Origin of the sequence: Qipengyuania benthica, from assembly GCF_030717865.1 — a bacterium.
GTDB lineage: Bacteria > Pseudomonadota > Alphaproteobacteria > Sphingomonadales > Sphingomonadaceae > Qipengyuania > Qipengyuania benthica.
The window spans coordinates 54,137-169,479 of the sequence record NZ_JAVAIL010000004.1 but is presented as its reverse complement, the minus strand read 5'-3'; the positions used below and the strand labels follow the sequence as shown (position 1 = coordinate 169,479).

General features: G+C 60.7%; 100 protein-coding genes and 6 pseudogenes (2 of these 106 running past the window's edge). 58 read left to right on the top strand and 48 right to left on the bottom strand.

Going from position 1 to position 115,343, the window contains the following annotated elements; translation table 11 throughout:
• Positions 1-1,585, bottom strand: partial view of an NAD-dependent epimerase/dehydratase family protein gene (locus Q9K01_RS12810; RefSeq protein WP_050600431.1) — the 5' portion only. Its footprint begins 956 nt before the window's first position; the window shows 1,585 of its 2,541 coding nt (coding positions 1-1,585); it begins with the start codon at positions 1,583-1,585; its stop codon lies beyond the left edge, outside the window.
• Between the two features lie 346 nt (positions 1,586-1,931).
• On the opposite strand from Q9K01_RS12810, the gene Q9K01_RS12805 reads away from it, so the two are divergent.
• From Q9K01_RS12805 to Q9K01_RS12760, 10 genes and pseudogenes are all read left to right on the top strand, one after another.
• The gene (locus Q9K01_RS12805) at positions 1,932-2,375 is read left to right on the top strand and encodes a CBS domain-containing protein (RefSeq protein ID WP_050600430.1); all 444 of its coding nucleotides are present in this window, start codon (positions 1,932-1,934) and stop codon (positions 2,373-2,375) included.
• Positions 2,376-2,488: 113 nt separating this feature from the next.
• Complete coding sequence (locus Q9K01_RS12800) at positions 2,489-2,839, top strand: hypothetical protein (protein ID WP_133494780.1); 351 nt, start codon at positions 2,489-2,491, stop codon at positions 2,837-2,839.
• Between the two features lie 117 nt (positions 2,840-2,956).
• Complete coding sequence (locus Q9K01_RS12795) at positions 2,957-4,192, top strand: TolC family protein (RefSeq protein ID WP_228167083.1); 1,236 nt, start codon at positions 2,957-2,959, stop codon at positions 4,190-4,192.
• A complete protein-coding gene (locus Q9K01_RS12790) occupies positions 4,189-5,700 on the top strand; it encodes an efflux RND transporter periplasmic adaptor subunit (RefSeq protein ID WP_228167084.1) in 1,512 nt (503 codons plus the stop codon). The genes Q9K01_RS12795 and Q9K01_RS12790 overlap by 4 nt, the downstream gene beginning before the upstream one ends.
• A complete protein-coding gene (locus Q9K01_RS12785; protein WP_305930565.1) occupies positions 5,697-8,864 on the top strand; it encodes an efflux RND transporter permease subunit in 3,168 nt (1,055 codons plus the stop codon). Before Q9K01_RS12790 ends, Q9K01_RS12785 begins: the two co-directional genes overlap by 4 nt.
• Positions 8,843-9,241, top strand: a complete 399-nt coding sequence (locus tag Q9K01_RS12780) for a copper-binding protein (RefSeq protein ID WP_305930564.1) — start codon at positions 8,843-8,845, stop codon at positions 9,239-9,241. The genes Q9K01_RS12785 and Q9K01_RS12780 overlap by 22 nt, the downstream gene beginning before the upstream one ends.
• A 173-nt stretch (positions 9,242-9,414) precedes the next feature.
• Positions 9,415-10,956 carry a multicopper oxidase family protein gene (locus Q9K01_RS12775; protein WP_305930563.1) on the top strand — a complete coding sequence of 514 codons (1,542 nt, stop codon included), beginning with the start codon at positions 9,415-9,417 and terminating at the stop codon, positions 10,954-10,956.
• A 12-nt stretch (positions 10,957-10,968) separates the two neighbouring features.
• A pseudogene (locus Q9K01_RS12770) lies at positions 10,969-11,248 on the top strand (YHS domain-containing protein); the annotation flags it as partial.
• Positions 11,249-11,524: 276 nt separating this feature from the next.
• On the top strand, positions 11,525-11,782 hold the full coding sequence (locus tag Q9K01_RS12765; protein ID WP_340324274.1) for a methyltransferase domain-containing protein: 258 nt from the start codon (positions 11,525-11,527) through the stop codon (positions 11,780-11,782).
• A 696-nt stretch (positions 11,783-12,478) separates the two neighbouring features.
• A complete protein-coding gene (locus Q9K01_RS12760; protein WP_066850923.1) occupies positions 12,479-12,805 on the top strand; it encodes a hypothetical protein in 327 nt (108 codons plus the stop codon).
• Positions 12,806-13,542: 737 nt separating this feature from the next.
• Here Q9K01_RS12760 and Q9K01_RS12755 read toward each other — a convergent pair.
• Both Q9K01_RS12755 and Q9K01_RS12750 read right to left on the bottom strand, forming a co-directional pair.
• Positions 13,543-13,674: pseudogene (locus tag Q9K01_RS12755) on the bottom strand (YnfA family protein); the annotation flags it as partial.
• A gap of 188 nt (positions 13,675-13,862) precedes the next feature.
• Positions 13,863-14,081 carry a MerR family DNA-binding protein gene (locus tag Q9K01_RS12750; RefSeq protein WP_066850924.1) on the bottom strand — a complete coding sequence of 73 codons (219 nt, stop codon included), beginning with the start codon at positions 14,079-14,081 and terminating at the stop codon, positions 13,863-13,865.
• Between the two features lie 181 nt (positions 14,082-14,262).
• Here Q9K01_RS12750 and Q9K01_RS12745 point away from each other — a divergent pair, with 181 nt between their 5' ends.
• From Q9K01_RS12745 to Q9K01_RS12730, 4 genes are all read left to right on the top strand, one after another.
• Positions 14,263-15,336, top strand: a complete 1,074-nt coding sequence (locus Q9K01_RS12745; RefSeq protein WP_185885788.1) for a zinc-binding dehydrogenase — start codon at positions 14,263-14,265, stop codon at positions 15,334-15,336.
• 165 nt (positions 15,337-15,501) lie between these two features.
• Positions 15,502-17,253, top strand: coding sequence for a copper resistance system multicopper oxidase (locus Q9K01_RS12740; RefSeq protein ID WP_185885789.1), 1,752 nt, complete (start codon positions 15,502-15,504; stop codon positions 17,251-17,253).
• Positions 17,250-18,320 (top strand): copper resistance protein B, encoded by a 1,071-nt coding sequence (locus tag Q9K01_RS12735; RefSeq protein ID WP_185885790.1) that lies wholly within the window; start codon positions 17,250-17,252, stop codon positions 18,318-18,320. The genes Q9K01_RS12740 and Q9K01_RS12735 overlap by 4 nt, the downstream gene beginning before the upstream one ends.
• Positions 18,321-18,495: 175 nt before the next feature.
• Positions 18,496-19,710 carry a phosphoglycerate kinase gene (locus tag Q9K01_RS12730; RefSeq protein WP_185885791.1) on the top strand — a complete coding sequence of 405 codons (1,215 nt, stop codon included), beginning with the start codon at positions 18,496-18,498 and terminating at the stop codon, positions 19,708-19,710.
• Between the two features lie 51 nt (positions 19,711-19,761).
• Here Q9K01_RS12730 and Q9K01_RS12725 read toward each other — a convergent pair whose 3' ends face one another.
• The gene (locus Q9K01_RS12725) at positions 19,762-20,385 is read right to left on the bottom strand and encodes a DUF305 domain-containing protein (protein ID WP_244982763.1); all 624 of its coding nucleotides are present in this window, start codon (positions 20,383-20,385) and stop codon (positions 19,762-19,764) included.
• Positions 20,386-20,759: 374 nt separating this feature from the next.
• Between Q9K01_RS12725 and Q9K01_RS12720 the strand changes: the two genes are divergently transcribed.
• The gene (locus tag Q9K01_RS12720) at positions 20,760-22,232 is read left to right on the top strand and encodes a PAS domain S-box protein (protein WP_185885792.1); all 1,473 of its coding nucleotides are present in this window, start codon (positions 20,760-20,762) and stop codon (positions 22,230-22,232) included.
• 168 nt (positions 22,233-22,400) lie between these two features.
• On the opposite strand, the gene Q9K01_RS12715 is transcribed toward Q9K01_RS12720, so the two are convergent.
• From Q9K01_RS12715 to otsB, 4 genes are all read right to left on the bottom strand, one after another.
• Positions 22,401-22,799, bottom strand: a complete 399-nt coding sequence (locus Q9K01_RS12715) for a hypothetical protein (RefSeq protein ID WP_305930562.1) — start codon at positions 22,797-22,799, stop codon at positions 22,401-22,403.
• Between the two features lie 100 nt (positions 22,800-22,899).
• Positions 22,900-23,448: a DUF302 domain-containing protein gene (locus tag Q9K01_RS12710; RefSeq protein ID WP_305930561.1), complete on the bottom strand. Its 549-nt coding sequence runs from the start codon at positions 23,446-23,448 to the stop codon at positions 22,900-22,902.
• Between the two features lie 139 nt (positions 23,449-23,587).
• Positions 23,588-26,014, bottom strand: coding sequence for a glycoside hydrolase family 65 protein (locus tag Q9K01_RS12705; RefSeq protein ID WP_305930560.1), 2,427 nt, complete (start codon positions 26,012-26,014; stop codon positions 23,588-23,590).
• Positions 26,007-27,581: a trehalose-phosphatase gene (otsB, locus tag Q9K01_RS12700; RefSeq protein ID WP_305930559.1), complete on the bottom strand. Its 1,575-nt coding sequence runs from the start codon at positions 27,579-27,581 to the stop codon at positions 26,007-26,009. Before otsB ends, Q9K01_RS12705 begins: the two co-directional genes overlap by 8 nt.
• 446 nt (positions 27,582-28,027) lie before the next feature.
• On the opposite strand from otsB, the gene Q9K01_RS12695 reads away from it, so the two are divergent.
• The 3 genes from Q9K01_RS12695 (at position 28,028) to Q9K01_RS12685 (ending at position 31,535) form a co-directional block, all read left to right on the top strand.
• Complete coding sequence (locus tag Q9K01_RS12695) at positions 28,028-28,969, top strand: 1-phosphofructokinase family hexose kinase (protein WP_185885796.1); 942 nt, start codon at positions 28,028-28,030, stop codon at positions 28,967-28,969.
• A 637-nt stretch (positions 28,970-29,606) separates the two neighbouring features.
• The gene (locus tag Q9K01_RS15480; protein ID WP_157668321.1) at positions 29,607-30,266 is read left to right on the top strand and encodes an RNA polymerase sigma factor; all 660 of its coding nucleotides are present in this window, start codon (positions 29,607-29,609) and stop codon (positions 30,264-30,266) included.
• Positions 30,267-30,887: 621 nt separating this feature from the next.
• Positions 30,888-31,535: an RNA polymerase sigma factor gene (locus Q9K01_RS12685; RefSeq protein WP_305930557.1), complete on the top strand. Its 648-nt coding sequence runs from the start codon at positions 30,888-30,890 to the stop codon at positions 31,533-31,535.
• 68 nt (positions 31,536-31,603) lie between these two features.
• On the opposite strand, the gene Q9K01_RS12680 is transcribed toward Q9K01_RS12685, so the two are convergent.
• Positions 31,604-32,197: a cyclic nucleotide-binding domain-containing protein gene (locus Q9K01_RS12680; RefSeq protein WP_305930556.1), complete on the bottom strand. Its 594-nt coding sequence runs from the start codon at positions 32,195-32,197 to the stop codon at positions 31,604-31,606.
• A gap of 249 nt (positions 32,198-32,446) precedes the next feature.
• On the opposite strand from Q9K01_RS12680, the gene Q9K01_RS12675 reads away from it, so the two are divergent.
• The 4 genes from Q9K01_RS12675 (at position 32,447) to Q9K01_RS12660 (ending at position 36,917) form a co-directional block, all read left to right on the top strand.
• Positions 32,447-33,007, top strand: a complete 561-nt coding sequence (locus tag Q9K01_RS12675; RefSeq protein ID WP_215227863.1) for a hypothetical protein — start codon at positions 32,447-32,449, stop codon at positions 33,005-33,007.
• A 495-nt stretch (positions 33,008-33,502) separates the two neighbouring features.
• Positions 33,503-35,098, top strand: coding sequence for an ABC1 kinase family protein (locus Q9K01_RS12670; protein ID WP_305930555.1), 1,596 nt, complete (start codon positions 33,503-33,505; stop codon positions 35,096-35,098).
• A gap of 5 nt (positions 35,099-35,103) precedes the next feature.
• On the top strand, positions 35,104-36,207 hold the full coding sequence (locus Q9K01_RS12665) for a type II glyceraldehyde-3-phosphate dehydrogenase (protein WP_305930554.1): 1,104 nt from the start codon (positions 35,104-35,106) through the stop codon (positions 36,205-36,207).
• On the top strand, positions 36,204-36,917 hold the full coding sequence (locus Q9K01_RS12660; protein WP_305930553.1) for a CBS domain-containing protein: 714 nt from the start codon (positions 36,204-36,206) through the stop codon (positions 36,915-36,917). The genes Q9K01_RS12665 and Q9K01_RS12660 overlap by 4 nt, the downstream gene beginning before the upstream one ends.
• Before the next feature lie 307 nt (positions 36,918-37,224).
• On the opposite strand, the gene Q9K01_RS12655 is transcribed toward Q9K01_RS12660, so the two are convergent.
• Together Q9K01_RS12655 and ppsA are read right to left on the bottom strand one after the other, a co-directional pair.
• A complete protein-coding gene (locus Q9K01_RS12655) occupies positions 37,225-38,232 on the bottom strand; it encodes a hydroxyacid dehydrogenase (protein WP_185885801.1) in 1,008 nt (335 codons plus the stop codon).
• On the bottom strand, positions 38,229-40,655 hold the full coding sequence (gene ppsA / locus Q9K01_RS12650; protein ID WP_185885802.1) for a phosphoenolpyruvate synthase: 2,427 nt from the start codon (positions 40,653-40,655) through the stop codon (positions 38,229-38,231). Before ppsA ends, Q9K01_RS12655 begins: the two co-directional genes overlap by 4 nt.
• A gap of 528 nt (positions 40,656-41,183) precedes the next feature.
• Between ppsA and eno the strand changes: the two genes are divergently transcribed.
• Positions 41,184-42,461 carry a phosphopyruvate hydratase gene (gene eno / locus Q9K01_RS12645; protein ID WP_066850941.1) on the top strand — a complete coding sequence of 426 codons (1,278 nt, stop codon included), beginning with the start codon at positions 41,184-41,186 and terminating at the stop codon, positions 42,459-42,461.
• A gap of 70 nt (positions 42,462-42,531) precedes the next feature.
• Here the strand turns inward: eno and Q9K01_RS12640 are convergent, their stop codons facing one another.
• The 4 genes and pseudogenes from Q9K01_RS12640 to Q9K01_RS12625 form a co-directional block, all read right to left on the bottom strand.
• On the bottom strand, positions 42,532-42,966 hold the full coding sequence (locus tag Q9K01_RS12640; protein WP_305930552.1) for a lycopene cyclase domain-containing protein: 435 nt from the start codon (positions 42,964-42,966) through the stop codon (positions 42,532-42,534).
• The gene (locus tag Q9K01_RS12635) at positions 42,966-43,238 is read right to left on the bottom strand and encodes a hypothetical protein (RefSeq protein ID WP_305930551.1); all 273 of its coding nucleotides are present in this window, start codon (positions 43,236-43,238) and stop codon (positions 42,966-42,968) included. The genes Q9K01_RS12640 and Q9K01_RS12635 overlap by 1 nt, the downstream gene beginning before the upstream one ends.
• Positions 43,239-43,549: 311 nt before the next feature.
• Positions 43,550-44,325: pseudogene (gene ppk2, locus Q9K01_RS12630) on the bottom strand (polyphosphate kinase 2).
• Positions 44,326-44,367: 42 nt separating this feature from the next.
• Positions 44,368-45,057 carry a methyltransferase family protein gene (locus tag Q9K01_RS12625; RefSeq protein WP_305930550.1) on the bottom strand — a complete coding sequence of 230 codons (690 nt, stop codon included), beginning with the start codon at positions 45,055-45,057 and terminating at the stop codon, positions 44,368-44,370.
• Between Q9K01_RS12625 and Q9K01_RS15515 the strand changes: the two genes are divergently transcribed.
• The 6 genes from Q9K01_RS15515 to Q9K01_RS12595 all read left to right on the top strand — a co-directional run bounded on the left by Q9K01_RS15515 (position 45,042) and on the right by Q9K01_RS12595 (position 50,627).
• Positions 45,042-45,416: a hypothetical protein gene (locus Q9K01_RS15515; protein ID WP_425322405.1), complete on the top strand. Its 375-nt coding sequence runs from the start codon at positions 45,042-45,044 to the stop codon at positions 45,414-45,416. The genes Q9K01_RS12625 and Q9K01_RS15515 overlap by 16 nt on opposite strands.
• Positions 45,417-45,699: 283 nt before the next feature.
• The gene (locus tag Q9K01_RS12615; RefSeq protein ID WP_244982766.1) at positions 45,700-46,119 is read left to right on the top strand and encodes a DUF2147 domain-containing protein; all 420 of its coding nucleotides are present in this window, start codon (positions 45,700-45,702) and stop codon (positions 46,117-46,119) included.
• A gap of 1,091 nt (positions 46,120-47,210) precedes the next feature.
• A complete protein-coding gene (locus Q9K01_RS12610; RefSeq protein ID WP_185885807.1) occupies positions 47,211-48,014 on the top strand; it encodes a slipin family protein in 804 nt (267 codons plus the stop codon).
• Between the two features lie 112 nt (positions 48,015-48,126).
• Positions 48,127-48,594, top strand: coding sequence for a hypothetical protein (locus tag Q9K01_RS12605; RefSeq protein WP_305930549.1), 468 nt, complete (start codon positions 48,127-48,129; stop codon positions 48,592-48,594).
• Between the two features lie 202 nt (positions 48,595-48,796).
• Positions 48,797-49,540: a Bax inhibitor-1/YccA family protein gene (locus Q9K01_RS12600; protein ID WP_185885809.1), complete on the top strand. Its 744-nt coding sequence runs from the start codon at positions 48,797-48,799 to the stop codon at positions 49,538-49,540.
• A 178-nt stretch (positions 49,541-49,718) separates the two neighbouring features.
• Positions 49,719-50,627, top strand: coding sequence for a fructose bisphosphate aldolase (locus Q9K01_RS12595; protein ID WP_305930548.1), 909 nt, complete (start codon positions 49,719-49,721; stop codon positions 50,625-50,627).
• 45 nt (positions 50,628-50,672) lie between these two features.
• Here Q9K01_RS12595 and Q9K01_RS12590 read toward each other — a convergent pair whose 3' ends face one another.
• From Q9K01_RS12590 to Q9K01_RS12580, 3 genes are all read right to left on the bottom strand, one after another.
• Complete coding sequence (locus Q9K01_RS12590; protein ID WP_305930547.1) at positions 50,673-51,311, bottom strand: hypothetical protein; 639 nt, start codon at positions 51,309-51,311, stop codon at positions 50,673-50,675.
• 97 nt (positions 51,312-51,408) lie between these two features.
• Positions 51,409-53,772, bottom strand: coding sequence for a heavy metal translocating P-type ATPase (locus Q9K01_RS12585; protein ID WP_179408467.1), 2,364 nt, complete (start codon positions 53,770-53,772; stop codon positions 51,409-51,411).
• Entirely contained in the window at positions 53,765-54,049 is a 285-nt protein-coding gene (locus Q9K01_RS12580; RefSeq protein WP_185885812.1) for a hypothetical protein, read from the bottom strand. The genes Q9K01_RS12585 and Q9K01_RS12580 overlap by 8 nt, the downstream gene beginning before the upstream one ends.
• Before the next feature lie 191 nt (positions 54,050-54,240).
• Here Q9K01_RS12580 and Q9K01_RS12575 point away from each other — a divergent pair, with 191 nt between their 5' ends.
• Entirely contained in the window at positions 54,241-54,507 is a 267-nt protein-coding gene (locus Q9K01_RS12575) for a metal-sensitive transcriptional regulator (protein WP_179408465.1), read from the top strand.
• A gap of 98 nt (positions 54,508-54,605) precedes the next feature.
• Here Q9K01_RS12575 and Q9K01_RS12570 read toward each other — a convergent pair whose 3' ends face one another.
• Positions 54,606-55,649, bottom strand: a complete 1,044-nt coding sequence (locus tag Q9K01_RS12570; protein WP_179408464.1) for a hypothetical protein — start codon at positions 55,647-55,649, stop codon at positions 54,606-54,608.
• Positions 55,650-55,888: 239 nt separating this feature from the next.
• Here Q9K01_RS12570 and Q9K01_RS12565 point away from each other — a divergent pair, with 239 nt between their 5' ends.
• Positions 55,889-56,539, top strand: coding sequence for an RNA polymerase sigma factor (locus tag Q9K01_RS12565; protein WP_179408528.1), 651 nt, complete (start codon positions 55,889-55,891; stop codon positions 56,537-56,539).
• 265 nt (positions 56,540-56,804) lie between these two features.
• On the opposite strand, the gene Q9K01_RS12560 is transcribed toward Q9K01_RS12565, so the two are convergent.
• The 4 genes from Q9K01_RS12560 to Q9K01_RS12545 form a co-directional block, all read right to left on the bottom strand.
• Positions 56,805-57,752, bottom strand: a complete 948-nt coding sequence (locus Q9K01_RS12560; protein ID WP_185885813.1) for a ribose-phosphate pyrophosphokinase — start codon at positions 57,750-57,752, stop codon at positions 56,805-56,807.
• Complete coding sequence (locus tag Q9K01_RS12555) at positions 57,749-59,266, bottom strand: thymidine phosphorylase family protein (protein ID WP_179408462.1); 1,518 nt, start codon at positions 59,264-59,266, stop codon at positions 57,749-57,751. The genes Q9K01_RS12560 and Q9K01_RS12555 overlap by 4 nt, the downstream gene beginning before the upstream one ends.
• 17 nt (positions 59,267-59,283) lie before the next feature.
• Positions 59,284-60,648: an MBL fold metallo-hydrolase RNA specificity domain-containing protein gene (locus tag Q9K01_RS12550; protein WP_185885814.1), complete on the bottom strand. Its 1,365-nt coding sequence runs from the start codon at positions 60,646-60,648 to the stop codon at positions 59,284-59,286.
• Positions 60,649-60,862: 214 nt separating this feature from the next.
• A complete protein-coding gene (locus Q9K01_RS12545) occupies positions 60,863-62,878 on the bottom strand; it encodes a copper-translocating P-type ATPase (protein WP_305930546.1) in 2,016 nt (671 codons plus the stop codon).
• Between Q9K01_RS12545 and Q9K01_RS12540 the strand changes: the two genes are divergently transcribed.
• Entirely contained in the window at positions 62,873-63,310 is a 438-nt protein-coding gene (locus Q9K01_RS12540; protein ID WP_305930545.1) for a hypothetical protein, read from the top strand. The genes Q9K01_RS12545 and Q9K01_RS12540 overlap by 6 nt on opposite strands.
• A gap of 90 nt (positions 63,311-63,400) precedes the next feature.
• Here the strand turns inward: Q9K01_RS12540 and Q9K01_RS12535 are convergent, their stop codons facing one another.
• From Q9K01_RS12535 to Q9K01_RS12525, 3 genes are all read right to left on the bottom strand, one after another.
• Entirely contained in the window at positions 63,401-63,871 is a 471-nt protein-coding gene (locus Q9K01_RS12535) for an NAD-binding protein (RefSeq protein ID WP_185885816.1), read from the bottom strand.
• Entirely contained in the window at positions 63,828-65,126 is a 1,299-nt protein-coding gene (locus tag Q9K01_RS12530; RefSeq protein WP_305930544.1) for a cation:proton antiporter domain-containing protein, read from the bottom strand. Before Q9K01_RS12530 ends, Q9K01_RS12535 begins: the two co-directional genes overlap by 44 nt.
• Positions 65,127-65,353: 227 nt before the next feature.
• Entirely contained in the window at positions 65,354-66,040 is a 687-nt protein-coding gene (locus tag Q9K01_RS12525; RefSeq protein WP_244982769.1) for a DUF6629 family protein, read from the bottom strand.
• 307 nt (positions 66,041-66,347) lie between these two features.
• Here Q9K01_RS12525 and Q9K01_RS12520 point away from each other — a divergent pair, with 307 nt between their 5' ends.
• Positions 66,348-67,964: an L-lactate permease gene (locus tag Q9K01_RS12520; protein ID WP_305930543.1), complete on the top strand. Its 1,617-nt coding sequence runs from the start codon at positions 66,348-66,350 to the stop codon at positions 67,962-67,964.
• A gap of 151 nt (positions 67,965-68,115) precedes the next feature.
• On the opposite strand, the gene Q9K01_RS12515 is transcribed toward Q9K01_RS12520, so the two are convergent.
• From Q9K01_RS12515 to Q9K01_RS12505, 3 genes are all read right to left on the bottom strand, one after another.
• Positions 68,116-68,715: a lysophospholipid acyltransferase family protein gene (locus Q9K01_RS12515; RefSeq protein ID WP_305930542.1), complete on the bottom strand. Its 600-nt coding sequence runs from the start codon at positions 68,713-68,715 to the stop codon at positions 68,116-68,118.
• A 421-nt stretch (positions 68,716-69,136) separates the two neighbouring features.
• Positions 69,137-69,898 (bottom strand): HAD-IIB family hydrolase, encoded by a 762-nt coding sequence (locus Q9K01_RS12510; protein ID WP_305930541.1) that lies wholly within the window; start codon positions 69,896-69,898, stop codon positions 69,137-69,139.
• A 106-nt stretch (positions 69,899-70,004) separates the two neighbouring features.
• The gene (locus Q9K01_RS12505; RefSeq protein ID WP_305930540.1) at positions 70,005-71,354 is read right to left on the bottom strand and encodes a glycosyltransferase family 4 protein; all 1,350 of its coding nucleotides are present in this window, start codon (positions 71,352-71,354) and stop codon (positions 70,005-70,007) included.
• A gap of 413 nt (positions 71,355-71,767) precedes the next feature.
• Between Q9K01_RS12505 and cls the strand changes: the two genes are divergently transcribed.
• The 4 genes from cls to Q9K01_RS12485 all read left to right on the top strand — a co-directional run bounded on the left by cls (position 71,768) and on the right by Q9K01_RS12485 (position 77,421).
• Entirely contained in the window at positions 71,768-73,198 is a 1,431-nt protein-coding gene (gene cls, locus Q9K01_RS12500) for a cardiolipin synthase (protein ID WP_305930539.1), read from the top strand.
• A gap of 449 nt (positions 73,199-73,647) precedes the next feature.
• Positions 73,648-74,976 (top strand): SAM-dependent methyltransferase, encoded by a 1,329-nt coding sequence (locus Q9K01_RS12495; protein ID WP_305930538.1) that lies wholly within the window; start codon positions 73,648-73,650, stop codon positions 74,974-74,976.
• A complete protein-coding gene (locus tag Q9K01_RS12490) occupies positions 74,973-76,310 on the top strand; it encodes a glycoside hydrolase family 130 protein (RefSeq protein WP_305930537.1) in 1,338 nt (445 codons plus the stop codon). Before Q9K01_RS12495 ends, Q9K01_RS12490 begins: the two co-directional genes overlap by 4 nt.
• Positions 76,311-76,470: 160 nt before the next feature.
• Positions 76,471-77,421 (top strand): DMT family transporter, encoded by a 951-nt coding sequence (locus tag Q9K01_RS12485; protein ID WP_172593101.1) that lies wholly within the window; start codon positions 76,471-76,473, stop codon positions 77,419-77,421.
• Between the two features lie 51 nt (positions 77,422-77,472).
• Here Q9K01_RS12485 and Q9K01_RS12480 read toward each other — a convergent pair whose 3' ends face one another.
• From Q9K01_RS12480 to Q9K01_RS12470, 3 genes are all read right to left on the bottom strand, one after another.
• Positions 77,473-78,312 (bottom strand): class I mannose-6-phosphate isomerase, encoded by an 840-nt coding sequence (locus tag Q9K01_RS12480; protein ID WP_179408456.1) that lies wholly within the window; start codon positions 78,310-78,312, stop codon positions 77,473-77,475.
• A gap of 87 nt (positions 78,313-78,399) precedes the next feature.
• Positions 78,400-79,215 carry a universal stress protein gene (locus tag Q9K01_RS12475; protein WP_305930536.1) on the bottom strand — a complete coding sequence of 272 codons (816 nt, stop codon included), beginning with the start codon at positions 79,213-79,215 and terminating at the stop codon, positions 78,400-78,402.
• A 322-nt stretch (positions 79,216-79,537) separates the two neighbouring features.
• Positions 79,538-80,806 carry a hypothetical protein gene (locus Q9K01_RS12470; RefSeq protein WP_305930535.1) on the bottom strand — a complete coding sequence of 423 codons (1,269 nt, stop codon included), beginning with the start codon at positions 80,804-80,806 and terminating at the stop codon, positions 79,538-79,540.
• A gap of 142 nt (positions 80,807-80,948) precedes the next feature.
• Here Q9K01_RS12470 and Q9K01_RS12465 point away from each other — a divergent pair.
• Positions 80,949-81,706 (top strand): annotated as a pseudogene (locus Q9K01_RS12465) (IS5 family transposase).
• Between the two features lie 16 nt (positions 81,707-81,722).
• On the opposite strand, the gene Q9K01_RS12460 reads toward Q9K01_RS12465, so the two are convergent.
• The gene (locus tag Q9K01_RS12460; RefSeq protein WP_305930534.1) at positions 81,723-82,820 is read right to left on the bottom strand and encodes an IS630 family transposase; all 1,098 of its coding nucleotides are present in this window, start codon (positions 82,818-82,820) and stop codon (positions 81,723-81,725) included.
• 65 nt (positions 82,821-82,885) lie between these two features.
• On the opposite strand from Q9K01_RS12460, the gene Q9K01_RS12455 reads away from it, so the two are divergent.
• The 3 genes and pseudogenes from Q9K01_RS12455 to Q9K01_RS15475 all read left to right on the top strand — a co-directional run bounded on the left by Q9K01_RS12455 (position 82,886) and on the right by Q9K01_RS15475 (position 83,908).
• Complete coding sequence (locus Q9K01_RS12455) at positions 82,886-83,164, top strand: hypothetical protein (protein ID WP_305930533.1); 279 nt, start codon at positions 82,886-82,888, stop codon at positions 83,162-83,164.
• A gap of 37 nt (positions 83,165-83,201) precedes the next feature.
• Positions 83,202-83,495: pseudogene (locus Q9K01_RS12450) on the top strand (DNA alkylation response protein); the annotation flags it as partial.
• Positions 83,408-83,908, top strand: coding sequence for an acyl-CoA dehydrogenase family protein (locus Q9K01_RS15475; RefSeq protein WP_422785319.1), 501 nt, complete (start codon positions 83,408-83,410; stop codon positions 83,906-83,908). The pseudogene Q9K01_RS12450 and the gene Q9K01_RS15475, both read left to right, overlap by 88 nt.
• 26 nt (positions 83,909-83,934) lie before the next feature.
• On the opposite strand, the gene Q9K01_RS12445 is transcribed toward Q9K01_RS15475, so the two are convergent.
• The 7 genes and pseudogenes from Q9K01_RS12445 to Q9K01_RS12415 form a co-directional block, all read right to left on the bottom strand.
• Entirely contained in the window at positions 83,935-84,273 is a 339-nt protein-coding gene (locus Q9K01_RS12445; protein WP_179408452.1) for a hypothetical protein, read from the bottom strand.
• 275 nt (positions 84,274-84,548) lie between these two features.
• A complete protein-coding gene (locus Q9K01_RS12440; RefSeq protein ID WP_422785321.1) occupies positions 84,549-85,820 on the bottom strand; it encodes an APC family permease in 1,272 nt (423 codons plus the stop codon).
• A gap of 399 nt (positions 85,821-86,219) precedes the next feature.
• The gene (locus tag Q9K01_RS12435; protein WP_305930532.1) at positions 86,220-86,687 is read right to left on the bottom strand and encodes a DUF411 domain-containing protein; all 468 of its coding nucleotides are present in this window, start codon (positions 86,685-86,687) and stop codon (positions 86,220-86,222) included.
• Complete coding sequence (locus tag Q9K01_RS12430) at positions 86,684-87,370, bottom strand: class I SAM-dependent methyltransferase (protein WP_305930531.1); 687 nt, start codon at positions 87,368-87,370, stop codon at positions 86,684-86,686. Before Q9K01_RS12430 ends, Q9K01_RS12435 begins: the two co-directional genes overlap by 4 nt.
• A 271-nt stretch (positions 87,371-87,641) precedes the next feature.
• Positions 87,642-87,817 (bottom strand): annotated as a pseudogene (locus tag Q9K01_RS12425) (transposase); the annotation flags it as partial.
• Positions 87,818-87,976: 159 nt separating this feature from the next.
• Complete coding sequence (locus Q9K01_RS12420; protein ID WP_305930530.1) at positions 87,977-88,738, bottom strand: MBL fold metallo-hydrolase; 762 nt, start codon at positions 88,736-88,738, stop codon at positions 87,977-87,979.
• 133 nt (positions 88,739-88,871) lie between these two features.
• Entirely contained in the window at positions 88,872-89,186 is a 315-nt protein-coding gene (locus Q9K01_RS12415) for a beta-lactamase hydrolase domain-containing protein (protein ID WP_305930529.1), read from the bottom strand.
• A gap of 528 nt (positions 89,187-89,714) precedes the next feature.
• Between Q9K01_RS12415 and Q9K01_RS12410 the strand changes: the two genes are divergently transcribed.
• The 8 genes from Q9K01_RS12410 (at position 89,715) to Q9K01_RS12375 (ending at position 101,489) form a co-directional block, all read left to right on the top strand.
• The gene (locus Q9K01_RS12410) at positions 89,715-90,158 is read left to right on the top strand and encodes a CBS domain-containing protein (RefSeq protein ID WP_215227872.1); all 444 of its coding nucleotides are present in this window, start codon (positions 89,715-89,717) and stop codon (positions 90,156-90,158) included.
• A 113-nt stretch (positions 90,159-90,271) separates the two neighbouring features.
• Entirely contained in the window at positions 90,272-90,442 is a 171-nt protein-coding gene (locus tag Q9K01_RS12405; RefSeq protein WP_305930528.1) for a hypothetical protein, read from the top strand.
• Positions 90,443-91,220: 778 nt separating this feature from the next.
• Positions 91,221-92,456, top strand: coding sequence for a TolC family protein (locus tag Q9K01_RS12400; protein ID WP_305930527.1), 1,236 nt, complete (start codon positions 91,221-91,223; stop codon positions 92,454-92,456).
• Complete coding sequence (locus tag Q9K01_RS12395) at positions 92,453-93,973, top strand: efflux RND transporter periplasmic adaptor subunit (RefSeq protein WP_305930526.1); 1,521 nt, start codon at positions 92,453-92,455, stop codon at positions 93,971-93,973. The genes Q9K01_RS12400 and Q9K01_RS12395 overlap by 4 nt, the downstream gene beginning before the upstream one ends.
• Positions 93,970-97,137 (top strand): efflux RND transporter permease subunit, encoded by a 3,168-nt coding sequence (locus Q9K01_RS12390; protein WP_305930525.1) that lies wholly within the window; start codon positions 93,970-93,972, stop codon positions 97,135-97,137. Before Q9K01_RS12395 ends, Q9K01_RS12390 begins: the two co-directional genes overlap by 4 nt.
• Complete coding sequence (locus Q9K01_RS12385) at positions 97,116-97,514, top strand: copper-binding protein (protein ID WP_305930524.1); 399 nt, start codon at positions 97,116-97,118, stop codon at positions 97,512-97,514. The genes Q9K01_RS12390 and Q9K01_RS12385 overlap by 22 nt, the downstream gene beginning before the upstream one ends.
• Positions 97,515-97,517: 3 nt before the next feature.
• Positions 97,518-99,113 (top strand): multicopper oxidase family protein, encoded by a 1,596-nt coding sequence (locus tag Q9K01_RS12380; protein WP_305930523.1) that lies wholly within the window; start codon positions 97,518-97,520, stop codon positions 99,111-99,113.
• A gap of 12 nt (positions 99,114-99,125) precedes the next feature.
• Complete coding sequence (locus Q9K01_RS12375; RefSeq protein WP_305930522.1) at positions 99,126-101,489, top strand: heavy metal translocating P-type ATPase; 2,364 nt, start codon at positions 99,126-99,128, stop codon at positions 101,487-101,489.
• Positions 101,490-101,618: 129 nt separating this feature from the next.
• Here Q9K01_RS12375 and Q9K01_RS12370 read toward each other — a convergent pair whose 3' ends face one another.
• The 8 genes from Q9K01_RS12370 to Q9K01_RS12335 form a co-directional block, all read right to left on the bottom strand.
• Positions 101,619-104,084 carry a membrane-bound PQQ-dependent dehydrogenase, glucose/quinate/shikimate family gene (locus Q9K01_RS12370; RefSeq protein WP_305930521.1) on the bottom strand — a complete coding sequence of 822 codons (2,466 nt, stop codon included), beginning with the start codon at positions 104,082-104,084 and terminating at the stop codon, positions 101,619-101,621.
• A gap of 106 nt (positions 104,085-104,190) precedes the next feature.
• Complete coding sequence (locus tag Q9K01_RS12365; protein ID WP_305930520.1) at positions 104,191-104,928, bottom strand: PepSY domain-containing protein; 738 nt, start codon at positions 104,926-104,928, stop codon at positions 104,191-104,193.
• 6 nt (positions 104,929-104,934) lie between these two features.
• Complete coding sequence (locus Q9K01_RS12360; RefSeq protein ID WP_305930519.1) at positions 104,935-105,495, bottom strand: YybH family protein; 561 nt, start codon at positions 105,493-105,495, stop codon at positions 104,935-104,937.
• A gap of 17 nt (positions 105,496-105,512) precedes the next feature.
• Complete coding sequence (locus tag Q9K01_RS12355) at positions 105,513-106,676, bottom strand: copper resistance protein B (protein ID WP_305930518.1); 1,164 nt, start codon at positions 106,674-106,676, stop codon at positions 105,513-105,515.
• Positions 106,673-108,535 carry a copper resistance system multicopper oxidase gene (locus tag Q9K01_RS12350; RefSeq protein ID WP_305930517.1) on the bottom strand — a complete coding sequence of 621 codons (1,863 nt, stop codon included), beginning with the start codon at positions 108,533-108,535 and terminating at the stop codon, positions 106,673-106,675. Before Q9K01_RS12350 ends, Q9K01_RS12355 begins: the two co-directional genes overlap by 4 nt.
• Positions 108,536-108,593: 58 nt before the next feature.
• The gene (locus Q9K01_RS12345) at positions 108,594-109,154 is read right to left on the bottom strand and encodes an RNA polymerase sigma factor (RefSeq protein ID WP_063612661.1); all 561 of its coding nucleotides are present in this window, start codon (positions 109,152-109,154) and stop codon (positions 108,594-108,596) included.
• 7 nt (positions 109,155-109,161) lie between these two features.
• Positions 109,162-109,602, bottom strand: coding sequence for a periplasmic heavy metal sensor (locus Q9K01_RS12340; protein ID WP_063612660.1), 441 nt, complete (start codon positions 109,600-109,602; stop codon positions 109,162-109,164).
• Positions 109,602-109,877: a hypothetical protein gene (locus Q9K01_RS12335; protein ID WP_063612659.1), complete on the bottom strand. Its 276-nt coding sequence runs from the start codon at positions 109,875-109,877 to the stop codon at positions 109,602-109,604. The genes Q9K01_RS12340 and Q9K01_RS12335 overlap by 1 nt, the downstream gene beginning before the upstream one ends.
• Before the next feature lie 188 nt (positions 109,878-110,065).
• Between Q9K01_RS12335 and Q9K01_RS12330 the strand changes: the two genes are divergently transcribed.
• The 9 genes from Q9K01_RS12330 to Q9K01_RS12290 form a co-directional block, all read left to right on the top strand.
• Entirely contained in the window at positions 110,066-110,689 is a 624-nt protein-coding gene (locus Q9K01_RS12330; RefSeq protein WP_422785317.1) for a DUF2231 domain-containing protein, read from the top strand.
• A gap of 9 nt (positions 110,690-110,698) precedes the next feature.
• Positions 110,699-111,091 carry a RodZ family helix-turn-helix domain-containing protein gene (locus tag Q9K01_RS12325; protein WP_063612657.1) on the top strand — a complete coding sequence of 131 codons (393 nt, stop codon included), beginning with the start codon at positions 110,699-110,701 and terminating at the stop codon, positions 111,089-111,091.
• Between the two features lie 11 nt (positions 111,092-111,102).
• Positions 111,103-111,579 (top strand): DUF411 domain-containing protein, encoded by a 477-nt coding sequence (locus Q9K01_RS12320; protein ID WP_063612656.1) that lies wholly within the window; start codon positions 111,103-111,105, stop codon positions 111,577-111,579.
• A 51-nt stretch (positions 111,580-111,630) separates the two neighbouring features.
• The gene (locus Q9K01_RS12315) at positions 111,631-111,906 is read left to right on the top strand and encodes a DUF5676 family membrane protein (protein WP_063612655.1); all 276 of its coding nucleotides are present in this window, start codon (positions 111,631-111,633) and stop codon (positions 111,904-111,906) included.
• A gap of 169 nt (positions 111,907-112,075) precedes the next feature.
• Entirely contained in the window at positions 112,076-113,392 is a 1,317-nt protein-coding gene (locus tag Q9K01_RS12310) for an APC family permease (protein WP_233997512.1), read from the top strand.
• A complete protein-coding gene (locus tag Q9K01_RS12305; RefSeq protein ID WP_305930515.1) occupies positions 113,389-114,144 on the top strand; it encodes a glutaredoxin family protein in 756 nt (251 codons plus the stop codon). Before Q9K01_RS12310 ends, Q9K01_RS12305 begins: the two co-directional genes overlap by 4 nt.
• Positions 114,129-114,557, top strand: a complete 429-nt coding sequence (locus Q9K01_RS12300) for a potassium channel family protein (protein ID WP_305930514.1) — start codon at positions 114,129-114,131, stop codon at positions 114,555-114,557. Before Q9K01_RS12305 ends, Q9K01_RS12300 begins: the two co-directional genes overlap by 16 nt.
• A 67-nt stretch (positions 114,558-114,624) precedes the next feature.
• Entirely contained in the window at positions 114,625-115,155 is a 531-nt protein-coding gene (locus Q9K01_RS12295; RefSeq protein WP_305930573.1) for a DUF305 domain-containing protein, read from the top strand.
• A protein-coding gene (locus Q9K01_RS12290; protein ID WP_066850778.1) for a DUF6692 family protein crosses the window boundary here: on the top strand, positions 115,152-115,343 show its beginning. 294 nt of this gene lie beyond the right edge of the window; only the first 192 of its 486 coding nucleotides appear in the window; the start codon lies at positions 115,152-115,154; the stop codon falls past the right edge of the window. Before Q9K01_RS12295 ends, Q9K01_RS12290 begins: the two co-directional genes overlap by 4 nt.

The following is a 115,343-nucleotide window of genomic DNA, read 5'->3' as shown; positions in this document are numbered from 1 at the left end:
CCGGCGGCACGTCGCTGTCGTCCATCATGCCTTCCGGAGCCATGCCCGGCATCATGGGCACCAGGATGGTGAAAGCGATCACCAGTGCGCCGATGAAAGTGTCGTTGGCATAGACGGCAGCATCGGGCGTCCAGAACAGCAACGGGGCGCCGAGCAGCCAGATGCCGATACAGGTGTTCGCCCATTGCGCCCAGCCTCCGCGCGGCGAAAGGGAAATGGCCGCGAAGATCATGATCAGCACGCCGCTCACCAAATCGTTCCAGGCTGTCAGCCAGCTTCGTAGCGCGGGATCCCAGAGATCGCGATCCTCGGTTATGCGCGTGACTGCAGCGGTAAATTCGCTCTGGTCGAAGGTCCCGAAGACAAACGGTGTGGTCGCGAGCCATAGGCCGAGCAACATCGTAAACCAATGAACCCAGAGCATGTTGAAATGCATCTTGCGCATGTGACCGGCGTGGTCCGCCAGAGCATCTTCGCTTAGCGGGGCAGGCTCTGCCTCATCGGCTTCATCGAAATTGCTGCCGGCCACCCGCGCGGCATTGAGCTTGTTCTCAGCGTACCAGGCCGAAGGATCGGCTTTCAGACCTTCGACGATCCGCGGGAGGGCGGTCCTCAGCCTGTGCTGCGGCGTCCAGTCCAGCCTTTCCCGCGCATTGCTGAGATCGAGTTCGTAGTGGTCGTCCGAAATGTCCACCATCCACGGCCGGATGAAAGTCTCTTCGCCAAGCACTTCGTTTTCGACCCAGGCGCCGGTCTTGGCGAGGCCCTTCGGCACCGTGCGCGTCGTCCAGTCCTCATCGTGGATCAGGCGTCCAAGCGACTTTTGCAGTTCGCCATAGGACATCACGTCATCTTCGCCGAGAAGAACCGGCCATTCACTGGGAAGCTCGCTCCGCCGGTCGACGATTCGCTCGATCCCGTCGAGCAAATCCTCAAGGTGCAAATATGGCTGTCCGGTGTCGAGGTCACCGGGATAGACGCGGGCGCTCGGCCGCTTCTCGTAAATTCGCGCGACCTGCTGTGCCAGAAACGCCGAATGGCCTTCATCGTCGTATACGCCCGCAGGCCGCACGAAGACCGCATCGATGTCGCCGCGCTTCTCGCGGATCAACTGCTCGGTGCGGACCTTCGATTCGCGGTAGGGCAGATCCGTGTCCAGCGGCGAGGTCTCGTCGATCAGCCCGCCGCCCTTGATGGGGGCATGGGCCAGCATCGTGCTCACGAACACGAACTGGTCGATTTCGAAATCCTGAAGTGCGTCGAGCAATCGACCGGTTCCCTTGACCGTCACCGCGTCATATTTGGGGTTCGGTTCACCGGTAAGATCGAAATAGGCAGCAAGGTGGACGAAGGAGGCGATCCTTTTGCCATAGGCGGTTCGAACGCGTTCGAAGGCGGCATCGATGCTCGCCTGGTCGGTGACATCGACACAGACGCATTCGGCCTCTGCCGGGGGATGGGGAGCGGCGTCGCGGTCGAATCCGATCACGCGGTATCTCGCTGCAAGCTTCTTTACGATGGCTGAGCCGATATAGCCGCTCGAGCCAGTAACGATCACGACAGGTTTATCGGAGTTGTCAGTCAAGATATGATCCTTGCTTCGACTTTGAACGACCTCACGACCCTTGAGCGGTGCCTAAAAACCTCAATCTAACAGAGTTTCCAACCCGAAAGCGTGCGGGAAAACGCAGTCCTTCTCCCTGTTACGAAATAACGATCGATTTCCCTCACATCGAGAGCAATTTCCGCAGCGAGCGGGCATTGGATTTAACTAACGGCACCCTTCCTGCCGAGCCTCGGGTTTCCTCGGCAGCCGATAATACGGACCAGCGCGAAAGACCAACGAGTCGGCTTTGAAATAGGAACACATGGTAAGGGGAGACCGTAGTTCTGTCATATCAAACTACAATTTTCGAAGAGTAGGAGGCGACATGAAGGCCCAAGACGTAATGACATCGAACCCCGCATGCTGCAATCCATCGAGCACCGTGCAAGAGGCAGCTTTACTGATGGTCGATAATGATTGCGGCCAAATCCCCGTTGTCGATGATTCCGGTGCGTTGGTGGGCGTGGTGACCGACAGGGACATCGCCTGCCGCTGTGTTGCCAAAGGCAATTCCTCCGACCAACGCGTTGAGGAGGTGATGACATCATCACCTGTTACTGTCACCGCCGATGCAAGCGTCGACGAATGCTGCACCAAGATGGAAGACAATCAGGTTCGGCGGCTTCCGGTGGTCGATGACGAAGGCAAATGCTGCGGCATCGTTGCGCAGGCCGATATCGCCAGAAGCGCAGCTGAGAAGGAAACGGGTGACCTCGTGCGCGAGGTATCCGAAGCTAGTTCGGAGCCAGCTTCGGCGGGATGCTGCTAGTCGCAAAAGACTATTTATTTTACGCGCTTAAAGCGGACGGGGCGATCTGATCGGTCCCCGTCCGCAATCGCTCGTTACTTGCCAATCGCCTCGCCCCCGACTATCTCGGGCCGGTGAAGTTCATTCGTACCTTGACCTTGATCCTTTTTGGCTTCGGACTCTTTGTCCAGGTTGGAGCGAATGCGGCAGCCCTTCCTCAGATCGAGGCGGCGGAGATGAGCGATTGTGCCGAGATGGCCGATAGCGATACATCCACCGATCCGGCAGGACCATGTTCCAGCATGACGCTCGATTGCGTGATTGCCATGAATTGCCTGCCGCCTCTGGCTCTGTCGAATGCGACTGAAATGGAGGGTGCGCCCCTTCGTTTGGTACCGAGCTACCTTGTTTCTGCGGCCCCGTGGTTTGAAACAGATTCACCGCGACCGGAATCGCCTCCTCCAAAACCAATCCTCACCGTCTAGTTTTTCCTGGAGGCGCGCTGCGCCTTTTGCGAGACTGACGAACGATGCAGCCGCACGAACCGGTCTTCGCCGGTGCGGCATGCTATGTCGTCAGCTCGCTCTGCACGAGTGAGATTTATGAACTGGCGAATTGGTTGGGTGCCGTTATCGGCCCTGCTGGTCGCGCAGGCTGCCCAAGCGCAGTCGGTCGGCTATGAAGAAACCCTTGCGGCGGCGCGGGCGGAACAGCCCATGCTTGAAGCGGGCGCTTTGCGCATTCAGGCGAGGCGCGATGCCGCGGACGCAGCGGACGAATTGCCCGATCCTCGCGTTCGTGCAGGCGTGATGAACTTGCCGGTCACCGGACCTGCGGCATTTGATCCGTATGCGCAATTACCGACGCAGCTCGCGGTGGGCATCGAGCAGGAAATTCCCAATCTTGCCAGGCGGCGAGCACGATACGGCCTTGCCGGATCCGAAATCGGTATTGCCGAAGCCCGTCTTGGCTTGTCCGAACGTTCCATCCTCGCCGAGGCGGGGACGGCTTGGATTGGCCTGTATTATGCCCAGCAGCGCCTCGCTCTTGCGCGCGACTCTCTGGACGGCTTGAGGGACTTCGTTCCGGTCGCCGTCAGTGCCGTCGCTTCGGGATCGGCTCGACCTGCCGAAAGTCTCGCGATCCGGCGCGAGCTTCTCGAAATCGAGGATGCCATTACCCGGATCGAGGCCGCGCGCGCAGCCGCGCGTGCCCGGCTGCAGCGCTATATCGCCGGAAGCGAGCCCGTCGCTGCGGGGGGCGCTCCCCTAGTTACCGTGGACCCGGAAGGGCTTCGGTTCGCGTTGGAGGCCAATCCGGAATTGCGTCTGGCGGATGCCGAGCAGCGACGAGCCGAGGCTGCAGCCGATTTGGCACGCGCTGAAAAGCGGCCTGATTTCGGTGTTAGTGTGACTTATGGCCACCGTAATCCCGATTTTGGCAGTGTCGTATCGGTCATGGGATCGGTCACTCTGCCAATCTTTACCGACAGGCGGCAGAATCCGCGCATCGCGGCGGCCGAAGCAGACGCTGCTGCCGCCTCGGCCGTGCGCGCCGACCGCCTGAGGGCGATCACGGCCCGGTTCGAAGCCGATCTGGCTGCGTGGCGCAGTGCACTGCAGCAATGGGAACGTGCGCGTGACCAGCTTCTCCCGCTCGCGCGGGATCGTGCGCAGCTCGAAACCGCCAGCTTCGCTGCTGGGCGCGCCGACCTCGTCGATGTGATCGCAGCCAAATCTGCGCTGGCGTTGCTCGAGCTCGAGATCCTCGAACGCGAACAGATTGCTGTCGAAGCCGCTGCAATTCTACGTCTTACTTATGGGGAGGACAGGCCATGAAAGCCGTGTTCGAACGTCTTTCGCCGCGCCAGCGTTCTTATGCAGCGGCGGCGGGTATTGCCCTGATCAGCCTGGGGGCTGGCTACGGTCTGTCGATGCTCGGCGGCGGCAGCGATGACGGTGACGCCGCTGCCGATGCCGGCTGCGAAGAAGTGCTCTACTGGTACGATCCGATGGTGCCGGATCAGCGCTTCGACGAGCCGGGCAAGTCGCCGTTCATGGACATGCAGCTGGTTCCCAAATGCGCTGGTGGCGAGGCGCAGGCTGGCGAAGGGGTCAGCATCGATTCCGCAATGGTCCAGAACTTCGGGATCCGCACTGCCGAGGCCGAATACGGCGTGCTGGAACCGGAAACGACGGTGACCGGCACGCTTGCCTATAATGGCAGCGAGGTGGCGATCGTCCAGCCACGCGCGGGCGGCTATGTTCAGCGAACATACGGCCACGCCCCGCAGGATCTGATCGCAAGAGGCGCGCCGGTCGTCGATTTGCTGGTGCCTGAATGGGGCGGCGCCCAACAGGAATTTCTTGCCGTGGCGGCCACCGGCGACGCGGCGCTTACCAGTGCTGCCCGCCAGCGCCTGCGACTGCTCGGGATGCCGGAAGGCGTGATCTCCTCGGTTGCTCGAAGCGGCAGACCGCAATCGACGATCACCGTCACCGCGCCGCAATCGGGCGCCATTACCTCGCTCGGTGTAAGGCCGGGCATGACCGTCATGGCGGGGCAAAGCCTAGCCGAAATCAGCGGCTACAGTCCGATCTGGCTCGAGGCGGCTGTGCCGGAGGCGCTGGCGGGGAGTGCCCGCGTTGGACAGCCGGTAAGCGCAACGCTCACCGCTTTTCCTGGCGAGCGATTTGCAGGGCGTATCATTGCCATCCTGCCGAGTGCACAGGACGCAAGCCGGACGATTACCGTGCGCGCGGCGATGCCCAACCCCGGCCTTCGCCTCAAACCGGGCATGTTTGCGCAGGTCACGATCGCTCCTGAACGGCGTGAAGCATTGCTCATCCCGTCGGAGGCCGTGATCCGCACCGGCGAACGCACGCTGGTGATGATCACTCAGGAAAGCGGAGGATACCGACCTGTCGAAGTCCGGATCGGGCGAGAAGCAGGCGGCCGCACCGAAGTTCTCGCGGGACTCGCGGCAGGCGAGGAGGTGGTTACCTCCGGCCAGTTCCTGCTCGATTCCGAGGCCAGCCTTGCCGGTATCGATGTGCGTCCCACCGAGGATGCGCCAACGACTGCCGGGGAAAACGAAGCGCAGGCGAATGCGGACGAGCCGCGCACCTATCGAGCCACCGGCACGATCGAACGTATCACTGCTGGCAGCATCACCTTGCGGCACGGGCCGGTTAAAGCTCTGGAATGGCCAGCAATGACGATGGGTTTTGCCACTGAAGGTCCGGCCCAGGTTCGCGGTTTCCAACGCGGCGACCGGGTGACCTTTACCTTCGTTCAGGCAAGCACCGGGCCACGCATCGTCTCGATCCGGAAGACCGGCCAATGATCGCGCGGATCATTGACAGTTCGATCGCCAACCGCCTGTTCGTGGTTCTGGCGGCGATCGGCCTGGCGCTCGCCGGCTTCTGGGCAGTGCGGACCACCCCTGTCGATGCGCTTCCCGATTTGTCCGACGTGCAGGTGGTTATCCGCTCCAACTATGCCGGGCAGGCCCCGCGTATCGTGGAGGACCAGGTTACCTATCCACTGGCGACGACCATGCTCTCGGTGCCGGGAGCAAAGACCGTGCGCGGTTATTCGTTTTTCGGCGATAGCTATGTCTACGTAATTTTTGAGGACGGGACCGATCTCTACTGGGCGCGCTCGCGCGTGCTCGAATATCTCAACCAGGTCCAGAACCGCTTGCCTGACGGCGTCGAGAGTACGCTTGGTCCCGACGCAACCGGTGTGGGATGGATTTACGAGTATGCCCTGGTTGACCGCAACGGGGGTCACGACCTTGCAGGGCTGCGAAGCCTGCAGGACTGGTTCCTGCGTTACGAGCTGAAGACCATTCCGGGCATCGCCGAGGTCGCCAGCGTGGGGGGCATGGTCAAGCAGTATCAGATCGTCCTCGATCCTTACCGCATGGCCTCGCTCGGCGTGACTCACGCCGAAGTGGTCAAGGCGGTCCAGGCCGGCAATCAGGAGGCGGGCGGATCCATCGTCGAGATGGGCGAAGCGGAATTTATGGTGCGTTCGTCAGGCTATCTAGGCAGCCTCGATGATTTCCGCGCGATCCCTCTGCGCGCCGAAGCGGGGGGTGTCCCGGTGACGCTTGGCGATGTGGCCAATCTACAGATCGGCCCCGAACTGCGCCGCGGTATCGCTGAACTGAATGGCCAGGGCGAAGTCGCGGGCGGCATCGTTATTCTGCGGCAAGGGGCCGACGCGCGCGGTGCGATCGAGGCGGTGGAGGCGAAGCTGGAACAGTTGAAGGCGAGCCTGCCCGACGGGGTCGAGATCGTCACCACCTATGACCGTTCGCAACTGATCGACGCGTCGGTCGATAACCTTACCACCAAACTGATCGAGGAATTCATCGTCGTCGCGCTCGTGTGCCTGTTGTTCCTGTGGCACGCCCGCTCTGCGCTGGTCGCCGTGGTCACCTTGCCGCTGGGCGTTCTGGCAGCCTTTCTCGTGATGCGCTTCCAGGGCGTGAACGCCAACATCATGTCGCTCGGGGGCATTGCCATCGCGATCGGCGCGATGGTCGATGCGGCGGTGGTGATGATCGAGAACGCGCACAAACACATCGAGCGCTGGACCGAGGACAATCCCGATACGGTCATGTCGGCTAACGAGCGCTGGCGGATCGTCGCGGACGCATCGAAGGAGGTCGGCCCGGCGCTGTTTTTCAGTCTGCTGATCATTACCCTGTCCTTCCTGCCTGTCTTCACCTTGCAGGCGCAGGAGGGGCGGCTCTTCGCTCCGCTGGCCTTTACCAAGACATATGCGATGGCGGCGGCGGCGATCCTGTCGGTCACGCTGGTTCCAGTGCTGATGGGATGGCTGATCCGGGGCAAGATCCCGCGGGAAGACAGCAATCCGATCAACAAGGCGCTGACCCGTGCCTATCAGCCGGGGCTCGACTCGGTAATGCGGCGTCCGAAAGCGACGCTGGTCATTGCCGGACTGCTCTTCGCGACGACGTTGGTGCCCTTCACGCGGCTGGGCGGCGAATTCCTGCCTCCGCTCGATGAGGGCGATCTGCTCTACATGCCGAGCGCGCTTCCCGGGCTTTCGCCGGGTGAGGCATCGGCACTGCTTCAGCGGACCGACCGCCTGATCAAGACCGTTCCCGAAGTCGACACCGTTTTCGGCAAGGCCGGCCGCGCTGACACCGCCACCGATCCCGCGCCGCTGACGATGTTTGAGACGACGATCAGCTTCAAGCCGCGCGAGGAATGGCGCGAGGGGATGACGCCCGACAAGCTGGTCGAGGAACTCGACCGGGTGGTCCGGGTCCCGGGCCTCGCCAATGTCTGGGTGCCCCCGATCCGCAACCGCATCGACATGCTCGCGACAGGCATCAAAAGCCCGATCGGGGTCAAGGTCTCAGGCGAGGATCTGGGCGAGATCGAACGCGTGGCGCTTCAGGTCGAACAGATTGCCAAACAGGTACCAGGTGTCAGTTCGGCGCTCGCTGAAAGACTTTCGGGCGGGCGCTATGTCGATGTTGATATCAATCGTCTGGAAGCGGCCCGTTACGGGCTCAACATTGCCGATGTGCAGCAGATCGTGTCGGGCGCGATCGGCGGAGCGAATGTCGCGCGCACGGTGGAGGGGCTAGCCCGCTATCCGGTCAATGTCCGCTATCCGCGCGAGATTCGCGACAGCGTCGATGAGCTGCGCCACCTTCCGGTTCTGACCCCTGCGGGACAGCAAATCACGCTTGGCACAGTGGCGGATGTCCGCGTGACCAGCGGTCCGCCCATGCTCAAGAGCGAGCAGGGCAGGCCGACCAGCTATGTCTATGTCGATGTGCGCGGGCGCGACCTTACCTCGGTGGTGAGCGAGTTGCAGGAAGCGATCGGGGCGGAGGTCGATCTGCCAGCAGGCGTCAGCCTTTCCTATGCCGGGCAGTTTGAATATCTGACCCGCGCCTACGAGCGGTTGCAGATCGTCGTGCCGGCAACACTCGCGATCATCTTCCTGCTGCTCTATCTGATCTTCCGCCGCTTCGACGAGGCGCTGCTGATCATGGGCACGCTACCCTTCGCGCTGACCGGCGGCTTCTGGCTGCTCTATTTGATGGGATACAACCAGTCCGTCGCAACCGCCGTCGGGTTCATTGCGCTGGCAGGGGTCTCGGCGGAATTCGGCGTGGTCATGCTGATCTACCTGAAGGCCGCGCTGGAGCGGCGAGAGGGCGATCTCGATGCCGAGGAGGTATCGGCAGCCATCCGCGAAGGCGCGCTGCTCCGCGTCCGGCCCAAGGCGATGACCGTCGCCGTGATCCTCGCCGGTCTGTTCCCGATCCTGATCGGCACCGGTGCCGGATCCGAGGTGATGAGCCGTATCGCGGCCCCGATGATCGGCGGGATGATCACCGCCCCGCTGCTTTCAATGTTCGTACTTCCCGCCGCCTATCTGATGATGCGGCGCCCCCGGACCATTCGGTCCAAATCCCCCGAAGGAGAAGAAGAATGCGTATCACAACCCTCATGACTCTGTTGGCAGCGCCTCTGGCGCTCGCCGCCTGTGGTTCCGGCGACGATACCGAAATGATGGACGACACGGCCATGGCTGAAGGCCAGATGGCAGACGGTCAGATGCCGATGGACGGTGGCGATATGTCCATGATGGGATCGGACAGCGCGATGCAGACCGCCAGCGCCGAAGGGACCGTCACCGCCATCGACGCCGATGCGGGAATGATCACTGTCGATCACGGCGCTGTCTCCGCAATCGAATGGCCCGCCATGACGATGGGGTTCGAAGCCGACGAACAGCTGCGTCAGGACGTGGCGGTTGGCGACATGATCTCGTTCGACTTCACAACCGGCGAAGGCGGCAACACGATCACTTCGATCACCAAGAAGTAATTGTGAACCGGCCCCGGATCATTTTCGGGGTCGGCACAATAGGAGAAGTACGATGATGAACGGTGACATGCCAGCGGCCATGATGGGGATCATGGGCCTGTTCTGCTTATTGCTGACCATCCTCATGGTGTTGGGCATCGCTGCACTGATCAAATATCTCCGGGGCAGGTAAGATGGACCAGTGGGCGAAGGCATCGGGTCTCAATCGACGCGCATTACTGCGACGGGCCGGCGCAGCGGCGACCGGCCTTGTGGCTCTTCCCTTGTCTGCTTGCGAAGCACGAAATTCGCTGTTTAGCGCCGATGGAGCCGGCGCGAATCCGCTCGCCATTCCGAAGCTCGATCAGGGAATTGTCGAACAAGGCGAGCGGGTCTTTCGACTGTCAATATCCGCTGGGCAGAAGGAATTCGCTCCCGGAGTCGCTTCGCCTACGATCGGAGTGAACGCGCCTTATCTCGGTCCGACATTGGAGATGCGCCGCGGCGAGCGCGTCCGGCTGCATGTCGACAACGGTCTGGACGAGGGAGCCACCGTCCACTGGCACGGGTTCGAACTTCCCGCCGCCGCCGACGGCGGGCCGCACCAGCTTATCCGCCCGGGCAGCCGCTGGAGCCCGTCTTTCGAAGTTCGCCAGCGTGCCTCTCTCTATTGGTATCATTCGCATCTGCATCGCGGCACGGGACCGCAGGTCTATGCTGGTCTTGCCGCACCGATCTATGTCCGTGATGACGAAGAAGAGGCGCTGGATCTGCCGAGCGAATATGGCGTCGATGACATTCCGCTTATTGTTCAGGACCGCTTGCTCGATAGTTCCGGCAGGATCCACTATCCGCAGAACATGCACGCGCAAATGATGGGCGTGCGCGGGGATCGTATCTACGTCAATGGAACGCAAAACGCGGTGTTTGACGCCCGGACCGGCCTGTTACGCTTGCGGATCCTCAATGGATCGAACGCACGCTTCTACGAATTCTCGCTTGCCGAGGGGCGGGCCATGCAGCTGATCGCGAGCGATGGCGGGTTGCTTGATCGCCCGCACACGGTCCGCTCGCTCAAGCTTGCACCGGGCGAACGCGCACAGGTGATTGTCGATCTTTCCGAGGGGGGTCCCCTATCCCTTGTCGCCACCAGCCCGGACAGTGCGATGGGAATGATGGGCGGACAGGGTCGCGGCACGGTGGGCGGCGGCATGATGAACCGTCGCCGCGAAGATGGTGAGACAGGCGAGGTGTTTCGTATTCTCGATATCAGGCTCAGCAGAGCCTTGCGCGCGACGCGCCTGCCGCTGCGTCTTGTTTCGTTGAATGCGCCCGATCCCTCGCTGGCGATGCGAACAAGGCGGCTCGTCCTCGACATGGGGATGATGGGCCGAGGCATGACGATCAACGGGGCGGCGATGGATATGGATATCGTCAATGAGCGCGTGCCGGTCGGGCAATGGGAAATCTGGGAAATCGCCAATGCCTCGATGATGGCGCATCCGTTTCATATCCACAATGCGCAGTTCCGCGTGATCGACCGGGATGGACGCGCGCCGCCGCCGCTGGAAACGGGGTTCAAGGATACGGTTATCGTCAATCCGCGCGAGCAGGTGCGCGTGCTGCTGCGCTTCGAGGAATATACCGACCCGGATCTGCCTTACATGTATCACTGCCATATCCTCGAGCATGAGGATGCCGGCATGATGGGGCAGTTCCTCGTGGTGAACAGCTAGGAAGGAATGGGCATGAGCCAGGATGAGAGCGTAATCGAAGGCACCGCAATCGATCCGGTTTGCGGAATGAGCGTTGCGATCGACGGCGCCGAACACGTCGCGAGACACGAAGGCGCCGAGCATTATTTCTGTTCTTCGCGCTGTCACGACAAGTTTCTCGGCGATCCCGATCTCTATCTGTCGGGTGCGCATCTCGGAGGATGTCCCTGACGGGACGATCTACACTTGCCCCATGCACCCGGAGATCCGTCAGCCCGGGCCCGGATCGTGTCCGATCTGTGGGATGGCAGTCACTTCGAAATCGGGGCCCCTGGCTCTTCATCGTCTCGGTCCAGCTCTTCGCACGCCGTATCGCAAGGCCATGAAATCGCAACCGATAATTACGAATCAGACTCTTTGAAGGACCGTTTCCGCAAGAATAGTTCAACCGGCCCCAAGCTGGTCATTGGTCTCGCAAGTGGTGCTGGACAAGGTGCGATCGCAGTAGGCCAACCATCGGCAGCAAACTCGCACTCAGTAGGGGGCAGCAAGGCTGTCTGCGAAATGAAAAGGTATCGGATGTTGAACGATTGCCCTGAGCCCGGCGAAGATTCGGCACATGCTCGATGCCAAGCAGCTGCACCCCGGCGATCTTGTGGTCGACCTATGCTGCGGCTCAGGACAGAATTTCGCCGATCTGCAGCGGCGCGTTGGCCCTTACGGTCGTATCATCGGAGTGGATATTTCCGCAGGCATGCTTGACGTCGCAAGCGTCCTTGTCGCGCGCAAGGGATGGGAAAATTTTCGATCTCGTTCAAGCCAACATTTCCGACGACAATTTGCCTGACAACACGTCAGCTGCCCCGTCCACATTGGCATCGATATCATTCAGGACGTCGAAGTAGCTGTTGCGCACTTGGCCGCAACAATGCCAGACGGTTCGCGTTTGGGGATTCTCGGATGCAAGGAGTCAGGGTCTTGGCCGACTGGCTCCTTCGGCTCGGTATATTTCCCAGTCGATCGATGGATATCCACCGCGAACAGCTCTCGATCCGACCGGATCTCGCTGCCGAGCGATTGCGTCAACCGGTCGCGCGCACTTCCTTCCGGTTTGGTATATTCTACTGGTCTGTCGCGGTTAAGAAATAACTCCCAGTAGATAAACACCCCAAGAGAGCACTACTGAGTTGCTTAGCTTCACCCAGTCTCTTTTGAGATCGAGGCCAACGTAGTGCCGCAGCCGTCCGTTGGACAATGCTGAGAATTGCGGAGCCTCCAACAAAACTAGGCTTCGTGGACAAAGGATATCCAGAGTTTGACTGAGGCGAGCGCGACGAAGCCGAGGTAGGACTCTCTGGTCTTGTCGTAGCGGTTGTTTCGCGGCCACGTTAAAACGTCGTGCAGACGAGAGAGGGCGTTTGTTATGGTAATCGGGACACGAGTTTCTGAGCGGCTTCTGTACCTAACGCCGCCCGATGAACAATAGGTTTCTTCTCGAACTTGGGCTAGCTCGCGGTAAGCGCAGTATAATTGGGAGACCCACATGGCGGTAGAAGAATCCGATGGACACGTCGAGAAATCGGTAACGCGTGACGACGGCAGCTGGCAAATCCCAGAGCCGGGTCACTCTGAACTCGTGCAGATGCGAATTCGCCTCATCACCCTTGAAAACATCGTTCTCGGGCTGCTCTCTGATGCGACCGAAAAGCAGGTCGACCAGATAAGGCGGCGCGCCGATATGATAGAGCCACGCGCTGATGCCACAAGGCATCCGCTCACCGAATTGGCAGCAGACGACATGCGGAAATTTCTTGATCGATCTCAAAGGATCCTGAAAGTAAGCCGTTCCAGCGACGCGATCATAGAATAACTATCGACCAAGTGAGTGAAGTTGCTGGTTTTGCCGGATCCGCTTTTTACGACCGTCGCGAATAAAGGCTGAAGCGTGAATCGAACTTTTTGGCTGATATTTTTGTGGGATCCTGGTCGCCTTCGTCTGAGAGATTTTCCAAATGCCTTTCTTCGACGGTGCAAACCTCACCCCATATGAGCGAACAGTACGCTGCGGCCTCGCCAGTCTCGGCGATGGCCGAATCCTGTTGACGGTTAATGAATTGGCCGTCCTCAAAGGCGGTGGCAACTGGCTTTGGTAACCTTCCAAGTCCCCGATCGCAATCTACCTTGTCTTTGGTCTCGAGGTTGCGGCCGTGGTGGTATTGATTGCCACCTCGCTGCCGCGCGAGAGCATGTCAAGTTGGCGCTATAGCGACTTGATGCCGGTCGAGCCTGCAACGGGCCTGGCTCTGGTGCTCATCAATATGTGGATTATCGTACCTGACTTTCCTTGGCTTTCGTGAGGTTTGTGCGGCCTAAACCTGAATGATTAACCTCGGCGCTTACTGTTTCGTTCAAAATTCCCCCCGCCGCCTTATCCTAGGCATGCGATTGGCGAGCAGGATAAATTCGGAAAGGGCAAACTATGTGCCGCCGAGCGCGAAAAGCAGGAGCCACCAACTGTTGATGTGGTGGCTCTGCGTCCAATCCATGATGTGGAGTCTCCAGATGATAACTCCGCCAGCTAGCCAATTGCGGTGAGGGCGAGGCCGATCAGACGTCGTGCGGCGCAAACAGAATAGCTGCGGCACTGGCGGGACAAATCGCCGTTTCCAGCAGGTCCCAGCGGTCCGTCGGAGTTTCTTCGACCATCCAGAGCCAGCGACGTGAGGCAGCGATATAGACGCCGCGATAAGCCGCAAACGCCCGACCTGCGGCGTCGGCGTCAGTCCGCGCAAAAAATGTGCGAAGAGGGCGAACGACAGGATGCCGGGTTCAGCCACAAGCGCTGAGCGATCCATACTCATCCACGCCAGAAAGCAAGACACCCCGCGATTTCGGCGAGCGCGGCTAGGGATAGATCCAGACGGCGCTCACTGGATCGCGTCTTTTGCGAGCGTCTCGATAACCCGGCAGTCGCTGACGGTGCCCTGGTCGCAGGTCGCAAGCATTCGGTCGAGTTCCCCGTGGAGCGCAAGGAGATCGATCTTCCGTTCGACTTCGGCGAGATCAGTGCGCGCAAGCGCACCGACGGCCGCGCAGGATCGTGACTTGTCGTCGGCCAGGTCGAGCAGTTCGCGAAACCGGAGCATAGGACACCAACCGCTATGACAGCTCCGAAAGTTGTAATATCACGTCTCGATAAGCGTCTATATCCTTGTGCACGGAAAATGCCTGTCAGCAACAACTTGCTGATCAGTACTCGTCGCGCAGCCTTGGGATGTCTCTTTGTGCAATCAAAAGAGATGCGTGTTTACAAAGACAGGGATGATCATGGCGAAGATGAAGGCAGCGGTGTTCGTGGAGCCGGGGCGGATTGTGCTCGATGAGAAGCCGATTCCGGAAGTCGGGGCACTCGATGCGCTTGTGCGGATCACCACTACCACCATCTGCGGCACCGACGTGCACATTCTGAAAGGCGAATATCCGGTTGCCCCCGGCCTTACCGTTGGACACGAGCCGGTCGGGATTATCGAAAAGCTGGGCTCGGCCGTCACCGGGTACCACGAGGGTCAGCGGGTGATCGCAGGCGCGATCTCACCCAGTGGCCACAGCAACGCCTGTCTTGCCGGCTTTCATTCGCAAGACGGACCGGACGCTCGCCATGGCTGGAAATCGATCGGCGGATGGAAGCTCGGTAACACGATCGACGGCTGCCAGGCGGAGTATGTGCTGGTTCCGGACGCCATGGCTAACCTCGCCCCTGTCCCCGGCGGTCTGACGGACGAGCAGGTGTTGATGTGCCCGGATATCATGTCGACGGGCTTTGGAGGGGCAGAGCGAGGCGGCGTCCGGATCGGCGATACCGTCGCGGTATTCGCGCAGGGGCCTATTGGCCTTTGCGCTGCGGCCGGCGCGAAGCTTGCCGGGGCAACCCTCGTCATTGGGGTCGATCGTTTGCCCGCACGTCTCCAGACCGCGAAAGCGCTGGGTATTGATGCCGTGGTGGACGCCGGCACCGTCGATACTGTGGACGAGATACTGCGCCTGACCGACGGGCGGGGGGTGGACGTCGCGATCGAGGCGCTTGGAAGCCAGGCAACATTCGAGGCATGCCTGAGGGTGCTGCGCCCAGGTGGAACGCTTTCGAGTCTTGGCGTCTATTCCGCGGATATAAATGTCCCGCTGGATGCGTTTGCTGCCGGGCTTGGCGATCTCAGCATCGTAACGACGCTGTGTCCGGGCGGAAAGGAACGCATGCGCCGCCTCATCAACGTCCTGGCGGCGGGGAGGGTAGACCTCCGGCCCATGGTTACCCATCGCTACAAGCTCGACGACATCGAAGCAGCCTATGAACTCTTCGCCCACCAGCGTGACGGCGTACTCAAGGTGGCCATCACACCTTAAAAAGCCTCCCTCTCTCGAAGGGTCCCAGGCCTTGGGGTTTGGCCAAGAGAAAGCCGATACAATAATGGATATTTTGATCTGGATCATGGGCGAGGGCAATCAAAAAGGTCTTTGCCAAACCCAGGCTTCAGAACCGCACGACCGAACCACCAGCAGAGATAATAGATGACATCAATTGATCGACGAAAGTTTTTGGCCGCAGGCAGCGTCTCGCTCGGTGCCCTGGGTATCGCGGCTGCCATGCCAGCTTGGGCGCGCGGAGCGATGGGGGGAACTCTTGCGCGTCGCGGTAGCGATGTCCTGTCGGGAGAACATCTAAGCCTGACAGTGGCCGACGCCGTTTTCGAGACGGGGGCTCGTCGTGGTCCCGCCGTCACCGTCAATGGGACGATCCCGGGACCGTTGTTACGGCTGAGAGAGGGACAGAACCTTGTCGTCGATTTGCTCAACAACAGCTCGGAAGATACCTCGGTCCATTGGCATGGCATGTTGGTTCCATTCCTTATGGACGGTGTTCCGGGCGTATCGATGGCTGGCCTCAAGCCGGGCGAACGATTCCGCTACGACTTCCCGATCCGGCAGGCGGGGACCTACTGGTGGCACGCGCACACGTTGCAGGAGCCAATGGGACATTACGGCCCCATCATCATCGATCCGTCCGAGCCGGAGCCTTTCCCCTATGATCGCGACTATGTCCTCATGCTCTCGGACTGGTCACCGATGAACCCGCACACGATCATGAAAAAGCTCAAGGTGGCCGACGCCTATTTCAACTACAACAAAACCACTGCGACCGACGATTATCCGCTGAGCGGTGCGGCGCGCAGGATGTGGGCGCGCATGCGGATGATGCCGACCGACATCTCTGATGTGACCGGGTCGACCTACAGCTTTCTCGTCAACGGATATGGTCCCGACGACGGGCTGGAATTTTCCTATCGTCCGGGTGAACGAATCCGCCTCAGAATCATCAACGGCGCCGCGATGACATATTTCAATGTGCGGATTCCCGGACTGCCGATGACAGTTGTCGCCGCAGACGGGCAGAATGTCCGCCCCTTCGAGGTTGACGAGTTCCAGATTGGCAACGCGGAAACGTACGATGTCATCATCGAGCCGAGAGATGGCGATGCTTTTGCTTTTATCGCCGAAGCGATGGATCGCACCGGGATGGGGCTGGCCATGTTCGCGGCCCGACCGGGCGCGCGCGCTTCCGTCCCTGACCTGCGCGCGCCGCCGCTGCTGACAATGGCCGATATGGGCATGAGCGGCATGGAACCTGGCTCGATGGACCATGAAGGCGTGGGAGACGCGCAGTCTGCGCCAATGGGTGCGATGGCGATGGACGGAACGAGCATGCGCGACACATCGAAGTTGCCACCGGACGTAAAGGTCGGTCCGGGGCTCGACATGGTGGCAATGAATCCGGTCGACCGCATGGGCTATCCCGGTACCGGGCTCGATGAGGTCTCCCACCGCGTGCTGACGTACAAGGACCTGGTGGCGGCCAAACCGAACAGGGATCAGCGCCGGCCCTCGCGCTCGGTCGAGATTCATCTGACCGGTAACATGGAGCGCTACATGTGGTCGTTTGACGGAAAGAAGTTTTCTGCCGTCACCGATGACCCCATTCGCTTCGCGTTCAACGAACGCGTCCGTGTGCGTCTGGTGAACGATACGATGATGGCGCATCCCATTCATCTGCACGGCCACTTCTTCGAACTGGTGAATGGCCACGACGGTTTTCAGCCCCTCAAGCATACGCTTACGGTCCAGCCAGGAAGCAGTGCAACTTTTGATCTGACTGCCGATGAGCCTGGCGACTGGGCATTCCATTGCCACCTGATCTACCACATGCACAACGGCATGTTTCAGGTCGTCACCGTCCGCCCCCTGAACGGGGAGGTTGGGCAATGAGGACTGGAGCGTTCATTCTTCTGCTGGCTTCGGCTGCTCCTGCATACGCACAAGACCATGCGGCGCACCAACCCCACGAAGTGCAAGCAGCTGCACCAGATAAGGCGCCGCCGCAGTCGGCGCATCCCGAGCAGGAAAGCGAAATCCAGGCAGCCACAGCGCTGCCGCCGATGGATCACGGGTCGATGGATCATCAGCAGCCAGGCGAGCCGGGAGGAATGGATTCCGGCGCCGTTGGCCACGATCCTGCGGGAGCCATGGAGATGGACGACGGCGCCATAGATCACTCGGCTCATGGCGCGATGGATAAAGTTGCGGTAATCCCGGAAGCTCCGCCGCCGCCGGAGGCATATTCTGGCCCTGCCTATGCGGCCGATGCCTTCGTCGGTCCCCGAATCATGGCAGCTTCGCGCGCAGCAGTGGCACGCGTGGTCAGCGGCCTGCCCGTCTTCTGGTTCATGGCTGACCGGGCGGAATATCGCGTGCGCCAGGGCAAAGATGGATATTTGTGGGATGTTCAAGGCTATTACGGCGGCGATATCGACAAGTTCTGGTTCAAGAGCGAAGGTGAGGGCGTTTTCAGCGAGAATCCGGAATCAGCTGAAGTGCAGGCGCTCTGGAGCCACGCAATTGGCCCCTGGTGGGATATGCAAGCCGGTATCCGGCAAGATCTGGCCGGTCCCGACCGGACGCATGCAGTCGTTGGCGTCCAGGGGCTTGCCCCCTACCTTTTCGAAGTCGATGCGGCCGCCTTCGTTTCCAACAAGGGTGATGTCACCGCGCGGATCGAGGGCGAACTTGACCAGCGTATCACCCAGCGGCTGATCCTGCAGCCGCGCGCGGAGATAGGCCTTTCGGCACAGGACATTCCAGAGCTCGGGATAGGCGCCGGCGTCGACCGGATCGAGGCCGGCTTGCGCTTGCGATACGAGTTCGTGCGCGAATTTGCACCCTATGTCGGGATCGATCAGGAGTGGCGGCTTGGCCAAAGCGCCGATTATGCCAGGGCTGCCGGAGAGGATCCGAGCGTGACCAGTTTCGTCGTTGGCGTGCGTCTATGGTTCTGACACGCAAGCCTCAGCTGGGAAACGAATATTGTCGAGTATGAGCCGGATCGTCAATTGCAGTGGCGGCCGCGGCCAGTCCTTCGGCCGAGCACAGCTTATTAGGCGATCGGAAGAAATTTTGTACTGAGCGTGGAGAGTATCCACCCGTTCGCAAACAGAATGAAAGGCGCAGATTATGGTCGGGCCCTCCTCTGCCTCATCCTTGCGAACTCTCGATGATATCTCCTTTGGCGGCAAGACCGCGATCGTCAGGGTCGACCTCAATGTGCCCGTCGAAGACGGGGTCGTGGCCGACGCCACCCGGATCGAGCGCATTATCCCTACGCTTCGCGAACTGATCGCGAAGGACGCGAAAGTTGTCCTCCTTTCTCACCTGGGTCGTCCGAAGGGAAAGGTGGTTGCCGATATGAGTCTCGAGCCCGTCGCGGGCGCGCTGGAGAAAGCGATGGGCAGGCCGGTTCGTTTCGTCGCGACGAACTGGCGCGATGGCCATGCGAGAGAGGCCGTCAAAGCCGCGGCGCCGGGCGATCTACTGCTCATGGAAAACACGCGGTTCCATCCGGGTGAGGAGACCAACGATCCAGAGCTGGTCGCGCAGTTCGCAAACCTGGGCGACATATACGTAAACGACGCATTTTCCTCAGCGCATCGTGCTCATGCATCGACGGAGGGCATCGCGCACGTGCTGCCGGCGGTGGCAGGGCGCGCTCTGCAGGCTGAGATCGAGTCGCTGAGCCTGGCTCTCGAAAACCCGGATCGCCCGGTGTTCGCGCTTGTCGGCGGAGCCAAGGTTTCCACCAAGCTCGATCTCCTCGTCAATTTGGTCGCCAAGATGCAGGCCATCGGCATTGGGGGTACGATGGCCAACACGTTTCTGGCTGCCCAGGACCGGCCAATAGGCAGATCGATGGCCGAACGCGAAATGCTGGACAATGCCCGTGAGGTTATCCACCGTGCTAACGAGGCCGGTTGCACGATTTTCCTGCCGATCGACGTGGTCGTAGCCACCGAGTTTAGCGCCGGCGCCGTCTCGCGTACGGTTTCGGTTGAGCGGGTCGGCGCAGACGAAATGATCCTCGATGTCGGTCCCGCGACAGTAGCGCTTCTTGAGAAGGCGCTGAAGCACATGCGGACCGTCGTCTGGAATGGTCCGGTTGGAGCGTTCGAGGTTCCGCCTTTCGACCAGGGAACGGTAGCCCTTGCCGGGGCGATCGCCGATTTGGCAGATGCTGGGCGCCTCCGAGCAGTCGCGGGCGGGGGTGACACGGCCGCAGCGCTCAACCACGCGGGCGTTGCCGACCGGTTCAGTTACGTGTCGAGCGCAGGCGGGGCGTTCCTCGAATGGCTAGAGGGCAAGGCGCTGCCCGGCGTCGTGGCGCTCCGAAGATGAAGGTGAAATCATATGCGCACAGAACCATGTATGACCTCTTTCCTCGCACCTCTAGGCTTCTAGCGCCTCGCGCGCACGCTTGAGCACCTTCATCTCCTTAACCTGCTCGTTCCTGAGCTTTCGGACCGCGTTGGCAGTGTCTGTAGGAACGCCGGGTCGCTTCAGCAGGACATTAGACATTTCTATCGCGCCGCGATGATGTTCGATCATCTTCCTCAACCAGACCCTGGACAAACCGGGACCGAAAACGCCTGTGGTTGCATCGTGCATTTTCTGTATCGGCCGCAGATAGACCAGCGCGCTCTCGAGATCTGTGGGGCCGTCGCGTAGCAGCTTCTCGAGCTCTCGGACCGCGCGTTCCTGCGCTCGCACCGTGTGCATTGCCAGAGTCCGGATTTGAGGAGATGGATTTTCCTGAAGAAGCATCCGCGACAGTGCCGCTCCGCCCTCGTGGTGCGCAATCATCATTCTTACCCAATTGCCGCCCGAGCTCGTTCCGATGGCGGCTCTCATGCTGTCGTACATGGCGGTTTCGGCCCGGAAGAATGGCCCAAGATCATGTGAAATGGCCTCGGAGGGATCGCCGCCGTTCTGGGCCCCCGTGCGGTCACAAGCCGATATTATCATCAAGAAGCAAGTTGCCGTGATCTGCCGTGCGTCCAGTCGTTTCTTCATATCCGCCGATCTGAGGATTGCACTGGCATATATTCTTATCACCCCGAATGTTGGTTCGTCACACGTCTGCGTACCTCCAATGAGCTGGCACTATCAGCATCTTGGATAGTGAGTGTCTTGGGCTGACGGGCGGAAAGGTCGCTCCAGGTTCATCGGAGGTTTCGTGTCGATGGAGGAAATCGCCTCCTGCCATCCCTGCCAAAAGTCGAATGACACCTTCACGATTTCTGGACCTGGGACGGGAGATTGCGAGCAACAGGACGCTTCTGAAGCCTTGTCCGGACAGGCGGCTGCGGAGCAACCATGCCGATGATGAGCTTTTCCGTCGGCTTGAACCTTTTCAGTGCGATGGTCGGATAGTCCTTGGATTTGCCGTGGGACAGGGACAAGGTACACCGGACTTTAATGTAGATCGCTACATCGGGAGGGAATTCATGGTCGGCGGAAGCCATCCTGCATCAGCAGCTTCAGGATCGGATATTCTTGCGCTGATTGGCGATGGTGTCGTCAGCACAGACGGAAGCGGACGCATCCTGCTTTTCAACCGTGCAGCTGAAGAGATTTTCGGCTACGAGGCTGACGAGATACTTGGCGAAACGGTCGAGATCCTTCTTCCTCGTCGCTTTCGTGCGAGACATGTCAGCGACGTGAAGGCGTTCGAGGCGGATTCGGAGGCGACCCGCCGCATCATGGGGCATCGCAGGGAAGTGCTCGGGCAACGCAAGAATGGCGAAGAATTCCCCGTCGAAGCCACGCTATCCCGGCATGTGCTCAGTGGGAACACCACCCTCACGGTCGTGATCCGAGACGTCTCGGAGCGCAGGCATCTTGAGCAGCAACTCGAAACGCGTAACCGCGAGCTTGCAGCGAACGAAAGCCGCCTGCGCCTGGCGCTTGAGGGCGGGCGCATGGGTACGTGGGAGTGGGACCTCCAGAACAATGAACTCGTGGGCGACGACGCCTTGCGGCACCTATGGGGGTTGAGCGAACAGGAACGGCTCAATGTCGATGATGCTTTTGCGAGGGTTCACCCGGAGGATCTACCCGGGCTGCGCCGGGTGCTCGATAACGCCATTGCCAGGACCGAAGAGTTTGCAGGTGAATTCCGGACTCGCGATCGGGAGGGATCATCCCGCTGGGTAGCCGCGCGGGGCACGGTCTTGCGCGGAGGGGCAGGAGAAGCCAAGACCCTTGTTGGCGTCTCCTTCGATGTGAGCGAGCGGCGTGAGCTTGACGAACAGCGACGCCTGCTCGCCGCCGAGCTGAATCACCGCATGAAGAACATGATGGCGTTGGTTCAATCCGTCGTGAGTCTTTCCTCCCGTGGCAGCCAATCCGTGGACGCTTACAAGCAGGCGCTGCAGGGGAGACTTGGCGCGGTCGCCAAGAGCCTGCACCTGACGCAAGGCGGCGAGAGCGGCACCACTCTGCTTGATCAGCTCCTTCGCGAGTTGGAGCCTTTCCGGAACGCGCACGGCACCAACATCGTGCTCGCAGGCCCAACTGTCCCACTTGATGCGAAGACAGGTCTTTCAGTCGGGTTGGTTCTCCACGAATTGGCTACCAATGCTGCGAAATACGGGGCCCTGAGCCTGGCGACAGGGACCGTCTCGGTAGAATGGGCCCTTGAGGACAGTGATCGAGGCTGTTGGCTGACGCTGGAATGGAGAGAGAGCGGCGGACCGCCCGTATCTCCGCCAACGCACCGCGGTTTTGGCAGTACCCTGATCGAGACAACGCTTACGCGATCTTTGCGCGGGAAAGTTGAAATAGACTATCTTCGCCAAGGATTGCTCTGCCGTATGGCCTTGCCGCTCGAGAACAAGGAGGAGCGGCCGAGCCTCTGATTTGGCCATTTCCAAAATATCTGATCAGCGGCAAACTTATTAGCAGGAAGGAACGCTGCCTCCCGAGCAATCGGTTGGTGCCTTTCGCGCCGCGTTTCCGCGACTCGTCGGTTGAAGCCCGATGAGCCGCCGTGTCGTTTTACCGGCGCGGCGGCTCTGATCGGTTTGTTAATGATGCGTCATTTCGCCCTGCTGAGCCGCCATCTGCTCCATCATGTCATGCATCATCGCCATGCGTTCCTGACAAGTGCGCATCATGGCGGCATGATCGCCTTTCATCATGCTTGCCATGTGTTCCTGCATTTTCTGCTGGTGCTCGGCCATCAGCCGCTGGCGCTCGGCCGGGTCGGTGGCATTGCGCGCCTTTTGCATCAGCGCGCGCATTTCCTCCATCTTCTGATGGTGCTCTTGCATCGCTTGAGACCCCATCATCATGCCGGCCTTGTGGTCCGGTTCACCAGCCTGAGCGGTTGTAGCGCCGTGCTGATGTTCAGCCTGCTGTGCAATGGCGGGCGACGAAGCAAGCGCGGCGGCAAGTGCGGTTGTAGAAAGTGTCCGTTTCATCATTATTTCCTCTTCGTTCCAGGGGGTCGATCGTGAATCTTCTTTACATAGGCATTCTCCTTGGAACATTTCTCAGGGGGTAAACAGGCCTATCGAGCCATTGTCAGAGCGCCGCTATCACCGCTTTCAATTTATCCCTCACATCCGTAGCGACCTCTGCTAGCGCCTCGTTTTCGACCCCTTGCATCGAGGCGACCGGATCGACCGCAGCGACTTCGAACACTTCGGCAGCAACCTGCTGGATAATGACGTTGCAGGGCAGCATGGTTCCGATCTTGTCCTCGGCCTGCAATGCCTTGTGCGCCAGGCTTGGATTGCATGCGCCCAGAATACGGTAAGGCCGGAAGTCCGCGCCGATCTTTTCCTTTAGAGTTGCCTGCAGGTTGATCTCAGTGAGAATGCCGAACCCATGTTCTTGCAGCGCGGCCTTCACGCGCTCGTGCGCGGCTTCGATGTCTCCTGCTTCGATGGTCTTGGCAAAATAATAGCTCACGTTCGTTTCTCCTGTGTTGTTGCGGGCCGACCTAGGTGCCGAATAGTGCCGGATCATGCCGATGGAGGTGGTCATGCACGTGCGGCGCACAGAGCGATGCGTCACCCGGTCCGACGTCGCGGCGCCGGCAACAGGCGACGGTTCGGCCAGGTCGGCCAATCGGGGCGGCAAGGTTCGGGCAAGAGGGCAACTTGCTGAGAGGTTTGCCGGAGCAACCGCAAACTGCTACGAGCCCCGCACCAGGCTGGCTCGGTGCGCCCAGTTCGAAATCGCAGGTCATTCCGGTTGATCATCACGCTTAGCCGCCTTCAGCCCGATCATCACCACGCTGTGGGTAATGGCAAGCGACCTGACGGACTTCGCCCGCGCCCAGAGGGTAGCTTTTGCCGCCAATCACAAGCCGGCTCGGTCCATCCCAGCTCTCGGATGCAGACACGGTGATGCGGCCGCCTTTGATCTCGACATCGAGCCATTGACCGCGGTGGCGAATGCGAAAGCTCAGACCTTGCAGCTCGTGCGGAAGGCAAGGGTCGAGCCGCAGCGTGTCATCGCGAATTTCCAGTCCGGTCTGCCCGCGCTGGATTAGATCAACCGTGCCGGCCATGGCACCAAGATGAATGCCCTCTGGGGTCGTACCTCCCTGAACATCGGCAATGTCACTCTCCAGCGCGTCTTTCAGCTGCATCCAGGATTCCGCTCGGTCCGATCGAGCCAGAACCCAGGAATGCACAATCCCGCTCAGCGTCGAGCCGTTGGAGGTTCGTCGCAGATAATAATCGACAGTTCGCGGGATCAGCTCTTTCTCAAAGCTATAGCCAAGATGGCTAAACAGATGTCCCAGTTCGTCGGACGAAAAGAGATAAAACAGCATCAGCACGTCGGCCTGCTTCGATGCCTTGTAGCGATTGACGGTGTCTCCCTCGGCCTCAAGGATGCGATCGAGCCGGCGAATGTCTCCGTACCTCTCTCGGTAAGCCTCCCACTCGAACTCCAGCAGCCTTTCATAACCTTCGAACTGGCTGATCACTCCTTCGTGGAACGGTACCATCAGCTTGCGGCCGATCTCATCCCAGGCGGCGAGGTCATCCGCGCTGAGGCCGAGTGATTCGTCGAGTTCGGTTCGCCGTTCAGCATCGAGGTGATTGCGGGCCTCTAATGCGCGACCGAGGACCCACGCTGCCATGACATTGGTGTAGGCGTTGTTGTCGAGCCCGGGTGTATCCGACCACGGATAGCGGTCGTGGAATTCGTCCGGGCCCATTACGCTGCGGATTTCGTATCGGCCGCGAATTGGGTTGAAGACTGCAATGCTCGCCCAGAATCGAGCGATCTCGAATAGCATTTCCGCGCCGTAAAACGACAGGAACTCGTTATCTCCCGTCGCCTGGTAATAACGCCAGACATTGTACGCGATGGCGGCATTGACGTGATGTTGCAGGTGCGAGTTGTCGGGCAGCCAGCGGCCGGATTTGGGGTTGAGATGGAGCGTCTGCGTCTCCTCCCGCCCGTCGCTGCCGCTCTGCCACGGGTACATAGCGCCCCGGTATCCGCTCTCGCTCGCCAGCCATCGTGCCATAGGTAGCCTGCGGTGACGGTAGCACAGCAGCGCACGCGTGATCTCGGGGATGCGCAGGTTGAAGAACGGGAAAATGAAGAGCTCGTCCCAGAATATATGACCGCGATATGCCTCGCCATGAAGCCCGCGCGCGGGCACACCGGCGTCGAGATCGACGCTGTGCGGTGAAACGGTCTGCAACAAATGGAAGATGTGCAGCCGCAGGATCATCTGCGTGCGCTGTGCTCCCTCCATAACGATGTCGCAGCGGCGCCACAGATGCGACCAGGCGCGGGTGTGATCCTCGAGCAGCGCCGCAAAGCGGCCCGACTTGCGCAGCGTGTTCCGTGCCGCCTGCTCGGGACTCGAAATAGCCCGGTCACGCGAGGTGTGTAGCGCGACGATCTTTTCAATCGTGACGGGGCTTCCTTCCGCCACCTCGAACGAGAGCGCGTGAGCGGCATAACCGTGATCCTGCCGGAACTGGCGCTCGCTCTTTATTCTTTCGTTGTTGCTGTAAGCGTGAGTTTGGGCCGCCTCGGCGATCCGGATACGCGACTGGCTGGTCTCAGCGACGAGAAGAAGACCATCCTCACCGAATTCCTCGGCGATCAATGGGATGAGGTGCTTGCCATCGAGCTGGCGGTAGCGCGTAACGCCGCTGTTGGTCACTCGTCCGTCGAGGGCGGACAGCACTTCGATGCCCCCCGACCAGTTGTCTGGTGCAAGCGTCCATTCTATCGCGGCAAGGTGGGGCGAACCCATGTGGACGAGACGGCGGGCGGTGAGACGCGTTTCCCTCCCTTCGCGGTCGCGCACGCGCATTGTGCGCCGGAGCACGCCTTGCTTGAGGTCCAGCTCCTGGCGGTAGGAGAGGACCCGGGTGCTGGGCAGATTGAGCCACTCGCCGCCCTCCGGCCGGAAGGTGAGCGGGAGCCAGTTCGGCAGGTTGACGAGATCCTCATTTTCGACCGGCCGCCCGGCAATGTCCGTCACCAGACGATTGTATCCGCCCGCCAGGTACATGCCGGGATAGTGGGTTTCGTCTGCATCGCTCTCTTCCGCGGCGCCGCGGGTCGCGAAATAGCCGTTGCCGAGCGCGCACAGAGCCTCGCGCAACGCTTCCTGATCCGGGTCGAAGCCGTCATAGGCAAGGGTCCAGCTAGCCACGACGCGCCAGCTTTCGAGAGAGGGAGCCCAGAAACTGCTCGACCGCCTGGGTGTCCGACAATTTATACTGCGCTAAGGTGTGGCGGGCAGCGTTCGTCACCAGGATGCCGATCCCCCGACCTGACAGTGCGGCAAACGCGTCTTCGTCCGTATCGTCATCGCCGATATAGAGCGGCACGACGTCTTCTGCTTCGAGATCAAGCGCGGACAGTAGCCAGAGAACGGCCTTCCCCTTGTCCCAGTCCATATCCGGACGCAGCTCGAAAACCTTCTTGCCGGTCGTCTGCCTCAGGCCATGGCGTTCAGCCGCCGTCTCCGCGGCGCGTTTGATTCGCGTGATTTGCCTTCGCGCCACCAGACGGTAGTGGACAGCGATGGCGAACTTCTTGCGTTCGAGCAGAACGCCTTCGATGTCGCCAATCTCGGCCTGGAGCAGTGCTTCGGCACGGTCCAGCGCCGAAAGAAAGGTGGAAGCGCCTTCATGCTCCTCATGCAAGCCATCGGGACCTGCGATGTCGAAGCCATGACTTCCAGCATAGACGAGACCGTCAAGGCCGACCAGACGAGCCACGACCGCGCGGTCACGCCCGCTGACGATGGCGACATGACAGTGCGAGGCAAGATCCGCGAGGATCCCCCGCATTTCGGCGGACAGGACGGCAAGTTCTGGCCGGGCGACGATCGGCGTCAGCGTCCCATCGTAGTCGAGAAAAACGGCCGGACGCTTCTTGGAAAATAGTGCGCATATGCCGGCCGTACAGGAGAGGGCGTCGGGCAGCAGATCGGCGGTCTGATGGCTCTGGATCGGAGAAATCGGGCGAAGCTCCAGTTCGGCAAGATCCTCAACCACGATATCGGCACCATTTGCTTTCATGGCAGCCGCAACGCCGGTCCGGTCGATACCGATCACGAGTCCGAAGCCGCCCGCCCTGCCGGCCGCTACACCGGCAATGGCATCTTCTATGACAGCCGAGTGCTGCGGGGGCGTTTCCAGGCGCCGCGCTGCTTCGAGAAAGGTATCTGGCCGCGGCTTTCCTGCCAGCGAAAGCCGTTCGGCTTCCAGGCCGTCGATCCGCACATCGAAAATCCCTTTCAGACCGGCTGCATCGAGGACAGCCGATGCGTTCTTGCTTGAGGAGACGAGAGCGGTTTTCACGCCTTGACGGCGAAGCTCTCGGATGAAGGCAACGCTGGTTTCGAAGACTTCTACGCCGCTGTCTGCGAGCTGCTCCTGGAAGAAACGATTCTTGCGGTTGCCGAGACCACAGATCGTCTCCCGATCAGGCGGATCGGCAGGATCGCCATAGGGCAGGCTGATCTTGCGGGATTGGAGGAAGCTGCGCACTCCCTCGTATCGGGGCATGCCATCGATGAAGCGTCGGTAGTCTTCTTCTTCGAACGCGCGATATGGCTTGCCGCGCCGGTTTGTACGCTGGGCAAGGTATACGTCGAACAATTGCTTCCATGCGGCCGCATGCAGCTGCGCCGTATTGGTGACCACGCCGTCAAGGTCAAAGATGAAGGCCGCGTAGCCCTCTTCATGCGGTTCGGCCGGACCAGGGCTCATCGCTTTGCTGTGTCTCCGTTCTGCGGCGGTCCACCGATGACCGGCATCAGCGCTCTGCCCTACTTCGAGTGATGAAGCTTCTTTTCTCCCTGCGGGCGCACAAGAGAGGCTCCCAAGAAGAAGGACTACCATTAGACGAACGCGCTGCTGGCGCATTACACCGGTGCGCGCGCCGCTCGCTCATGCGGTGGTCCTCCGGACGGGCAAGTTTGCGGCATGGGCCGGGGAGACGACCGACGTATCGGCGCGGCTTTTCACCTGTCGGCGGTTCTCGAAAGGACCATGGGAGCGGCCCGCGCGTAACAAATCGGCATAAGCAACGTCTGTCGCACGATGTCCGGCTCGAGATCACAGAATACTTGCTACGCTGCCCTTGGCGGGCGGGGCTGCCCGGTTGCTGTCCCTCGGCCGGCACCGTGTCCAGGAAAGCCGGGAGGAACTGGCGAATGAAGACGATTGTCACATTGACTCTGAACCCGTCGATCGACGGCTCCGCCGAGGCGGACATCGTGCGACCGGTTCACAAGATTCGAACGTCCGATGAACGCTATGATCCTGGTGGGGGCGGGATCAATGTGGCTCGGGTCATCAGGGAGCTGGGTGGCCCTGTACTTGCGATGTATCTGGCCGGCGGCGCGACCGGCGGTGTGCTCGACGACCTTCTCGATACCGCATTGATCGCACACCGTCGTGTACCGATCGCGGACCATACCCGCATCAGTCACGCAGTCTTTGAACGTTCGAGCGGCGAGGAGTATCGCTTCGTGCCCGCGGGTCCGCTCGTGATGGAGTGGGAATGGCGCGCAATCCTGGAGGCCCTCGAAGATATCGATTGCGAGTACCTCGTCGCCAGCGGCAGCTTGCCGCGTGCTGTTCCCGACGATTTCTATGAGACCGTAGCGGCCCTGGCGCACCGCAGGGGAATTCGACTGGTTCTCGATACGTCGGGAAGCGCGCTTCGTGCCGGGCTTGTTCGCGGCGTCCACCTGGTGAAGCCCAGCCTTGGCGAACTTGAGGCGCTGGCCGGACGCAGGCTCGCCGACGGCGCGGCACAAGAGGCGGCGGCCAGAGAGCTCATTGATGCTGGTTCGGCAGAGATGGTGGCGCTGACGCTTGGGCGCGACGGTGCGTTGCTCGTGACCGCTCAAGCCGCGATACGCCAGCCGGCGCTCGATGTGGTCGCAAAGAGCGCGGTCGGCGCTGGCGACAGCTTCGTCGCGGCGATGACACTCGCTTTGGCGCAGGGCCGTGATGAGCAAGATGCTTTCGCCTACGGCATGGCGGCAGGCGCTGCCGCCGTGTTGTCGCCTGGCACTGGCCTGTGTCGCCGCGAAGATGTCGAGCGGCTATATGGTGAACTGACCAGGCAAATCGCGCCTCGGCCGTGAGCGCACCGGAAAATCGAACAACGGGAACGGACAAACCAATCATTGCCGCTCGTTTGAGCGAACCCTGATGGGTGCCCGGTCGCCTTAGATGCGCGGCGTTGACATAGCTCAATGCCGGCCGAGGCATTCGCGTGTCAGGTGCCCCAGATGGCGACCGGGCCATCGGATATGTCGGTGCCGCTTCAGTGAGAAAAGCTTCTGCAAGAAACCCCAATCGTGCTGCAAGCTTGCGCCGCTTGGTTCTCTGCCTGTTGCTGGCGCTCGGCCTGAACTTTCTTCATCTCGATGCGGCCGTGTTCGCGGCTCCGGTCGCGACATCCACGTCGCAAGTAGCCGAACTGGAAGAGCATTGCACGACCGGCGCACTTCACAAACAGTCCCCTGCAACCGCTGACCATTGCCGCTCGTCGATCTGCTGCGCGGTTCTGCCCGGTAGCAACTTGTCTCGTCGCGCCGCACCGACAGCCGGAGCATGGTCGATTGGGCCAGCGGACACTTTTGATCCTGCACTCCTCGAAAGAGAAATCCCACCGCCCCGACTGGCCGCGTAAATCCGGCTTTTCGCGGTGGGTATGCGCGGGTCCTTTGCGATCCGACCCCCCCCCCTTTTTGGTTTCCTCGGCATGGAGGCATTACTATGCCAACCTTAACACATAACGGGTCATCCCGACCCTCGTCTGCACGCGGCGAGGACGCCGTCATCCAACGACTGACCGAATGCCGCGCCGAATTCATGCGGTACTTCCAACGGCGACTGAGCCGTTCCGAGGAAGCGGAGGATGCGTTTCAGGATTTCTGCGTCAAAGTCCTTCGGGCCGCCTGGGAACCGCAGGACAACGGGAAGGTGGACGCCTGGCTCCGACGCGTCCTGCGCAATTCGCTTATTGACCATTATCGGCGGCGCGCGGCGCGGCAGCGGGGCAGGGATGCCTATGAAGCCGAGCCCCGGGAAATGGCGGATACTCCCGAAACGGACTATGATGAAAATCCATGCACTTGCGTTCAGGACGCCTTGCCGGCGCTTCGCTCGGATTACGCCGAAATCATCCGGCGCGTCGATCTCGAAGAAGAACCGCGAGAAACTATTGCGGCTGATCTCGGGCTCACGCCCAACAATATCGGAGTACGCCTGCACAGGGCGCGTCGGGCGATGAAGGATCAGATCGAAAAGCGCTGTTCCACCTGCCATTTCAGGAGCTCTGGCGACTGCGATTGCAGTCCCGTAACGCACGAGGCGCAGCGGAACAGCGAACACGATGGTCTGAAAGGAGCTGCCATCGCGGCATCCTTCTTCTGAATTGCGCGCCACCTGTTGTTCATTGTGCGAGACAGGAGAGGATTGGCGGCATGGCACGCCCTGGCTGGGCCAGGAAGGAGTGGAGTGATCTTTTGAATATCAAACGCCCACGCATCGTCAGAAGAGCAGTCAATCACATTGGGATTCTAGCCAAGATCACTTCGCCCAATGGATCAGACTGCTCCTCTGGCAAGCGCCGGTTCTCCTGATGGAGGGGTGATCCCGGCAAGACGCGGTATCAGTGCGGGCGAAGGCGTTTTGGCAATGTCGAGGGCATTCCGGTCGTGCGGCTTGGATCGCGCGCCTGCTGTTCCTTGTGCACCGAAAGCGAGAATGCACTGCTTCTGCCACCAGCGAGCCCGAGGACGGTCCGATCGGTTGCGCCATGGCGCTGGGGCGAGACTTCGCAGCACCGATCGAATTTGCAGGTCCGCGGCTCAAGGGCCGCAGGGATGCGGCAGGTATATTCGTCGAAGCGCAGGTCCCTCAAAGGTCAGACAACGCAAGTTTTCGCTTTCGCTAAGGCGCACTTGCATCAAGCGAGGTCTGAAAAGCCTTTGTAGGCAGGCTTGGCTGTAACAACCGCTAAGCCACTGCGTCGATAATGGCTGGAGACCCACATTGACCCATGACGACCCATTGCCGGATGATGATCCCGACACCGCCGCCCGGGCAGCGGATGCTGCAGTTCGCCGCGCGCTCGTCGAAGGGCACCGGCAGATTCTAGGTTTTCTTCGCCGGCGACTGGGCAGCGGGGAGGAGGCCGAGGAGGTCCTGCAGATGTTCATGCTGCGCGCTGTCGAGCGGTCTGCTGACCTGCGCGATGTGCGCAGCGTTCGTGGCTGGCTCAGCCGTATTCTCGCCACGACAATCGTTGATCACCAGCGTCGAGCCGGCAAACGGCGTAAACGGGAGGAAATCGTGGATCCCGTCGATCTCGAGCAACTGTCGATCGAACCGGATGACGAGCTCGAAGAGGCGATCTGCAATTGTCTTTACAAGCTCTTGCCGACTCTCAAGCCGGAATATGCCGAGGTGATCTGGCGCATAGACTTGCTAGAAGAACCACGGGACCGGGTGGCGGCGAGCCTTGGTGTCAGTTTGAACAATATCACCGTCAGGCTGCATCGCGGTCGTCAGGCGCTCAAGAAGCGGCTGGAAGAAATGTGCATGACCTGTCCGGTTCATGGTTTCCTCGACTGTCGATGTGACGAGGCAGAGCGATGGCGCCGCCGCCGCGAGCAACTGGGCGGGCGCGCCGAGATATAGTGGCCGCACCGTCAAATCGACCTGGTCGGAGTTCGGGTGCCTTTCCGCTGACCTGACGGCCCGGCAGTTTAGAAGCCTTCGTTGAGGTCCTCAAGCGCAGGCAGGTTGGAGAGATGGACGACGCCAGCTTCGCGAAGCTCTATGAACCCGTCCTTTTTCAGTTGGGTGAAGGTACGGCTTACGGTTTCTACCGTGAGACCGAGATAGTCGGCGATATCGGTGCGGGTCATGGGCAGTATGACAGGATCAGCCGTTCCTCCGGACCGCGCGGCGCGGCGGGATAGCATGAGGAGGAATGTGGAGACCCGTTCGCGCGCGGTCTTGCGGCCGAGCAGCACCATATGGTCCTGTGCGGCCGCAAGTTCGTTGGATGCTATCCCGAGAAGCCGCCGCTCGATGCCCGGAAAGTCCGTCAGCATGGCAGCGAACTGCTTGCGGGGGAATCGGCAACATCGCACCCGCGTGACTGCCTCTGCACTGCAGCCGTATCTTTCCAGGAAAGAGAGCCCGAGGAAGTCACCGGCAAACAGAAAACCGGTAATCTGTTGCCGGCCATCGGGTAACAGCTTGTAGACTTTTACCGTACCGTCGGTGACATTGAAAAGGTGGTCTGCCGGGTCGCCTTCGGTCACGAAAATCTGATGCCGAGCAATGTCCTGCACGCTGGTAATCGCGGCAAGTCGGTCAAGATCGCAATCGTCGATCGCATCGCATACACTGAGGACGCGCGCGGCACATGCAGCGCAGGGTTCCGGCAAGAGCTCCTTTCCGGACGAGAGTGACTGTACTTGCTGTGCGCATGCGCTCTTCATGGACTTCCTTCGTCCACCAATTTGTAGCTTAACAATTGAGACACATCAAGGAACTCCGCGATCCCCGCATTATCAACTGCTGCGGTGATGGAGTTGTGAATGACGCACGAGATGAATTTCGGGAATCCGATCAGCGTCGCCCCGCTCCGGAGCACGCAAATCGGCCAGGCGTTTCCTCTTGTCCGAGAAGTCGCACCCATTTTGATGTTCGAGCAATGGATCCGGATTGCCAGTCCCCTGACATTGGAAGATAAATTCGACAGACGCGGAATTCTCGCAGCGACAGTCGCTTCTGGCCACCTTTATGGGCTGTGCCTGTACCGAGTCGAACCACTTAAGAGTCCCAAGCCCCTTGTAGCACATTATCTCGCCACGTTCGGCATCGGTCAGCAGGCGCCGGTCGCCCGGTCTCTGGTCGCTGCCATTGACAGCCTCGCGTTCCGACTTGGCTGCGAGATCATACAGACCAGCGTTGCCTCATCACAGCGGAGCGTTCGCGCCTGTCTCGAGGCGGCCGGTCATCGTATCCGTCAGGTGGAATTTTCCAAGTATATTGGAGACGCGGAGGATAACCAAATGCCGGCACGATACACCGATCTATCATGGCTCGAACAGTGGCACCGGGGCGACGATATTTCCTCCGCGGCAAAGCGAGGATAAGCGCGGTCCTCACTCGCCGCTCCTGACCTTTCGCTAAGGCGCCTCTGTAACAATGCCGGTGCTCGCGCGTCTCTCTCGAGGTCAGCCCGCCGGTTTTGATGGCGACCCGGCCAGGCGGTTTTTCCAGAGAGGAGGTTGGCATGAGGATGGAATGGCTGCGGCGCGTTGCACGCATGCATGCGATAGCTCTCGGTGGACGCGCGCGGCAAGGGGACGCGCGGCGTTTCCCTGCCGTACGAGTTCTTACAGCCCGGAAAGCGCGACTCGGCAATTGCGACCAGAGGCAATCCATTCTTGGTCCGCGCTCATCGCCCCGCGACTGCGACATCAGGCCTCGCATTGATCCTGTCGGAGGCACCGGATACCAGGGTCGACTCTACGAGACTGCCGCCGCCGGCAACCGTCCGTCCGCGCGATTTCCCAGGGGCCAGTGGCCGGCGCGCGGGCACTTCTCGAAAGCCGCGCTATGAGCGCGAGAGTCCGATTGCGGGCATCATGATCGGTCGGCTTCTCCACATTGGCGCACGGGCTATAGGTCTGCTCGGCCTCGCTGCGTATGAGCGATTGCGCCGCACACCGCCCGATCGCTCTTGCTTACCACGCCGCGCCCGCATTTCGCTTGAACGGCTCGGTCCGACATTCGTCGAGCTCGGGCAGACATTGAGCTTGCGCCGGGATTTGTTGTCCGAGCGGTGGCTCGATGAACTGGGGCGGCTGCAGGATAATGTCGAGCCTTTTCCAGGTGCTGAGGCGCAACAGGCGGTCGAGGAAGCCTTTGGCCAGTCGACCGAGCAACTCTTTGCGACTTTCGAGACCAAACCTTTGGCGGCCGCGTCCATTGCGCAGGTCCACCGCGCCCGTCTGCACAACGGGCGCGCGGTCATCGTCAAGATTCGCCGGCCCGCAATCCGCGCCCGCATCGACCGCGACATGCGTGCGCTGGTCGCTACCACCCGGTTACTCATAATCATTGCCCCCCGACTTGAACGCCTTCAACCGCTGCGTCTCGTCGACGAAATATGGGCTAATCTGCGCAAGGAAACCGATTTCCGGCAAGAGGCACGCAACATCCGCCGTTTCAACGAAGCCTTTCGCGACTGGCCGTCGCTCTTTATCCCCAATGTAATTGACGACCTTCAAACCGAGACCGTTCTGGTCCAGGAAATGAGCGGTGGGACGGGGATTGCCGACCCTTCGGTTGATGGCCCTCGCCTGGCGGAAGTACTTGTCGACGCCTATCTTAACCAGTTCTTCGTCATCGGGCTCTTCCACGGCGATCCACACCCCGGCAATTTATTCGTCACGCCTGATGGAAGACTGTGCTTCCACGACTTTGGTCTGACAGGATATCTCGATAACCGTACACGCCGCGCGCTCGCGTTTTTCCTTCAGGCCTTCGTAAGTGGCGACCCGCTGTGGATGCTGGATTCAGCGATCGACCTGGGGCTGCTCCATCAGGTCGATGACCGATCCGCGTTTATCAGGGGCATCGACGAAATACTCGCCGACTATGCGTCACTGCCATTGAAAGACTGGTCGCTTGCCGAGGCGGTCCTGCGGGTTGCGCATCTGGGTCCTGACGACAAGGTTATGTTGCCGCAAAACCTCGTGGTTCTGATGCGGACCCTATTCCTCATCGAGAGCGCTCTGCGTACGCTCGATCCGGACCTCAAAATCCTCGATACGCTGCTGGCGCGCGGTCGCGACGTGATGAAACGCCTCCTGAGTGATGAGACGGGCAATGGTGGCCGCGCTCGTTTGAAGGCAGAAGCCGCGCTGGCAGCCCATGACTTGCCCGGCGTGCTCGCGGCCTTTCTCCGGCGCCTGCAGAGCGATGGCTTCCACCCCGCCATAATTGTCCGGCACGAGGGACTGGAAACCATCGAAGCTCACCTCGACAGGACCGGCAACCGGCTCGCCTTGGCGCTCGTGACCCTGGGCCTCTACATCGCGGCGTCCCTTTTGATGCTGCACAGCGCCGGGCCACGGGTGCTGGGCAACGTCCCGCTGCTCGCGCTCCTCGGCTATTTATTGGCGTTGGGGTTATCATTCCGACTGGTCGGGGCGGTCGGGCGGTCAGGCCGGCTATAGAAGGATTGACCGATGGACAGCCAGCGAGAATCAATCAACCTGAGGAGAATGACGTGAATGGAAATCGAAAGATCCGCGTAGCCGTCAACGGTTATGGTGTCATCGGCAAACGGGTGGCCGACGCGGTTGCCCGGCAGGACGATATGGAACTCGCAGGGGTTTCCGACATCAACGCCGACTGGCGCTCACGCATGGTGACGCAAAAGGGCTATCGGCTATTTGGTGCGGCGAAAGAACAGGCCGACCTCATGCGTGAAGCCGGACTCGATGTGAGCGGAACGCTTGAGGATCTGCTCGCAGCAGCCGACCTGGTCGTCGATTGCACGCCGAAGCACGTAGCGGCCAAGAATGTCGAAATCTACCGGCAGGTGGGTATCAAATTCATCGTTCAGGGCGGCGAGAAGCATACGGTCACCGGGCATTCGTTCGTGGCCGAGTCGAGTTACGTGGGCGCGCTCGATCGGGAGAGCACCCGCGTTGTTTCCTGCAACACGACCTCGATTGTCCGGACGTTGAGCGCGCTGAAAAATGCCGGCCTGCTCCGCCGGGCCCGGGGTACGTTGCTGCGCCGCGCCACCGACCCGTGGGAGAGTCATCTCGGCGGAATCATGAATACGCTGGTTCCCGAACCCGAAATTCCTAGCCATCAGGGGCCTGATGCCAAGAGCGTCGATTCCGAGCTCGATGTCGTCACGATGGCGGTAAAGGTGCCCCAAACCCTGGCGCACCTGCACTACTGGGCGGTGCAACTGACCCGCCCGGCGGAAAAGGAAGAGGTACTCGAGGCTTTTCGTTCGTCAAGCCGCATCGCGCTCATCCGCATGGCAGATGGACTGACGGCCATCAACACCGTGAAGGAGCTGATGGCGGATCTCGGCCGGCCCCATGACAACCTCTACGAAGTAGCCCTGTGGTCGGACATGCTGAAGGTGGAAGGGGATGAACTCTTCTACGGCTACATGGTCGATAACCAGGCGATCGTCATTCCTGAAACGATCGACGCAATAAGGGCTCTGGTCGGGCAAATTCGTGATCCGAATGAGTCCATAGCCAGGACCAATACCGCGCTTGGTATCGGGACCATCGCTAAAGCTCTGGGAGATCAATGATGAAGATGAAACACATTATGACACCCTCGGTCATTTCGGTTACGCCTGAGACACCGATCCCGGAGGTTGCCCGGCTCCTTCTTGAGCGGCATATCAGTGCCGTGCCGGTGATCGATACGAACGGCGAGCTCAGGGGCATTGTTAGCGAAGGGGACCTACTGCGCAGGACCGAGGACGGTAGCCATCCGCACGGTTCCTGGTGGTTGAGACATTTCTCCAAAAGGGGGGCAAGCGCGGCGGATTATGTGAAGGCACGCGGGCGTTTCGCCGCAGACGTGATGACGCCCGGAGTAGTTACCGTCACGGAGGATTCCCTGAGCAGCGAAGTGGCACACCTGCTGGAAACCCAGAGGATCAAGCGTGTTCCGGTCATGCGCGAGGACAAAGTAGTCGGCATTGTCAGTCGCGCCGATCTTATACGCGGTCTGGCCGCGGGCAAAGACATGGCGTCTCCCTCCGTGTCAGTCGCAGACGAGACAATCCGCGAACAGCTTCTCAAGGAACTCGAGCAAGCGGACTGGGCCCCGTCCTACGGTATCAGCGTGATTGTCGCAGACGGGACCGTGCGTATCTGGGGCCTTGTGGATTCGCAGGATCAAGTGGACGCGCTCCGGGTCGCAGCCGAGAATGTCCCGGGCGTAAAGGGTCTGGAACTGAACGTCGAATCAATGCCTCCCTATGCCTGGGGGGCTTATGGCTGGGTCGCCTGAAGCCTCTGCCTGAACACTACGCGGGCAAGGGCAAAAATGGTGGATCGCTCCATTGGGGCAGCGGTTCATGCCGGATGCCCTTAACGCGCACCATCGCAGGGGGTTGATCAGGGATATCTGAGCCCGGTGCCGACACTAGCGTTATGCCGTGATGCTAGGTCCCGGAGCATGACCGAAGCGAGCAAAAGTTTGATGTTCCGACGGCGGTGTTCGCCGGCCCGAATCCATCCGGGCGCCGATCAGGGGCGCGGTAAGGGCCCGTAGCGGACTTGGCTGCTGGCTCTGTGCACTGGAGAAGGTCTGAACTTTACCGTTCCCCAACCAGATTACGCGGCTCGCCGCGCCCGAACGCCTCGATATTCTCCACGGTGGTTTCGATGATCCGCCGAACGGCGCTTTGCGTATTATAGGCATTATGGGGCGTCACAATCACGTTCGGGAACCGCAGCAAGACGTGATTGGCGACGAGCGCCTTGAGGTCGTAGCCATCGCTCGACGCTCCCCGAAAAATCTGCGCCTCCTCGCGCACGAGAGGCTCCTGTGGCAATACGTCAAGTCCCGCCGCCCGAACCTTGCCGTCCGCCAGAGCTCGTACCAGCGCAGGCACATCGACAACGTTGCCCCGCGCAGTGTTGATCAGGAGTGCGCCGGGCTTCATCAGGTCGAATTCACGGTCGGAAATTAGACTCGCGGTTCCCGGCGTTGCCGGTACGTGGAGCGTGATTACATCCGCATCTGCGAGAACTTCATCTAAATCGGCATAGCGAAACCCGAATTGTGTTGCCGCGTCTTCATCCGGATAGAGATCGTAGGCCACAACATCCATGCCGAATCCGCCAGCGATCTCGATCGCGCGGCGGCCTATTCGTCCGGTTCCGATGACGCCGAGCGTCTTGCCGCGCAGTTCGAAACCGCGCAGCCCGGCTTGCGAGAAGTCACCGCGGCGTGTGCGCTCCACCGCCTCGACCAGATTGCGGGCGACGGCCAGGAGCAGGGCGAAGGCATGCTCCGCCACGGTCGAATCGCCATAATCGGGTACGTTCGCCACCGCGACGCCGTGCGCCTTGCACCAGTCCAAATCGACATGATCGTATCCGGTAGACCGGGTTGCGATCAGCTTTAGACGCGGGAACTGAACCAGCACGTCGGCACCGAGCTGCGAGTTCACGAAGGTGCTTACAATTTCTGCGGAAGCGTAGGGCGCGGCCGTTTGTGGGTCGAGGCGCTCGCGGGTGCATTCGATCTCATGCTCGGGTTCAAGCCTCAGACAGGCCTGGTGTTCCCACTCTTCCGTCTCGAACACGACGACCTTCATCGAGAAGTGTCCGGCTCGGAGGTTGTTCGCGCCGGCGCGGCCTTCAGACTCTGCTCGACTTGGGCAACGTTGCGAAGCGTAGAGACGAAGCTGTCCGGGTTGAGCGAGATCGAATTGATGCCTTCTTCAACCAGAAACGCGGCGTATTCGGGATAGTTGCTGGGGGCCTGGCCGCAGATCCCGATCTTGATGCCGGCGGCGTGCGCCTGGACGATCGCTGCGCGAATCGCACGCTTTACCGCTTCATTGCGCTCATCGAACAGGGGGGCGAGATCGCCCGAATCCCGATCGACCCCGAGCACGAGCTGCGTGAGGTCGTTGGAACCAATCGAAAAGCCGTCGAAGCGCTGCGCGAACTCTTCGGCAAGGAAGACGTTGGCGGGAATCTCGCACATCATGTAGACCTCGAGGCCGTCCCGGCCGCGCTCGAGTCCGTTCTCTTTCATCACGGCAAGCACGCGATCAGCCTCCTCGAGCGTGCGGCAGAATGGCACCATGACGATCACGTTCTCCAGACCGATCCTTTCGCGCACCGTCTTCAGCGCACGGCATTCCAGTGCAAAACCCTCGCGATAGCGCGCGTCGTAGTAGCGCGAAGCACCGCGCCATCCGAGCATCGGATTCTCCTCTTCCGGTTCGAAAACGCTGCCGCCGAGGAGGTGGGCATATTCATTGGATTTGAAGTCGCTCAAGCGAACGATCACGGGGTGCGGGTGGTAGGGCGCTGCGAGCTTGGCAATTCCCAGCGCGAGCGTCTCGACGAAGAAGTCCACTGGGTCATCGTAGCCGCGCGTGCGCTGGCGGATCTCTCGCCGCGCCGCTGGATCGGCCACGCGGTCGGGATGGATCAGCGCCATCGGATGGATCTTGATCAGATTGTTGATGATGAACTCCATCCGCGCAAGGCCAACTCCTCGCGCAGGCAGGCGCCACCAGCGGAAGGCGGCGGCAGGGCTGGCGATGTTCACCATCATCGCGATTCGGGTTTCGGGCAGGTCGGAAACATCCACCTGCGATGACTCGAATTCCAGGGTGCCTTCGTATACAACGCCCCGATCACCTTCAGCGCAGGAAAGGGTGATTTCCTGCCCGTCAAGCAGCAGTTCGGTGCCGTGGCCCGTGCCGACGATGGCGGGCACTCCCAGTTCGCGGCTGACGATGGCGGCGTGGCTGGTCGTGCCGCCATGATCGGTGATGATTCCGGCGGCCTTCTTCATGATCGGGACCCAGTCGGGGTCCGTCATGCCGGTCACGAGGATGGCTCCGTCGCGGAAGGTGTCGATGTCGGCGGCGCTGCGAATGGCACATACTTGACCCGAGGCAATCGCTTCGCCGATCGCCGAGCCGGTGATGATCGGCTTTCCCTTCGTCTTCAGGCGGTAGCTCTTGATTTGGCCGGTTTGCCGGGACGACTGCACCGTCTCGGGCCGCGCCTGGACCATGTAGAGTTCGCCGGTCTCTCCGTCCTTGGCCCATTCCATGTCCATCGGCCGGCCGTAGTGGTCCTCGATCGTTGCGGCCCAGCGGCCGAGCTCCAGAATTTCCGCTTCGCTGAGAACGAAGGCCTGGCGCTCCTTCTGGGTGGTTGCAACTGTCGTGGTGCGCTCGCTCCCGCCGGTCGCGTAGATCATCTTGGTCTCTTTGGCGCCGAGCGTCTTCTCGATGATCGGGGTGTAGCGCCGGTCGTCGAGTAAGGGCTTGAAGACGAGATATTTGTCGGGATCGACCGCGCCCTGCACGACGGTTTCGCCGAGACCCCATGCGGCGCTGATCACGGCGACGCCGGGAAATCCGGTTTCCGTATCGATCGAAAACATGACTCCCGAACCTGCCAGGTCGGAGCGTACCATCCGCTGGACGCCGATCGACAGCGCGACTTCCAGATGATCGAACCCCTGGGTTTCGCGGTAGCTGATCGCCCGGTCGGTAAACAGCGAGGCGTAGCACCGCCGGCAGGCGTCGAGCAGCGTGCGCTCACCGCGCACATTGAGAAAGGTTTCCTGCTGACCGGCAAAGCTCGCCTGGGGCAAGTCTTCGGCAGTCGCGCTGGAGCGCACAGCAACACTGATCTCATCCTGGCCGCTGCGGCGGGAAAGCTCGCGATAGGCGTCCCGGATTTCCGTGGCGATCGCCTCCGGGAATTCTCCGTCGAGAAACAGTCGGCGGATCGTTTCGCCTGTTTCATGCAACGAGGCGTTTTCACTCTTCAATGCCGCAATGCTGGCGCGTAGCTCCGGCTCGATTTCGTTGGCAGCCACATATTCGCGAAAGGCCGCGGCGGTCGTCGCGAAGCCGCCCGGCACACGCACGCCCTTCTCCTTGAGTGTGCGTACCATCTCACCAAGCGAGGCGTTCTTGCCGCCGACGATGGGAACGTCGCCCACGTTCAGGGACTCAAACCAGGCTATGCGTTTTTCCGTCATCGCTGCGCTCCTTGTGCACTCACGGCTGATATAAATCCTATTGCCGACTACCTGCCGCGAAGCGATTTCCGACAGCGAACCAGGGACCGCTCTTGCTGCCGCGCCGGCCAAGGACAGACTATCAGTATGTCCCGGAAGGGACGCAGGGCAGCACCCGATCTTACAGTACCGCGTGGTGCGGGTCCCCCGGGAAACCGGCAAGCGGATTTCCATGTTGCTGCCAGACTCGTCATTTCAGACGCGGAGATCGGCGAGCTTGCACGCGATTGGAGAGGGCGTTCTGGTAAGGATCGGCCCGCTGCGACGTCTCTTTGATGACGCGCCAATGCGCGTGCCTGCTGCAGATACGAGCAGTGACGAAAGACGTGACGAAGACGGTGTCGCAATTCGGACGCGGGTCGATCGGCGGACGACTTTCGGAATGTGCTGGGGCCGTGCCGCTGCCGTCGGTTGAAACATCGCAGGACAAAGCGTGAGTTGGCCGAGGCCGCGGTCATTGAATTTGTTTGCTGGAATAGGAAACTTCGAATGAAGCGAACCATTGCTGCTCTGTCGGCGCACGAGATTCTTGACTCGCGCGGTTGGCCCACGGTCAAGGTGACAGTCCGTCTGGAGGGCGGTATCACCGCAAGCGCGTCGGTGCCCTCGGGAGCATCGACTGGCCAGTTCGAGGCCCACGAACTTCGCGACGGCGATGCGGCGCGGTATGCCGGTCGCGGGGTCCTGAAGGCGGTCGCAAATGTTGAACGCGAAATCGCGGGCGCCCTCATCGGTCTGGATGTTGTCCTGCAGCCGGAAATTGATCGGTTGATGTGTGAACTCGACGGAACCGAGAACAAGGCGCGGCTCGGCGCAAACGCCGTTCTCGGTGTTTCGCTGGTGGTCGCTCGGGCCGCTGCTCAGGCGATGGAATTACCGCTCTACCAGTATCTCGGGGGTTCCACCGCCCGGCGTCTCCCGGTCCCCATGATGAACATTATCAATGGCGGCAAGCATGCCGCCAATGGGCTCCAGATGCAGGAGTTCATGATCGTACCGCATGGTGCCCCGACATACGGCGAAGCGCTGCGCTATGGTTCGGAAACCTATCATGTCCTGAGGGGGCTTCTGGAAGAGAAAGGCCTGGGTGCGGGGGTCGGTGATGAAGGCGGGTTCGCGCCCCATCTGAAAGACGAGCGTCAAGCGCTCGAGCTGATCGTCCGCGCAATTGAGGTGGCAGGCTATGAACCAGGCCGTCAAATTGCCATCGCGCTGGATCCCGCAGCGACCTCCTTCGTCAAGGACGGCGGTTATGTCCTGCCCGGGCTCGGCGGAGCGCATATGACCAGTGACGAACTTCTGGCTGTCTACACTGACTGGATTGCCGCATTTCCGATCGTGTCGATCGAGGATGGTTTCGGCGAACAGGACTGGCCCGCCTTTGTAAAGCAGACCCTGGCGATGGGAGACCGCATCCAGATCGTCGGCGATGACCTGTATGTTACCAATTCGCGTTTCATCCAGCGGGGCATTGATGACAAAGCCACGAACGCTGCTTTGATCAAGCCCAACCAGATCGGCACGGTTACCGAAACGGTGGCGGCGATCGAACTGTGTCGGCGAGCTGGACTGCGCTACAAATTCTCCCATCGATCCGGCGAGACAGAAGACGACTTTATCGCAGATTTTGCCGTCGCGATGACCGGTGGTCAGTTCAAGGGCGGAGCGCCGTGTCGAGGTGAACGTCTCGCCAAGTACAATCGCTTGCTGGAAATCGAGCACCAACTCGGCGGCGAAGCCATTTTCTCATCGCCATTTGTCGCATGAGAGCCGCCAGGCGTCTGGATTGCCATTACTGCGCCCTGATGATGGCCGCGAAGCTCGATCGCGCTGGGGCTCAGACACCATCCCGTTTAGGCAGCGGCGAGGACTTCGACCACGTCAGATGCTCGTAGACGTTTGCCCAATAAAGGCCAAATGCGCCGCCAAATAGCAACTCTTTAACTGGTATGCCGGCAGGCAGTATCCCTGACAAAGCGGGCAGATTCCAGACCTGTTCGATATAGGTAGGCGTCGTGATCCGAAGACCGACGATAAAGATTGCGTAGAACACAAGAAAGAGAATGCCGCCGATAAACGTCTTGGCGAGGAGATCCGGGCGGCACCAAACGGCGGCCCCAGTACCGGCCGCCATTGCAATGACCGCAGGATAGATTGGATTCCACCCAAGAGCCATGAGCGGAAAGAAAAATAGCACCGGCGTGGCCAGTGCAAGGCGGTGCAGACGGTGCCGGTGATGGGACTCGACGGGCATCGTCTCGTGCCGGCTCATCAGATTGTAGAGCACAACGCCAATGCCGCCGATGCTGAAAGAGAAAATGATACTCTCGAGGTCAAAACCGGTTTTTGGGCGAGATCGAATAGGCTGGGCGGATGCCAATATTCAGGGACGAATAGCGGCTCGGTCAAGCCGAGTGGCGCCGTGCCAAGTGCGGCCCGCACCATTACCTTCCGGTGCACGGGGAACGCAAGGTAGATCAGGGCAAAGGCCAAGAGGAATGCCAGCGACCACATCAACCAGACGAAATCATTGGACAGGTTCATCCTCGTTCCCTGACATTCTCGGGCACGCAGGCAAATCCTTGTCGCTCAGAGGCGGTGATGCGGTCATGCGTTAGCGGTATCGCGTTCGGGCGATGTGCGCTGTGAACCGCAGCACCGTCAATCGGCCTTCGCAACACAGCCTTTCGCAGACGACAAGACCGAGTCTCGGATCGGACAAAAATGTTCGCCGATGATCTCGGAGACTTGCGCACACCGGTGCCGGAGTTGCCCATGCCAATGACACGGTGTTTTTGCGTAATGTGCCTTCAAGATTTTAGTTTCCGTGGTCCACGGGACTGACTTGCGGCGGTTTACGGCGCGATAAGACCCTGTTCGAGCGCAGCGCTGTCGTAGAGGAATACGGTGTTGGGATCCGGCAAGCCGAAATCGGTGTGCGGCGCTTCCCCGAATCGGCTCAACAGATCGCTGATGAGCGAAAGCCGGGTGTGGTGTTTGTCGTCGGCCCGCACCACCGTCCATGGTGCGGCAACGCTGTGTGTACGGGCAAGCATTTCGTTGCGAGCCGCGCTGTAGGCATCCCAGCGTTTAATTGCTTGGTCATCCACTGGACTGAGTTTCCACTGCTTCAGCGGATCTTTCCGGCGAGCAACCAGACGCCTTTTTGTTCCACCTTCGAAATATCGAGATAATATTTGACTAACGTGACGCCGCAATGCGCGAGAAGCTGCTCAAACAGCGGCACGGCCGCCATGAATTCCTCACATTCCGCGTCCGTGCTATAGTTCATCACCTTCTCGACGCCTGCGCGATTGTACCAGCTACGATTGAACACAACCATCTCGCCCTCAGCCGGAAGATGGTTTGCCCAGCGCTGGAAATACCAGGACCGGCGATCATGGTCCGATGGTGCACCAAGGGCCACCACGCGGGTGTCTCGAGGACTCAGATGCTTGACAATGCGCTTGATCGTGCCGTCCTTGCCGGCGGCATCGCGCCCTTCCAGAATGATCAGCAGCTTGCGGCCATCGGCGATCACCTGGCGTTGCAACGCGCTGAGCGCGATCTGAAGCGCATGGAGTTTCTCGGCGTAGCCGGGCGCAGATCTTTCCTGCTTGTTCTTGCTCATATCGATCTGACAATCTCTACTAGGGCTTCGTCCTGGGCCGTTTTAGAATGGGCGGCGCGGTCGCCTTTTGGGCAGATTTGGATCACCAGACCGCGAGCGCGACAACCTGGGAATAAAACCCGGGACGCGTGCCATGTAGGCGCGATAGTCCTGGCCGAAAGCGGCGAGCGCCTCGCGCTCTTCGCTCCGGGCGAGCCGCACATACATGACAACCAGGACCGGGAACATCGCCAGCGTCAGGACAGTCGGCCATTGGAACAGGAAGCCGAGCATGACGAGGATGAAGCCGTCATATTGCGGATGCCGGACGTAGGAATAGAGACCTTCAGTGGCGAGCTTCTCTTGCTTCTGGGCCCGGTAAAGCCGTGCCCAACCGCTCGATATCATCCAGAAGCCACCGCCGATCAGGATGAAGCTCAGGATATGGAAGGGCCCGAAATGAGGGTTGGCTTGCCATCCGAACAACTCCTCGAGCAGATGGCCGGCGTCATGCGAGAACCAGTCCACTTGCGGATAGTTGCTCTGGAGCCAGCCCGAGAGGAGGTAGATGGTCAGCGGAAAGCCGTACATTTCTGCAAAAAGTGCGACGAGAAAAGCACTGAAAGCGCTGAATGATCGCCAATCGCGCTTGGTTTGCGGTTTGAAGAAGCTGAACGCGAAGAAAATGAAGATCGCGGAGTTGAGGATCACCAGACCCCAAAGCCCATAGGCGGCGGATGCGTCGCTATGCATGGCAGGTTTCTGCGGAGTTATCGGCGACGGGCGCTGGAATCAGCGACCTTGTGTCCGCTGTGGCGATCGCGGAGCGGACTCGCGCCGTTGTTGCTGGCGCGCTGATCATCATCACCGCCTTGGCCGCCATGACCTCCGTGTCCACCGTGTCCACCATGCATAAACATGTGGAGCAGCGGGCAGGCCAGCAAAAGCAGAGCCCAGGGAAGAATGCCAAGCGCGTGAACCCTATGCTCGGCAAGCAGGAAATACCCCGCAATCGCTGCGAAACCGAGGAAGACGATCGGCATCCGCCATCCCCGTCTGTCGGACGCGTGCTTGTGACCTTGCCTCATATCTTGCTCCCACCTTCAGCCTAAGGACGGTCGCCACCAATGAAAGGAGGCCACCTCAGCATCATGGACGCGCGGCGGCTCTCCAGATTACAGTCGCTCGGCAGAATAGCACTTGACCCTTTTATCGAGTACCGAGCTGGGGGAAGGCGCTAAAAGTTCCAACGAACACGCTCCATTTTTGCTCGAGAAGCAGCGCGTCAGGACGAGATGAAGGTTTTCGCTAACGTGAGAGTATGTGAGCCGGCAGATGACGTTCGTTCATCGGACCTGTATGCTCGGTTCTATTTTGGCGTAAGAAAGAGAAGCTATGATTCGTTTGGTCATCATGGGCGCGGCCCTCATCTTTGCATCGAATGCGGCGCATGCTCGGCAAACCGGAACGCCGAATGAGGCTATCATGGGTGTTTGGGCAAACCCGTCCGGAAGTGTTCGTGTCCGGATCGAGGAGTGCGGCACGAAGCTTTGCGGCGTCGTTGTTTATGCGAACGAGAAAGCGAAGGCCGACGCAGCGAAGGCCGGAACCGACGTGCTCATAGGCATCAATCTCTTCCGCGAGTTCGATCGGTCCGGCCGGAACGAATGGCGCGGAAAAGTTCTGGTTCCCGATCTCGACAGAACGGTCGGCGGGGAGTTGAAACCGATCAGTGCCGACACCCTCCAGGTTCATGGATGTATGTTCGGGCATGTGGGGTGCAAGAACCAGAAATGGACGCGGGTTTCAAACTGATGTGTGCTGCCGGGAGCGTTGCAACCGCAGAAAGCACGTTGAACACGATCGTCCCTTTGACCTCTGCCGTTTGCATTCCGGAGCAGGAAAGTGAAGAGGCAAGCTGGCTCCCTGCATCACGACAAAGGGATCGTCGCCGCCTTCTCTCCGTGCATTGTGATTGGTCACCGATGGGTACGCCATATGACTCCTACATGGCTGATCTGTCGGTCACTTATTGACTTTAGCGGGCAAATTGATCTTTAAAGCGAACATCCACGACACTGCCGCGAACCGAGACGACCACGTTCGCCAATCGCCATGCAGTGCTCATGGCGTCGTGCCAGATGTACTTGCCAGCTGACCCTGGCGTCCGGACGGCCGACAACTCTGCAAGGTTCGAGGGGCGGAAAATGGGCAGGGGGAGGGCTCCGCCCCTCGAACGGCGCCTGCGCGCTGCTGTTTGTTGCCATTATCGCGCGCAGGAACGATCGAAATCAAGGATGCGCGCAGCAACAGCGAGGGGCATCTCCCGACGGCTTGGTTTTGGTTGGCGCTTCTCGCGGCACCTTGCCTTGCTCTCGACCGGATCGTGGCTTGTCGCGGCAGCAATCCGATTTGTGGGAATGGCTTTCGGCGTGTCCCGAGCTGGACTGCATGTGAGAATCTCCGTCTGCAAAGTCGTTTTGGTCAACTGCAGCGCGCTTGGGGCTGCTGCTGTGGCTATCCTTGTTTGCTTTTAACGTTCTTCAATCTGCGATTCTTACACTTGGGATCTGATTTCTTGGCCTGCATCGCCTCAAGGGACCTGCAATGGCCGGATCGAGCATATCGGTCCTTTTCCGGCCTTCCGGTGCTGAGCCCGAACGCCTGACATGCATCATTGCTTGGTCCGATCATGTCATGGCGGGCAGCTGCGCACGGGGCCCGGGAGATCACCGACATTCTCCCCATACGCCGACTTGCCCTGGACGGAGGCGATTGATGGTCTGGGAACCTTCCTTCATTCCATGGCTCTGTAAGATTTCGAATTCCGGCGCGTCTTTGATGGCGTAGTTGCCTCCTATTGGGGCAAGCAGCGCATGACAGTGTCCAAGCGATCGGAGAACGAGATGCAGTACGACGCGAGCGGCAACATCTTTACCATAATTGTCATCCTGTTCATTGCGCTGGCAGTTTTCGCAGGCTCGATCCGCATTTTGCGGGAGTATGAGCGCGCGGTGATATTCACGCTCGGTCGTTTTACTGGGGTCAAAGGCCCCGGGCTGATCTTTATTTTTCCGTTTGTACAGACCATTGCACGCGTTGATTTGCGTACGATCGTTCTTGACGTGCCGACCCAGGACCTGATCTCGCGCGACAACGTCTCCATTCACGTGAACGCGGTGATCTACTTCCGCGTGATCGATCCGGAGCGTGCGATCATTCAGGTGGAGCAATTCGATTACGCAATCAGCCAGCTAGCGCAGACCACGCTTCGCTCGGTGCTCGGCAAGCACGAACTCGACGAAATGCTCTCCGAGCGGGACAAGCTCAACAAGGACATCCAGGAAATTCTCGATGCACAAACCGACGCGTGGGGAATCAAGGTCGCCAATGTCGAAATCAAGCATGTCGATATTCAGGAAAGCATGATCCGTGCGATCGGCCAGCAGGCTGAGGCCGAGCGCGAGCGCCGGGCCAGGGTCATCAATGCCGAAGGCGAGCAACAGGCGGCGCAAAAGCTGCTGGAAGCGGCGGAAACTCTTTCCGCACGTCCTGAAGCCATGCAGCTGCGCTATCTGGGTGCTTTGGGCACAATTGCCGGAGATAAGAGCTCGACCATTGTTTTCCCGTTCCCCATTGAATTTGGAGGATTGTTCGAGACTCTAGCCAAGCAAAAGGATGCGCCTGGGGCGGCAACGCGTAACCCATAGCAAGCCGATGCAGTCATGCACCGTGCCCGGAAGTGAAAAAGAGGAAGGTGCCTTCACTATGAGATACAGATCGTTCTGGCGCCAAGCGCTTGCTACGCTGGGCCTAGCAGGAATGCTCTTCGCTCCGGTCACAGCCAACGCGGGTGTAATCGATGGTTCTCAGAGCGCGGGCGGTCTCACGGCGTATCTAGGCGTGGTGCCGGCGGCAGTGGTGAAGGGTCATCCAACCGGCCATCCCGAGGCGGAGATGCATGGCGGCCCGCCGGCAAGCTCTCACAGCATGCACATCACGGCCGCTGTCTTCGAAAAGGCTTCAGGGGCGAGAATCAAGGACGCGAATGTCACCGCGCATATCCTCGAGCCTGGTGGAATACAACGATCGGTTCGCCTGCAACCGATGACTGTCGCGGGCGCGCTGACTTTCGGCGGGTACACAACCTTTGCCCGGGGCATTAATTACCGGATCGGAATTGTCGTGGACCGCCCGCCGCACATGCTGCCGTCGCAATCGAAGCAGACTCCGCACGCGATGCATCGCAAGCCGTCTGTGACGGTGCATTTCACCTATACCCATGATTGAAGCATGTCGCGCGGCAACCCGGACGGTTGACAGGTGCGTTCCAGCGACGACGGAGGCCTTCCTCTTCCATGGCGCTCTTGTCGTCTAAAGCGCGGGTCTGCATAGCGACAGCAAACTGTAATTCACCGGAGGCTCAAACGTCTTCAGAGGGCGGCGGCAGAAATTCGGCACCGTCAGCGGTCCGGCGCAGGAGGACTTCAGAATGGCAGACCCACTCAAAACTCTAGATCAGCACCCCTTACGGTCCCGCGCGGGGGCGCCCGCCCAAATCTACGATTCGGGGCTGCGATCCTATATGCTCGGCGTCTACAATTATATGGCCAGCGGATTGCTGCTCACCGGCTTGGTCGCGCTATTCGTGGCCAGCACGGACAGTGTACGCGCACTGTTCTTTGCTGCAACCGGAGCGCCGACAGGATTGGGCTGGGTCGCTGTATTCGCGCCTCTGGCGCTGGTGCTTGCCCTGAGCTTTGGCATCAATCGGTTTTCCGAAAGGACGGTCAAGGCGATGTTCTGGAGCTACGCGGCACTCATGGGCGTGTCGCTCGCTACCATTTTTCTTGCTTACACTGGGGTCAGCATCGCCCGCACCTTCTTCGTGGCGGCATCGGCCTTTGCCGCGTTGAGCTTGTGGGGCTATACGACCAAGCGCGATTTGTCCGCGTGGGGATCGTTCCTGATCATGGGCGTGTTCGGACTGATCATCGCCATGCTCGTCAACATGTTTCTGAAATCCTCGGTGATGGACATGATCGTGAGCGGCATTGGAGTTCTGCTGTTTGCCGGGCTCACGGCCTATGACACCCAGAAGATCAGGAACATCTATTCTGAGGTTAAGGGCAGCGATTTCCGCGGCAAGGCTATCGTAATGGGTGCACTGACGCTGTATCTCGATTTCATCAACCTGTTCCTGTTTCTGCTCCGCTTCATGGGTGAGCGCCGATGACCATACCCGCTGGCAGCTCCAACGGGCGCGGTAATGCACCTTTTCCGGTTCCTCCGGCCGAAGGTCCTGGCGGTCGCGAGCACGGCGTATTCAAACGGAGTGCAAGGCGCGACAGCTGCTGCCGGACGGAAGTGGCACGCAAAAAAGCAGCCCACGCCCGGATGAACGGAGGCAGTGCATGCACGACCCGGTGTTGATGGCGCGAATCATTGGCGGTGCCGGCTTCGTTGCTGCGCTCGACCAGTCCGGCGGTTCGACGCCAACTGCGCTGACAAACTATGGCATCAGCGCTCACGATTATTCCGGTGAAGAAGAGATGTTCGCCCTCATCCATCAGATGCGGAGCCGGCTCATTACCGCTCCGTCGTTCGATGGCCGCAAGATCCTGGGTGCGATCCTATTCGAGAAAACGATGGAGGGCGAGGTGGACGGCACGCCCGTGCCGGACTTGCTCCGGCAGCGTGGCATCGTGCCCTTCGTCAAGATCGATAAGGGTCTGGAAGACGAGAATGACGGTGTTCGGCTCATGAAGCCGATCCGGGGTCTCGAGACCTTGCTTGGCCGCGCAAAGGCCAAGGGCGTTTTCGGTACGAAAATGCGCTCGCTGATCAACGAGGCGTCCACCGGAGCCATTGGCGCTATTGTCGATCAACAATTCGACATCGCAAATCGCATTCTGGATAAGGGCCTGATGCCAATCGTCGAGCCGGAGGTGAACCTGAAAAGCAAGTCGCGCGCCGAATGCGACGCGATACTCCTTGGCGCACTGACGAAGGCACTCGATAAACAGCCAATTGGTCGCCGGGTGATGCTCAAGCTTTCCATGCCAGCAGCGCCAGACCTATTTGCGCCGCTTGTGGGACATCCCAGCTGTGCGCGGGTGTTGGCGCTTTCAGGCGGGTATTCGCAGGAAGAGGCTTGTGATGAGCTGGCGAAAAATCATGCGCTTGTGGCAAGCTTCAGCCGTGCGCTCCTGCAGGATCTGCGCGCCGGGATGGATGACGAGGATTTCGATCGCGTGCTCGCCGAAGCCATTGAGCGGATTTACCGCGCGTCGACCGTGAAGACGGCCAACAACCCGGCGTGAATTTTTCGAGAGCTGCCAGCGTGGGCTGCATTCGCCTGTTCCCGCTTACGTTCCGTTCGACCTGGCTTGCGCCTTCCAGCACATATCGCAAACCGGGTCGCCGCGGGAGAGAGTCTGTCGCCGCTCATAATGGCCTCGATGGCCGTCATTCGCGATCATGTCGGCACCGGGCCAGTCATACTGGCACCAGCTTTCGTAAAAGGCTTCGAGATCGCCGCGGTCGCCCGTTTCCGCGACAAGCTTGCGGACGAATGTCTGCGGAGGACAATGGGTAAAATGAGTGATCATGTCGTCACCCTCCCGGCGCGCCTCGACCGTATAACCTGGCGCGCCAGGCGCGTTGAACGGAAAGCGCAGCAGCAGTGAGATCGTACCGCGTAGACGTCGGCCAGGATCGCGCGTAATCAGACGGAGGGGAAGTGAATTCAATCTGAGTAGCAGCGCATAGACGTCCCACCCGATATCGGCGACGGCGCTTCGCGCCGATGCTCTGGAAAGCCCTGCGTTGAGCAAGGCCCGATAGGCCGCGGCGGTATAGATGGCGAGTTCCACCATGAGGCGATTGCTCACACTCGGAAGTTGGCCGAGATCCGCCAAGAGACGCAGCCTGCGAGCCTGCGGTTCCAGGCTCTCGAGGAACAGATCAATCTCATCCGACAACCAGCGGAGCGTGGCGCCATCCACCTGCTCGAGCGTTCGCGTCTCGAGCACCTTGCGTGCGGAGCGGGAGAGGCGCCAGCGGACCAGACGACGGACAGGGTGCCAGAAGATATTTACCTCCTTATGGCTCGCTTCTGAGATCGAGCGATCGCAGTCTCAGTGCGTTGCCGATGACCGATACCGAAGACAGACTCATCGCGGCGGCTGCGATCATTGGGCTCAGCAATATGCCAAACCAGGGGAACAGCACGCCAGCGGCAATCGGCACGCCGAGCGAATTGTAGGCGAAGGCGAAGAACAGATTCTGCCGGATATTGCGCATGGTTGCACTCGAAAGCCGGTGCGCCTGGGCCAGGCCTTCGAGATCTCCGCGCACAAGGGTCATGCCGGCGCTTTCAATCGCGACATCGGTGCCGGTTCCCATCGCCACCCCAACATCGGCCGCGGCAAGCGCAGGCGCATCGTTGATCCCGTCGCCCGCCATTGCGACAGTCTTGCCTGCCGCCTTCAATTCACCGACGATGCGGTTCTTGTCCGCAGGCGAGACATCGGCATGGACCTCGTCGATCCCCACTTCGTTCGCCACGGCGCGCGCGGTTGCCTCGCTGTCGCCGGTCAGCATGACCACCCGAATACCGGCTGCGTGGAGACGGCCGATGGCGCGCGCGCTGGTCGGTTTGATCGGATCGGCAACGCCAATCAGCCCGGCCGGCTTACCGTCGATTGCAACGAACATCACCGTCCGCCCCTTCGCGCGCGCGGTTTCGGCGGCGTCGGCCATGATCGCGTCATAGGCACCGACCCGGCGCATCATCTTTGCGTTGCCGATCGCGACGCGCCGGTCGCCGACTCTTGCCTCGATACCTTCGCCCGTCACGGAGGAAAAATCGCTCGCCGCCGCGAACTTGTGGCCGCGCGCGCGAGCGCCCTTGACGATCGCCTCGGCGAGCGGGTGTTCACTGCCGATTTCGGCGGCGCCCACCAGGCGCAGCATCTCCGATTCATCGATGCCCTGTGCAGGTTCGACCATGACCAGCTCCGGTCGGCCTTCGGTCAGTGTCCCGGTTTTGTCGACGACGATGGTGTCGACCTTCTCGAAGGTCTCGAGCGCCTCGGCGTTCTTCACCAGGATACCGTTTTGCGCACCCTTGCCGGTCCCGGTCATGATCGACATTGGCGTGGCGAGGCCCAGGGCGCAGGGGCAGGCAATGATGAGTACGGCTACGGCATTGACCAGGCCATACGCGAACGCCGGTTCCGGCCCCCAGACCGCCCAGGCAGCGAAGGTAAGTATGGCGATGCCGATTACCACGGGCACGAACCAGCCCGCGACAAGATCGGCCAGACGCTGGATCGGCGCGCGGCTGCGCTGCGCCTCAGCCACCATCTGCACGATCTTGGACAGCATCGTGTCCTTGCCCACGCGTTCCGCAGTCATGACAAAGCCGCCGGTCTGGTTGACCGTACCCCCCGTCACCTCGTCGCCGATTGACTTTTTCACCGGTAGCGGCTCGCCGCTGATCATCGATTCATCGACGCTGCTCGAGCCTTCAAGAATACGGCCGTCGACGGCGATCTTGTCGCCGGGGCGGACGCGCAGGCGGTCGCCCGTCGCGACCTGATCGAGAGCGACCTCACGCTCCGAGCCGTCGGGCATGAGTTTTAGCGCGGTCGGCGGAGCGAGTTCGAGCAGCGCGCGCAGAGCGCTCGATGTTGCGCCCCGTGCCTTGAGTTCGAGCACCTGCCCGAGCAGGACGAGCGTGGCGATGACCGCCGCCGCTTCGAAATAGACCGCCACCCGGCCATCGGCATCGTGAAAGCCGGGCGGGAAGATGTGCGGCGCAATCGTTCCCACGACGCTGAACGCATAGGCGATGGCGACGCCGAGCCCGATCAGCGTGAACATGTTGAGGTTCATCGTCCGGACCGATTGCAGACCGCGCGTAAAGAATGGCCACGCGCCCCAGAGCACGACAGGTGTGGCCAGCGCCAGCTGTATCCATTGCGCCAAGGCCGGTTCGACAAGCTGTGAAAACGGCTGTCCCGGGATCAGATCGCCCATCGCGTAGATGAACAACGGGATAGTGAAGAGCAGACTTATCCAGAAGCGCCGGCTCATGTCGATGAGCTCCGGATCGGGGCCGTCATCGAGGCTGAAGGTTTCCGGTTCGAGCGCCATGCCGCAGATCGGGCACGAGCCTGGTCCTTGCTGCCGGATTTCCGGGTGCATCGGGCAGGTGTATATCGTGCCCTCGGGCAGGTCCTCGACCGCCTGCAGATGCGCCCCGCTCAGATACATTTCGGGATCGGTCACGAATTTCTGCTGGCAGTGCGCGGAGCAGAAGTAATGCCGCGCACCATCGTGCTCGGCGCTGTGCTTGGCTCCGGCAATCGTAACGCTCATGCCGCAAACCGGATCAATCGCTACGCCTTCGGTCGGCAGCGCGCCGCTGGCAGAGTCGCAGCAGGTCTTGTGATCAGTCATTTGCAACTCCGAACCAACGCCTTGTGAGGCGGTGCAGGGGGACGAGGAGGGCCGCCGCCCAAAAACCGTAGATGAGGGACCAAAACAGACCCGCGAGAACACCGCCGAGTGTCAGCCATTCGAAACCGGGGAGCCAGGGCGACCAGGCGCGGTGCATTTCGAACCCGGAAGGCAGGGCCAAACCGTAAAGGATACAGGCGATAAGACTGATCATCAGGAACAGGCTCAAAGCCGTGCCCCAGACCAGGATCGCGCGGGGAATGGACAATTGCGTCATGATCGGCTCCTTGCTTCCGGCCGGGCAAATTCGGCGTGCTTCCCGGTTTGTGCCGCTCCGATGGACAGGATAGTGCTTCGACACCATTCTCCGATAGCCGACAGGCGGACATTTGTAAACTTTACCCCGGTAGGGTAAGGAAGGGCGGTGCATTTGGTACGATACGCCCTGAGGCGACGAGGGATCGAGAGATGAAGTTCACCAAGGAAATCGCTCGTCTGCGGCGGGTCGAGGGCCAGGCGAGGGGTGTGATCCGCATGTTGGAAGAAGAGCGGTACTGCGTCGATATCATGCATCAAATCGCTGCGATGGAAGCCGCCTTGCGGGCAACGAGAGCCAAGGTTCTCGCCATTCATGCCCAGGACTGTGTTCAGGAAGCGATCGAGAGCGGCGACAAGGAAACGCAGCGCGCCAAATTCGCCGAACTCGCTGCGCTTTTTGGAAAGGCGGGTCGCTGAGGGCAAAATGCCGGTTGTCATAGCGTTCTGCTTTCCCAGGGCCTCTCCATTTGGGTCCTTGGACAAGGCTTTGAAGGAGTCCTGAGTTGCCTGTGGGGTCATCGCTGTCTCTCCAGCGAGGCCATCGATAGGAACGCGCCGATATAGGCAAGCGTCGATTCCGCGCCCGCGTTGGCATTCATCCGGTCCTCGTGAAGGCCATCATGACACAGACCCTTTTCTGGTTCCACGAGCGCGCGGCCAAGATCATTTCGTCCGAAAAACCATGCCATCGCGATATCCGCGCGCTCGCGCCAGAGGGCGGTGTCGGCACCTGAACTGGCGGCTGCGAGGCACCCATCGACCATGGCATGGGCTTCGATGGGCTGTTGATCGAACCTGCACGGCAATTGGTGTCTGCGTCCAAAATTGTGCGTACCGACCGGGTGAAAAACCTGTCCATCGTACTGCCAGTCCCAGAGTGCCTGCAGGGCCGATAGTCCGGCTTCCCGCAGGTCAGCCATGCCCAGCACCGTACCGGCCGTAATCGCGGCCTCGGCCACGCGTCCATTGTCGTAGGCCAGCCCGTCTTCGAACCACGGCCAGGCAGGTTGCACGGCGTCCCGCCATCGCTGCAGCAATGCATGCGCCAGTTGCTCGCGCAGCTGCTCCGCTTGCCTCCAGGGAGAGCTGTTGCGCAGCAATATGTCCAGACCCGTCAGGACCAGGCTCCACGAACGCGGCGAGGCGAGCTCGTGGAGGCGCGGCAGAACCGCTTCGAAAAGATCGCGTCCCCAGACCCGCATCCAGTCCTGAGGGGGCATCGCAATCATGACGCACAAGGCATGAACAGCGCGAGCGCAAGCATCCTCAGCCGCTTCCTCGTCCAGCCAGCGCCGATCATACGTCATGAAGTTCCTGAAATATCGTGCCTGCCGGTCGAAAGCATGATCGAGAAACGCGGCATAAGCGGCGAGAGCGTGTTGCTCTGCGGCGCTTAGCGTGCGCAGGTGGGCCAGACGGCACATTACCGTTACCGCTCGCGCGTTGTCATCGAGACAGTAGCCGTGAGAACGGTCGACGAAATGATGCCGGGCGTGTTGGGCCAGACCCGTATCGTCGGTCAGCGCCAGCAAGTGGACGGTGATCGCCAGGTCGATCATCTTCTGCCATCCTTCACGGCCGCAAGCTGAAGCCCGCGCACGCTCGCTGCGTTGCCCGGGTGATCCCGACGACGAGACGAGGCGCTGGTCGTCATCGGCATTTGAGTCGTCCACGATAAGCCTGGATTGTGAGCAATCGATTCGGGTTAAACATGTTAAAGCTTCCTGTAGCGTGGCACTCTGTTGCAGAAGTTTGAGGTAGGCGATCCTCAGCGAGAATATTCGTATTGGAAAGCTCGATGGATGATGATCCTGCCACTTCGGCGGCTGCCGGCGACGATGCCTTGAGGCCGATGGACGAAGTCGTCCGACGGGCGCTGGTGGACAGTCATCAGGACATTCTCAAATTCCTGAATCGGCGTCTTCACAGTTCCCACGAAGCGGAGGAGGTTCTGCAGCGCTTCATGCTCAAGGCGATCGAGCGCGCGGGAGACCTTCGCGAGGCAAAGTCGGTCAAAGGTTGGCTTTCGCGCGTTCTGGCAACGACGATTGCCGATTTCCAGCGGACTGTCATCCGACGGCGCAGCAAGGAGATCGGTGTCGATCCGCATGAGCTTGCCGAGAGCAGCCATGCGCACACGCAACCGGAGGTGGATCTTGACCAGACAGTGTGCAATTGCCTTTACCGGCTCCTGCCGACATTGAAACCTGTCTATGCGGAGGTCATCTGGCGCGCCGATTTGCTCGAAGAGCCGCGGGACGAGATCGCGAAAAGTCTCGACACGACGGTCAACAATGTGACCGTCAGATTGCACCGCGCACGTCGTGCGCTGAAGACCCGACTCCTGCAGATGTGCCGCACGTGCATCGAGCATGGCTTTCTCGACTGTGAATGTGCCCATGCAGAGTCCTCGCTTCGAGCCAATGTGGAAGGGTCCTCGGCTGATTAGAGACGGCAGATATCTGTCAGGTCTCGAGCGGTTCTCCGGGGCGTAGTGGCAAGTGGACTGTCCGGGACATTGGTTGACAATACCTGCCCGGGCCGGAGCAGGAATGTTTTCGCTCACTTGAAACGAACAAGCAGCTGGCATGTTGTCGGGACGACGGCAGCCGCTCATGGGAAGACGACACCGAATCTCGATAAATCTCCTGCATACCGACTGTCTGACCCATCACCACGGTCGCTGCTTCGTGGCGGGTGTTCTGTCCGCATCACTACGAAGGGCTTTCGTTGACGCGTTGACGACCCGCCGACGAGGATTCCGGCCGGGCTGTTTCATTGCGCCACGCCTTTAGCGCTGCGGCGATTTGTGGGACGACACTGATTGCGTTGGATGGATGCGCAATGGTGTCGGTACTGACGATCCGGCCGGTGCCCGCCGCCTGCAGTTTCCCAAAGGCATCGCCAGCCAGGATCGGATGGACGACGATCGCGATCGGCGCTGCGGCAGCTGCTTCCCGAAGAATGTGCACCGCTTCGATCATGGTGCGCGCGCTCGAGGCGATGTCATCAATGATCACCGGTGTAAGGTTGGATAAATCGGGCAGATTGGCGGCGGAAATACTGACGTCATAGTCGCCCCTGCGCTCCTTGCGGAGAACTGCGTAGCGAGCGCCGGCAAGGCCGGCGATCTCTTCGACCCACTGACCGCTTTCCTCGTCGGGACCGACAAGGACCGGATTGGGAACTTCCTGGCGTATCCACCCGGCGATTGCGGGCGCGGCCTGAACCGCAATGGCCGGAATGGAATAAACTGCGCCGAGGTCCGAGTGACGATGAAGGTGCGGATCGACGGTGATGAGCGCATCAAACGTGCGCGAGAGTAGGCGCGCGAAAGTGACCGAAGTTACGGCTTCGCCTTCATTGAAGGCCTTGTCCTGGCGCATATAGGCCAGATAGGGCGCAACGAGGCCAACGCGGCGCGCGCCCATTTCGCGTGCCTTGTCGGCCGCGAACAAGAGGGCCAAGGCCTTGGTATCGGGCCGATCGAGCGTGCACAGCAGAACGACGTCTCGCTCACGGACGGAGGACAACAGGCGCACATAGCTCTCGCCGTCCGGAAACTGGCGCCAGACGATTTCTCCAAGCTCCATGCCGGTCTCGGCACACAAGTGAGCCGCCATGTCGGGCGAGGCGCTGAGCGAGAACAGGACCGGATTCATAGGCTTGCCAATCGGATGGCGTCGGGATTGGCGGCGGCGAAGGCCAGCGCGTAGTCCAGTTCGCCGCGGCTCTCCGCGTGAACGGTGAAGATCGGCTCTCCCCGCGCTACTGTCGCACCCAGCTTCACATGCAGCGATATACCTGCCGATTTGGATCGCGGTGCACCCGCCAACTTGGCAACACGCGCCAGCGTCCGATTGTCGAATGCCGCCACCCTGGCACTGCGAGGTGCGCTGATCGTATATCGCAGCGGTGCGGTGGACGGTTCGGAAAAGCCCCCTTGAGCTTCGCAAATCGCCATGAACTTGTCGAGCGCCCGGCCGTCGTCGAGGATCGCGCTCGCCTGCGCACGCCCCCGCCCGGGCGGTCCGCCGGCGAGGTCGAGTATTCTGCCTGACAGATCAATCGACCGCTCGCGCAGGTCCGCCGGAGCATCGGGAGCTCTGCGAAGGACGGCGAGAACATCGTGCGCCTCGAGCGCTGGCCCGATGCCCGACCCCACCGGCTGTGTTCCGTCGGTCAACACCGGGGTCACCGAGAGATGGAATTCCGCCGCGACCGCGACCAGATGCGCGCTGAGCCTGGCTGCTTCAGCTGGTGAGCGCACTTTGGCAGTTGCGCCCACGGGTAGATCGAGCAGGACATGCGTCGCCCCGGCCGCGAGCTTCTTGGACAGGATGGACGCGACAAGTTGGACTTCACTATCCACATCGAGCGCGCGCTCGACTCCGATCAGGATGTCGTCAGCCGGGCTCAGGCGCACATTGCCGCCCCAGACGACACATCCGCCCTCACGCTCGACCACGCGCCGCATCGCTGCCAGATCGAGATTGACTGGCGCCATCACTTCCATCGCATCGGCCGTCCCTGCCGGCGAGGTGATGGCGCGGGAAGAGGTTTTGGGCATGGTGAAGCCGGCAGCGGTGACAATCGCCACAATGAGCGGAGTGGTGCGGTTGGCCGGGAGCCCGCCGACGCAGTGTTTGTCCAAAACCAGTTCATCGGGCCAGTCGAGCCGGTCACCCGCTTCGAGCATGGCACGTGTCAACGCCGCAGTTTCTCTCACGTCGAGCGGCTGCCCGGCAAAGGCGGTCACAAATGCGGCGAGTTCCACGTCGGAATAGCGGCCGGTGGCGATATCCGCGACGATCCGCGCAAGCCGGTCCTGCTCGAGACGATGGCCGTAGATCTTGGCGCGCACATCGCTCATCGAAGCGAGTGGCTGCGGATGACGCACTTCAATGACATCGCCATCGCCAGCGTGAAGCTGGCGCCAAAGAGCGTTCGGCAATCCGACCTCGTCGGGGTCGAGCAGGCCGTTTGTCGTGAAAAAGAGCGTTGCGAGTGCGCGGCGGCCTCCCGCATGGACTTCCACGCGCGTCCGCGTCGCGAACCCTTCCGAACGGGCGACTGGACAGTCTGCGTGCATGAACACGATCGCTTCGCCGCCGGTCTCGATGCCGAGGCGTCGGACGCGCAGGCCATGAGGCGCCACTGGCTGGTCGGTAAGCATCTGAGGCCCGCTCGCCCTCACGCGAGAACCACGCGCTCGCCGTGTTCGGGCACCCGCGCCTCCCACCCAAGCCGTTCGGTGATGCAACGGCGAAACATATCGGAGGCCTCCGGCTCACCGTGAGTCACGAATGTCTGGATCGGCGGATCCTCGAAGCCGCCAAGCCATCGCAGGAGTTCGCCCTGGTCGGCATGGGCAGACAGCATGTCGAGAGTGGCAACCTCTGCGCGCACAGGAATGAACTCTCCGTGGATCTTCAGTTCGCTGGCACCATCGCGCAGGGCTGCGCCCCGTGTCCCGCCAGCCTGGAAACCGGCCAGGAGGATCGAGTTGCGGGGATCGGGGGCATAAGCTTTGAGATGATGCAATATCCTTCCGCCCGTCGCCATCCCGCTGGCCGCGACAATGATTTTGGGCATGGGGTCGCGATTGAGGCGCTTTGAGTCCTCGACGTCACGGACGTATTCGGCAATGCCGCAGGCCTCCCGACACTGCTCTTCTGTTAGGCGGTGCTCTCCAACATGGTCGCAGAAGATCGAACTTGCGTTGACCGCCATCGGGCTGTTGAGGAAGATCGGTACAGGACCAAACCGTCCGCGGCGACGCAGCTGGCTCAGATGAAACAGCAGCGTCTGCGCGCGTCCGACAGCAAATGACGGGATGATGACGCTTCCACCGCGCCCGATGGTGCGGTTGATGACATCTTCCAACGCGGTTTCGGGGTCGGTCTCGTCATGGTGTCGGTTGCCATAGGTCGACTCGACGACGAGATAGTCTGCTCGCGGAACGCGCACCGGATCGATCATCGTTGCTGCGGAGTAGCGGCCGATATCGCCCGAAAAGACGATCCGCTTCCCGTTGCAGTTCAGCTCGATGCTGGCCGCCCCGAGAATATGCCCCATTGGCCGGAAGATCGCGCTGCAGCCTTCGGCAACCCTCGTTGGTTCGTCGAAGCCGGTCGGAGCGAAGGAGGCAAGCGCCGCCTTGGCATCGCGTTCGGTATAGAGTGGAAGAGCCGGCGTGTGTTTGCTGAACCCGCGCTTGTTGGCATAGCGCGCGTCCGCTTCCATGAGATAGCCGCTGTCCGGGAGCAGGAGCTCGCACAGCTTGAAGGTCGCGTGCGTGCTGATCACGGGGCCACGGAAACCGTCGCGGACAAGCGCCGGAATGAAACCCGAATGATCAAGATGAGCATGCGTGAGGAGAACGGCATCGATATCGGCCGGCGCTACCGGGAGCGGTTGGCGATTGCGCAGGCGTAGCTGCTTGAAACCTTGGAACAGGCCGCAGTCGACAAGGATTTTGCAGTCGCCGGTCTCGACGAGATATTTCGATCCGGTGACCGTACCGGCACCGCCCAGAAAAGTAAGTTGCAAGGTCATTGGCGCCTTCCTCGGGTGTGGAGCGGCACACCGCGCCGCTTGATGGATACAGACGCGCTCGCTCGACTGTTATTACAACGCGACTGCCCCGCGTTGATTTCTCTGCCGCATTTGTTCGTGCCTGTCCGGGCGTTGTCGGCTGCTCAATCGCTGGAATGATCCCGCTTCGACAGGGGGGGCAATGCGCCAGCGGTATGCTGCGGGTAGCACAGCATCACGCAGGAATCGGGCTCGCCGTGGAGCTCCGATCGCTTTCTCCGGACTCCGCTACGCTGCTGCCGATACCTTCCATTCGCGTCCTTTTGAGGAGCAGTGCATTCACGGCCACGAGCGCGGAGCTCCCCGACATGGCGATGGCGGCGATCGCCGGGCTGATGATCAGCGGGTAGAGGACGCCCGCTGCGACCGGAAAGGCAATGACATTGTAAGCGACAGCCCAGAACAGGTTCTGGTGCATCTTGCGCAAGGTTGCTTTCGAAAGAACGATGGCGCCGACCACGTCATAAGGATCGCTGCGCATAAGTACGACATCGGCACTTTCCATAGCGACATCGGTGCCGGCCCCGATCGCAAAACCCACATCGGCCTGGGTCAGCGCCGGCGCGTCGTTAATTCCGTCTCCAACCATGCCCACGCGCTTGCCCTGCGCCTGCAACTCCTTGACTTTATCGGCCTTCTGTCCGGGCAGGACGTCGGCGAGCACGGTGCCGATGCCCAGCTGTGCCGCCACGCGCTTTGCCGTGCCCTCATTGTCGCCGGTCAGCATTGCCACTTCGACCCCGCGCTTGCGCAGCGCCGCGACCGCCGCAACAGCGGTGGGGCGCGGGGCGTCGGCGATGGCGATCAGACCGACCAGATCGCCCTTGTGCGCGACGTGAACGACCGTTCGTCCGGCACCCTTCAGCTCGTCCGCCGCTTCGGACAAGGCGCCTAGTGGGACGTTCTCCTCGTCCATCAGTCGGCGATTGCCGAGCAGCACCGTGCTGCCACCGACCAGCGCCTCTGCGCCCATGCCTTCCCGGTTGTGAAAGTCGCGGACGTCGTCGAGCGCGAGATCTCCTGCGCGGTCAAGGATGGCGAGTGCGAGCGGATGTTCCGAACCACGCTCGACCGCGGCGGCGAGCCGCAAAACATCCTCGTCGGACCGGCCTTCCGCAGCGACGATGTCGACCACATGCGGCTGCCCCATCGTTAGCGTGCCGGTCTTGTCGAACACGATGACGTCGAGTTTGGTCGCATCCTCGAGCGCGCCGGCATTCTTGAACAGGATACCGTTGGTCGCGCCGAGCCCGGTCCCGACCATGACCGCCATCGGGGTCGCGAGTCCCAGAGCATCCGGGCAAGCAATGACGAAGACGGTTATCGTCAGCGTGACGGCGAACAGCAATGGCGCGCCGAGCCACCAGAACCATGTCGCAAAGGTCGCCAGTCCGATAAGGATCGCGATCAAGACCAACCACTGCGACGCGCGGTCGGCAAGCAGCTGCGCCGGGGCCTTGGAATTCTGCGCTTCCTGGACGAGCTTGACGATTTGGGCCAGCGCGGTGTCGGCACCAACCTTGGTTGCCTTGTACCGGAAGCTGCCGCTCTTGTTGATCGATGCGCCGATGACTTCGTCGCCGACCGCCTTGTTGACCGGCATCGACTCGCCGGTAAGCATCGATTCATCGATCAGCGAGGTTCCTTCGACGATTTCCCCGTCGACGGGGATCTTGTTGCCAGGCTTGATGATGATCGTCTCGCCCACCTGGACTTCGGAGGTGGCGATCTCCACTTCGCGGCCTTCGCGAATGACGGTCGCCATCGGCGGCGCGAGATCGAGCAGTGCGCGAATCGCCTGCGACGCCCCGGCGCGCGCGCGCATTTCGAGCCAGTGGCCGAGCAGGATGAAGACCAGCAGGACCGCGACTGCCTCGTAGAACTGCACACCGGGAAAGAGGAAGGTCGAGCCGACGCTGAAGAGATAGCCTGTTCCAACCGACAGCACGACAAGCACCGCCATATTGAGGATCCCGTTGCGCAGCGCGCGCCAGGCGGCGACGAAGAACGGCCAGCTGGGATAGATGACCGCAGCGCTCGCGAGGAAGAACAGCCACAGATCGAGGCCCAACCCGAAAGGCGGAGCAGGCGGCGTGAACATGCCGCCCATTGGCGAATAGACGAAGATCGGAATGGTAAAGAGGAGAGCCACCCAGAACCGGTTGCGCATGTCGCGGACCATCGCTTGCATGTCGGCACCAGCGCCGTGTCCCATCTCGTGCGCCATGGCATCCTGCGCGTGCGCCTTGCTGGCAGCCGCAACTCTTTCGTGGCCGGCATGAGCGGATGGTACCGGGTCGGGGCCTGGCTTGCAGACATGTCGGGGATGGACCGCGCCGCGGCAGCGGAAGCCGCAAGAGAGCACGGTCTGGCGCAGCTTTTCCTCGCTCGTCAAACCCCCGTCAAAATCAATCGTAACGCTTCCCGAAGCCGGATTGGCGACAGCGCGACTGACGCCGTCCTCGGCTTCCAGTTGTTTCTCTACGCCGAGATGATCGAGTTCCTCGAAGAGGCCGCCGACCTCAAGCGTCACATTTGCCAAACCAACCTCCAGAAGATTTTTCGTTCTCTCGTCCGGCAGCGTGCACTGCGGATTCGTTGCTCGCTTGGCAAAGACGCTTGAACACCGACGGAATTACACCGTGAGTTCGGATTCGCTCTTTCACGGTATCGCGGCGCGACCAATTGGCTCGCCGCGTCGCACCAGATCGGCTCAAACGGTTCGCGCCGCGAATAGATCGTTGCGGCGCTCATTGACGATGGCACGTGCAGCTTCCTCGGGGAAGCCGATGCCGGTCAGGAGTTCTTCGCACAATTGCAGACTGGCCTCAACGGTGTCGGGTACCGTCCCCGACGCACCGAGTGCTTGCAGTCGGCGTGCATGCTCCGCATCTTGGGCTCTTGCGTAGATGGGCACATGCGGCCAGAGCTGGTGAGCCGCGCCGACAACATGCTCGGCACTGCCGGGCGCATCCATAGTGGACACGAACGCCGCAGCGCGCTCGATACCTAGATGCGGAAGAAGATCCGGCTGACTGGCGTCGCCAACGACAACCGGCATTCCCTTCGCACGCTGACGTGCGATGATTTCGCCATCGGTATCGAGCGCGACATAACTGATGCGCTGAGCGTCCAGCAGATCAGCCAGAAGATGCCCAATCCGGCCGAAGCCTCCGATAATCATGCGGGCTTCCCCTGTCCCGAGGTCGGCAGGTACGAGGGTGCCATTCTCCCGCTTCTCCAAAAAATCGGCCAAGCAGACGGTCGGCGGCGGAAAGGGCCGGGGGGAGAAACATCGTCAAGATAACCACCATAAGCATGAACTGACCGACAGTTGGGTCCAGCACGCCGACCGCAAGTCCGGCAGCGAGGACGACGAATGCAAATTCGCCGCCTTGGCAGAACAGGACCGCAGTCTCCGCAGCGACGGCGGCGGGCTGCCGGATCGCTTTCGAAACCACGAACAGGGTCCCAGCTTTGAGTGCGACGAGGCCAATCACTGAAAGTACGACCCAGCCCAGCAACTGCCAGACGGCACTCACGTCAAGGCTCATGCCAACGGACATGAAGAAGAGGCCCAGGAGTAGGCCCTTGAAGGGCTCAATATCACTGGCGATCTGGTGACGATACTCGGTGTCTGCGAACAGCAGCCCAGCAAGAAATGCGCCGAGCGCCATCGAAAGGCCCGCCTGTGCCGTGAGTGCAGCGGTTCCAAGCACAATCAGCAGGACGGCGGCCATAAACACCTCGCGGCTGCCGCTGCCGCCGACGAACCGCAACAGCGGCCGAATAGCAATGCGTCCGACGGCCAGAATGGCGGCGATAATGATAGCAGCCTGAAGGATCGCCCGTGTAGCGGCTCCGGCCAGCGACTCGCTACCTTTCGCGCCGGCCACGCCTACGAGAAAGAGGATGGGGACGACGGCGAGGTCTTGAAACAGGAGGATACCGAACGTTGCGCGCCCGGACCGGGTGCCAAGACGCCCTGTCTCAGTCAAACTCTGCATGACGAGCGCGGTGGATGATAATGCCAGACAAAGCCCTAAAATGGCGGATGCGATCATGGAGTTGCCAAAGGCGTAGGCGATCGCCCCGATGATGGCAGCGGATGCGCAGACTTCCCCGGTGCCAAGACCGAAAACGATCCGTCGCATCCCCCACAATTGCCTCGTTGAGAGTTCAAGGCCGATCATGAACAGCAGAAAGATTATGCCGAGCTCAGCGACGCGACGGACACCGTCGACATCCGCGATAACGACATAGGCGAGCAATGGCACATCCACGACAATGCGATTCAGACCGTGCGGCCCAATCAGGAGACCGGCAAATAGAAATCCGAGGACAGAGCTGACGCCGAGTTTACGGACGGTCGGGATCACCAATCCGGCAGCCGCGAGGAAAACAAAAATTTCCCTCAAGTAGGGAATTTCGTGATCCAACAGTTAAGCCTTTCGAATAGCTGCCATTGAAGCGAGTTGCTCGCACGCTGCCGATCTATGACCCGGTAACGGTCGTCTTGCTTGCAAATGGGTCTTCGAGATACCCGGACGACAAGGATCAAGGAGCATCAGGAATTTTGAGGCGCGTCACCTCGCATCGCTTTGCCTCCCTCCTTCACCAACAGGAAGACTGAAAACTTTCCCCGATCCAGCGCCACGCCATTCCGTCACTCGGCGAGGAAGCGCTCGGAATTTGCTGTGTCCATTCGCGCGCCGGAGGCGAGCGCGGGCGAACGCCGCAAGAAGAACATCAGAACCATCACGCTCATGATAGCCGCAAAGAAACACCAGACCGATATGAACCAGGCTCGATAAAAGATGCCGGCAAGAAGAAATGACACGATCGCTGCGATGCCAAACCATCGCACCCAGCGGTGGCTCGACAGAAGAGGGCTTATGCAGGTTCCCAAAATGTACAGAGCCATGACGATTTGAACGTAAAAGTGGGGGGATACGTAATCGATATGTCCCTCGGCGGCTGTAGCCACAATCGGAAGCCGGATGAGGAAATAGAGCAGATAAACACCCACTGCTGTTCCTCCCGCAACCGCCACCAGCAGCGCCTTGCGGCGCCATTTCACAGGTTCCAGAAAATAGACGGCGAGCGGGACAAAGATTGGCCAGAGTACGTGTGAAAATATCGAATAGGCGTAAGTCAGCACGGTACTGAGAAGCTGCGTCTTGTCAGGGAATGTCAGCCAAAGCGCGCCCTCGATCAATTGCTGAACGCCAAACAGGAGCGGTATCGCTGCATATGGCCGCTCGGCAGGGGTCCGCGCAAGGCGTATGCTGAATGCACCGGTAACCAGCAACGCTGCTCCGGCGGTGAAACTGGCTGTGGCCGAAAAGCACATATTTGACCTTACCCCCGCAAATTTATCGCGCTCATTCTCAATCGACCCTCGCGCATTCGGCGGGGACCTGTCTCGATCGACACGTGCTTCGGAAGTTCCAAAGATGCCACACTAGAGTGCGTGCCGCGCGCAGACAAAGATCACAAACATAAGGCAACCTTGCGTGATCGGGAAGACTAATATCACGGATAAGGGGACCCACGGGCTCGCGGTTCCAGTGTAATTCATATCCGTGCCAAGCGTCTCAAATGGGCACCGGAGATGCAACGCCCGATAGCAGGGGAGTGCTGGGCCGATCACAATAGCCTTGATCCTTGCTGCGCTGGCGCCGCTCATTGCGGTCCTCGGACTGCTGGTCATGCTTCGTTTGCCTGCCGCCGTGGCGATGCCGATCAGCCTTCTCGTTACCGCCCTTGTGAGCGTCGTCATCTGGCGCGTGCCGGTAATTCAGGTTCTTGCTGCCGCCGCCGAGGGGACTGTGATCGCGGCATCGATCGTCTGGATAGTCTTCGGGGCGATTTTCCTGCTCAAGGTTCTCACGGCAGGCGGAGCCATGACCGCCATCCGGGACGGGTTCACCCGCATTGCCCCTGACCCCCGCGCGCAGATTATAGTCATCGCCTGGCTTTTCGGGGCCTTCCTCGAAGGTGCTGCTGGTTTCGGAACCCCGGCCGCAATCACCGCACCCTTGCTTGTCGCTCTGCGCTTCAGGCCAATGGCAGCCGTGGTGCTTGCGCTGATCGCCGACAGCAGCCCTGTTTCCTTCGGCGCAATCGGTACGCCCGTCGCAATAGGCCTCGCGCAGGGTCTGGAGGAAGACGGACAGCTCGATGCGGCAATCGCGGCCGGCGATGACCAAAGTTTGGAAACCATGCTCGATGCGGTCGCGGTTCAGGCAGCGATGATAGATCTCTTTGTCGGCAGCCTTATCCCTCTCATCATGATCCTGATCTACGCACGTTTCTTCGATGAGCGTCAAAGTTGGAAGGCCGGTCTCGCCGCGTGGAAATTCGCCTTGGCGGCCGGCTTTGCCTACACGCTACCCGCACTTGGCGTGGCGGCAATGCTCGGGCCCGAGCTGCCCGCGCTCATCGGCGCTCTTTGCGGTCTTGCGATCATGGTTCCGATTGCCCGGAAGGGATGGCTTTTGCCGGATGGAGGGCTGAGGCCAACTGTAGAGCACAGCGCTCTTGTCGCCTCTCCGATGTCGCTCAAGCGCGCCTGGTCACCCTATTTGCTTCTCGCGGTGATGCTTGTGGTTACGCGGATCGAAAGCCTCCCATTCAAGAGCTGGTTGAACAAGGCTTCCATTCAATGGAACAGCATCTTCGGGACAGAGATCAGCGCCTCGGTCGCGCCCTTCTACCTGCCCGGAGCCATGTTTGTTGTCATCGCCGTGCTGACGCTTCGCATGCACCGGATGAACATTGCGCAGGTTCGAACTTCGCTCAATGAGGCTACCCGTGTCGTCGGAACGAGTGCGATGGCACTGGGCGCTGCGGTACCGATGGTACGCATTTTCATCCAGTCGGGCGTAAACGACGCTGGTCTTCGTAGCATGCCCATGGAGCTTGCCAGCTTTGCCGCTGGCGGTGTCGGGACGAAATGGCCGCTGGTAGCTCCGTTGATTGGCGCCCTTGGCAGTTTTCTTTCAGGTAGCGCCACATTCAGCAATATGACGTTTGCTCTCTTGCAGACGCAGGCCGCCGAGCAGGTTGGCATGCCAATAATACTGGTGCTCGCCGGACAAATGCTCGGCGCAAATGCCGGCAACATGGTATCTGTGCTGAACGTGGTAGCCGCGGCCGCGGTGGTTGGTCTGATCAGGGAGGAAGGAACGATCATTCGTTTCACCTTCCTGCCGATGCTAATCTACGCGATGGCGTCGGGCAGTATCATCTTTGCGCTCATGCTAGCGTCGTGACAATGGATCGCAGGCTCCGGAAGTTCGATCGCTGTCGCACGGCTAAATCATGCCGAGGCCACAGAACACTATCCGGTAAAGCTGGCCAATAAACTTCCGTCGCTTCACCTAACTCTTTAAGCCGCCGAATTGGGGTAGCGGCATTTTCTTGCTAACCGGTGAGACGGGCGACCTCATCCGCCAACATTCGCTGCGATTGCTGGAAAAACTCCCGAGCGTCCAAGCCTGGCGGAATCGGAGCTAGAAGCGAAACTGTAATGACGCCGGACCGCGGGACAGATCCGGCTGGCCAGAAGCGCCCGGAATCGTGAGCGAAAACAAGTGCGGGCAGGCCAAGCGTACGATACAACAGTTCCACGCCGCGTTTGAAAATGATTGGCGATCCGACCGGTTGGCGTGTGCCTTCTGGAAAAATCAACAGTGATCGGCCGTCGGAAAGAGCATCCCGGCACGCCGCCACCATGCTTCGCACCGAGCCGGTGGTGTCGCCTCGATCGATGATGACCATGGGAGAATATCGAAGATACCAACCCAGAACGGGTATTTTGAGAAGTTCCTGCTTCGCGACTATGGCCAGATCGGGAAATAACACGAGTGCCGCGATCGTTTCCCATGGCGACTGATGATTCCCCAGAATCAAGGCTGGTCTGAGAGGAACATGGCAATCGCCGTGTACGCGATGTGCTATACCGGTCCACGCGGCAAGGAGTGCCAAGGTCCCTCGCGCCCAGAGCCGCGTAATTCTGCGCACAACTCGCGGAGGTCTTCCGCTGAGCCAGAGAACAGGAATCAGAGGCGCGAAGCTTAGAGTCCAGAGAACCCAGGAAGCTTTGAAAAGCCATGTTCTCAGCGTGAGAATGTGAAATGCCTTCCATTTGCGTGCCGCGCGGACCCATGCTGAGCGGTCAGGTGGGCCATCAAAACAGACGCGTACAGGGCACAGGAATTACACGAGCACCTGTTGCACGGCGCGCGGACCTGGCTCGTGGTGCGCGGGCGCGGTTCGAAATCTTCGATGGTCATGATAGCGTACTCGGATCGGCCAACTTGCCGTGTCGACGAGCTGGGTGAAACTTCATGGAAGCTGGAAAGGACGACAAAAGCCGACCCTCCCGAGCGCATTGCGATATCCGGGCGGCCAGAAGATCGGCTTGCCGGGAGGTTTCCGAGCTTCAGAAATGTGTGGAAAGCGGCGGGCCGCAGGCTATGATCGTCCTTATTGCGGCTTTGGTCTCACCGATAAGGGCAACCGGCACAGTTGCGATTCCCGCTGCTCTTACGGGCGTATCATTGCCGCCTGCAAACACTGCATCCCCAAAGAACACCATGTCGTCTTTGCGAATGCCGACCACCTCGGCAAAGCGCGCAAGCCCGTAGGCCTTGTCGACGCCGCGCCGTGTAATATCGAGCGAAGTCGCTCCACCGATACGGATCGAAAAGGCTGGCAACTTTGGCTCGAGGATAGCTTTGAGCCGCTGACGTTTGCGAAGATCGGGATCCCAGCTTCGTTTTTTGGCGAGTGGCGCCTGCTGGCCGAGACCGGAAAAGGTGATCTGCGTACCTCGATCCTCGATCCGATCGCCCCAGCTCTGCCCGGCATCCACTCCGAGCGCCTCGATTGCCTGTTGCAGCGCTGTGTAGATCGCGCTGCGCTCGGTTTCAGTCAGAACATCGGCATAGACTTGCCGCCAGCGGCGCTCATATTGGAAAAACTTGCTTCCGGAAGTGGGCAAGAGAAATAGCCGGGACAGGTCAGCGACATCGGGCAGCCGTCCGAGCAGCTGCTTGTCGAATTGGGGCCAGTCCCCGCCTGAGATGACCACAACCGCCAGATGATCGAGCAGGCTGGTCAGAAGGCCACCCATTTCGGCATCAATCGGCTGCTTGCTTTCAGCCAGAGTCCCGTCGAGGTCAAATACGGCGATCGATTTCATGGACGCTCTTTCAAATCCGAATTCAGATTGGGATAGCCACCGAAAACGAGATGCGCGCGCGCTGGGGTCGCGTTTGGCGCAGATCCGGCGATCTCCAATTCAGCCCTCACACTCGCCCATTCACGACAAGCCGTGGCGCATCTGCGCGCAGGGGATCACTGGATCCGGCCTGCGAAAAGGATGTCTGTGGTTGGGCCTCGAAGTGGGAGTCCGCTTGTTGTAGCGGGATGGGCCGGTTCGCAACATCGCCAATTATCATTGCATACCGTTGCGCCACCGCCGACCAGGTCATTGTGCGGCCGAGCGCAAAGGCGCGTGCCTCGGTCTGGCGCCGCAAGCTGAAGTCCGACAGGAGGCGGCCGACGGCACCGGCCATCGCCTGCGGGTCGCTGAACGGCACCAGCAGGCCGCGGTCGTCCGCCAGCAATTCCTGCGCATGCCAATAGGGGGTCGAGACGACCGGCTTTCCCAAGCCCACGGCATAGGCAAGCGTGCCTGAGCAAATCTGCGCCTCGTTCAGATAGGGCGTGACATAGATATCGCTGGCTGCGAGAAGCTGCAGCAGATCTGGCAGATCGACATAGCGATCGACAAACCGGAGATGGCTGGCAACGCCGAACTCATCCGCCAGTTTGCGAAGACTGTCGCGATAGCGCTCCCCCTCGCTCGCGCGTAGGTGCGGGTGGGTTGCGCCGACGACCGCATAGAGAAGGTCGGGATTGGTCCGGACCAGTTGCGGCAGCGCGGCGATCATCGTCTCGATCCCTTTCCCCGGTGAAAGCAGGCCGAACGTCATGGCAACCGAGCGCCCGCCGAAGCCAAGCGCGTGCTTCGCGCGCTCTGAATCGGACAGAGCAAGGTCGGGAATACCATGCGGCACAACAGCAATCTGGTCTGCCGGTGCAGCATAGATCTGTTCCAGCATCTCACGGCCCTTTTCGGCCATCACGACGAGACGGGCCGAATGCCTAATCAGTTCGGCCATGACCCGTCGCTGATCGTCATCCGGTGTGCTCAGAACTGTATGCAAGATGGTGACCAGAGGTTTGCGAAGCTGGCGCAGGAAGCTCGCGAGATAGGATCCCGCCGGACCGCCATAAAGCCCGAATTCGTGCTGCAGGAGAACGGCATCGACAAGCGAGGAGTTCAGATACTCGGCGGCGTCGGTGTACGTCCGGGCATTTTGCTGTTCAATTTCCAGACCAACTTCCGCAGGGTAATCATACGCTCCAGCTTGATCGGTGACCGCAATCATCCTGCAACCCATTTTGGGCAAACCGTGCACGATCGCGCCGCGCAAATCCTGTGAGAAGGTGGCAATTCCGCATTGCCGGGGCACATAGCTGCCGACCATGGCGATCTGAGGGCTGGCATTCACGACGTTGACTGGATGCATGGTGGATTCTTCACTCGGTCTGTGTGGTAGGGCGAGGCGGTTGCCGATGCTCTCGGGCAAGGTTCGTCCCCTGGATATTGACAAGGACGCGGAGTGAGACTTTTCCTTACGAAGAGCGCGCGCCGCGCGCCGTATGACAACTGTAAGAAGTCGCGCATCGAATCGTCCCTGTGGGCGTTTGATAGGCGGTCCAGAATGGAATGCTATTCATCCGGAGTGCGCATGGCCCGGTAGCGTGGGATCCGAGATGTAAACAACACGGAGCTGCCAATTTCTTCGGATACCGACTGCCCGGCACGGGACGCCCCCCACTCCTCCGTCCCGTGCACGGGGAAGGGCGGCACGTCCAAATCCTGGCGTGTCGCCCTTTCATCTGTCGTCCTTGCGGAACTGGCGCCAATGGGCATTCTCGTTGACGGTGGCAGGTTCTGGGATGGCCGGATCGGCTGCACTGATAGTGCGGCCGGCCCGGCATGAACCTGACAGATCCCATTCCGCTCGCTTACCTGGCGCTGGAATGGACGATCCGCCTTGTCATGCTCGTGGTTGTCACCTCACGGCGCTCGCCGGAGGAAGCCCGCACCTGGCTTCTGTTCGCTCTCTTTCTTCCGATCCCGACGTTTATATTCTATCTCATCGCAGGCCAACCGAAGGCGCCGCGCTGGCGTAGGCGGCGGTTCGTCGAGGGGCAAATCCTGCTTGCGCGCGCGGCCCGGCAAATCGCCCATTCGCGCCATTGCCTACGGCCGGCGGTGTCGAGTCATCTGGAATCAGCCACGCGTTTCGTCGAAAGCCTCAGTCGATTTCCGGTGCTGGGCGGAAATGCGATCCATTTTCTACCTGATTACGAAGGCGTAATTGATCGGCTTGTTGAGGATATCGAACAGGCAAGCGATCATGTTCATCTGACGACCTATATTTTTGCGGATGACGCAAGTGGCGACCGGATTATGTCGGCGCTGCTGCATGCCGCGAAGCGCGGGATCGATTGCCGCGTGCTGATCGATGCGATGGGTTCGTTTTCCTGGGCATCTTCCGTCACGCGCAGACTGAGGTCGGGAGGTGTCGCGGTCGCTCGCGCGTTCCCCGTCGCATTTCCAGGTTTGGGCAAGGTGCGTGCGGATATTCGCAATCATCGCAAGATCGTCGTGATCGACGGGCAGGTGGGCTATATCGGTTCGCAGAATGTTATCGACAAGAAGGCGTCCTCGGGCCTGATCAACAAGGAACTTGTGCTGCGCGTCGAAGGGCCGGTTGTGCTCGAACTGCAAGCGGTCTTTACCGCCGACTGGTTTCTCGAACGAGGAGAGGTGCTCGACCGGAGCCAATTTTTCCCACATGGGCGCGCCAAGGGCAAATACGCCGCTCAGCTTCTGGCGAGCGGTCCGGAATATCCGTTGGCGGGCGCAGGTCCGTTAGTGGTTGCCCTGGTTCATGGCGCACGGCGCAGTGTCACTTTGACGACCCCATATTTCATTCCGGATGAATCGCTTCTCCAGGCTCTGAAAACAGCCGCGATGCGCGGCGTCGAAGTCCGGATCATTCTTTCGCATGCTAGCGATTCCTGGCTCGTAGGCTTGGCGCAGCGATCCTATTATGGAGAATTTCTGAGCGCCGGGGTCGCGATCTATCTTTACCGCGAGGGGCTGCTGCATGCCAAACACATCAGTATTGACGACGAGATCGTCCTCATCGGATCGCTCAATCTCGACATGCGCTCCTTTTATCTCAATGCCGAGGCCAGCCTAGTTTGCTACGATCGAGAGATTGCTGTCGATCTCAGGATGGAACAGCAGCGCAATCTGGCCGTTAGCGATACGCTCAGCCTGGAGGCTTGGAGGAGGCGGTCCTTCCTCGCGACCTTGGCGCAGAACATTGCACGGCTCTTCGGCCCTCTCCTTTGAACGCTTCACCACCCCCGCGCGGAGCATTGGCGGAGCTTCCTCGGCAGTGATTGCTCGTAATTAGCCTTGTCGATCAGGGTGCGCGCAGCCAGTATGCGGAGCGCAGAGCTTGTCGCTTACCGAAGTCTGCGAGCGCATCCTGGATCCGGCATGCTTGGCCGGCTTGCCCGTCCTGGGAGGTCGAATATTGCCGACAGCGCCAAACGCTCGCGGGTTGCGCGCCCCTTTCAGCGCGGTCGCCTCGGCGAAGAAAGCGCCCACATCGCACCAATTCTCAATGCCTGAAAATCGCCGCGCACGCGGCGACCGCATTCAATCTGCCATTCCCGGATAATGACTGGCCGTCCAGGCGCACCGGCCTTGAAGCCATACTACCTTGGAGCGATGTCCTGTAATAGATCGCCTTTGGCGGCGTCTTTCGAAAGTCATCCAGCAAGGTGGGAGCCGAAATGCGCAAATCCAAACAAGTCCATGCCGTACTTGGCCGGCGTTTGCTCGCGGTTCTGGCTCCGTTGCTTCGACGGCTCGTCAAACGGGGCGAACTCGTGCTGATCGACGCCGCGGGCAACCGGATGACTTTCGGCACGCCGCAGGATAGTCCGCGAGTGATCGTACGGCTGCACAGGCTTGACCTTCCGCTGCGCCTGCTCATCAATCCCTCGCTGACGCTTGGCGAAGCCTTCATGAAGGGAGAATGGACGATCGAGGAAGGCACGCTGCGCGACTTCCTGTTTGTTGTCTCATCGAACCTGACCGCGCTCGATGAAGCGCCTTTGGCGCGCCTGCGCGCGAAGCTGGGGCGTTTGGCTCATGTCCTGCGGCCCATCCGCAAGGCCAAGGCCAAAGCGAACGTTGCGCACCATTACGACCTTTCGAGCGGGCTCTATGAAATGTTCCTCGACGAGGATTGGCAATATTCCTGCGCCTATTTTGGCGAGGATTGTGACACGCTCGAGGACGCGCAGGCTGCCAAACGTTCGCACATTGCAAAGAAGCTCCTGCCCCAGCCAGGGCACCGGGTCCTCGATATTGGCTGCGGGTGGGGCGGACTAGCGATCGAGCTGGCACAGCACTGCGATGCGCAGGTGACGGGGATCACCCTCTCGGAGGAACAGCATCGCCGCGCTGGGGTCCGCGCCCGCGAGCAGGGCGTCGATGATCGCGCAGCCTTCAAACTGGCCGATTACCGCGAAATCGACGAGCAATTCGATCGCATTGTGTCGGTGGGAATGTTTGAGCATGTCGGTGCGGCGAGCTTCGGTACCTTTTTCCAGGCGATCAAGCAGAACCTGGCGCCGCGCGGAATAGCCGTCGTACATTCGATCGGCCGCATGGAACCGCCTGGCGGGCGCGACCCGTGGATCGACAAGTACATCTTTCCGGACGGCTATGTTCCCGCCCTGTCGGAAACACTCGCGGCCATCGAGCGCAGCGGCCTTTGGGTGACCGATATCGAAATATTGCGCCTCCATTACGCAGAGACGCTGCGCCACTGGTACGAGAGATTCCAGGAGCGGCGCGCCGCGGCGCACGCACTTTACGACGAACGCTTCTGTCGGATGTGGGAATATTATCTCGCTGCCTGTGAGATGATGTTCCGCAATGGAACCCTGATGGTGTTCCAGGTGCAGCTTGCCAAGGAGCGCGACGCCGTTCCCCTGACGCGCGACTATCTCTATTCCGATCGGCGGAAGGGGCATCCGCACTGGGCGGATGAGGTGCTCAACGAGCGCGTCGAAGCCGAAGCCGTCCCGCTGCGCGTGGGTGAATGCGTATGACGCGCAATCCATCATTAGCGACTGGATCGCGCGGCGCGCAGCTCGGGATCATGAAGCGGCTGCCGGTCGAATTGCATCCCGATGCATCGAGGGTCGTCATTCGGCCGTTCTTCCCGGCCGATGATCCCCTTGCCCTGACCGTGCCGGAACGCTCGCGGCTGCAGCGGATCGCAGACAGGGTGCTCTCGATGGAAAATGCAGCCGTCTCGGCCTACCTTGCGCAGACATTGCTTCCCTTCGTGGACCGCAGCTACTCCGTCGAGAAACTCTTGCTGGCGCGCTTCGAGGAGATCAACGGCCGCATCATCGCGAAATGCTCCGCTACGCGTGAACAGGCGTTGCTCATCGGCGCGTTCTTTCACCAGGAATACTCCTACGAGGCGGCGGCGCTTTTTAATCCGAGTGTCGTACCCCATCCCGATCAGTCGGGTATGCCACCAGGCAGCCTGCGCTTTGTGCTATCGTTGCGCGGCGTGGGGGAGGGGCATATTTCGTCCGTCACGTTCAGGACCGGCAGTTACAATGTCAAAACCGGACTCACCATTGATGCGCCGAGCCGCCAGGTCGTCGCGCACCGGCTCGAGCGGGATCCAAATCCATCCGCTAGCGATGGGAGCATCCGGATCGTCTGCAACGAAGGTGATGATCTTTCCGAACGAGTTCTTTTCCCGGTTACGGCGCAGCAACGCAACGGCATCGAAGATTTGCGCCTGGTTCGCTTTGTCGAGGATGATCGCTCATCGCGCTATCTGGGCAGCTATACTGCCTATGACGGCCGGGCCATCGCGCCGGAACTTCTCACAACCGACGACTTCCGAACCTTCAATCTCCACAGAATGGAAGGACCGGGGGCGGTCAACAAGGGCCTCGCCTTTTTCCCGAGACGGATAGACGGGAAATACCCATTGCTGTGCCGCCACGACGACGAAAGCATCTGGCTGGCGCTCTCAGACAATCTTCACCATTGGGGCGAAAGCGTCACTGTCCTCTCGCCGCGCTATCCCTGGGAGTTCATCAAGATCGGCAATTGCGGCTCGCCTATCGAACTGGACGAAGGCTGGCTCGTGATCACGCATGGCGTCGGTGCAGTACGAAACTACGCCATTGGTGCGTGCCTGCTCGACAAGAAAGATCCCTCCAGACTTCTGGCGCGCACCCCCGAACCGCTGTTGCGTGCCCAAGCGGATGAACGTTCAGGCTATGTGCCCAATGTTGTCTATAGCTGCGGCAGCCTGGTGCATGACGGGGTGCTTCTTCTTCCCTACGCAATTGCGGATAGTTACACGACATTTGCCACCGTCCCCATCGACCGGCTACTTGCCACTATGGAGTGAGGGCAGGTTTTTTGGTATTGGTTGGCGCTGAGCGCAGGACAAGCGGTGGATTCCAGACGATCGAATTTGGGCCAGCAGCGTGCTGCTGCACCGCGGATGCGGTTTGCGCGTACCCAAAGAGGACCCCCAATGTGGGGGTAGCTCTGTATCCTGTGCGGCGATGCAATACCCTGAACACCGTCCGGTCGATGACGCTTTGATTCCGCCGAGGCTGTCTGCCATTCTCGTGATGGTCCTTTGGGCCTCATGCTACCCGCTGATCACGATCGGGCTCGATTTCGCCCCGCATCTGACCTTCGCAAGTCTTCGCGCCGTTACGGCAGGGTCGGCGCTGCTTCTGGTCGCGCTTTGCCTGGGCAAACCCTTCCCGAAAGACAGGGCGGAGTGGGGGTGGATCGCGCTTGCAGGACTTGGCATGACCGGATTGGGTTACTTCGGGATGTTCCATGCAGCCGAATTTGTCGCTCCCGGCCTGGCGACCGTCGTGGCCAATACCCAACCCATCTTCGCCGCGGTACTCGCATACGGCCTGATCGGGGAACGCCTTGCGTTGCGCGGATGGACCGGCCTGCTGATCGGCTTTCTTGGCGTCATCATCGTCGCTGCCCCCCAGGTCTTCGCCGGCAACGAGCGCTCAACCGGACTTGGCCTGATGTACGTGCTCCTGGCCGCGCTCGGTGTTGCCGCTGGCAATGTCGCAATCAGGAAGCTTGCCAACCGGGTCGACGCGGCGATGGCGATGGGCCTTCAATTGCTGATCGGCGCCATTCCGCTGATGATAATCGCCGTGCTGACCGAACACCCACGTGCTGTCGTCTGGTCGCCGGGCTTCATAGTTTCGCTCGTAGGGCTTGCACTTCCAGGGACAGCACTCGCCTTCTGGCTGTGGCAAACGACTCTGCGCTCGATGCCTCTTTCAAAAGCGAACGTGTTCAGTTTTCTCGTGCCGTTTCTGGGCATTACGATCGGAGCCCTTTTCTTCGCCGAGCCGCTCACTCTCATGGTGATGATCGGCGTGGTCCTCGCCGGCATAGGCGTCTATCTAGGAACGAAAGCCGAGCCCGATAGAGAGCCGGTTCGTGATCAGGGTTCCGCATGCCGATCCAAGTGAAGTGGCTGGCAAGATTGATAATAGGGCACTGCGCTGCTCAATTCGGCTTATTCAACGGGACGACACCCAGAGGCCCTCAGTCACCTTGCTGCCCGGATAGGCAACGAGCAGTTCGCCATTGTAGTCGAGGGAATGCTGCTCATCGGCCAGCCATGCCTGGCCCGGCTCCACGGGGGCATCACCTATACGTCCGTGTCCTGAAAGCGGTACAATCCATGCCGCTGTGCCGGGCGCGAGTGTACCGGCGCGAGCGCCGCTCCATTGCTCGACCACGAATTTATGTCCTTCGGCGACTATCCGGCGAGCATCGGCAAGAACGTATGGTTGTGTGAGAGCCTGCCAGGGTTCGGGGCGTGCCACGCGCAGCGCTGCTTCCAAATGGAGGGCGCGCGGACGGCCATAATCGTACATCCTGTAGGTAAGATCGACATTTTGCTGGATCTCGATGAGGGTAATTCCCGCACCGATCGCGTGGATGGTTCCTGCGGGCAGATAGTAGACGTCGCCGGGGCTCACCTCGCGCCAGTCAAGCATCGTCTCTATGGTTCCATCGAGCGCTGCGAGGCGCAGGGTGTCGATGGCGACAACTGCCTTCAGCCCCAGGCCGATCTGCGCACCCGGCTCAGCCTTCAGGATCACCCAGCATTCGTCTTTGCCCCTCGGATGTCCGAGCGCTCGCGCTTCGGCATCGTCTGGATGGACCTGGACAGAGAGCCGCTCGCTCGTAAACAGGTATTTGACAAGAAGGGCGCCTGAGCGGTGGTCGGGTTCTTCGAACCAGATTTCACCGATCGGATCGTCGCCGCTTGCTGCCTGCGCAAATCCGAAGCCAGGCTGACGGCGACCCCAGACCTTGGCCACCGAGCGGGGAACGAGCTGGACAGGGGTCATTGCCGACGCCTCCCTTGACTACCCCTTGCTTGAGGGGCTGGTAAGGAGAAACCATGTGCATATGGCGGGGTCCGTACGCCGATCATATCAGTGCGCGAGAATCAGCGGAACGGGGCTCGTCGTGATAAGATCCTGGGTGACGCCGCCCAGAACAGTTTCGCGGAGTCGTGAATGGCCATAGGCACCGAGCACGATATATTTCGCTTCGAGACTCGCTGCGGCCGCAATGAGCGCATTGGCCACGGTGTCTCCGTCGAGCGGCCAATCATGACTTTCGGCGGTGACACCATATCGCGCCAGATAATAGCGGACATCGTCCAAAGAAGGTTTCTCCCCCTTCTCGCTGACACTTACGATATGCAATTTGGGCGCGGCGCGCAGAAGCGAACGGCTCTGCCGGATGGCGTTGGCAGCTTCTGGGGAGCCATTCCAGGCGATCATGGCAGCACTGCTGTTGGTAAAGCGTTGCCCGGCAGCCGGCACGAGTAGTACGGGCGATTGAACATGGAGCGCCACGTCGGCGGCGAGCGGCGCCCTGCGCGGGAGAATTGTTTCCTTCTCTTCGGGTTGGCTTAGAACGACGAGGTCGGCAAACTTCGCGTGTTCGATGATGGTCTGAGCCGCTGATCCCTCGGCGCGAAGCCATTGCCAATCGATTCCCTCCCGTTTGAGCGTATCTTCGATCCGCACCTGTTCAAGTTTCTCGTTTTGGCGAAAAGTCTCGAAGATGCCGGAAGGAACGTATGACCCTCCAAACGGATCGCCGACAAAGAAATACGCATCGAGAGGGCTTGCCTGCAAACAGATCAGCTGCCCGTTGTGGGCGCGCACGACTTCCATGGCAGCAGCTAACCGTGCGGCCTGGCCAGGATCCTGGTTTATGTGGAGCAAAACCGACTTCATCTGATCATCCTGGTCCGGTTGCAATCGAGCGCTTGCGCTGGATCAAAAAGCACTCCTTGTTGTCTTTGACGTTTCACTCGATCCGATCTTACACACCGTCCCTGTCCAGCGCTGTGGACCTTCGAGACGCCGCTTTTGACAAGGGCACGGGATCCCTTACCGAGGGCCGAACTCCCACTCATCGCTCGCTGTCGAAATGCCGCTGCCGGGGCCAACACGCGTAGCGAGCGGGCGGGTATGGCCGCTCTACCCATCCGAACAGCCGGAAGCCTTCCCGAGCGAACATCACAACTTGCGAGCACGAAGAGGATTCAGTGAAAATTCAGACTTCCAGGACTGGCGCAAAACCGCCACCCGGTGTGCGCATGTTGGTCGTCTGCCCCCTGTATAGCCGCGCCGCCTTCAACAATACGGAACCAGCGTAGGTATAGAGCCTCACATCGACCTTGAGGTCCACAGCCTCTCCATCATACTTGACCTTGCGAAGACTCGGCGGCGCGTATTGCTGGGCGATATAGTCACCGTCCCGGATCTGTGACCAGACGCTGCGGGTGAGCTTGGCACCGCGATAGGCGGCTTTGCTGCCATATCCCTGCGCCGGCTTGAAGAAGAGATGCCGACGTTCCGCCCAAAGCGACGCGGCGTTATCAGGTGTTACCAGAGTGGTAGCGGGAATAGTCGTCGCAAGAACCTCAGTCTGCTCTTTTGCCAGGCCCCAGCGGGTCAGGAGCGCGGGGTCGCTCAAGAGCGAGAGGTTTCGCTTATCGGCCAGCATGGCGTGGACGTATGGGTTGGGCGTGACCACTGCCAGATTATTCAGATAAGCGTCCTTGAGGACGGAATGATCCGGCTCTTCCAAGGTAAAGTCGACGAGACGATTGTACACCAGATCGATCTTGCAGCCATCCGCAAAAAGTTCACCGCCGGAAGCCTCAAAAGCCGTTGGATCCGCGATGACCGCCGAAATTCCCTGACGCTCGAGCGCTGCCTTGGCGAGCAGAAACTCCGGATAGAGATGCTGATCAAGGGGCGCGTCATCGACGATCGCAATGGTCTCGGGTGTCCCAGTGCGGCCCTGGCGTAACCACTCGCTGCGAAACATTCTCGCAATCGCCGGTCCAAAATCCTCCACTGATCCATTCGAGCCATCGGAGCCGAAGCAGCAGGCACGCTGCGCCCTGGCGAGGGCTGCGTTGAGGAACGCGCCCCCGGCATTGGTATTGATCTCGATCAGAACCGGTCCGGATTCGGAAAGATGAAAATCATACCCCATCAGTGCACCGGCAGGTCCCAGATCGGGAGCGGAGCCGGACGGTGCCCACTTCCGCACCGCCTCACCATATTGCGCGAGGGCTGCGGCGGTCTCCACCGCCGTGACGACGCGCGTCATCACCGTCATTGTCTCCGGCGCGATAAACACCGGCGAGTTCGCGAACAGGTGCGGGTGCGAGGTCGCCAACTGCTCCCCGAAACCTTCACGTCCGGTCTGGCTGTTCAATGTGGCCTGAAGCATGTCCCGGTCGAGCGTAATGCAGGAACAGACGGAATTGGCACGTAGTGCCGCCTGGAGCGCTTTGGACTTGTCTTGCATCGGGTCTCCTGGCGGCATCTTGAGGATTATACCCAAGGACGCTGCGGCTACTGGAATATTTCAACAACATTGGGGCGGCTAGGGTCAGGACCCATTGATATGAGAGGTGCGATCTGATTCAGGCTCCGCAAGGAGACTGGGCATGAGCGACCTTTACTGGCTGACGGATGAGCAGATGGATCGTCTGCGGCCGTATTTTCCCAAGAGTCACGGAAAGCCTCGGGTTGATGACCGCCGGGTGCTGAGTGGCATCGTTTTCGTCAATCGAAACGGGCTGCGCTGGCGGGATGCGCCCAGCGACTACGGTCCGCACAAGACGCTCTACAATCGCTGGAAGCGCTGGGGCGAGATGGGGGTATTTGTCCGCATGATGGAGGGGCTGGCTGCCGCTGGTGCCTAGCCCAAGACCGTCATGATCGACGCTACCTACCTGAAGGCACACCGCACGGCATCGAGCCTGCGGGTTAAAAAGGGGGTCTCGGACGGCTGATCGGCCGCACCAAGGGCGGCATGAACACGAAGCTGCATGCTGTCACCGATGCCCACGGCCGGCCGCTCAGCTTCTTCATGACCGCCGGACAGGTCAGCGATTACACCGGCGCAGCAGCGTTGCTGGACGATCTGCCAAAGGCGCAGTGGCTGCTCGGCGACCGCGGCTACGACGCCGACTGGTTCAGGGATGCCTTGCAGGCCAAGGGCATCCAACCCTGCATCCCAGGTCGGATATCGCGGCTCGAGCCTGTCAGGTACGACAAGCGCCGCTACAGGCGCCGCAGCCGTATCGAGATCATGTTCGGGCGCCTGAAGGACTGGCGCCGCGTCGCTACCCGATATGACCAATGTCCTACCGTCTTCTTCTCCGCCGTGGCCCTCGCTGCCACCGTCATCTTCTGGCTATGACCAATGAGTCCTGACCCTAGTCACCTGAATCCGAAGTTCGGCTCATTGTCTTCTGGCAGAAGCGTTTAACGGCGGCGAGGATCTCGTCGGCGGATTTGGTCCAGCGGTAGGGCTTCGGGTTTTCGTTGTGCTCCTTGATGAAGGCAAAGATGTCTGCTTCGAGCTCAGTGGTGGACCGGTGGACACCGCGCTGGAGTTGCTTGCGCGTCAATTCCGCGAACCAGCGTTCGACCTGGTTGATCCATGAGGCTGATGTCGGCGTGAAGTGGACATGCCAATGCGGACGGCGGGCCAGCCAAGCCTTGATCCTCGGCGTCTTGTGCGTGGCATAGTTATCCATCACGAGGTGCACGTCCGGCCCTTCCGGCATCGCAGCATCGATCTGCTTGAGGAAGTCGAGGAACTCGGTCGCCCGATGGCGCTTGTAGCATTTTCCGATCACCGCTCCTGTGGCGACGTCGAGTGCTGCAAACAGCGAGGTCGTGCCGTTGCGAACGTAAGTATGAGTGCGCCGCTCAGGGACACCTGGCGCCATCGGCAGGACCGGCTGCTCGCGGTCGAGCGCCTGAATCTGGGATTTCTCGTCGACGCACAATACGACCGCCCGGTTCGGGGGCGACATGTAGAGGCCGACGATATCCTGTACCTTGTCGACGAACAGCGGATCAGTGGAGAGCTTGAACGTCTCGGATCGATGTGGCTGCAGGCCGAATGCGGCCCAGATCCGGCGGATAGTAGTATGTGAAAGGCCCGTCTGGGCAGCCATGCTGCGGATCGACCAATGGGTCGCGCCCCTGGGCTTGGTGTTCAACGTGCGCTCGATCACCTGAGCCACCTGCGCATCGGAGACCGTGCGCGGGCGGCCGGGCCGGTATTCGTCGGTGAGCCCTTCGATCCGGTCTGTCACGAACCGACGCCGCCACTTGCCGACCGTGTGCTCGTGCACGCCGAGACGCTCGGCGACTTCCTTGCTCTGCAAGCCATCGGCACACAACAGGATCATCCGGCACCGGTCCGATAACGATCGAGCCGCCTTGTGTCGCCGCACCTGTGCTTCGAGAAAAGACCGCTCCTGCTCGCTCAACACTACTGCATCCGCCAACCGCCCTGCCATCGCATCACCTCCCGAAAATCAATCAAGAGAATGTTACGGACTACAGTTCCAGGTGACTAGCATGAGTGCGCAACCAGACCTTGATGACCGCTCGCGCGAGTTGCACACTCGTTGCCATGGTGCCCTATCGTCCCCTTACAGCACTCGAAGCCCACGAGGTCAGCTATCAGCCGCCGCCGCTCGTCGATTTCAATGCTTTCGATGCCGACCGGGCAATTCAGGATGGTGTCGCCGGTTCCGGAGCGGGGCACTGGGACCGTCTGAGTGCCTTCGGCGAACTGGTGGGTCAGGCCGAACCGTTGAGCTTGGTAGGCTTGCCAATGCGAACCCGCCAACACCCTTAGGTTTCGACCGCTTCGGTGAGGCCCGGATGAAGTTGAGTTCCACCCCGCCTCTCACGCTCTGATGCAGATGGGGGTCGAAGAGGGGAATTTCCGCGGCGGCGTGGACCAGCGTAAAGGCGGGCCAGACCTGCGTGCAGCGCTGCTCTACCTTATGACGCAGGCCGATGCCGGCACGGTATGTCCGATGTCAATGCTTTATGCGGCGGTCACCGCCCTTTGCGCGGAGCCGGAAGTGGCTGCGGAATGGGAACCGCGTGTCTCCGCCGCGAAATACGATCAGCGTTTCATTCCCGCGCAGGAAAGACTGGGTCCACCACTGCCATGGCGATGACCGAAATGCAGGGCGGCTCGCACGTGCGCGCCAACAGCACCCGCGCCGCCTCGCTTGGTAGCGGTGAATTCGAGCTGATCGGCCATAAATGGTTCTGCTCGGCGCCAATGTCGGATGCCTTCCTGGCGCTGGCCCACGCCGAGGAGGGATTGACCTGTTTCCTCGTCCCGCGAGTGGCGGCCCGACGCGGCGCGGAATGCGATCCACGTCATGCGCCCGAAGGACAAGATGGGCGGCCGCTCTACAGAGGGACCGCGCCTTGCTTACGAGGCTTTTACCGAACAAGTTGCAGCGAATCGTCTGACACAAAGAGCGCTACCGCTACTTTAGCGATAGACTGCCAAAGGGCTTCCTGTGACCCGAGCGCAAACTGGCCGCGATTCTTGCTTGCGCACCGCACGAATTTGATGTGATTGGCTAGCAGATTGCGCTCGTATCCTTACGATCGAAAATGTTTGGCGCGCTCCACGAGCTGGGTCATCTGGGACGCGGCATGAATGGTGAGGGGATGTTGCCTGGCACCGGGACGCGGGGTGATGAATTCCGCCATCTCGCCAATTTGCGTCAGTTGTTCGTCAGTGGCTTTGGCTAGCACACTTAGCACAATATTTTCCAATGCGATTACCCGGATGCGCAGCTGGATGATCTCGGCATCGGAAAGTGCGGGAATATCCCATTCGTCGCAAGCTGCTGCCAAAGCTTCCTGAGGGCCGCACGGCGTGGCCCCGCCCTCATCTTCCCATCGCGAAACCGCGGCGCTCTTCTTTTGCTCTGTCATATGTCGAAACTCCTGGATTGAGGAAGCAATCTATCAAGACGGGCGGATACCTGAAACCGCGGGAGGTGAGAGCCAGCGCATCCTGAAGCTTGGAGCCGGACAGCAGTGCATCCTTGCCGATCACGCATGGCCGATAAAACCTCGAGCGGCGCATCAAGCAAGTCGGCCGCTTCGGAGGCAGCGGGGATGAACTTGGAGCCCATCACCATCTAATAAAAAGATGCGTGCTTCATCGGGGATCAGCCGCGTCTCGTCATCCGGGCCGGTGGTGGATTTCACCTTAGTTTCGACCCGGGTTTCTCATCCTTTCTGCCTATTCGACGCAGGAAGAGAGCTTCAAGAGCAAAAACAGCGGCGATGAGGGCCGCAGCGATGCCAACAATAAGCGGGTCGGTGTCGAGTTTGGTGGCAGTAAAGGCAGCAAGAACAACACCGTCGGCTGCAATCGCGGCGAGCAGAACGGAGCTTTTTGCAGCGATCTCCTTTCGTAGGTGCCGGTAGACACCCCAATGCACCAGCATGTCCATGACCAGATAGAAAAACGCCCCGAGGGAAGCGATGCGCGACAGATCGAACAGCACCGCTAGCGAGCCGGCTACCACGACCGTGTAGACCAGCATATGGCTTCGTATTCCGCCTTTCATGCCAAAATGACTGTGCGGGATCATCTTCATGTCAGTCAGCATCGCCAGCATGCGCGAGACCGCGAACACGCTGGCGATCACCCCCGAGGTAGTTGCCGATAGTGCAATGATGATGGTGAACCAGAAGCCCAGTTGACCCAGCGCCGGTCTGGCGGCGGCGGCCAGAGAATAATCGCGCGCTTGGGCAATCTCGCCAATCGTCAGGCTTGCTCCGACAGCCAGTGCCACGAGCAGGTACGTCACCACGCAGATGACAATCGAGATGACGATCGTGCGACCAACATTGCGATGCGGATCAACAATATCGCCGCCACTGTTCGTAATGGTCGTGAAGCCTTTGAAGGCGAGGATGGAAAATGCCACCGATGCCAGAAATGCGCCGCCACCGGTTTGCGAAGTGTCTTCGGAAAAAGAGCCAGAAAAGAAACCGCTCGCCCAGATCGCCGCCACTGCGAAAACGACGATGCCGCCGACCTTGATCACGGACATGATGAGCGAAAAGCCGCTCACCGAACGATTGCCGGACGCATTTACGAAGTAGGCGAAGACGATCAGAGCTAGCGCGAGTATAGACAGGAAAAGGGCATTCTCCTCTTGGCCGAACGGACGCAGGGCGTAAGCAGCGAAGGTACGGGCTACCAGGCTTTCATTGATCACCATCGAGAGCGCCATGAGCAGTGAGGCAGAGGCCGCCACGACGCCCGGACCATAGGCCTTTTGCAAGATCATCGCGATGCCGCCAGACGATGGCCAGGCGTTCGACATTTTGATGTAACTATAGGCCGCAAGCGCCGTCACGATAGCTCCCACGACGAAGGAAAGCGGGAACAGCGGCCCGGCCAACTGTGCGATCTGACCGGTTAGGGCAAATATTCCGGCGCCGATCATGACCCCCGTGCCCATAGCCACGCCACCGGCGAGACTTATGGCAGATTCGCTCTTGCTGCTTTGGGTCCCGGTCGATGCCGCATGTCCCTCGTGTTTCATCTCGTTCACAACTCTCTAACTTTGAAAACAAGGCCAACCTGCGCGCGAGGGGGCAGGGTGCATCTTCGCGATCGCCGGCACGAGACTGAAAGGGCAGCGGCCTGCCTCATGCGCCCCGCGTTTATCTGCGGTCAAGTGGGCTTTGGCGACTGATCCTAAATGCCTGGCCGGCGTATAAGGTCGGACGGCATGCCCTTTGGAATTCCGCTCGGTTTGATTACCAGATGTGATATTAGTCATTTCAGTTCCTCGGCTCGACAATAGAGCGCCCCGTTGGTTGCCCAGTTTTCGGACGGTGGGGCCATCCGCTTTGCGTTAGGGGTAGCTTGCGAAAACCCTTTGTCCGCCCGGGCCAAATGCAAACACGTCATATGCCTGCTTGCGGCCGCGAGCCTCCATGCCGGGGGAGCCGAGCGGCATACCGGGCACGGCAAGCCCGGCGACGCCGTCGGGTCGCTCGCGCAGCAGTCTCGCAATGGCTTCAGCGGGAACATGTCCTTCGATGACATAGCCGTCGACCGCCATCGGGTGGCAGGACGAGAGTCCCTGCGGGACATCCCTCTCCGCCTTGACAGCGGCCATATCGGTGCTGTCGACCGCGGCGACTTGTGCGTCCATGTCCCGCTCGACATGAGCTGCCCATTGTTCACAACAGCCGCAGCCAGAGTCACGACACATCGTGTAGCTTGCGGCCTGCGCGACGTTCGAACAAGCCGCAAGAACGACGAGCAAAGCACTCGCGAGAGGTCTGCGCAGGGCCGATGGAGAGGCAGTGTCGGTCAATTGAGGGTCCTTTCCTTGAAGCCGCGCCACAGAGAAATGGCACCTGTGGGCGTATTGAATAGGGCTAACCTCTTGCTGTCGATAAATCGGGCAGAGATAAGATTTTCCATTACGCCGTCGGCGTTGGGCTGGGTATCCGCAGATCCGTCCAGTCTTTGGACGGTTGCGCGAAACAGCGCCCGCATCAGCGGGTTTTCCTGCTTCATGTAATCCGCGATCAAGACCATCCCGCCGGGTTCGAGCAGGTTCCAGATCTCCTCGATGAGGGCCTCCTTCTGCCCCGCCGGTATCTGGTGGAATAGAAGGCTGCTCACGATCTTGTTTGGTCGCCAATTGTCCTGAAGCTCGAGGCTGTCGAGAAAACCATGGTGCCAACGGATGGACGACATCTTATGCGCAGCTTTTCGCCGGGCTATGTCGATCGTGGCGCGGTCCGGATCGACACCGAGCAGGTCCGCTTGCGGACAGGCGGAGCGGAGACCGATGAGGAGACTTCCCGTGCCGCTTCCGACGTCGATCAGACGATCGTCTGGCTCGATCTTCGCTTCGGCTATCATCGCGCTCCGCCATCGTTTCTCCGATGTCAGGCAGCGAATTGCAACGTCGTAGAGCGGTGTTAGCCAAGCTTTTCCGAGCGCAGGTGTGAAGTTGACTGCTCGACCGAGAGTGCTTGTCTTTCGCATCGCACGTTCCCCAGGGAGGCGGGTGAAATGATCATCTCTAGCGGTCCAAGCGTTGCAGACGGCAATGGGCACCGACAAACGCCAGGCATTCCACGCAGGCCTGGTCCGTCAGAACGCTTGCCAAAGCGAAACGGCCGTCCATTTTGTGGGGCCAATTTCGGCCTACTCCATCGCCCGATCGTAGATCAACATGTACCGCTGTTGCCCCCAACCGGCTTGTACGCGAGGAGACTGGGCTCGTACGATACGAGGGAAACCCGATATATAGAAACAGTGCCCACAACTGCTGGGCTTCCGGCACCTCCAGGCCGCCATACTTGGCCTTCCAGTTATAGATCGTCGCTTCCGACGCCTCGTGCCGTGGGACAGGTCGCCGGTCTTCGCACCAGTCTCGGCCTCCTTCAACACACCAATGATCTGCTCTTCCTTAAACCTCGTTCGCTTCATCATCCGTCCTTACCATCGGGGCCAGACTCTAATCATGCGTTGAGCGAAATCAGGGGTCCGTCAGCTGCTCGCGGGCTCCAAGCTCGACGAACCCAGGCCTCTCACCGCCACGGAATCAGCCGTTCATTCGCTACGGCGGCAATTTAACAGATCCTGAGCCTAGCTCGGCCAGCCCTGGGGGGACTTGCCGCCAATTCGATGAAGTTGTTCCACGGCATCTTCGGGGCAATCGCCACATTTGCGGTTGGCCGGGACCGCCACATCGATTTTTTTCGGATAGGCAAGGTCGAGATTGGTCATGATATCCTCGAACTCTTCAAGTCGGATTGCGTCGTTCAACCGCGGATTGCGCTCACGTTCCTGCGCGACGGTGGAGACGTGCCGATGCTGATAATCGTGTGCGGGATAGACCAGGGTGTCCGGGGGCAAGGTAAAAATCTTGTCGTGAACCGAGCGATAGAGCGCAGCCGTGTCACCATTCTGAAAGTCCGTTCGGCCGCAGCCATCGATCAGCAACGCGTCCCCGGTAAATACCCTTTGCTGTCCGCCCTGATCCAGAAGATAGCAATGGTGCGTATCCGTGTGGCCCGGAGTGAACAGGGGCCGGAAATTCAAGCCTCCAAGATTTAGCGGCCGATCCTCGGTAACGCCGATATCCGCGCAAGGGAGATCGTCCTGCGCAGGGTAGGCGACCTTGCAGTCTGTGAGCGCCCGCAACCGACAGGCGGAGCTGATGTGGTCTGCGTGGATATGCGTGTCGAGCGTGTAGGCAAGCCGCAGGCCAAGCTCGTTGATAGTTTGAAGATCGCGTTCGATTGTCTCCACCACCGGATCGAGCAACAGGGCCTCGCCGGTGTCCTGCCAGCCGAAAAGGTAGGTGTACGTCGAGGATTCGGGTTCGAACAATTGTCGAAAGATCATGACCTGCGCCTAACGTTCGATCAGGGGCTGGAGATCGGCCTGGCCGACTTTGAGTCCAGCGACTTCGGCCTTGGCCGCGGCTTCGCTAGCGCCCGCGTCCTGCTGGTGAGCCCAGTGAGCCAGGGCCATCAGGCTAGCCCGCTTGCCGCTTGCCGCTTGCACAATGAATGGCGATGGGTGTCGGCAGTTGCTCCATTTCGACACGGATGGTCGAGGCGGCCCTTGTGGTGAGATCCGCGGGTGTCACCGGGAAGCTCAGGTACGCCAACCCGCTTTTCGCCGCCACCTCACCCTCGGTGCCGGGAGCTAAGACCTCGCCGTTTTCTCCTGGTGCGCGCAGATTGACAACGGACCGCATGCCGGCGCATGAGAGCTCTCTCAGATCCGCTTGGTTCGGCGCACGTGTGAAAACGTGGAGGCTGTTGTCCAGATTGATGAGCCCATCCACGTGTCTACTCCTTCAAGCGCTCAACTCAGGCGTGTCTGCCGGCGACGAATAGCCTGGGGTTGATATCGGCATCACTGCTGTCTTGGAAACGAACAGCGTGCTCGATGTTCCCACGACATCACGTCTCCTCGGATTGAATGCCCAACTATGTCCGGCCCTCGCAATGGTAGGCATAGATTTAGAGCTAGGGGGTTGCGCGGAATTGGCAATTTTCGATTCGCCTTGCTGCGGCGCTGAGCGTGGTGGTGCGCGCGACCGTGCGACAAGGGGTTGGCGAAATCAGTCCAGTCATGCCCCAGAATGTTCAGCCATGGCCGCAGTCAAACATCGGCGTCTCATTCCTCCGCTTGTCCGGGCTCAGGAGAGCAGGGTGATCGGTGGCCGGGGTGCGATCCCGCCGCCGAGAAGCTTCGGCAAGCCGGCGCGGACTGGCCACGGATCACAGATAAAGCCGGAACCGGAAACTGCATGGGACCATTCCCCACGTGGAGTGCAATCTGCGCCACAACCCCAAACTGGAGATGAACCATGGAAGCCCGAAATCTCATGACTGCCGATCCGGCGTGCTGCAGCCCTTCTGACACCGTCAAGGACGCCGCCGGCCTGATGGTTGACAACGATTGCGGCGAGATCCCGGTCGTCGACGAATCCGGCGGGCTGGTCGGGGTCGTGACCGATCGCGACATCGCATGCCGCTGCGTTGCGAAAGGCAAATCCGCCGATACACCTGTCGAGGAGGTGATGTCGTCTTCGCTCGTTACTGTCACTCCGGACACGAGCATCGAGGAATGCTGCAAGAAGATGGAGGACAATCAGGTCCGCCGCCTCCCGGTTGTGGACGACGAAGGCAAGTGCTGCGGCATCGTTTCCCAAGCCGACATCGCCCTGCATGCCGACAAGAAGGAAACCGGAGATCTCGTGCGCGAGGTGTCGGAATCGACGGAGGAACCAGCAGCCGTCGGGTGTTGCTGAAAAAATATTCGTCGAGCCCTTGACCATCCAATGATGGGAAGACGCGTCGGGATGGGTTACACCGCCGCTGTGGCCCAGCACGCCAACGCGCCGGCGCAGGCGGAGAGCCGCCAATGATGCAACACGGCGAGATGGCCAAGGACAGCATGACGGCGATGATGAGCGACCCGGAGATGCGGGGCGAGCTGAAGGCCATGATGCAGAGCTGCAACCAAATGATGGCCCGCATCGACGCGATGTCCAGCCCGAAGAAAGCGCTCCGGCCAACGCATGAGAAAAGATGACAGTACCCCGACGGGGTCTGTAGGCGGCTGCGTCGCGCTATTGAGCTCGACGCCCCCTTTCCTGGCATCTGCGGACGGCGAGTGGGCGACGCGGGATTGTCTCCACTGGGCTGCTTTCTATCAATCGCAGCTGTAGCGACTGATTTCGCTGACGGAGCCAATCTAAAATGCTCGGCGTACCCGCAGGAATCAGCCTTCGGCGTTTTTGAGCACTGGCGTGGTATCGTCCGCAAGCGCTTTCGGATCCGGATTTGCGTTTGCCTTGCCAGAGCGACCCCACTATCGCGGCGGAGTGTCCCTCGTGCGCGCCCTTGCTCTTGTTTGCGTTTGCCTTGCGCTTTTCGTGCAGAGCGCCGCACAGGCTGCTACGCCCCCCCGATGGAGATAGGCGGCTCCGTCGATTGTTCGGAGATGGACGACGGTATGGCGATGAGCATGGCGGCTGAGGGGTCCTCCGACCAGAAGCCCTGCGAGCGCATGACGCTCGGGTGTCTTGTGGCCATGGGCTGCGTTGCGCCGATGGCGGTCCCCGATGCTGCACCCGTGAAGCTCGCTGTCTCGCTATTCCCGCGTGCCCCCTTCCTCGCGGGCAGTTCGGCGGGGCTCCACAGCAGACCTCTCCCGCCGGAATCACCGCCTCCACAAGCTGACCGCATCGTCTAGTTTCCCGCAAACGGCGCACAGCAGCCGTAGGTGAGGTTACGATGCGCCCGCGTCGCCTTTTGCGAGGCGCGGCGGCATCTTCGGCTTGGCATCAGATTACCTGCGAGGTTATACCATGGATTGGCGAAGTGGCTGCGCGTCAGCGGCACTCATAGTTTTTGCCCAGGCGGCGCAAGCACAGCCGGTGGGCTATGAAGAGGCCTTGCGCGCGGCTCGCGTCGAACAGCCCGTCCTGCAGGCGCGTGAACTCGAGGTAGAAGCTCTGCGGAGCACGGCGGAGGCCGCGGACGAATTACCCGATCCGCGGCTACGCACGGGCATCGTCAATCTGCCGGTCACCGGCCCGGCGGCCTTCGATCTCGACCGGCAGCTTCCAACCCAAGTCCAAGTGGGTGTCGAGCAAGAGATTCCCAATCTAGCCAAGCGACGCGCGAGGGCTGGGCTTGCGGTATCGGATATCCACCTGGCCGAAGCGCGCCTTCGCGTTGTTGGCCGGGATGTCGAAGTCGCCGCTGGCCGCGCGTGGATATCACTGGCTTATGCGCAGCAGCAACTGGCGCTGGCTATCGAGGCCCAGGCTGAATTGCGCAAGCTGGTGCCGGTTGCTCGCAGCGCAGTCGCATCGGGTTCGGCGCGCCCTGCGGAAAGCCTCGAGATCCGCCGGGCACTGCTCGAGATAGACGATGCCCGGACGCGCATCGAAGCCGATCGGGAAGCGGCCCAGGCGCGGCTGACGCGGTATATCGCCGGGGAAGAGCCGGTGGCGCAAGGTCCGGTGCCGCACACCGATGTCGATCCGATTGAGCTGCGCACGGCTCTGGAGAGCAACCCCGGGATCCTTCTGGCGAACACCGCCGAGCAACGGGCCCGTGCTGCGATCGATCTTGCCCGGGCGGAAAAGAGGCCCGACTTCGGCGTCAATGTGATCTTCGGCCGGCGAAATCCCGATTTCGGGAATGTCGTCTCGGTCATGGGTTCGGTAACCTTGCCGATCTTCGCCGGTCGTCGGCAGGAGCCGCGCATCGCCGCAGCCGAAGCGCAGGCGGCAGCGGCGCTCGCCGAGCGAGCGGACGCACTGCGCGAACTCGAAGCCCAGTTCGAGGCCGACCTCGCGTCCTGGCGCAGCGCGGCACGGCAGTGGCAGCGCGCGCGCGAGGAGCTGTTGCCCCTGGCCCGCGACAGGGCGCAACTCGAAATCGCAAGCTTTGCCGCTGGCCGTGCCGAACTGATCGACGTGATCGAGGCCAAGACCGCGCTGGCCCTGCTCGAACTGGAAATTCTCGTACGCGAAGAGGCGACGGTCGAAGCCGCCGCCAAACTGCGACTTACCTACCAGGAGCATATGCAATGAAAGCCGCCTGGCAAAGACTGACCCCGCGCCAGAGGTCCTACACGCTCGCGGCCGGGATAGTGCTCGTAAGCCTCGGCGCTGGCTATGGCCTTGCCCAGGTTGGCGCAGGCTCCCCCGGTGATTCCGGCGGAGCTGCAGCGGAGGCAGGCTGCGAGGAGGTGCTCTACTGGTACGATCCGATGGTGCCCGACCAGCATTTCGACGAACCCGGGAAATCGCCTTTCATGGACATGCAGCTGGTTGCAAAATGCGCCGGTGGGGACGGAGCGAACGCCGGCGGCGTCAGCATCGATCCGGCGCTGGTGCAGAATTTCGGCATTCGGACGGCCGAAGCGCAGCTCGGCGTGCTCGAACCCGAGACGAACGTCACCGGCACACTCGCTTACAACGCCCGGGAGGTGTCGATCGTGCAGCCGCGCGCCAGCGGCTTCGTGCAGCGAACCTATGGCCATGCGCCCGACGACATTATTAGACAGGGTACTCCCCTCGTGGATTTGCTGATTCCGGAATGGGGCGGGGCGCAGCAGGAATATCTGGCGGTCGCCGCGACCGGCGATGAAGCGCTTACTCGCGCGGCACGCGAACGGCTGCGGCTTCTCGGCATGCCCGACGGCGTTATCTCGTCGGTCGCGCGCAGTGGCCGCCCGCGTTCCACATTGACGATTACGGCGCCTTCTTCGGGCGCGGTGACAATGCTCGGCGTGCGACCGGGAATGAGCGTGAGTGCGGGCCAGACCTTGGCCGAAATCACGGGGCTCAATCCGATCTGGCTGGAAGCGGCGGTCCCCGAAATCCTTGCCGCCGACGTGCGCGTTGGCCAGCCGGTGAGCGCGACTTTGACTGCTTTTCCGGGCGAACGGTTCGCCGGGCGGATTACTGCCATTCTGCCAAGCGCCCAGGAGGCCAGCCGCACGCTCACCGTCCGGGCCGAGATGCGCAATCCCGATCTGCGACTGCGACCAGGCATGTTCGCGCAGGTTTCGCTTTCTCCGGCGCGCCGCGAAGCGGTGTTGATTCCTTCCGAAGCGATCATCCGCACCGGCGAACGCACGATCGTGATGCTGGCGCAGGAAGAGGGCGGCTATCGCCCCGCGGAGGTGCAGATTGGTCGGGGAGCGGGCGGTCGGACCGAGATACTCGCGGGCCTCGCGCCGGGCGAGGAAGTGGTCACATCGGGCCAGTTCCTGCTCGATTCCGAAGCCAGTCTGGCGGGGCTCGATGTTCGCGGCATCGACGAAGTGTCGACGGCCGCAGATGAAGGCGAAGCGCAAGACGATGCGGACGAGCCGCGCACCTACCGGGCAAGCGGAACTGTAGAGCGCATCACTGCCCGCAATGTCACCTTGCGACACGGGCCGGTTGCCGCGCTCGAATGGCCGGCGATGACCATGACATTTGGGATCGAGGGACCCGCGCAGCTGCGCGGCTTCAGGCGCGGCGACCGCGTCTCGTTCCAGTTCGTACAGGGATCGGACGGCCCCCGCATCACCGGCATCCGGAAGGCAGGCGACCAATGATCGCGCGCATAATCGAAAGCTCGATCGCCAATCGCATGTTCATCGTATTGGCTTCGATCGCCATCGCGCTCGCGGGGTTCTGGGCCGTGCGGACGACGCCTGTGGATGCACTGCCTGACCTATCGGACGTCCAGGTGGTTATCCGCTCAAATTACCCTGGTCAGGCGCCCCAGCTTGTCGAGGATCAGGTCACTTATCCGCTGGCGACGACGATGCTTTCCGTACCCGGCGCCAAGACCGTGCGCGGATACTCGTTCTTCGGTGACAGCTATGTCTATGTCATTTTCGAGGACGGGACCGACCTTTACTGGGCGCGTTCGCGCGTGCTCGAATATCTCAACCAGGTGCAAGGGCAGCTTCCCGCAGGCGTGGAGAGCAGCCTTGGCCCCGACGCCACAGGTGTCGGCTGGATCTACGAATATGCGCTCGTCGACCGAACCGGCGGAAACGATCTAGCGGGTCTACGGAGTCTGCAGGACTGGTTCCTGCGCTACGAGCTCAAAACCATTCCCGGCATTGCCGAAGTCGCCAGCATCGGCGGTATGGTCAAGCAGTACCAGATTGTCCTTCAACCCTACCGGATGGCATCGTTCGGGGTGACGCATGCCGACGTCGTGCAAGCGGTCCGGGCTTCCAATCAGGAAGCGGGCGGCTCGATCGTCGAGATGGGCGAGGCCGAATATATGGTGCGCTCCTCGGGCTATCTCGGCAGCCTCGATGATTTTCGGGCGATCCCCTTGCAAGTCGCTAGCGGGGGAGTGCCGGTGACCCTGGGCGACGTTGCGACCATTCAGATCGGCCCCGAACTGAGGCGCGGAATAGCGGAGCTCAACGGTCAGGGCGAGGTCGCCGGCGGGGTGGTAATCCTGCGGCAGGGGGCCGACGCGCGATCCGCGATCACCGCGGTCGAGGCGAAGCTCGAACAGCTTCAGCAAAGCCTGCCCGACGGCGTGGAGATCGTTACCACGTATGACCGCTCGCAACTGATCGATGCGTCGGTCAAAAATCTCACCACCAAGCTGGCCGAGGAGTTCATAGTCGTCGGGCTGATATGCGCCTTGTTCCTGTGGCATGTACGTTCGGCGCTGGTTGCCATCGTTACATTACCGCTGGGTGTGCTCGCCGCTTTCGTGGTCATGCGCTTTCAAGGGGTCAACGCCAACATCATGTCGCTTGGAGGCATTGCCATCGCGATCGGCGCGATGGTCGATGCCGCGATCGTCATGATCGAGAACGCGCACAAACATATCGAGCGCTGGACGCATGAAAACCCCGACAGCGTGCTGGCGGGCGACGAACGCTGGCGGGTCATCGGGGATGCCGCGAAGGAGGTTGGCCCGGCGCTGTTCTACAGCCTGCTGATCATCACCTTGTCCTTCATTCCCGTGTTCACCCTCCAGGCGCAGGAGGGCAGGCTGTTTGCGCCGCTCGCCTTCACCAAGACCTATGCCATGGCTGGGGCGGCAATCCTTTCGATTACGCTGGTCCCTGTGTTGATGGGCTGGATGATCCGCGGCAAGATTCCGCCCGAAGACAAGAACATCCTGAACCGGGGCCTGACCCGCGCCTATCGTCCGGGTCTGGACTGGGTGATGCGCCGGCCGAAGGCAACGCTGGTCATTGCGGCGCTGGTCTTCGCGACGACGCTGGTTCCCTTTACCCGGCTTGGTGGCGAGTTTCTCCCGCCGCTCGACGAGGGTGACCTGCTCTACATGCCCAGCGCACTGCCGGGGCTGTCTCCAGGGCAAGCTTCTGCGCTCCTCCAGCGGACCGACCGCCTGATCAAATCGGTGCCCGAAGTCGACACTGTCTTTGGTAAGGCCGGCCGTGCCGACACGGCGACCGATCCGGCGCCATTGACGATGTTCGAAACCACCATCCAGTTCAAACCGCGCGAGGAATGGCGCGAGGGCATGACGCCCGACATGCTGGTCGAGGAACTCGACCGCGTGGTGCAGGTGCCGGGTCTCGCCAATGTGTGGGTTCCGCCGATCCGCAACCGGATCGACATGCTCGCGACCGGGATCAAAAGCCCGATCGGGGTCAAGGTTTCGGGTGAGGATCTCAGCGATATCGACCGGGTGGCGCAAGCTATCGAACAGGTCGGGAAGCAGGTGCCGGGCGTGAGCTCCGCCTTGGCCGAACGATTGTCGGGCGGGCGCTATGTCGACGTTGATATCGATCGCTTGGCCGCGGCCCGATACGGCCTCAACATCGACGACGTTCAAATGATCGTATCGGGCGCAATCGGCGGCGCCAATGTGGCGCGCACGGTCGAAGGGCTGGCGCGCTATCCGATCAATGTGCGTTATCCGCGTGAAATCCGCGACAGTGTGGACGAGCTCAGGGCGCTGCCGATGCTGACCCCTGGGGGGCAGCAGATCACGCTGGGGAGCGTAGCGCAGATCAGCGTTAGTAGCGGGCCGCCCATGCTCAAGAGCGAGCAGGGACGACCCACGAGCTATGTCTATATCGATGTTCGCGGACGTGATCTCACTTCGGTCGTCAGTGATCTGCAGGAGGCGATCGCGGCGGAAGTCGATCTGCCTGCGGGCGTGAGTATATCCTACGCCGGGCAGTTCGAGTATCTTACCCGCGCTGCCGAGCGTATGAAGATCGTTATACCGGCGACGCTCGCGATCATTTTCCTGCTACTCTATCTGATCTTCCGCCGCTTCGATGAGGCGCTGCTGATCATGGGCACGCTGCCCTTTGCACTCACCGGCGGGTTTTGGCTGCTTTACATGCTCGGCTACAACCAGTCGGTCGCGACGGCTGTCGGCTTTATCGCCCTGGCCGGCGTTTCGGCAGAGTTCGGCGTGGTCATGCTGATTTACCTGAAGGCTGCGCTGGAGCGGCGAGAGGGCGATCTCGATTCCGACGAGGTATCGGCGGCGATCCGCGAAGGAGCGCTGCTGCGCGTGCGGCCCAAGGCGATGACCGTAGCGGTCATTCTTGCCGGACTGTTTCCGATCCTGATCGGCACCGGTGCCGGATCCGAGGTGATGAGCCGTATCGCGGCCCCGATGATCGGCGGGATGATCACCGCCCCACTACTTTCAATGTTCGTACTTCCCGCCGCCTATCTGATGATGCGGCGTCCCCGGACCAAGCGGTCCAAACCCCTCGAAGGAGAAGAAGAATGCGTTCCACAACCCTCTTGATACTTATGGCCGCGCCGCTGGCGATGGCTGCTTGCGATGCCGAGCAGAGCACCACTGGAATGGATGATATGCCGATGGCAGACGGGCAGATGTCCGATGGACAGATGCCTATGAATGAAGGCGACATGCCCATGATGGATACAGAAGGCATGATGCAAAACGCCAGCGCGGAAGGAACCGTCACCGCCATCGATTCCGACGCCGGAACGATCACGATTGAGCACGGTCCGGTTCCCGAAATCGACTGGCCCGCCATGACCATGGCGTTCGACGCCGACGAAGATCTTCGCAGCCAGGTTGCCGTTGGTGAGGGGATCGCGTTTGAATTTCGTACTGGTTCGGAGGGCAACGCAATCACTTCGATTGCCAAGCAATAATTCGTGGTGGCGGCGCCGGCTGTTGCTGACGCCGCCACTCCGAGAAGGATGGTCGAAGGCAGGAAGGACCGGGCGATAAGGATCGGACGTCGAGATTTGTTGAGGGATATGGGCTTTGCCGGTGTCGGCATTGCGGCCCTACCTCTGGTCGGCTGCGAAGCACGAAGCAGCTTTGGGCCACTGCGCTCGTCTGACGATCCCCAGCCTCTTGCCATCCCGCCTTTGAATCGTGGCGCGGTCGAAGGCGGAGAGCGGGTTTTCCGTTTGTCTTTGACGACCGGGCAGAAGGAATTTGTCCCCGGAGTAGCCTCGGCAACGATCGGCGTGGATGCCGATTATCTGGGGCCGACACTGGAGATGCGCCGCGGTGAGCGGGTACGTTTTCACATCGACAACGCACTTGCCGAGGGTGCGACCGTCCATTGGCACGGGTTCGAGCTTCCCGCTGCTGCCGATGGCGGGCCGCATCAGCTCATTCGTCCCGGCACCCGCTGGAGCCCGTCCTTCGAAGTGCGCCAGCGCGCCTCGCTATACTGGTATCATTCGCACCTGCATCGCCGCGCCGGGCCGCAGGTCTATGCGGGACTTGCCGCGCCGATCTATGTTCGGGACGACGAGGAAGCCGCGCTCGATCTGCCGAGCGATTACGGCGCCGATGATATTCCGCTGATCGTCCAGGACAGGGCACTCGATGGGTCCGGCAAGCTCATTTATCCGCTGAATATGCATACACGGATGATGGGCGTGCTCGGGGAACGAATATTCGTGAACGGCACGCAGAACGCCGTGTTTGATGCGCAAACCGGCCAGTTGCGGCTACGCATTCTCAACGGTTCCAACGCGCGCTTCTACGAATTCTCGCTTGCCGAGGGGCAGGCGATGCAGCTGATCGCGAGCGATGGCGGGTTGCTTGACCGCCCGCACACGGTCCGGTCGCTCAAACTTGCGCCAGGCGAACGTGCTCAGGTAATTGTCGATCTTACCGAAGGGCGCCCCCTGTCGCTTGTCGCCACAAGCCCGGACAATGCGATGGGAATGATGGGCGGGCAGGGTCGCGGCATGATGGGCGGCGGCATGATGAACCGCCCTCGCGATGGCGGTGAGACTGGAGAAGTCCTTCGCATTCTCGATATCAGGCCCGGCCGAGGCGCGCGCGCGAGGAGACTGCCGCCGCGTCTTTCTTCGTTGAATGCGCCCGATCTCTCGCTGGCGGTGCGTACGCGCCGCTTCGTCCTCGACATGGGCATGATGGGTCGCGGGATGACGATCAATGGCGCGGCGATGGACATGGATATCGTCAATGAGCGCGTGCCGGTCGGGCAGTGGGAAATCTGGGAAATCGCCAATGCCTCGATGATGGCGCACCCATTTCATATCCATAATGCCCAATTCCGGGTGATCGACCGCGATGGACGTAGGCCGCCGCCGCTGGAAACGGGGTTCAAGGATACTGTCGTCGTCAATCCGCGCGAGCAGCTGCGCGTGCTGCTGCGCTTCGAGGAGCATACCGACCCGGATCTGCCTTACATGTATCACTGTCATATCCTCGAGCATGAGGATGCCGGCATGATGGGGCAGTTCCTCGTGGTGAACAGCTAGGAAGGAATGAGCATGAGCCAGGATGAGAGTGTAATCGAAGGCACCGCCATCGATCCGGTCTGCGGAATGAGTGTTGCGATCGACGGTGCAGAACACATCGCGATGCATGACGGTGCCGAGCATTACTTCTGTTCTTCGCGCTGCCACGACAAGTTTCTCGGCGATCCCGGGCTCTATCTGTCGGGTGCGCATCTCGATGCGGTCGAGGATGTTCCCGAAGGGACGATCTATACCTGCCCTATGCATCCCGAAATCCGTCAGCCCGGCCCAGGCTCCTGTCCGATTTGCGGGATGGCGCTCGAACCGGAAACGGTCAGCCTCGACGAAGGCCCTGATCCCGAACTGATCGATATGCGGCGCCGTTTTTGGTGGAGCGCTCTCCTGACGTTGCCGCTTTTTGTCTATGCGATGAGCGACATGGTCCCGGGACTCAGCTTCGACCGGCTGATCGAGCCTGCCAGTGCGCAATGGGCGCAATTTCTCCTTGCCACACCGGTGGTGCTATGGGGCGGCTGGCCGTTCTTCGTCCGCGCGTGGCAATCGCTCAAGACGCGCAACCTCAACATGTTCACGCTGATCGGCGTCGGGGTCGGCATAGCCTATCTCTTCAGCCTGGTGGCAACCGCCCTTCCGGATATTTTTCCGCTCGCCTTTCGCGATCATTCAGGACGCGTGGGCGTGTATTACGAGGCGGCAGCAGTCATCACGACGCTTGTCTTGCTGGGACAGGTTCTCGAATTGAAAGCGCGCGGTTCAACCTCGAGCGCTCTGCGCGCTCTGCTCGAACTTGCGCCGCCCTCTGCCGTGAAAATCTTCGGGAGCGGCGATGAGCGGGAGGTGCCGCTCGACGAACTGGTGTCCGGTGATCGGCTGCGCGTTCGCCCCGGAGACAAAGTGCCGGTGGATGGAGAGATCGAGGAAGGATCGAGCACCATCGACGAGTCGATGGTCAGCGGAGAACCGCTTCCGGTGAAGAAGGTTGCCGGCGACACGGTGATCGGCGGGACGGTCAACCAGACCGGCGGGTTCATCATGCAGGCCACGAACGTGGGTAAGGACACCATGCTGTCCAAGATTGTCCAGATGGTTGCCGAGGCGCAGCGCAGCCGCGCGCCGATCCAGCGGCTCGCGGACCAGGTCGCGGGCTGGTTCGTTCCTGCGGTCGTGGTTGTTGCGATCGTCACCTTTGCGGTGTGGGCCATCTGGGGTCCCGCGCCAGCGCTTGCCTATGCGTTGGTCAATGCGATTGCTGTTCTGATTATCGCCTGTCCCTGCGCGCTGGGGCTTGCCACGCCGATGTCGGTGATGACCGGCACAGGCAAGGGCGCGCAGCATGGCATCCTGATCCGCAATGCCGAAGCACTGGAGACATTGGAGAAGATCGATACGTTGGTGGTCGACAAGACCGGCACGTTGACGATGGGTAAGCCTGACCTGGTTGCGGTCGACCCGGTCGAGGGTATCAACGAAACCGAATTCCTTGCCGCGGTCGCGGGCGTCGAGATGGGCAGCGAACACCCGCTCGCGCACGCCATAGTAGAAGGCGCGCGGGCCCGCGGTGTTTCGCCTGCCGAAGCCACAGACCTGGCTTCGACCACGGGGGAAGGCGTCGAGGCGAATGTACAGAATCGTCGCATCGCCATCGGCAATGAAAAGATGATGCGGCGGGTGGGGATCGATGACGATGTCTGGCTGGGCTCTGCGGAAAGCGGTCGCTCGCAAGGACAAACAGTGATGTTTGTCGCATTCGATGGGCACCCTGCGGGGATGATCGCGGTGGCCGATCCGATCAAGCCGACCAGCGCGGCAGCCATCGCCGCTTTGCACGCTCGCGATATCCGCGTGGTCATGCTGACCGGCGATAGCCGAGCAACGGCTGAAGCGGTCGCGCGGGAAATGGGCATCGACGAGGTGCACGCCAATGTCTCGCCCGAGGACAAGCACCGCGAGATTGAAAGGCTGAAGAGTGAAGGACGCCGCGTCGCCATGGCGGGCGATGGTATAAACGATGCGCCGGCTCTGGCAGCCGCCGATGTCGGCATTGCCATGGGAACGGGCACGGATGTAGCGATCGAAAGCGCCGGTGTAACATTGGTGCGTGGTGATCTGACCGGGGTAGTGCAGGCAATCATCCTGTCGCGCGCGACCATGCGCAACATCCGCCAGAACCTGTTCTTCGCCTTTGCCTATAACACGCTCGGGATACCGGTTGCCGCAGGGGTGCTGTTCCCGGCGTTTGGACTGCTGCTCAACCCGATGATTGCGGCAGCGGCGATGAGCCTGTCATCGGTTTCGGTTATTGCCAATGCTTTGCGATTGCGGGGGGTGAAGCTTCCGGTTTTCGAAATGCAAGTGCAGGATCGAAATAATCGCTAGAAAACCGGGGTGTCACGAAGCGGCAAATGGCCTTATTTGTGATGACGGACACGAAGCTTGAAGCGATCAATGCCGGTTCTGCCTAGGAACGCTGGCAGGCAATCCCTCTGCCCAGTGATTTCTCCTTAGCTAGTTCCAGGGCAGCGCGTAGGCTACTATTGCGTCGCTGACAGGTGTCTTCATGAAATGATGCCCGCCTGCCATAACCACGACATACTGGCGGCCGTCCTGGGAGTAGGTCATCACGTTGGCTTGGCCGCCGCCCGGCAGGACGTCGGTCCAGACGGTTTCACCGGTTTCTACGTCGATCGCGCGGATCAGATTGTCGGTCGTCGCGGCAATGAACAGCAGTCCTCCTGCCGTCACGACACCGCCGCCATTGTTGGGCGTACCGATCGTGAACGGAATGCCAAGAGCAAGACCCCAGGGACCGTTTGCGCGTGCCGAACCGAAGGGCCGGTCCCATAGCGTCTCGCCGCTACTCATGTCGATCGCACGAATGCCGCCATAAGGCGGCTCTTTACACAGAAGGCCGGTCAGCCCGAGCCGCCAGCCCGCGTTGACGTCGATGGCGAACGGCGTACCGGTCTGGGGCGAGCCTTCACCTTCAGAACCACCGCCACCTTGATTGCCCTGCGGGCCGCGCGGCTCCCATCCCTTTTCGTCCGCCACTGCGCGAGGGACGAGGCGGTTGTGGTTGGGCATGTCGTTATAGTTGGCGTAGATCACTCCGCGGCGCGGATCGATCGCCACCGATCCCCAGTCGGATCCACCATTGTAACCGGGATACTGGATCCACCGGCGATCTGACGTGGGAGGCGTATAGTAGCCATCATAGGCCGACTGCCGATACTGGATGCGGCAGATCATCTGGTCGATTGGCGTCATGCCCCACATGTCGCGTTCTTCGAGAGAGGGTCTGCGCAGCGTCGCAAAGCCCGAATAGGGCTGCGTGGCGGTGCGCTCGGCGGGCTCCACACCACCTTGCGGCACGGCGCGCTCGATCACGGTGTGCAGCGGTCGACCGGTACGTCGGTCGAGAATGTAGATCTCGCCCTGCTTCGACGGGAGAATAATCGCCGGCGTTCCGCCCGGCAGATCGACAAGCGTTGCCTGGCTCCCGAGGTCGTAGTCCCAGACGTCCTTGTATACGGTCTGGAAACGCCAGCGTGGCTCGCCCGTCTCGCCGTCCAATGCCACGAGCGCCGTCGAGAATTCGTTTTCCTGTGGACTGCGATCCGAACTCCAGTAATCGACCGCGCTGTTGCCCATGGGAAGGTAGACGAGACCGAATTCCTCGTCCGCCGAAGCCGTCGTCCACATATTGGGCGTCCCGCGCGTGAATTGCTCGCCTGGAGCAGGTTCGCCAAATTCTCCCGGACGCCCCATATCCCATGCCCAGGCGCGCTCCCCGGTAACGGCGTCAAACGCCTGGATTACGCCCGACGGTGCGCTGTTGCGCTGCCCGTCGAGAACCTGATGGCCCGTCACGATGTTGCCGCGCACGATCACCGGAGGAGCCGTGATCGCCACCATGCCTGGATATGTCTGGCCCATGCCCTCTTTGATATCGACCTCGCCGTTGACGCCAAAGTCGGCGCAGGGGCGGCCGGTTTCGGCATCGACGGCGATGAGACGGCCATCGAGCGTCCCTTCAATAATGCGCATCGCGCAATTCGCTGCAGCTCTCGAAGGTACGAGCGGCGCGCCTCCATTCTGGGAAGGAGAGCCTTGGGCGCCTCCGGAAAGCTGTGTGCCGCTGTCCAGTGGGCGGGTGTAGGCGGTCACGCCGCGGCAGGAGGCCGAATAGGGAATGGCGGCGGTGGAGACTTGTGGATCGTGGCGCCAGATTTCCGCGCCGGTTTGCGCGTCGAGCGCGATGAGAATATTCATCGCCGAGCACAGATACAAACGGTCGCCGATCTTCAGCGGGGTCGTTTCTGGGGCGTATTTGCCTTCACCCGCACCTAGGGGCAGATCGCCGGTATGTGCTATCCATGCGCGCTTCAGGCCGCCGACATTGGCCGGTGTGATCTGATCCAACTGCGAATAACGCTGACCTGAATGGGTTCCTCCCCAGGCTGGCCAGTCAACGCCCACATCCTCGAACTCTATCCCGGCCTGGGCTATCGGGAGTTCCCCCCTCACCGGATCGGGGCCCGATGCCGATGCAACCCAGAGTGCAACCGCAAGGAACACCACCGCTCCCCCAGCCCCTGCAAGTGCAACTGGCCATCTTGTCGGCCGATAAAGGCGGGGTGAAACCAAAGCGACCAGAGCGAGGAGAACGGTCGGACCAACAAGCCGCGGCACGAGCGCCCACGGATCATTGCCGCTCTCCCATAATGCCCAGGGCACGGTCACCATATAGATGCCGACGTAAATCCACGCGCCCAAGGCTTTCCCGCGAAAGATGAAATAGGCGGAAGCAAGCAGCGCCGCGCCGGTCAGCCCATAGTAAAGCGAGCCGCCAAGGATTGCGAGCCAGATGCCACCGGCAAACAGTGTTGCACCGATGAGTCCGATCAGAATCGCGACTATCCGCGGTAGAATCGAAACCTTTCGATGAGGTGCGGTTTGTTCGGAACTGTTCATGACGGGCCTCGCTGTTTTGATCTTGGCAAACTTTCCCGATACTTCTGGGCAGGGATGACATTGCGCCTTTCTATCATTAGCGCGATTATTGGATACCTTGGATAGATCACCGGACCTTTCTGCGGCGCAGTTTCGGGAACCGGTTCGCCAGCAGTACAAAGCCCGACAACGCGATGACCGTTCCACCGATTCCGAAAAGCAGCAGCCACCAGCTGTTGATCCGGTCGCGCTGGGTCCAGTCCATGATGTGCAAGCCCCAGACGAAGTCGAAGAAGCGCCAGGTATCGCTTCGAGCGGCGAGAATCGCACCGCTCGACGCATCGATGTAGAGCCTCGTCGCGTCTGGATCGGAGAAGGTGATTTGCCACGCCGGAAACGGACCTCGGAACTCTGTTCCTATCGGGCGCTCGATCAGCTTAGCACCGGTGATCGAGGTCTCGGGACCGGTCCAGGCCCGCGAAGCGACGGCCTGGGCATCGGCGAGTGGCAGGGGAGATACCCTCGTTCCGGTCTCGGTCTCATGAAGCGTCATCGAGCCATCGCTACGCTCGACTTGAACGAGGGGACGACCAGCTACGGATTTGGTCGTCACGGCAACGATGCCCTGTCGATCCACCAACCATCGCGGCGCCGGAAACTCAGGATCGAGTGTTTCGGCCTCGCGCGATATGACGTGCTCGGACCGTACCTGCTCGATCTTGAGAAAGGACATGATAGCGCCGGTTCCCATCCACAACAGCACCTGCACGCCGACAAACAGCGCGAGCCACTTGTGCAGCTTGCTGCCGAATATGTGCAGCCGCAGCTTGCGTGACGGCTTTCGTAGAGCTGGAACCGACGCCATGAGGTCTTATTGGTTGCGGGGAGGACGCGACGATGAATGGTATTGCACGATCTTCCAGCCATTGGCGTCGTGCGTGAGCACCGATGTCGCCACACCTTCGCGATCGATCACGCGTCCATCCGCCAGTTCAATCCGGTAGGTATAGGTTTCCCGGCCGTAAGCCATGTGTCCCACCCGGGTGACCGCAAGGGTCGGTTCACGGAAGGTAAAACGGGTGATCGCATCCAGCTCAGGTCCGAGGTGATGCTCCATGTAGTTCGTGAAGCTGCCTTCATCCTTTCCGTTCTCGTAAACGAAGGATTCTTCCGCAAACAGGGCTGTCATGGCCTCAGCATCGCGCGCCGTCAGCGCGTTACGATACGCTGTCAGAGCAGCCTCCGCCCCCGCGACGTCGTCGTTCATGGCCGCCATATGATCCGCATGGTTCATGCCCTGCGCCGAATGGTCCATCTGCATCGATTGCGAATGCTCCCCATGCGCGGAATGGTCCATGTCCTGGGCCAACGCCGGTGCCGCAGATAAAGCAAGCGCCGCAGCGGCCACGCCCCGAATGATTATAGTGTGCATCGAACTTTCCTTGTTAATCAGAACCAGAACCGTATGCCGACGACATAATTCGTCACGCTGGAATCTTCTCCCTCGGCGCGTGCGTAGTCGGCGCTCTGACCGATCCTCCATTCCTGATCGATCCCGATATAGGGCGCGAACTCACGCGCGAAATGATAACGCAGGCGAAGGCCGGCTTCGACTGTATCCAAGCCCGCACCGATGCCCAATTCAGGCACGTCCTGCGCCGAAAAGGACGCTTCCACACGGGGTTGAAGGACCAGGCGCTGGGTAATTCGCTGGTCGAGCTCGGCCTCAATGCGCGCCGTCAGGTCGCCTTTGTCCGACAGGAATGCGGCGGCATCCACTTCGAACAGATAGGGTGCGAGACCCTGGATGCCGACCACCGCATAGGTGCGGTCCAATGGCGCGAAATCCTGCCGGATACCGGCCTGGAAATCGAAAAACGGCGCGATGGCGCGACTGTAGAGCGCCTGGACTTCGGCGCTTTCGATCTTCTCGCCGAAACTGCCTTCACCTTCCGATTTGAACCAGAATTTGTCGAGATCGCCACCGTAATACCCCTGAAGGTCGAACAGATAGCCGTCGGATCCTTCGCGCGCGCGGAATTCGACGCGGTCACCCTGGAACCAGAAATACTTCTGGCCGCCTTGTTCCTGGCGCAATTGGTCTCGGCTCTCGCGCATCGCCTCCACGCCCCAGATGGCATCTGCGGTCCGTGCAGGACCTGAACCCGCGGAAGCAGGAGATGGTCCGGAAGGGATCTCCATCACCATGGCGTCGTGACCCATCGCAGAGTGATCCATCTGCATGCCATCCATTCGGTCACCGGCAATACCAGATTGGTCCATGGACCCATTATTCATCTGCGAATGATCCATCGATTGCTGGTTCATTTGTGAGTGGTCGATTGTCGATGGGCGCGTGGATTGCGGCGTCTCGCTAGGCGCTTCAACCTGCGGCTGCATGGATTGGTGATCCATCGCACCATGGTTCATTTGCGAATGGTCCATGGGCATTGCGGAGGATGTAGGCGAAGCATCCTCTCCACTGCCTTCCTCTTCAGCGGCCTTCTCTGCGTCCTGCGGGTCGGCAGACTGCATCGGCATGGAGTGGCCGTGGTCTTGCGCGAAGGCGGGCATCGCCGTTCCGGCGAGCATGAGCGCGATCATATACTTCATCCGCTCTCTCCCACGCGCTGTACGTCGGGCTGGCCTGCTTCCTGCGCGACCGTCACGATCTGGAACATGCCGGCATGCATATGATAGAGAAGATGGCAGTGGAACGCCCAGTCTCCTGGTTCGTCGGCGGTGAGATCGAACTGGGCAAAGCCGCCCGGCTGGACGATCACCGTGTGTTTTTGCGGCTGGCGATCGGCAGGTGCGCCGTTGACGAGCTCGAAGAAATGACCGTGAAGGTGGATCGGGTGCGCCATCATGGTGTTGTTGACCAGCTTGACCCGAACCCGTTCGTTATAGGCAAAGCGGATCGGCTCGTCGCTGACGGCCGAGAACTTCTCGCCGTCGAACGACCACATGTAGCGTTCCATGTTCCCGGTGAGATGAATTTCCATCTGGCGCGACGGCGTGCGCAGATCGTCATTCGGTTCGAGCGCGACCAGATCCTTGTAGTTCAGCACCTTATGCGGAACCTTGTCGAGGCCGATACCAGGATCGCCCATCCGGTCCTGCGGGTTCATGGCAACCATGTCTATGCCTGGACTGACCTTCACATCGGGTGGCAGCCTGGACGTGTCGCGCATGTCCATGCCGCCCATCGACATTCCAGCCATTCCGGCCATCGCTCCCTCGCTTGACCCGTCGCCGCTGTCGCTCATGTCCATACCGTCCGGCGGCGAGGTTCCATGTCCCATCGCGCTATGATCCATGCCTGACATGTCACCTTCCATTCCAGCCATGCCACCCATACCCGCCATGCCCATATCGGCCATCGTCAGGAGCGGCGGATCGCGCAGCGCGGGGACAGGCGCGCGGGCACCGGGGCGGCTGGCAAGCGTCGCGACCGCCATGCCCGAGCGATCCATGCTTTCCGCGACGATGGTATGCGCTTCGCCGGTCGGTTCGACGACTATATCGTAGGTCTCGGCGGTGCCGATCTGGAACTCTTCGACCTCGACCGGCCTCACGTTGAGACCGTCGGCCGCTACGACCCAGAATTTCAGCCCGGGAATACGGACGTTGTAAAAGGACATGGCGCTGCCATTGATCACCCGGATGCGGACCCGCTTGCCGCGCGAAAACAGATATTCCAGCCCTTCTTCGGGACCGTGTCCATTGGCGAGGTAAGTGTAGGTCGAGCCCGTGACGTCGAGGATATCTGTCGGCATCATGCGCATTTCTGCCCACATCCGGCGCTCTTCTCCGGTCAGCGGATAATCATCGGTCAACGTGCGTTGCTGGTAATTGAAGTACCCCTCGCCCTTCTTCAGCTTCGACATGATTGTGTGGGGATGCATCGGCGTAAATTCGCTGAGCAGCATCACGTAATCGTAGTCGGCCTGCACCGGATCGGGTCCGGTAGGATCGACGATGATGGGCCCGTAATGCCCGGCCTGTTCCTGCAGGCCGGAATGGCTATGCCACCAATAGGTGCCAGCCTGCCGTATGGCGGGCATTTCGTAGGTGAATGTCTGCCGCGGCCCGATACCGGGAAAGCTCACACCGGGCACGCCATCGAACTGAAACGGCACAAGCAGTCCGTGCCAGTGGATCGAACTGTCTTCGTCCAGCGCATTTGTCACATTGAGATTGACAGGATCGCCTTCTTTCAGCCGCACCAGCGGACCGGGAACGCTACCGTTCACCGCCACTCCCATACCGCTACGGCCCTGAACAATTCGCGGGCCGCGCGCGATGGTTAGATCGATATTGCGGCCGGATACTTCATCGAAACCCTGGCGGATCGTCGCGCCATTCATGTTGCCGCCGCGCGCCCAGGCGGGCATCGCGGCGGTGGCACCAAACAGGCCGCCGGCGACGATACTCGAGCCCAGGAATTTGCGTCGATTGATTGCTTGCATGAGAAAGTCCTGTTCGAAGGAGGTTTGCCCTATCCTACGCGGCTGGAGGCGCTTCCCCTCACGCGCGCGAAATTTTTTCCTTCAGAGCCTTTCGGGCACGGTAGACCAGCGATTCCACCGCCTTCTCCGAAACACCCATTATATCGGCAACCTCGTTCTGGCTTCGCCCATCGATGGCAACGAGAATCAGCGCCTCGCGCAGCCGCACGGGAAGCCGTTGAATTTCGGCATGGGTCTTTTGCAGAAGCTGCCGATCGACTGTCTCGGATTCCGGCGAGGGCGCAGGATCGGAGGCAAGTTCCGGCATGGAAGCCTTTCCGAACCCCAGGAACTGCGCTGCCTTCCGCCTGCGGAGTTTGTCGCGGCATTTGTTGAGTGTGATCGTCGTGAGGAACGGGAGAACGGGCCGCGCCGGATCGAGGCGCTTGCGGGCGATCCACGCCGAAGCAAGGGCATTCTGCACAACGTCTTCGGCTTCATCATGTGAGCCAACCATTCGCAATGAGGTTGCAAGCAGGCGGGGTATGAGCGGTTCTACAAGTTCCGTGAATGCGCGGCGGTCACCGGCGGCAACTTTTGCAACAAGCGCCTGCTCCTGACTATCCGGCTGCCCCTGCACTCCGCGATCATTCCGAAGGCGAACCGGTCAGTGACCGGGCAACCTGCTGATCGAATTCGCGTTGCTGCTCTTGGTCGAGAATGCGGCGCATCGCGAAAACATGCCGGACCGTCGCCTTCTGCAATTCGCCCATGCTCTGGTGGACCTCGTCGATGGCTAGACTGACCTCGGGGCCGTATTCATGCTCCTTGTCCATCGCGGCGGCCAGATTGGCGTTAGCACGCCGAACCGCCAGTTCGCGCTGGGCGTTCTCGATTGCGTAGCGCTCCTCGAGACGGTCGAGCCGATCTTCCTGTTGGGCGGTGAGGTCGAGCTGTTCGTGAACGAATTCGTGGAGACTGCCCGGCTGGGTTGGCGCGAACCATCGCTCTGCTGCGACCGCGCCCAGAAATCCCGCAAGAGCAGCGAGTAGGACGGCAAGCGCGATATACAGTTTGGGACTTTTCATCAATCGACGTGTAGCAGCGCGGCGGGAGAAAGGCGGGCGTCGCTAAATAGCGGGTAGGCGGGTTCCTGAGCATAGACAGGAGCCTGAACCGTGAGGGCACCCGCGCCGAGTCCAACTGCGAACAGGCCGGCAAACAGCATGCTGCGCATGGCCCCGTCCCGCCGCGCACTCATATCGCCGACACGTTCCCAGACGCCTTCCATGAAGCCGCCGAGCACGCCGGGCGCAACATCGTGGGCAAGAGCGCTCAGAATAGGGTCCAGGTCCTGTTCCATCGGTGCGGGTCGATCCTTCAACTGCTGTTCGTTCTTCCCATACGCGCGGCGCGTCCGCTCCCCGCAAAGATATTTAATGAGGGGAGGCGGCTCGGGATGCGTAACAGGCAGCATAGCTCTCGTTAATCTGCGGTGAAAGGGCACGCGCCACCATGAAAGCAGTCCATTTTTTGATACTTGTTTGCGCGGTGATCCTGCCGCTCGGTCCTGTTTATGCGCACGGCGACGAAGCGCATGATCCCGCTACGAACGCTGCCGCCTCTTCCGAGCCAAGTCAGGAAGCGACTGGCATGAGCGGGATGCAAAGCGCCTCGGGTCAGTCTGCCGAAGCCGGCCACGGCTCCGACGGCCATGATGACGCATCCGGCGGACACGAGAGCGCCAGTGAGGGTGACTTTGTCACTGTCCTCAAGAAGCTGCATCCCGCGACGATCCATTTCCCGATTGCACTGTTCCTGCTGGCAGCCTTGGCCGAATTGTTCGTCATGGCCGGGAGAGGCGCTGCAGCCGAACCCGCTGTCCGCGTGCTGATCTATGGCGGTGCGGGCGGTGCCGTCGTCGCAGCCCTGTTCGGCTGGATTCATACCGGCCTCTGGTTTGGCGGCGATACGGTCATGCATCTCCACCGCTGGAACGGAATGCTGATCGCCGCGCTCGGTCTCGCTCTTGCCGCCCTTGCTTACAGGCCGCGTAAAGACAGAGTCCTTCTGCGCACCGGACTTTTCGCGATGGCCGCGCTCATTCTGCTTCAGGGTTTTCTCGGCGGAGAGCTTGCGCACGGCCCCGATCACCTTGGCCTCTCCTGGATCTGAAGGATAAACATGATGCAGCATTTCAAGACGAAGAAGATGATTGGAACGCTTTTCCTCGGGACCGCGCTGGCGGGCTTGGCGGCGTGCGATCAACAACCCGAGCCTATGGCGGATGACGGAAATACGGCTGCCATCGAGACAGCACCGGCGAGCGCGCCGTCGCCAGTTGAGGCCGCTTCCGTAAATTCGACCGAGACCGGCGTAGAAACCGCGCCCGTCGCCAGCGTACCCGCGACCGAGCGCAAGCCGGCTGGTCCGGCCGAAGCGCCACCACCGCGCACGCCGACAACTGGTTTGACGCCGGCACCCGCTCCAACGACCTCGGATGTTCCGGAACCGGTCGACCCGCATGCAGGGCACAACATGGAGACCATGTCCGATCACGACATGGAAGGAATGTAGGAGATTTGAGCATGAAATTCATAGTTACTGGCTTGGGCATACGCCGCGCGCGCGCGGCACTCGCTACTTTCGGCGTGATCCTCCTTGCAGCCTGCACGAGCGCCGCACAGGCAAGCCCCTATGTAATGTTCCGCGATCCGCAATGCGGATGCTGCGGGGAATGGGCGAAGCATGTTCGCACCGGTCTGGATCACGAGGTCACGGTTCGCGAAGACCGTCCCATGGCCGAGGTTAAGGCTGATGCAGGCGTGCCTGACGACTTGATTTCCTGCCATACGATGGAAGTCGATGGCTATGTGATTGAGGGACATGTTCCTGCACGCGAGATCGCGCGCCTTCTCGAAGAACGACCCGACGGCGTGACTGGCCTCGCCGTTGCGGGAATGCCCCTGGGCTCCCCCGGCATGGAAGTTGGCGGGAGGGTGCAGCCCTACCAGGTCATTGCCTTCGGCCCTGCGGGCGAGCGCGTATTTGCAAGCTATCCATGACCCGCTGGAGCGGGCTGGAGTGAAAACGATCCGATTGAAAGGAAAGCCGATATGACCGATCGATCGATCCGCCCGGACATCTTGCGATGGGGCTGGACGCTCAGCAGTTTTCTGCTTCTCAGCTATCTGCTTTGTGTGGGTTTCGGCCTCCTTTTCCCTGAGCGGTTTCACATGCACGAAGCTTGGGCGCCTCTTTTGCCCGGCTTCGAATGGCTGACCTGGCGCGGCTTCCTTGCCGGAGCCCTCGGCAGCTTCCTTTATGGCTGGTATATTGCCGTCGTCGTGGTGCCGCTTTACGCCGTGTTCGGTCGAGAAAAGCGCGGATGACATTGCACCTCACACTCCACAAGACCTGTCGTGATCGACGCGCTCCCGGCATTCCGGACGGGGGAGTTCGAGCCTTATGACTGCGACGAAGCATGGCACACATGCCGCGATGGAAAGCGCGCCCGACGCCGCTGGTGAGGGGACAATAAGTCTCGCCGGGGGTGTGGCTATGGGTACCGGCGTGATGATCGGCGCCGGCATTTTCGCCCTCACCGGTCAGATCGCGGAACTTGCCGGCCCGCTGTTCCCGCTATCGTTCGTTCTGGGTGCGCTCGTCACATCACTGGCCGCCTATAGCTACATCAAGATGTCCAATGCCTGGCCGTCGTCGGGCGGCATCGCGATGATACTGCAGAAAGCCTATGGTCCTGGCGTCGTTGCGGCCTCGGCTTCGCTGCTCATGGCGCTTTCGATGGTTATCAACGAAAGCCTCGTTGCGCGAACCTTTGCTACCTACGCCCTGCGACCGTTCGGGCTTGAGGAGAACAGTCTCCTGCTGTCAGCCCTGGCTCTTGGGTTGATCGTATTCGCCTATATCGTGAACAAGGCGGGCAATCGATCGGTGAGCGGCTTCTCGCTTGTCATGTCGGCGATCAAGATCGGCGGGATCGCTCTGTTCGCCGTGGCCGCAATCGCCGCGAGCGGATTTTTCTCCGGCGCGTTTGCCGAGCCTGCGTCTATGACGAGCGGCGGCGCGTTCCTGGCGTCGGTCGCGTTCTCGATCCTGGCGTTCAAGGGCTTTACCACGATCACCAATAGCGGCGGAGAGATCGTCGATCCGCATCGCAATGTAGGCCGCACGATCATGATCTCGATCGCGATCTGCGTCGTCACCTACCTGCTCGTCGCGTTCGCGGTCGGGTCCAGTCTGACGATCGGCCAGATCGTCGAGGCGCGCGATTATTCGCTCGCTGCCGCCGCCCGGCCGGCGCTTGGAGAGCTCGGGTTCTGGTTTACCATCGTCATTGCGATTGCGGCGACCACTTCGGGCGTGATCGCCAGCGTATTTGCAGTCTCGCGGATGCTCACCATGCTGACCGAGATGAAGATGATCCCGCACAGTCACTTCGGCATGAAGGGTCCGATCCGCGGTCACTTGCTGGTCTATACGGTGGTGATCGCGGGCACGCTCGCGGTGCTGTTCGACCTGTCGCGGATCGCTTCGCTCGGGGCGTTCTTCTATCTCGTCATGGACATGCTGGTCCATTGGGGCGTGTACCGCCATCTGCGCAAGGAGATCGGGGCCAAGGGTTCGGTCCTGCTTGCGGCAATCGCTGCCGACGGCGTAATTCTTGTCGCCTTTGCGGGGGTGAAGCTCGATTCCGACCCCGCCATCGTGGTGATCGGGGCGGTCCTCATAGCTGCGGTATTTGGTCTCGAAGCCCTGTTCCTGCGCCGGAGACGTGCGGAGGATGGGAACGCGCATGCGGACGCCGGCGTCAATGGAAGCAGCCAAGACCATCAAAACGAGGCAGAAAAACAATGAAGCAGGCAAAAGTATACCGGATGGTGATGGACAAGCACATCTGTCCATACGGCCTGAAAACGGTCGACCTGCTCGAACGGCAGGGTTTTGCGGTCGAGGACAATCACCTCTCCTCGCGCGAAGAAACCGACGCGTTCAAGCAAGAGCATGGCGTCGAGACGACACCGCAGACCTTTATCGATGGCAAGCGGATCGGCGGATACGACGATGTCCGCGCCCATTTCGGCAAGAAGAGAACGCAGACCGGCGACGACACGATCAGCTATCAACCCGTCATCGCCATCTTCGCGATCGCGGCGCTGCTTGGCCTCGCCATCAGCTGGTACGCGCTTGGCGAGCTGCTCACCGTGCAAGCTGCCGAATGGTTTGTCAGTCTGTCAATGTGCTTGCTCGCGGTGCAGAAGCTGCAGGACGTCCGCAGCTTCTCGACCATGTTCCTCAATTACGATCTGCTGGCGCAGCGCTGGGTGCGCTACGGTTTCATATATCCGTTCGGCGAGGCGCTGGCTGGTATCCTGATGACCGCGCATGCGCTGCCGATCATCTCGGTACCGGTCTCACTGTTCATAGGCACGATTGGTGCCGTCAGCGTGTTCTACGCGGTCTACATCCAGAAGCGTGAGCTCAAATGCGCCTGCGTGGGCGGCAGTTCCAACGTGCCGCTGGGGTTCGTGTCGCTGACCGAGAACCTGTTCATGATCGGTATGGGCCTCTGGATGGGAGCAAAGGCGCTCGGGTGGATCTCGCTATGATTGCGGCGATATTCCTCGGCATCGCCCTGTTCGCGATTTCCCTCTACTTCCACATGTGGATGCTACGCAGTGCGAAGGCGATATCGCCGCCCGGGAAGAACCCCCGCCATCTGCGCTTGCTTGCCGGTTCCACCCTTGTCCTCGTCAGCCATCTGGTGATCGCCGGTATCTTTGCAGGCGGTATGTATCTCGCCAGTGTTTGGGGACTTGGAGCGCTGGAGCAGGACGTCATCGATAGCTGGATGGACTATTATTACTTCGCGCTGATTACGATATCGACTGTCGGACTGGGCGATATTCTGCCCGCCGGTCACATGCGCGCTATTTCCGGAATAGCCGCACTGACCGGGTTCCTGATGATCAGCTGTACCGCCCAGTATCTCTACCAGACCATGAGCAAACAGGAGAATTGATATGGCGAAAGGCACGCAACACGATCACAGCGAGGGAGGTGGCGGTAATTACTGGCGCTTCATGGCGATGGTCTCGACATCGACCGTTGTCATGTTTGTCCTCATGTATGCCAACACCTATGATGCCGATCACTTCTTCTGGAGCGAAACGCGCTTCTGGATGATGTTCGTGATGGGCGCGATGATGATGGTCGTCATGCTCCTTTTCATGTGGGGGATGTACAAGAACAGGACCAAGAACTTCATCATTCTCGGCGTCGCAGCGGTGGTCTTCGCCCTGGCATTGTGGCTCGTGCGCAGCCAGACCACGATCGACGACGAGGAATATATGGCGGCGATGATCCCGCACCACTCGATCGCGATCATGACCAGCGAACGGGCGCATATCCGCGATCCGCGCGTGCGCAAGCTCGCGCATGACATCATCCTCGCCCAGCGCCGCGAGATCGCGCAAATGAAATACCTCATCGAGGATATCGAGGAAAACGGAGTGAGAGATACCGAGAGGCTGCCCGCGGGCATCGAAACTCCGGTTCCGGCATCTCCACAACCGGATCCAACCCTTGCCGAGACACCCGAAGAAGGAGCTGCGCAATGAAAACGACCTTTATCCTCGCCACAGGGCTGGCTCTCGCGCTGGCTGGGTGCAATCAGAACACCGCCATCGGCAATGATCGCGAAGCGCAGCTTGATCCACCGGCCGAAGCTTCGCCAATCGAGCCTGCTTCCAGCGCGCTGCAGAACATATCGACGGCGCTCGTAAAGCCCGAGACGATGAGCGATGCC

Coding starts and splice junctions, on each gene's coding strand:
- Q9K01_RS12315 (WP_063612655.1), top strand. CDS start 111,631: ATGACCGATCGATCGATCCGCCCGGACATCTTGCGATGGGGCTGGACG.
- Q9K01_RS12760 (WP_066850923.1), top strand. CDS start 12,479: ATGGCGGTAGAAGAATCCGATGGACACGTCGAGAAATCGGTAACGCGT.
- Q9K01_RS12375 (WP_305930522.1), top strand. CDS start 99,126: ATGAGCCAGGATGAGAGTGTAATCGAAGGCACCGCCATCGATCCGGTC.
- Q9K01_RS12745 (WP_185885788.1), top strand. CDS start 14,263: ATGGCGAAGATGAAGGCAGCGGTGTTCGTGGAGCCGGGGCGGATTGTG.
- Q9K01_RS12795 (WP_228167083.1), top strand. CDS start 2,957: ATGAACTGGCGAATTGGTTGGGTGCCGTTATCGGCCCTGCTGGTCGCG.
- Q9K01_RS12570 (WP_179408464.1), bottom strand. CDS start 55,649: ATGATCGACCTGGCGATCACCGTCCACTTGCTGGCGCTGACCGACGAT.
- Q9K01_RS12510 (WP_305930541.1), bottom strand. CDS start 69,898: ATGAAATCGATCGCCGTATTTGACCTCGACGGGACTCTGGCTGAAAGC.
- Q9K01_RS12495 (WP_305930538.1), top strand. CDS start 73,648: ATGCGCAAATCCAAACAAGTCCATGCCGTACTTGGCCGGCGTTTGCTC.
- Q9K01_RS12585 (WP_179408467.1), bottom strand. CDS start 53,772: ATGACTGATCACAAGACCTGCTGCGACTCTGCCAGCGGCGCGCTGCCG.
- Q9K01_RS12610 (WP_185885807.1), top strand. CDS start 47,211: ATGCAGTACGACGCGAGCGGCAACATCTTTACCATAATTGTCATCCTG.
- Q9K01_RS12350 (WP_305930517.1), bottom strand. CDS start 108,535: ATGCAAGCAATCAATCGACGCAAATTCCTGGGCTCGAGTATCGTCGCC.
- Q9K01_RS12325 (WP_063612657.1), top strand. CDS start 110,699: ATGATGCAGCATTTCAAGACGAAGAAGATGATTGGAACGCTTTTCCTC.
- Q9K01_RS12730 (WP_185885791.1), top strand. CDS start 18,496: ATGGTCGGGCCCTCCTCTGCCTCATCCTTGCGAACTCTCGATGATATC.
- Q9K01_RS12310 (WP_233997512.1), top strand. CDS start 112,076: ATGGGTACCGGCGTGATGATCGGCGCCGGCATTTTCGCCCTCACCGGT.
- Q9K01_RS12670 (WP_305930555.1), top strand. CDS start 33,503: ATGATCGGTCGGCTTCTCCACATTGGCGCACGGGCTATAGGTCTGCTC.
- Q9K01_RS12535 (WP_185885816.1), bottom strand. CDS start 63,871: ATGATTATCGGAGGCTTCGGCCGGATTGGGCATCTTCTGGCTGATCTG.
- Q9K01_RS12410 (WP_215227872.1), top strand. CDS start 89,715: ATGGAAGCCCGAAATCTCATGACTGCCGATCCGGCGTGCTGCAGCCCT.
- Q9K01_RS12385 (WP_305930524.1), top strand. CDS start 97,116: ATGCGTTCCACAACCCTCTTGATACTTATGGCCGCGCCGCTGGCGATG.
- Q9K01_RS12440 (WP_422785321.1), bottom strand. CDS start 85,820: ATGGGCACGGGGGTCATGATCGGCGCCGGAATATTTGCCCTAACCGGT.
- Q9K01_RS12565 (WP_179408528.1), top strand. CDS start 55,889: ATGGATGATGATCCTGCCACTTCGGCGGCTGCCGGCGACGATGCCTTG.
- Q9K01_RS12305 (WP_305930515.1), top strand. CDS start 113,389: ATGAAGCAGGCAAAAGTATACCGGATGGTGATGGACAAGCACATCTGT.
- Q9K01_RS12390 (WP_305930525.1), top strand. CDS start 93,970: ATGATCGCGCGCATAATCGAAAGCTCGATCGCCAATCGCATGTTCATC.
- cls (WP_305930539.1), top strand. CDS start 71,768: ATGAACCTGACAGATCCCATTCCGCTCGCTTACCTGGCGCTGGAATGG.
- Q9K01_RS12420 (WP_305930530.1), bottom strand. CDS start 88,738: ATGATCTTTCGACAATTGTTCGAACCCGAATCCTCGACGTACACCTAC.
- Q9K01_RS12445 (WP_179408452.1), bottom strand. CDS start 84,273: ATGACAGAGCAAAAGAAGAGCGCCGCGGTTTCGCGATGGGAAGATGAG.
- Q9K01_RS12395 (WP_305930526.1), top strand. CDS start 92,453: ATGAAAGCCGCCTGGCAAAGACTGACCCCGCGCCAGAGGTCCTACACG.
- Q9K01_RS12640 (WP_305930552.1), bottom strand. CDS start 42,966: ATGAGCCGGCACGAGACGATGCCCGTCGAGTCCCATCACCGGCACCGT.
- Q9K01_RS12365 (WP_305930520.1), bottom strand. CDS start 104,928: ATGGCGTCGGTTCCAGCTCTACGAAAGCCGTCACGCAAGCTGCGGCTG.
- Q9K01_RS12295 (WP_305930573.1), top strand. CDS start 114,625: ATGGTCTCGACATCGACCGTTGTCATGTTTGTCCTCATGTATGCCAAC.
- Q9K01_RS12470 (WP_305930535.1), bottom strand. CDS start 80,806: ATGCAAGACAAGTCCAAAGCGCTCCAGGCGGCACTACGTGCCAATTCC.
- Q9K01_RS15515 (WP_425322405.1), top strand. CDS start 45,042: ATGCGTCGCTATGCATGGCAGGTTTCTGCGGAGTTATCGGCGACGGGC.
- Q9K01_RS12775 (WP_305930563.1), top strand. CDS start 9,415: ATGGACCAGTGGGCGAAGGCATCGGGTCTCAATCGACGCGCATTACTG.
- Q9K01_RS12695 (WP_185885796.1), top strand. CDS start 28,028: ATGAAGACGATTGTCACATTGACTCTGAACCCGTCGATCGACGGCTCC.
- Q9K01_RS12785 (WP_305930565.1), top strand. CDS start 5,697: ATGATCGCGCGGATCATTGACAGTTCGATCGCCAACCGCCTGTTCGTG.
- Q9K01_RS12615 (WP_244982766.1), top strand. CDS start 45,700: ATGATTCGTTTGGTCATCATGGGCGCGGCCCTCATCTTTGCATCGAAT.
- Q9K01_RS12625 (WP_305930550.1), bottom strand. CDS start 45,057: ATGCATAGCGACGCATCCGCCGCCTATGGGCTTTGGGGTCTGGTGATC.
- Q9K01_RS12480 (WP_179408456.1), bottom strand. CDS start 78,312: ATGACCCCTGTCCAGCTCGTTCCCCGCTCGGTGGCCAAGGTCTGGGGT.
- Q9K01_RS12675 (WP_215227863.1), top strand. CDS start 32,447: ATGACGCACGAGATGAATTTCGGGAATCCGATCAGCGTCGCCCCGCTC.
- otsB (WP_305930559.1), bottom strand. CDS start 27,581: ATGAGCCCTGGTCCGGCCGAACCGCATGAAGAGGGCTACGCGGCCTTC.
- Q9K01_RS12370 (WP_305930521.1), bottom strand. CDS start 104,084: ATGAACAGTTCCGAACAAACCGCACCTCATCGAAAGGTTTCGATTCTA.
- Q9K01_RS12655 (WP_185885801.1), bottom strand. CDS start 38,232: ATGAAGGTCGTCGTGTTCGAGACGGAAGAGTGGGAACACCAGGCCTGT.
- Q9K01_RS12320 (WP_063612656.1), top strand. CDS start 111,103: ATGAAATTCATAGTTACTGGCTTGGGCATACGCCGCGCGCGCGCGGCA.
- Q9K01_RS12605 (WP_305930549.1), top strand. CDS start 48,127: ATGCTCTTCGCTCCGGTCACAGCCAACGCGGGTGTAATCGATGGTTCT.
- Q9K01_RS12430 (WP_305930531.1), bottom strand. CDS start 87,370: ATGCGAAAGACAAGCACTCTCGGTCGAGCAGTCAACTTCACACCTGCG.
- Q9K01_RS12360 (WP_305930519.1), bottom strand. CDS start 105,495: ATGCACACTATAATCATTCGGGGCGTGGCCGCTGCGGCGCTTGCTTTA.
- ppsA (WP_185885802.1), bottom strand. CDS start 40,655: ATGACGGAAAAACGCATAGCCTGGTTTGAGTCCCTGAACGTGGGCGAC.
- Q9K01_RS12460 (WP_305930534.1), bottom strand. CDS start 82,820: ATGGCAGGGCGGTTGGCGGATGCAGTAGTGTTGAGCGAGCAGGAGCGG.
- Q9K01_RS12790 (WP_228167084.1), top strand. CDS start 4,189: ATGAAAGCCGTGTTCGAACGTCTTTCGCCGCGCCAGCGTTCTTATGCA.
- Q9K01_RS12715 (WP_305930562.1), bottom strand. CDS start 22,799: ATGATGAAACGGACACTTTCTACAACCGCACTTGCCGCCGCGCTTGCT.
- Q9K01_RS12555 (WP_179408462.1), bottom strand. CDS start 59,266: ATGCTTACCGACCAGCCAGTGGCGCCTCATGGCCTGCGCGTCCGACGC.
- Q9K01_RS12600 (WP_185885809.1), top strand. CDS start 48,797: ATGGCAGACCCACTCAAAACTCTAGATCAGCACCCCTTACGGTCCCGC.
- Q9K01_RS12355 (WP_305930518.1), bottom strand. CDS start 106,676: ATGAAGTATATGATCGCGCTCATGCTCGCCGGAACGGCGATGCCCGCC.
- Q9K01_RS12545 (WP_305930546.1), bottom strand. CDS start 62,878: ATGCAAGCGATGGTCCGCGACATGCGCAACCGGTTCTGGGTGGCTCTC.
- Q9K01_RS12735 (WP_185885790.1), top strand. CDS start 17,250: ATGAGGACTGGAGCGTTCATTCTTCTGCTGGCTTCGGCTGCTCCTGCA.
- Q9K01_RS12490 (WP_305930537.1), top strand. CDS start 74,973: ATGACGCGCAATCCATCATTAGCGACTGGATCGCGCGGCGCGCAGCTC.
- Q9K01_RS12635 (WP_305930551.1), bottom strand. CDS start 43,238: ATGAACCTGTCCAATGATTTCGTCTGGTTGATGTGGTCGCTGGCATTC.
- Q9K01_RS12485 (WP_172593101.1), top strand. CDS start 76,471: ATGCAATACCCTGAACACCGTCCGGTCGATGACGCTTTGATTCCGCCG.
- Q9K01_RS15480 (WP_157668321.1), top strand. CDS start 29,607: ATGCCAACCTTAACACATAACGGGTCATCCCGACCCTCGTCTGCACGC.
- Q9K01_RS12780 (WP_305930564.1), top strand. CDS start 8,843: ATGCGTATCACAACCCTCATGACTCTGTTGGCAGCGCCTCTGGCGCTC.
- Q9K01_RS12550 (WP_185885814.1), bottom strand. CDS start 60,648: ATGACCTTGCAACTTACTTTTCTGGGCGGTGCCGGTACGGTCACCGGA.
- Q9K01_RS12340 (WP_063612660.1), bottom strand. CDS start 109,602: ATGAAAAGTCCCAAACTGTATATCGCGCTTGCCGTCCTACTCGCTGCT.
- Q9K01_RS12725 (WP_244982763.1), bottom strand. CDS start 20,385: ATGAAGAAACGACTGGACGCACGGCAGATCACGGCAACTTGCTTCTTG.
- Q9K01_RS12750 (WP_066850924.1), bottom strand. CDS start 14,081: ATGCTCCGGTTTCGCGAACTGCTCGACCTGGCCGACGACAAGTCACGA.
- Q9K01_RS12560 (WP_185885813.1), bottom strand. CDS start 57,752: ATGAATCCGGTCCTGTTCTCGCTCAGCGCCTCGCCCGACATGGCGGCT.
- Q9K01_RS15475 (WP_422785319.1), top strand. CDS start 83,408: ATGGGAACCGCGTGTCTCCGCCGCGAAATACGATCAGCGTTTCATTCC.
- eno (WP_066850941.1), top strand. CDS start 41,184: ATGAAGCGAACCATTGCTGCTCTGTCGGCGCACGAGATTCTTGACTCG.
- Q9K01_RS12740 (WP_185885789.1), top strand. CDS start 15,502: ATGACATCAATTGATCGACGAAAGTTTTTGGCCGCAGGCAGCGTCTCG.
- Q9K01_RS12405 (WP_305930528.1), top strand. CDS start 90,272: ATGATGCAACACGGCGAGATGGCCAAGGACAGCATGACGGCGATGATG.
- Q9K01_RS12660 (WP_305930553.1), top strand. CDS start 36,204: ATGATGAAGATGAAACACATTATGACACCCTCGGTCATTTCGGTTACG.
- Q9K01_RS12595 (WP_305930548.1), top strand. CDS start 49,719: ATGCACGACCCGGTGTTGATGGCGCGAATCATTGGCGGTGCCGGCTTC.
- Q9K01_RS12475 (WP_305930536.1), bottom strand. CDS start 79,215: ATGAAGTCGGTTTTGCTCCACATAAACCAGGATCCTGGCCAGGCCGCA.
- Q9K01_RS12335 (WP_063612659.1), bottom strand. CDS start 109,877: ATGGAACAGGACCTGGACCCTATTCTGAGCGCTCTTGCCCACGATGTT.
- Q9K01_RS12525 (WP_244982769.1), bottom strand. CDS start 66,040: ATGTGCTTTTCGGCCACAGCCAGTTTCACCGCCGGAGCAGCGTTGCTG.
- Q9K01_RS12575 (WP_179408465.1), top strand. CDS start 54,241: ATGAAGTTCACCAAGGAAATCGCTCGTCTGCGGCGGGTCGAGGGCCAG.
- Q9K01_RS12400 (WP_305930527.1), top strand. CDS start 91,221: ATGGATTGGCGAAGTGGCTGCGCGTCAGCGGCACTCATAGTTTTTGCC.
- Q9K01_RS12580 (WP_185885812.1), bottom strand. CDS start 54,049: ATGACGCAATTGTCCATTCCCCGCGCGATCCTGGTCTGGGGCACGGCT.
- Q9K01_RS12805 (WP_050600430.1), top strand. CDS start 1,932: ATGAAGGCCCAAGACGTAATGACATCGAACCCCGCATGCTGCAATCCA.